At 36.6% G+C, this 115343-nt stretch carries 109 protein-coding genes (1 of these 109 cut by a window edge); 60 read left to right on the plus strand and 49 right to left on the minus strand.

Features of this window, described 5'->3' with window-relative positions:
* Positions 1-36: 36 nt before the first annotated feature.
* The 7 genes from FIT79_RS02585 to nhaD all read left to right on the plus strand — a co-directional run bounded on the left by FIT79_RS02585 (position 37) and on the right by nhaD (position 7466).
* Positions 37-762, plus strand: a complete 726-nt coding sequence (locus tag FIT79_RS02585) for a bacteriorhodopsin (protein WP_139875516.1) — start codon at positions 37-39, stop codon at positions 760-762.
* A 58-nt stretch (positions 763-820) separates the two neighbouring features.
* Positions 821-1765 carry a polyprenyl synthetase family protein gene (locus FIT79_RS02590; RefSeq protein ID WP_139870207.1) on the plus strand — a complete coding sequence of 315 codons (945 nt, stop codon included), beginning with the start codon at positions 821-823 and terminating at the stop codon, positions 1763-1765.
* A complete protein-coding gene (gene crtI, locus FIT79_RS02595) occupies positions 1755-3224 on the plus strand; it encodes a phytoene desaturase family protein (RefSeq protein WP_139875517.1) in 1470 nt (489 codons plus the stop codon). The genes FIT79_RS02590 and crtI overlap by 11 nt, the downstream gene beginning before the upstream one ends.
* A gap of 1 nt (position 3225) precedes the next feature.
* The gene (locus FIT79_RS02600; RefSeq protein ID WP_139870209.1) at positions 3226-4116 is read left to right on the plus strand and encodes a phytoene/squalene synthase family protein; all 891 of its coding nucleotides are present in this window, start codon (positions 3226-3228) and stop codon (positions 4114-4116) included.
* Positions 4117-4119: 3 nt separating this feature from the next.
* Entirely contained in the window at positions 4120-5247 is a 1128-nt protein-coding gene (locus FIT79_RS02605) for a lycopene cyclase family protein (protein ID WP_139875518.1), read from the plus strand.
* A gap of 124 nt (positions 5248-5371) precedes the next feature.
* Positions 5372-6118 (plus strand): Brp/Blh family beta-carotene 15,15'-dioxygenase, encoded by a 747-nt coding sequence (locus tag FIT79_RS02610; protein WP_189644869.1) that lies wholly within the window; start codon positions 5372-5374, stop codon positions 6116-6118.
* A gap of 64 nt (positions 6119-6182) precedes the next feature.
* A complete protein-coding gene (nhaD, locus tag FIT79_RS02615) occupies positions 6183-7466 on the plus strand; it encodes a sodium:proton antiporter NhaD (protein WP_139875520.1) in 1284 nt (427 codons plus the stop codon).
* A 14-nt stretch (positions 7467-7480) separates the two neighbouring features.
* Here nhaD and FIT79_RS02620 read toward each other — a convergent pair whose 3' ends face one another.
* Complete coding sequence (locus FIT79_RS02620) at positions 7481-8737, minus strand: Y-family DNA polymerase (RefSeq protein WP_139875521.1); 1257 nt, start codon at positions 8735-8737, stop codon at positions 7481-7483.
* Positions 8738-8821: 84 nt separating this feature from the next.
* Between FIT79_RS02620 and FIT79_RS02625 the strand changes: the two genes are divergently transcribed.
* Together FIT79_RS02625 and FIT79_RS02630 are read left to right on the plus strand one after the other, a co-directional pair.
* The gene (locus FIT79_RS02625; RefSeq protein WP_049814239.1) at positions 8822-9136 is read left to right on the plus strand and encodes a hypothetical protein; all 315 of its coding nucleotides are present in this window, start codon (positions 8822-8824) and stop codon (positions 9134-9136) included.
* A 74-nt stretch (positions 9137-9210) separates the two neighbouring features.
* A complete protein-coding gene (locus FIT79_RS02630) occupies positions 9211-11331 on the plus strand; it encodes a TonB-dependent receptor (protein ID WP_139875522.1) in 2121 nt (706 codons plus the stop codon).
* Between the two features lie 96 nt (positions 11332-11427).
* Here the strand turns inward: FIT79_RS02630 and FIT79_RS02635 are convergent, their stop codons facing one another.
* Positions 11428-11910 (minus strand): toxin-antitoxin system YwqK family antitoxin, encoded by a 483-nt coding sequence (locus FIT79_RS02635; protein WP_139875523.1) that lies wholly within the window; start codon positions 11908-11910, stop codon positions 11428-11430.
* A gap of 14 nt (positions 11911-11924) precedes the next feature.
* Positions 11925-12317 carry a hypothetical protein gene (locus tag FIT79_RS02640; RefSeq protein ID WP_139867420.1) on the minus strand — a complete coding sequence of 131 codons (393 nt, stop codon included), beginning with the start codon at positions 12315-12317 and terminating at the stop codon, positions 11925-11927.
* A gap of 147 nt (positions 12318-12464) precedes the next feature.
* On the opposite strand from FIT79_RS02640, the gene FIT79_RS02645 reads away from it, so the two are divergent.
* Positions 12465-13079 (plus strand): alternative oxidase, encoded by a 615-nt coding sequence (locus FIT79_RS02645; RefSeq protein ID WP_139875524.1) that lies wholly within the window; start codon positions 12465-12467, stop codon positions 13077-13079.
* A 39-nt stretch (positions 13080-13118) separates the two neighbouring features.
* On the opposite strand, the gene pqqA is transcribed toward FIT79_RS02645, so the two are convergent.
* Positions 13119-13190, minus strand: coding sequence for a pyrroloquinoline quinone precursor peptide PqqA (pqqA, locus tag FIT79_RS02650; RefSeq protein WP_012777389.1), 72 nt, complete (start codon positions 13188-13190; stop codon positions 13119-13121).
* A 281-nt stretch (positions 13191-13471) separates the two neighbouring features.
* On the opposite strand from pqqA, the gene FIT79_RS02655 reads away from it, so the two are divergent.
* From FIT79_RS02655 to FIT79_RS02685, 7 genes are all read left to right on the plus strand, one after another.
* Positions 13472-13897 (plus strand): DUF4399 domain-containing protein, encoded by a 426-nt coding sequence (locus FIT79_RS02655; protein ID WP_139875525.1) that lies wholly within the window; start codon positions 13472-13474, stop codon positions 13895-13897.
* 12 nt (positions 13898-13909) lie between these two features.
* Entirely contained in the window at positions 13910-14509 is a 600-nt protein-coding gene (locus tag FIT79_RS02660; protein WP_139875526.1) for a cation efflux transmembrane domain-containing protein, read from the plus strand.
* A gap of 66 nt (positions 14510-14575) precedes the next feature.
* A complete protein-coding gene (locus tag FIT79_RS02665; protein WP_139875527.1) occupies positions 14576-15232 on the plus strand; it encodes a DUF4136 domain-containing protein in 657 nt (218 codons plus the stop codon).
* An 8-nt stretch (positions 15233-15240) separates the two neighbouring features.
* Entirely contained in the window at positions 15241-15870 is a 630-nt protein-coding gene (locus tag FIT79_RS02670) for a DUF6134 family protein (protein WP_049814243.1), read from the plus strand.
* A 185-nt stretch (positions 15871-16055) separates the two neighbouring features.
* On the plus strand, positions 16056-17393 hold the full coding sequence (locus FIT79_RS02675; RefSeq protein ID WP_139875528.1) for a PhoX family protein: 1338 nt from the start codon (positions 16056-16058) through the stop codon (positions 17391-17393).
* Between the two features lie 13 nt (positions 17394-17406).
* Positions 17407-17871, plus strand: a complete 465-nt coding sequence (locus tag FIT79_RS02680; RefSeq protein ID WP_139875529.1) for a hypothetical protein — start codon at positions 17407-17409, stop codon at positions 17869-17871.
* 138 nt (positions 17872-18009) lie between these two features.
* Positions 18010-19347: a CorA family divalent cation transporter gene (locus FIT79_RS02685; RefSeq protein WP_139875530.1), complete on the plus strand. Its 1338-nt coding sequence runs from the start codon at positions 18010-18012 to the stop codon at positions 19345-19347.
* A gap of 56 nt (positions 19348-19403) precedes the next feature.
* Here FIT79_RS02685 and FIT79_RS02690 read toward each other — a convergent pair whose 3' ends face one another.
* Positions 19404-19967 carry a hypothetical protein gene (locus FIT79_RS02690; protein ID WP_139875531.1) on the minus strand — a complete coding sequence of 188 codons (564 nt, stop codon included), beginning with the start codon at positions 19965-19967 and terminating at the stop codon, positions 19404-19406.
* Between the two features lie 53 nt (positions 19968-20020).
* The gene (locus FIT79_RS02695; protein WP_139875532.1) at positions 20021-22162 is read right to left on the minus strand and encodes a YgiQ family radical SAM protein; all 2142 of its coding nucleotides are present in this window, start codon (positions 22160-22162) and stop codon (positions 20021-20023) included.
* 86 nt (positions 22163-22248) lie between these two features.
* Here FIT79_RS02695 and FIT79_RS02700 point away from each other — a divergent pair, with 86 nt between their 5' ends.
* Positions 22249-22992, plus strand: a complete 744-nt coding sequence (locus tag FIT79_RS02700) for a sulfite exporter TauE/SafE family protein (protein ID WP_139875533.1) — start codon at positions 22249-22251, stop codon at positions 22990-22992.
* Positions 22993-23056: 64 nt separating this feature from the next.
* Here the strand turns inward: FIT79_RS02700 and FIT79_RS02705 are convergent, their stop codons facing one another.
* The 7 genes from FIT79_RS02705 to iscX form a co-directional block, all read right to left on the minus strand.
* Positions 23057-23395, minus strand: a complete 339-nt coding sequence (locus tag FIT79_RS02705) for a helix-turn-helix transcriptional regulator (protein ID WP_139875534.1) — start codon at positions 23393-23395, stop codon at positions 23057-23059.
* On the minus strand, positions 23396-23641 hold the full coding sequence (locus FIT79_RS02710; protein ID WP_139874430.1) for a helix-turn-helix domain-containing protein: 246 nt from the start codon (positions 23639-23641) through the stop codon (positions 23396-23398).
* 68 nt (positions 23642-23709) lie between these two features.
* The gene (locus FIT79_RS02715) at positions 23710-24297 is read right to left on the minus strand and encodes a response regulator transcription factor (RefSeq protein WP_139875535.1); all 588 of its coding nucleotides are present in this window, start codon (positions 24295-24297) and stop codon (positions 23710-23712) included.
* Positions 24290-25720 (minus strand): sensor histidine kinase, encoded by a 1431-nt coding sequence (locus FIT79_RS02720; protein WP_139875536.1) that lies wholly within the window; start codon positions 25718-25720, stop codon positions 24290-24292. The genes FIT79_RS02715 and FIT79_RS02720 overlap by 8 nt, the downstream gene beginning before the upstream one ends.
* 14 nt (positions 25721-25734) lie before the next feature.
* Positions 25735-26619 (minus strand): transporter, encoded by an 885-nt coding sequence (locus FIT79_RS02725; protein ID WP_139875537.1) that lies wholly within the window; start codon positions 26617-26619, stop codon positions 25735-25737.
* 69 nt (positions 26620-26688) lie between these two features.
* On the minus strand, positions 26689-28065 hold the full coding sequence (locus tag FIT79_RS02730; RefSeq protein ID WP_139875538.1) for a phosphomannomutase/phosphoglucomutase: 1377 nt from the start codon (positions 28063-28065) through the stop codon (positions 26689-26691).
* A gap of 3 nt (positions 28066-28068) precedes the next feature.
* Positions 28069-28263, minus strand: a complete 195-nt coding sequence (gene iscX / locus FIT79_RS02735; protein ID WP_028817852.1) for a Fe-S cluster assembly protein IscX — start codon at positions 28261-28263, stop codon at positions 28069-28071.
* A gap of 158 nt (positions 28264-28421) precedes the next feature.
* On the opposite strand from iscX, the gene glyA reads away from it, so the two are divergent.
* The 8 genes from glyA to ftsB all read left to right on the plus strand — a co-directional run bounded on the left by glyA (position 28422) and on the right by ftsB (position 36504).
* Positions 28422-29669, plus strand: a complete 1248-nt coding sequence (glyA, locus tag FIT79_RS02740; protein ID WP_139875539.1) for a serine hydroxymethyltransferase — start codon at positions 28422-28424, stop codon at positions 29667-29669.
* Between the two features lie 21 nt (positions 29670-29690).
* Positions 29691-30137: a transcriptional regulator NrdR gene (gene nrdR / locus FIT79_RS02745; protein ID WP_139870224.1), complete on the plus strand. Its 447-nt coding sequence runs from the start codon at positions 29691-29693 to the stop codon at positions 30135-30137.
* A 27-nt stretch (positions 30138-30164) separates the two neighbouring features.
* Positions 30165-31220 carry a bifunctional diaminohydroxyphosphoribosylaminopyrimidine deaminase/5-amino-6-(5-phosphoribosylamino)uracil reductase RibD gene (gene ribD, locus FIT79_RS02750; RefSeq protein WP_262982828.1) on the plus strand — a complete coding sequence of 352 codons (1056 nt, stop codon included), beginning with the start codon at positions 30165-30167 and terminating at the stop codon, positions 31218-31220.
* Between the two features lie 9 nt (positions 31221-31229).
* Positions 31230-32027 (plus strand): TatD family hydrolase, encoded by a 798-nt coding sequence (locus tag FIT79_RS02755; RefSeq protein ID WP_139875541.1) that lies wholly within the window; start codon positions 31230-31232, stop codon positions 32025-32027.
* Between the two features lie 355 nt (positions 32028-32382).
* Positions 32383-34026: a CTP synthase gene (locus FIT79_RS02760; RefSeq protein ID WP_139867453.1), complete on the plus strand. Its 1644-nt coding sequence runs from the start codon at positions 32383-32385 to the stop codon at positions 34024-34026.
* The gene (gene kdsA, locus FIT79_RS02765; RefSeq protein WP_139867455.1) at positions 34023-34859 is read left to right on the plus strand and encodes a 3-deoxy-8-phosphooctulonate synthase; all 837 of its coding nucleotides are present in this window, start codon (positions 34023-34025) and stop codon (positions 34857-34859) included. The genes FIT79_RS02760 and kdsA overlap by 4 nt, the downstream gene beginning before the upstream one ends.
* 28 nt (positions 34860-34887) lie before the next feature.
* Positions 34888-36174, plus strand: a complete 1287-nt coding sequence (gene eno / locus FIT79_RS02770; protein WP_139871340.1) for a phosphopyruvate hydratase — start codon at positions 34888-34890, stop codon at positions 36172-36174.
* 6 nt (positions 36175-36180) lie between these two features.
* Positions 36181-36504: a cell division protein FtsB gene (gene ftsB, locus FIT79_RS02775; protein ID WP_049814246.1), complete on the plus strand. Its 324-nt coding sequence runs from the start codon at positions 36181-36183 to the stop codon at positions 36502-36504.
* On the opposite strand, the gene ygfZ is transcribed toward ftsB, so the two are convergent.
* From ygfZ to FIT79_RS02810, 7 genes are read right to left on the minus strand one after another with little or no spacing between them, the layout of a single operon-like run.
* On the minus strand, positions 36501-37421 hold the full coding sequence (gene ygfZ / locus FIT79_RS02780; protein WP_139875542.1) for a CAF17-like 4Fe-4S cluster assembly/insertion protein YgfZ: 921 nt from the start codon (positions 37419-37421) through the stop codon (positions 36501-36503). The genes ftsB and ygfZ overlap by 4 nt on opposite strands.
* A complete protein-coding gene (locus FIT79_RS02785) occupies positions 37399-38373 on the minus strand; it encodes a vWA domain-containing protein (protein ID WP_139875543.1) in 975 nt (324 codons plus the stop codon). The genes ygfZ and FIT79_RS02785 overlap by 23 nt, the downstream gene beginning before the upstream one ends.
* A gap of 4 nt (positions 38374-38377) precedes the next feature.
* Positions 38378-38932 carry a hypothetical protein gene (locus tag FIT79_RS02790; protein WP_028817860.1) on the minus strand — a complete coding sequence of 185 codons (555 nt, stop codon included), beginning with the start codon at positions 38930-38932 and terminating at the stop codon, positions 38378-38380.
* The gene (locus FIT79_RS02795; RefSeq protein ID WP_139871348.1) at positions 38923-39900 is read right to left on the minus strand and encodes a vWA domain-containing protein; all 978 of its coding nucleotides are present in this window, start codon (positions 39898-39900) and stop codon (positions 38923-38925) included. The genes FIT79_RS02790 and FIT79_RS02795 overlap by 10 nt, the downstream gene beginning before the upstream one ends.
* Positions 39897-40889 carry a hypothetical protein gene (locus FIT79_RS02800; RefSeq protein ID WP_139875544.1) on the minus strand — a complete coding sequence of 331 codons (993 nt, stop codon included), beginning with the start codon at positions 40887-40889 and terminating at the stop codon, positions 39897-39899. The genes FIT79_RS02795 and FIT79_RS02800 overlap by 4 nt, the downstream gene beginning before the upstream one ends.
* A gap of 4 nt (positions 40890-40893) precedes the next feature.
* Positions 40894-41754 carry a DUF58 domain-containing protein gene (locus tag FIT79_RS02805; RefSeq protein WP_139867467.1) on the minus strand — a complete coding sequence of 287 codons (861 nt, stop codon included), beginning with the start codon at positions 41752-41754 and terminating at the stop codon, positions 40894-40896.
* A gap of 5 nt (positions 41755-41759) precedes the next feature.
* Entirely contained in the window at positions 41760-42776 is a 1017-nt protein-coding gene (locus FIT79_RS02810; RefSeq protein ID WP_028817864.1) for an AAA family ATPase, read from the minus strand.
* Positions 42777-42936: 160 nt separating this feature from the next.
* Here FIT79_RS02810 and fabA point away from each other — a divergent pair, with 160 nt between their 5' ends.
* Both fabA and fabB read left to right on the plus strand, forming a co-directional pair.
* Positions 42937-43452 carry a 3-hydroxyacyl-[acyl-carrier-protein] dehydratase FabA gene (gene fabA, locus FIT79_RS02815; RefSeq protein WP_028817865.1) on the plus strand — a complete coding sequence of 172 codons (516 nt, stop codon included), beginning with the start codon at positions 42937-42939 and terminating at the stop codon, positions 43450-43452.
* Between the two features lie 24 nt (positions 43453-43476).
* Positions 43477-44709, plus strand: coding sequence for a beta-ketoacyl-ACP synthase I (fabB, locus tag FIT79_RS02820; protein ID WP_139875545.1), 1233 nt, complete (start codon positions 43477-43479; stop codon positions 44707-44709).
* Here fabB and FIT79_RS02825 read toward each other — a convergent pair.
* Positions 44706-45074 carry an Mth938-like domain-containing protein gene (locus tag FIT79_RS02825; protein ID WP_139875546.1) on the minus strand — a complete coding sequence of 123 codons (369 nt, stop codon included), beginning with the start codon at positions 45072-45074 and terminating at the stop codon, positions 44706-44708. The genes fabB and FIT79_RS02825 overlap by 4 nt on opposite strands.
* Before the next feature lie 106 nt (positions 45075-45180).
* Here FIT79_RS02825 and FIT79_RS02830 point away from each other — a divergent pair, with 106 nt between their 5' ends.
* Genes FIT79_RS02830 through FIT79_RS02850 form a run of 5 tightly spaced genes read left to right on the plus strand, consistent with a single transcriptional unit; the run spans position 45181 to position 50435 of the window.
* Positions 45181-46407 carry a pyridoxal phosphate-dependent aminotransferase gene (locus FIT79_RS02830; RefSeq protein ID WP_028817868.1) on the plus strand — a complete coding sequence of 409 codons (1227 nt, stop codon included), beginning with the start codon at positions 45181-45183 and terminating at the stop codon, positions 46405-46407.
* 13 nt (positions 46408-46420) lie between these two features.
* Entirely contained in the window at positions 46421-47716 is a 1296-nt protein-coding gene (locus FIT79_RS02835) for a homoserine dehydrogenase (RefSeq protein ID WP_139875547.1), read from the plus strand.
* A 7-nt stretch (positions 47717-47723) separates the two neighbouring features.
* Complete coding sequence (gene thrC / locus FIT79_RS02840; RefSeq protein ID WP_139875548.1) at positions 47724-49148, plus strand: threonine synthase; 1425 nt, start codon at positions 47724-47726, stop codon at positions 49146-49148.
* 4 nt (positions 49149-49152) lie between these two features.
* Entirely contained in the window at positions 49153-49947 is a 795-nt protein-coding gene (locus tag FIT79_RS02845) for a thymidylate synthase (RefSeq protein ID WP_028817871.1), read from the plus strand.
* Complete coding sequence (locus FIT79_RS02850; RefSeq protein WP_139875549.1) at positions 49947-50435, plus strand: dihydrofolate reductase; 489 nt, start codon at positions 49947-49949, stop codon at positions 50433-50435. The genes FIT79_RS02845 and FIT79_RS02850 overlap by 1 nt, the downstream gene beginning before the upstream one ends.
* Here the strand turns inward: FIT79_RS02850 and FIT79_RS02855 are convergent.
* From FIT79_RS02855 to gnd, 4 genes are all read right to left on the minus strand, one after another.
* On the minus strand, positions 50428-52668 hold the full coding sequence (locus tag FIT79_RS02855; protein WP_139867478.1) for an arginine/lysine/ornithine decarboxylase: 2241 nt from the start codon (positions 52666-52668) through the stop codon (positions 50428-50430). The genes FIT79_RS02850 and FIT79_RS02855 overlap by 8 nt on opposite strands.
* A 9-nt stretch (positions 52669-52677) precedes the next feature.
* Positions 52678-53244 carry a dCTP deaminase gene (gene dcd, locus FIT79_RS02860; RefSeq protein ID WP_028817874.1) on the minus strand — a complete coding sequence of 189 codons (567 nt, stop codon included), beginning with the start codon at positions 53242-53244 and terminating at the stop codon, positions 52678-52680.
* An 83-nt stretch (positions 53245-53327) separates the two neighbouring features.
* Complete coding sequence (zwf, locus tag FIT79_RS02865; RefSeq protein WP_139871357.1) at positions 53328-54803, minus strand: glucose-6-phosphate dehydrogenase; 1476 nt, start codon at positions 54801-54803, stop codon at positions 53328-53330.
* Positions 54804-54827: 24 nt separating this feature from the next.
* Complete coding sequence (gene gnd, locus FIT79_RS02870; protein WP_139867483.1) at positions 54828-55736, minus strand: phosphogluconate dehydrogenase (NAD(+)-dependent, decarboxylating); 909 nt, start codon at positions 55734-55736, stop codon at positions 54828-54830.
* 153 nt (positions 55737-55889) lie between these two features.
* On the opposite strand from gnd, the gene pgl reads away from it, so the two are divergent.
* A complete protein-coding gene (pgl, locus tag FIT79_RS02875) occupies positions 55890-56567 on the plus strand; it encodes a 6-phosphogluconolactonase (RefSeq protein WP_139875550.1) in 678 nt (225 codons plus the stop codon).
* Here pgl and apbC read toward each other — a convergent pair.
* On the minus strand, positions 56564-57652 hold the full coding sequence (apbC, locus tag FIT79_RS02880) for an iron-sulfur cluster carrier protein ApbC (protein WP_139875551.1): 1089 nt from the start codon (positions 57650-57652) through the stop codon (positions 56564-56566). The two genes, pgl and apbC, sit on opposite strands and share 4 nt — an antisense overlap.
* Before the next feature lie 83 nt (positions 57653-57735).
* Between apbC and metG the strand changes: the two genes are divergently transcribed.
* Complete coding sequence (gene metG / locus FIT79_RS02885; protein WP_139875552.1) at positions 57736-59769, plus strand: methionine--tRNA ligase; 2034 nt, start codon at positions 57736-57738, stop codon at positions 59767-59769.
* On the opposite strand, the gene pyrF is transcribed toward metG, so the two are convergent.
* From pyrF to aat, 9 genes are all read right to left on the minus strand, one after another.
* The gene (gene pyrF / locus FIT79_RS02890) at positions 59770-60471 is read right to left on the minus strand and encodes an orotidine-5'-phosphate decarboxylase (RefSeq protein ID WP_139875553.1); all 702 of its coding nucleotides are present in this window, start codon (positions 60469-60471) and stop codon (positions 59770-59772) included.
* The gene (gene lapB, locus FIT79_RS02895; RefSeq protein WP_189644871.1) at positions 60471-61643 is read right to left on the minus strand and encodes a lipopolysaccharide assembly protein LapB; all 1173 of its coding nucleotides are present in this window, start codon (positions 61641-61643) and stop codon (positions 60471-60473) included. The genes pyrF and lapB overlap by 1 nt, the downstream gene beginning before the upstream one ends.
* Before the next feature lie 87 nt (positions 61644-61730).
* Positions 61731-62009 (minus strand): integration host factor subunit beta, encoded by a 279-nt coding sequence (locus FIT79_RS02900; RefSeq protein ID WP_028817882.1) that lies wholly within the window; start codon positions 62007-62009, stop codon positions 61731-61733.
* A gap of 8 nt (positions 62010-62017) precedes the next feature.
* Positions 62018-63733 (minus strand): 30S ribosomal protein S1, encoded by a 1716-nt coding sequence (rpsA, locus tag FIT79_RS02905; RefSeq protein ID WP_139867497.1) that lies wholly within the window; start codon positions 63731-63733, stop codon positions 62018-62020.
* Positions 63734-63818: 85 nt separating this feature from the next.
* Positions 63819-64490, minus strand: a complete 672-nt coding sequence (gene cmk, locus FIT79_RS02910; RefSeq protein ID WP_139867499.1) for a (d)CMP kinase — start codon at positions 64488-64490, stop codon at positions 63819-63821.
* Positions 64491-65777 carry a 3-phosphoshikimate 1-carboxyvinyltransferase gene (aroA, locus tag FIT79_RS02915; RefSeq protein WP_139875555.1) on the minus strand — a complete coding sequence of 429 codons (1287 nt, stop codon included), beginning with the start codon at positions 65775-65777 and terminating at the stop codon, positions 64491-64493.
* Positions 65778-65786: 9 nt separating this feature from the next.
* Complete coding sequence (locus tag FIT79_RS02920) at positions 65787-66641, minus strand: prephenate dehydrogenase (RefSeq protein ID WP_139875556.1); 855 nt, start codon at positions 66639-66641, stop codon at positions 65787-65789.
* 14 nt (positions 66642-66655) lie between these two features.
* On the minus strand, positions 66656-67417 hold the full coding sequence (locus FIT79_RS02925; protein ID WP_139867505.1) for an arginyltransferase: 762 nt from the start codon (positions 67415-67417) through the stop codon (positions 66656-66658).
* Positions 67414-68100 (minus strand): leucyl/phenylalanyl-tRNA--protein transferase, encoded by a 687-nt coding sequence (gene aat / locus FIT79_RS02930; protein ID WP_139875557.1) that lies wholly within the window; start codon positions 68098-68100, stop codon positions 67414-67416. Before aat ends, FIT79_RS02925 begins: the two co-directional genes overlap by 4 nt.
* 35 nt (positions 68101-68135) lie before the next feature.
* Between aat and FIT79_RS02935 the strand changes: the two genes are divergently transcribed.
* Complete coding sequence (locus FIT79_RS02935; RefSeq protein WP_139875558.1) at positions 68136-68990, plus strand: TraB/GumN family protein; 855 nt, start codon at positions 68136-68138, stop codon at positions 68988-68990.
* Position 68991: 1 nt separating this feature from the next.
* Entirely contained in the window at positions 68992-69768 is a 777-nt protein-coding gene (locus FIT79_RS02940; RefSeq protein ID WP_139875559.1) for a TrmH family RNA methyltransferase, read from the plus strand.
* Here the strand turns inward: FIT79_RS02940 and hslO are convergent.
* The 3 genes from hslO to FIT79_RS02955 are packed head-to-tail and all read right to left on the minus strand — an operon-like array spanning position 69758 to position 71844.
* Positions 69758-70645, minus strand: a complete 888-nt coding sequence (hslO, locus tag FIT79_RS02945; protein ID WP_139875560.1) for an Hsp33 family molecular chaperone HslO — start codon at positions 70643-70645, stop codon at positions 69758-69760. The genes FIT79_RS02940 and hslO overlap by 11 nt on opposite strands.
* A 5-nt stretch (positions 70646-70650) precedes the next feature.
* A complete protein-coding gene (gene gluQRS / locus FIT79_RS02950; RefSeq protein WP_139875561.1) occupies positions 70651-71529 on the minus strand; it encodes a tRNA glutamyl-Q(34) synthetase GluQRS in 879 nt (292 codons plus the stop codon).
* Entirely contained in the window at positions 71530-71844 is a 315-nt protein-coding gene (locus tag FIT79_RS02955) for a DUF3301 domain-containing protein (protein ID WP_139867513.1), read from the minus strand.
* Positions 71845-72081: 237 nt separating this feature from the next.
* Between FIT79_RS02955 and FIT79_RS02960 the strand changes: the two genes are divergently transcribed.
* Genes FIT79_RS02960 through FIT79_RS02975 form a run of 4 tightly spaced genes read left to right on the plus strand, consistent with a single transcriptional unit; the run spans position 72082 to position 76319 of the window.
* Entirely contained in the window at positions 72082-73272 is a 1191-nt protein-coding gene (locus FIT79_RS02960) for an ammonium transporter (protein ID WP_139875562.1), read from the plus strand.
* Between the two features lie 45 nt (positions 73273-73317).
* The gene (gene ispD, locus FIT79_RS02965; protein ID WP_139875563.1) at positions 73318-73998 is read left to right on the plus strand and encodes a 2-C-methyl-D-erythritol 4-phosphate cytidylyltransferase; all 681 of its coding nucleotides are present in this window, start codon (positions 73318-73320) and stop codon (positions 73996-73998) included.
* 9 nt (positions 73999-74007) lie between these two features.
* Positions 74008-74484, plus strand: coding sequence for a 2-C-methyl-D-erythritol 2,4-cyclodiphosphate synthase (gene ispF / locus FIT79_RS02970; protein WP_139876082.1), 477 nt, complete (start codon positions 74008-74010; stop codon positions 74482-74484).
* Between the two features lie 5 nt (positions 74485-74489).
* On the plus strand, positions 74490-76319 hold the full coding sequence (locus FIT79_RS02975) for an ABC transporter ATP-binding protein (RefSeq protein WP_139875564.1): 1830 nt from the start codon (positions 74490-74492) through the stop codon (positions 76317-76319).
* On the opposite strand, the gene FIT79_RS02980 is transcribed toward FIT79_RS02975, so the two are convergent.
* Together FIT79_RS02980 and trxB are read right to left on the minus strand one after the other, a co-directional pair.
* Positions 76316-76870 (minus strand): Smr/MutS family protein, encoded by a 555-nt coding sequence (locus FIT79_RS02980; protein WP_028817896.1) that lies wholly within the window; start codon positions 76868-76870, stop codon positions 76316-76318. The genes FIT79_RS02975 and FIT79_RS02980 overlap by 4 nt on opposite strands.
* 4 nt (positions 76871-76874) lie before the next feature.
* Complete coding sequence (gene trxB, locus FIT79_RS02985) at positions 76875-77816, minus strand: thioredoxin-disulfide reductase (protein ID WP_139867523.1); 942 nt, start codon at positions 77814-77816, stop codon at positions 76875-76877.
* Positions 77817-77983: 167 nt separating this feature from the next.
* On the opposite strand from trxB, the gene FIT79_RS02990 reads away from it, so the two are divergent.
* From FIT79_RS02990 to serS, 4 genes are read left to right on the plus strand one after another with little or no spacing between them, the layout of a single operon-like run.
* A complete protein-coding gene (locus tag FIT79_RS02990; RefSeq protein ID WP_139876083.1) occupies positions 77984-80284 on the plus strand; it encodes a DNA translocase FtsK in 2301 nt (766 codons plus the stop codon).
* Positions 80277-81284, plus strand: coding sequence for an outer membrane lipoprotein periplasmic chaperone LolA (gene lolA, locus FIT79_RS02995; RefSeq protein WP_139871390.1), 1008 nt, complete (start codon positions 80277-80279; stop codon positions 81282-81284). Before FIT79_RS02990 ends, lolA begins: the two co-directional genes overlap by 8 nt.
* A 5-nt stretch (positions 81285-81289) precedes the next feature.
* Positions 81290-82594, plus strand: a complete 1305-nt coding sequence (locus FIT79_RS03000) for a replication-associated recombination protein A (RefSeq protein WP_139871392.1) — start codon at positions 81290-81292, stop codon at positions 82592-82594.
* A gap of 7 nt (positions 82595-82601) precedes the next feature.
* Positions 82602-83870 (plus strand): serine--tRNA ligase, encoded by a 1269-nt coding sequence (gene serS / locus FIT79_RS03005; protein WP_139871394.1) that lies wholly within the window; start codon positions 82602-82604, stop codon positions 83868-83870.
* On the opposite strand, the gene rpiA is transcribed toward serS, so the two are convergent.
* The gene (gene rpiA / locus FIT79_RS03010) at positions 83867-84541 is read right to left on the minus strand and encodes a ribose-5-phosphate isomerase RpiA (RefSeq protein ID WP_139875565.1); all 675 of its coding nucleotides are present in this window, start codon (positions 84539-84541) and stop codon (positions 83867-83869) included. The two genes, serS and rpiA, sit on opposite strands and share 4 nt — an antisense overlap.
* Positions 84542-84609: 68 nt before the next feature.
* Between rpiA and mfd the strand changes: the two genes are divergently transcribed.
* A complete protein-coding gene (mfd, locus tag FIT79_RS03015) occupies positions 84610-88014 on the plus strand; it encodes a transcription-repair coupling factor (RefSeq protein ID WP_420898290.1) in 3405 nt (1134 codons plus the stop codon).
* A gap of 59 nt (positions 88015-88073) precedes the next feature.
* On the opposite strand, the gene FIT79_RS03020 is transcribed toward mfd, so the two are convergent.
* A complete protein-coding gene (locus FIT79_RS03020) occupies positions 88074-90719 on the minus strand; it encodes a UvrD-helicase domain-containing protein (RefSeq protein WP_139875566.1) in 2646 nt (881 codons plus the stop codon).
* Positions 90716-93319 (minus strand): PD-(D/E)XK nuclease family protein, encoded by a 2604-nt coding sequence (locus tag FIT79_RS03025; RefSeq protein WP_139875567.1) that lies wholly within the window; start codon positions 93317-93319, stop codon positions 90716-90718. The genes FIT79_RS03020 and FIT79_RS03025 overlap by 4 nt, the downstream gene beginning before the upstream one ends.
* 43 nt (positions 93320-93362) lie before the next feature.
* Between FIT79_RS03025 and greB the strand changes: the two genes are divergently transcribed.
* From greB to efp, 3 genes are read left to right on the plus strand one after another with little or no spacing between them, the layout of a single operon-like run.
* Complete coding sequence (greB, locus tag FIT79_RS03030) at positions 93363-93848, plus strand: transcription elongation factor GreB (RefSeq protein WP_139867536.1); 486 nt, start codon at positions 93363-93365, stop codon at positions 93846-93848.
* On the plus strand, positions 93841-94941 hold the full coding sequence (gene earP / locus FIT79_RS03035) for an elongation factor P maturation arginine rhamnosyltransferase EarP (RefSeq protein WP_189644873.1): 1101 nt from the start codon (positions 93841-93843) through the stop codon (positions 94939-94941). Before greB ends, earP begins: the two co-directional genes overlap by 8 nt.
* Positions 94942-94996: 55 nt before the next feature.
* A complete protein-coding gene (gene efp / locus FIT79_RS03040) occupies positions 94997-95554 on the plus strand; it encodes an elongation factor P (protein WP_028817911.1) in 558 nt (185 codons plus the stop codon).
* A gap of 2 nt (positions 95555-95556) precedes the next feature.
* On the opposite strand, the gene tldD is transcribed toward efp, so the two are convergent.
* From tldD to acs, 4 genes are read right to left on the minus strand one after another with little or no spacing between them, the layout of a single operon-like run.
* Positions 95557-96993: a metalloprotease TldD gene (gene tldD, locus FIT79_RS03045; protein ID WP_139875569.1), complete on the minus strand. Its 1437-nt coding sequence runs from the start codon at positions 96991-96993 to the stop codon at positions 95557-95559.
* Between the two features lie 8 nt (positions 96994-97001).
* A complete protein-coding gene (locus FIT79_RS03050; RefSeq protein ID WP_139870264.1) occupies positions 97002-97856 on the minus strand; it encodes a carbon-nitrogen hydrolase family protein in 855 nt (284 codons plus the stop codon).
* A gap of 2 nt (positions 97857-97858) precedes the next feature.
* Positions 97859-101686 carry a YhdP family protein gene (locus FIT79_RS03055; RefSeq protein WP_139875570.1) on the minus strand — a complete coding sequence of 1276 codons (3828 nt, stop codon included), beginning with the start codon at positions 101684-101686 and terminating at the stop codon, positions 97859-97861.
* Between the two features lie 54 nt (positions 101687-101740).
* Positions 101741-103717: an acetate--CoA ligase gene (gene acs, locus FIT79_RS03060; protein ID WP_139875571.1), complete on the minus strand. Its 1977-nt coding sequence runs from the start codon at positions 103715-103717 to the stop codon at positions 101741-101743.
* A 168-nt stretch (positions 103718-103885) separates the two neighbouring features.
* Here acs and FIT79_RS03065 point away from each other — a divergent pair, with 168 nt between their 5' ends.
* Together FIT79_RS03065 and FIT79_RS03070 are read left to right on the plus strand one after the other, a co-directional pair.
* Complete coding sequence (locus FIT79_RS03065; protein WP_139875572.1) at positions 103886-105595, plus strand: PAS domain S-box protein; 1710 nt, start codon at positions 103886-103888, stop codon at positions 105593-105595.
* A 12-nt stretch (positions 105596-105607) separates the two neighbouring features.
* The gene (locus tag FIT79_RS03070) at positions 105608-106246 is read left to right on the plus strand and encodes a response regulator (protein ID WP_139867550.1); all 639 of its coding nucleotides are present in this window, start codon (positions 105608-105610) and stop codon (positions 106244-106246) included.
* On the opposite strand, the gene FIT79_RS03075 is transcribed toward FIT79_RS03070, so the two are convergent.
* Both FIT79_RS03075 and FIT79_RS03080 read right to left on the minus strand, forming a co-directional pair.
* The gene (locus tag FIT79_RS03075) at positions 106232-107095 is read right to left on the minus strand and encodes a DMT family transporter (RefSeq protein WP_223259652.1); all 864 of its coding nucleotides are present in this window, start codon (positions 107093-107095) and stop codon (positions 106232-106234) included. The genes FIT79_RS03070 and FIT79_RS03075 overlap by 15 nt on opposite strands.
* Positions 107092-108210: an aromatic ring-hydroxylating oxygenase subunit alpha gene (locus FIT79_RS03080; protein WP_139875573.1), complete on the minus strand. Its 1119-nt coding sequence runs from the start codon at positions 108208-108210 to the stop codon at positions 107092-107094. The genes FIT79_RS03075 and FIT79_RS03080 overlap by 4 nt, the downstream gene beginning before the upstream one ends.
* Positions 108211-108489: 279 nt before the next feature.
* On the opposite strand from FIT79_RS03080, the gene FIT79_RS03085 reads away from it, so the two are divergent.
* The 9 genes from FIT79_RS03085 to leuB all read left to right on the plus strand — a co-directional run.
* Positions 108490-108981, plus strand: coding sequence for a urate hydroxylase PuuD (locus FIT79_RS03085; protein ID WP_028817916.1), 492 nt, complete (start codon positions 108490-108492; stop codon positions 108979-108981).
* A gap of 66 nt (positions 108982-109047) precedes the next feature.
* Positions 109048-110226, plus strand: coding sequence for an aspartate aminotransferase family protein (locus tag FIT79_RS03090; RefSeq protein WP_139875574.1), 1179 nt, complete (start codon positions 109048-109050; stop codon positions 110224-110226).
* Positions 110227-110245: 19 nt separating this feature from the next.
* On the plus strand, positions 110246-111169 hold the full coding sequence (gene argF / locus FIT79_RS03095; protein WP_028817918.1) for an ornithine carbamoyltransferase: 924 nt from the start codon (positions 110246-110248) through the stop codon (positions 111167-111169).
* Positions 111162-112376: an argininosuccinate synthase gene (locus FIT79_RS03100; protein ID WP_139875575.1), complete on the plus strand. Its 1215-nt coding sequence runs from the start codon at positions 111162-111164 to the stop codon at positions 112374-112376. The genes argF and FIT79_RS03100 overlap by 8 nt, the downstream gene beginning before the upstream one ends.
* Positions 112377-112387: 11 nt before the next feature.
* Positions 112388-112699, plus strand: a complete 312-nt coding sequence (ppnP, locus tag FIT79_RS03105) for a pyrimidine/purine nucleoside phosphorylase (RefSeq protein ID WP_139867560.1) — start codon at positions 112388-112390, stop codon at positions 112697-112699.
* A gap of 28 nt (positions 112700-112727) precedes the next feature.
* A complete protein-coding gene (locus FIT79_RS03110; RefSeq protein ID WP_028817921.1) occupies positions 112728-113222 on the plus strand; it encodes a YajQ family cyclic di-GMP-binding protein in 495 nt (164 codons plus the stop codon).
* A gap of 8 nt (positions 113223-113230) precedes the next feature.
* Complete coding sequence (gene leuC / locus FIT79_RS03115; RefSeq protein ID WP_139875576.1) at positions 113231-114634, plus strand: 3-isopropylmalate dehydratase large subunit; 1404 nt, start codon at positions 113231-113233, stop codon at positions 114632-114634.
* A gap of 3 nt (positions 114635-114637) precedes the next feature.
* A complete protein-coding gene (gene leuD / locus FIT79_RS03120; protein WP_139867564.1) occupies positions 114638-115273 on the plus strand; it encodes a 3-isopropylmalate dehydratase small subunit in 636 nt (211 codons plus the stop codon).
* A 24-nt stretch (positions 115274-115297) separates the two neighbouring features.
* Positions 115298-115343 carry the 5' end (the start) of a 3-isopropylmalate dehydrogenase gene (gene leuB, locus FIT79_RS03125; RefSeq protein ID WP_139874480.1) on the plus strand. Its footprint extends 1013 nt past the window's final position, so the window shows 46 of its 1059 coding nt (coding positions 1-46); the start codon lies at positions 115298-115300; its stop codon lies off the right edge, out of view.

The raw sequence follows: 115343 nt of genomic DNA on the forward strand, positions 1-115343 counted from the left end.
ATAGGTTAAGATAACTAATATCGATACACTAACCCCATGAGCATAGATGAGTTTAATTTAGTATATAACGCGATCTCTTTTGCAATCGCTGCTTTTGGAGCATCAACCGTATTTTTCCTCCTGCAAAGGTCACAAGTTTCACCCGCATACAAAACTGCATTAACCCTTTCGGGACTTGTTTGTTTAATTACAACTTACCATTACTTAAGAATTTTTGAGAGCTTCAACAGTGCTTATGTATTAAAAGATGGTCTAGTGATACAAAGTGGTATGCAATTTAATAATGCATATCGATATGTTGATTGGCTATTAACCGTTCCCTTATTACTTCTAGAATTTGTATTAGTCTTAAGATTGCCTCATACGGAAACATACAAAAAAGGTCTGGGGCTAACTTTAGCTTCTGCGATTATGGTTTTATTGGGCTACCCTGGGGAAACCCTTACAATTGGATTTGCTAAGATTATTTGGTGGATTTTAGCAATGATTCCATTTTCTTATATATTGTATGAAATGATTAAAGGGGTCGGTGCATCCATTAAAACTCAACCTTTAGTTGTTCAGCCATTATTCAAAAAAACAAGACTACTGATTATTCTGTCATGGTCATTTTATCCGCTTGTTTATATCCTACCTTTATTTGGTCTGTCCGCATTCGTCAGTGTTCAGGTTGGGTTCACTGTTGTTGATATAGTTGCTAAATCAGTTTTCGGGATTTTGATTTATATTATTGCGCAAAGAAAATCAGAAATTGGCGCTTAGTTAAGTCTTTGACAAACAGATATATTGTATACATATATTCTTTTAAATAAGACTCATTATGATTTCAAACGAAAGTGATTCACTAGAGAGCGTTAAAAAACAGCTAGCCAAGTCTTTCGAGGTGAACGAAAAAAATTTATCTCTATGGCTGAATTGGCATGGAGGGTCGGAAGGAAAATTAATTCGCTCTCACCTGGCACTTTCTACCGGAGAAGCATTAGGATTATCAAAACATACAGCAATTATTTGGGCAGTGGTTTGTGAGTTAATTCATAGCGCCTCGCTTCTGCATGATGACATTTGTGACAGCGATGAGATTAGAAGAGGTAAGGTAAGCGTATGGAAAAATTTTGGTATACCAGCTGCTATATGCACTGGCGACTATTTAATAGCAGAATCCTTTAAAAAAATTACTGAAATTGAGCAGGGCTGGCATCAAAATATTTTACTAGGGTTACTTTCAGGCACCGTTAAGGAAATTGTTTTTGGCCAGTCAGGTGATGTCAACACAAGCTTCTTAAGTCTAGGCTGGGAAGAGTATAAAAGTCTGGCCACAGCAAAAACATCACCCCTTATTTGTTTGCCTATCATGGGAATGTTTAAATGCGCTGAACTAGATGAACCTTATTATATTAATTTAAGAAAAATGACAGACGAAATAGGACTTGCTTATCAAATTGTTAATGACTTAGAAAATATTTTATTGAACCAAGCAGATGAAATTCCTACAGATATTGAGTTTGAAAGAATGAATGCATTGCTAGTTTTAGTTAAAGAAAAGTCTTCTGAAAAAGAAATTAATTTTTTGAAAAAAAATAAAGCTGAATTTAAGCAATTTTTAATATCTTCAAATATTAAAGATGATTTAATTGATAGGATTCAATTGATACTAGAAAATATTAAAAATTCTTTACACCTTATGCCGGTCGTCATCAGACCTATTATTTCTTCTCTTTGTGAAGAGATAAACAAAAAAGCTAGCCAGTTTACACATGCAAAATAAAAAAATAATTGTAATCGGAAGTGGTTTTGGGGGAATCGCTGCAGCTTTGCGAATGAGGGCTAAGGGCTATGAAGTCGATTTGCATGAAAAATTGGATCAAATTGGTGGAAGAGCAAGGCAGTTTAATCGGAACGGCTTTGTTTATGACGCGGGGCCTACAGTCATTACCGCACCCTATCTTTTTAGGGAATTGTTTGAAATTTTTAATGAAGAAATTGATGATTTCATTAAATTTATCCCTTTAGATCCTTGGTATCGTTTTAGATTTTATGATGGGACATTTTTTAATTATGGCCCAGATCAAGATCAGCTATTAGAACAAATAAAAGCCATTGAGCCTAGAGATGTAAATGGCTATCTTAAAATGCTTCGGCATGCTGAGAAAATATTTGAATTAGGCTACCTCAAGCTTGCTGATCAGCCTTTTCATAAATTAAGTAGTTTAATTAAATATACCCCCGATATTATTAAGTTAAAGGGCTATCAATCCGTTTATCAATTTGTGTCAAGCTATCTAAGCCACCCAAATTTAAGGCAAGCCTTCTCAATTCAGCCATTGCTTGTTGGTGGTAATCCTTTTAATACAACCTCAATTTATGCTCTTATTCACGCGCTTGAAAAAAAATGGGGAGTATTTTTTGCTAAGGGAGGAACTGGAGAAATAATATCTCAGTTAAAGATGCTGATGGAGCGCCAGGGTGTAAATATATTCCTTAATAGCGAAATTAAGAAAATTGTTACTCGCGACAAAATGGTTGAAGGTATAGAAACTGCGGAAGGTAAATTTTATAAGGCTGATTATTTAATTACAAATGCAGATCCTATTTATACAAATACCAATTTAATAGAACATAAAAAAATTTCCTTGCATAATAAATTTGTAAAGAAAACAGCCAAGCACTCCATGGGTTTGTTCGTTCTTTTCTTTGGAACAAAAGTTAAATATGAGGATATTGCTCACCATACTATTTGGATGGGGCCGCGCTATAAAGAGTTACTTAGTGATATCTTTGATCGCTATAAATTATCCGAGGATTTTTCTATTTACCTTCATAGACCCACAGCAACTGATCCTGATTTTGCCCCTACAGGTTGCGATAGTTTTTATGCGTTAGTTCCAGTACCAAATTTAAAAGGAAATATTAGCTGGAAAGAAGAGGCGCCGAAATTTACACAATCTATTATTAAGGCTCTAGAGCAAACCATGATGCCAAAACTTAGTGAATATATTTGTGAATCTTTTGTAATGACCCCTGACGATTTTCTTCAAGATTACAAGACGCCTTTTGGCTCAGGATTTTCTATTGCTCCGTTATTTAGACAATCTGCTTGGTTCAGGACGCACAATAAGGATGATTTATATCAGAACCTTTTTTATGTAGGTGCTGGGACTCATCCGGGCGCTGGTGTTCCAGGCGTCCTCAATTCAGCCAAAGTCATCGATAAATTGATTCCATAGCATGAAGAATAGTTTATTGATGCGTAAGCATGGAAAAACTTTTTATTGGGCCTCTTTTTTTCTTGATAAAGTCAAAATGCAAGCGATTTACTCGATTTACAGCTTTTGTCGAAAAATAGATGACATGGTTGATGAAGCTAAAAACTTAAGTGTTGCCAAAAAAAAGCTTCTTATATTTATAAGCGCATGGAATAAGGGCACGCCTCATCCGGTCATTAGTGTATTAAATAATATTCCAAAGGAAAATTGGCCGAACCAAAAACTTGTAAAAAATTTTCTGAATGGACAAATATACGATATTAAATTTACCTCATTTAAGTCAGAAAAAGCCTTAATCATTTATTGTTACCAAGTTGCAGGTACAGTGGGATTAATGGTGTGTGACATCTTCGGCGTAAAAGATAAAAAAATGCGTTATTTTGCAATTGATTTAGGCATTGCAATGCAATTGATAAATATTTCTCGAGATATTTATGAAGACAGTTTACGAAATAGAATCTATCTACCTGAAAGCCTCATGGGCAAACATTCAGCTAAAGAAATAGCCTACCCAACAAGGGAAACTGCAGCAAAAATAGACTACACTCGAAAAAAACTTATTAACCTAGCAAATATTTACTTTGCCAGTGCTAGTAGTGCGATTGATCACCTCCCTCGAGGCGCCTCCCTTGCAGTTAAATTGGCTTCTGCACTCTACCAGCAAATTGGACATCAATTAATTCAGACCCAATATCAACATAAAGAAAAAAGATGCTATGTGAATACCTTATGTAAGGTGTTGATTACCTTTAAGATTATTACTAAATTTTTGCTTACTTTTAAAGCTAAACTAAAGCCTCATGATAAGAATCTGCATAAATTCATAATGACACTTCCAGATGCTCACTTTTAATATATGAAACAAAAATTTGATATTGGAATTATTGGTGCTGGCTTATCTGGATTAACTCTTGGAAATTCTCTTCTCAGTAAAAAAATTAAAAATTTCATTTTAATTGAAAAAAATACCCACTTAAAAAATGATAAAACATACAGCTTTTGGTCAGGACCAGGATTGTTTGATATTAAAAAAAGCTTCAGTGTAAAACCGAAAAAAGAATGGTCACAAATAGAAATTAAGGTTAAAAATAAATCTTACAAGATTGATCTTGGTAGTTACAGGTATGCATGTTATAGCTCAGAATCCATTCTAGACGAACTATATAAAAAGATTACTAAAGAGGGGATTAAGGTAGAAAGAGGCCAATCAATTAGTCATGTTAAAAAAAATCAAGATGGTTGGGAAATTAAATTAAAGAATAAAAAAATATTACTTAAGAATGTAATAGATAGCAGACCCAATAAAATATTTGATGATAAGTATCCATCTTTGAAGCAAGTTTTTGTGGGTTCTGAGATTATTTCAAATCAAAATATATTTGATGAAAATGTGGTGACATTGATGGATTTCTCTGAGTCGAACAAAAATGTTATTTTTACTTATATTCTTCCATTCTCAAAAAATAAAGCTTTGATAGAAACAACCTTTTTCTCATCCGAGATAAATTTCAAGCAAGTTGGAAAGATACATGATCTTACTTTAAAAAAGTTTGATATAAAGGAAATAACAAGAACAGAGCAAGCTGTTCTTCCGATGTCGCCATATATTGAAAGGAAAATGGAAGAGCAATATTTTAAGATTGGGAACTTTGGAGGGGCTTCTAGACCTGCTTCGGGGTATGCATTCACTCGAATCGCACTCTGGGCGAATCAAATAAAAACAAAAAAAGAATTTTGCTATGACATGATTCATCACAAAGAAAATTATCTTATAAATTGGCTAGATAAAATCTTTCTTTCTGTGTTGAGATCTAATCCTCAAAAAGCCCCTGAAATATTTAAAGTTTTTTTTACCAAAGTGCCCATTTCATCTGTTATTAGATTTTTATCTGACCAATCAAGACTAGTCGATTATTTTGTGATTATTTTGAAATTACCAAAATTAGTAATGCTTAGAGGCTTAATAAACTTATATGTTAAATAAAGTCAGAATTCACCAGTTCTTTTATTTGATATTAAGTTTTTTCTTAATATTTTTTTCTCAACAGCATAGTTTTTTGAACATTACTGATATCCATTCATCTCTCGCAATATTATTTCTAATTATTATGTCTTTTGGTCTCTCTCATGGAGCTGCTGACTCCATTATCATATGGAAAACTTTTCCTAAATTTAAGACCAAAGCTATAGCTTTCTTAATTTATTTATTCATTGTTCTTTTGGGGCTTATTTTATGGTTTCAAAGTCCCATACTAGGTTTAGTTCTTTTACTTTTAATGTCAATGTTCCATTTTGGTCATAGCGATCTTTCACACCTAGGTCAGACCCCTCAATGCATGAAGATTTCATGGGGTATTGTCATTACATTACTCCCTGTCATTTTTTTTGAAAAAGAAGTTAAATCAATTTTTGATGCTTTAACCAATTCAGATATAAACCTTCAAGTATTCGTTATGCTTAAATTTATTACAATTGCCTTTATAGCTAGTTTTTTAATTTTGCTTTATCTCGATAAGGTTATTACCAAAAAAGATAAGCTCTTTCTTGCCTTCGAGTTTTTAATAACAATCATTCTTGCTAGTTTTCTGCAGCCAGTTTATTGGTTTACCTTCTATTTCTGTTTTTTACATGGTCTTAGAGCATTAATTAATATTGGAATTAAGTCTTTAAGAGACTTAATGTTTTTAGTAGCTTTTACCTTGCCAGTTACTTTCTTTTCCTACTTTCTTCTTTTTGAGCATTTGCAAATTAACTATTTAAATATCATTTTTTCTGTTTTAATGGCTCTTACAATTTCTCATATGCTCTTACCTTTAATGAATCGCTTACTGCTCAGCAGACTCTATAAGCGGTAAAATTATTGACGTTCGTTTATTCTGCTACAATCTATTTCAACCAATAACTTGTTAATTAATAACCATGCTTAGTGCTCTCATTATTATTTTTGTAATTACATATGCCGCAATCACACTTGAGCATTCTATAAAAATCAATAAATCAGCCACCGCACTATTGGGAGCAGGTTTGCTTTGGACTATTTACGCAGTTTCAACAGGTGACCATAAACTCGTAGGCCATCAACTAAGTGAATCTATAGCTTCTACCGCAGAAATTGTTTTCTTCTTAATTGGTGCTATGACCATTGTTGAGGTGATTGATGCGCATAATGGCTTTGAAGTTATTACATCTCGCATTAAAACTAAAAAACTTTCACATTTATTGTGGATAGTTGGATTCCTATCCTTTTTCCTAAGTGCAGTTTTAGATAATTTAACAGCCACTATTGTCATGATTTCTCTCACAAGAAAACTTTTACAAAAACAAGAAGATCGTCTCCTATTCGCAGCAATGGTAGTGATTTCTGCTAATGCAGGGGGCGCTTGGTCTCCTATTGGGGATGTTACAACGACCATGTTATGGATTGGAGGGCAGATTACAACACTAGCGATTATTAAAGGATTGTTCTTGGCCTCATTAGCTAATCTCATTGCACCGTTATTGTTTGTTAGTCATGCCATGCGAGGCAAACTTATTTCAACGCAAACTAAAACATACAGCGCCTCTTCAATGCTGACATCTGATTTTGAGCGAAATACCATGTTTTATTTGGGGCTTGGTATTTTGATCTTAGTACCTGTATTTAAAACAGTGACGCATTTACCACCTTTTATGGGTATCCTTTTTGGATTAGGAATTCTTTGGCTGGTAGGGGATTTGATACATTACAAGAAGGATGATGCTGACAAACAGCAATTCACTCTAGCCCATGCTTTGCATCGAATTGATATGACTTCCATTGTTTTCTTTATCGGTATTTTATTAGCTGTGGCAACACTCGAGCATAGCCATATACTTCACTCATTCTCTGAATTTTTAGATAAAACAGTGGGTCGTCAGGATTATATTGTGACGTTATTGGGATTATTGAGTGCTGTTGTTGATAATGTACCCCTTGTCGCAGCTTCAATGGGCATGTATGACTTAACTCAATATCCGGCTGATAGTTTCTTATGGGAATTTATGGCCTATTGTGCAGGCACAGGTGGGTCCATACTCATTATTGGTTCAGCTGCAGGAGTCGCTGCAATGGGCTTAGAAAAAATACCATTCTTTTGGTACGTTAAAAAGATTAGTTGGTTAGCTTTAATTGGGTATTTCGCAGGTATAGCTGTTTATATCACTCAATACAATCTAACTCATTAAAACGCTATCTAGATTTAGTGCGCGATGATTAGCTGATTCCAGTTAGTTGTGTAGTTCCTTGATTTGAATTGAGCCTTCATTTCCCATTCTTTTGTTATACCTTCACTACCTAACTTTAATTTACCTTTCCATCTTTGGTTGATGGTGTCCATGATCTTCATGCGAGAATTTGAAATCGTATCGCTAAATAAATGGCCTTGCATTTTATGTTTGGAAGTTAAATTACATAATGTAATACCAGCTTTTTGATAATCAAAACCCTCACGGTAAATATAATCTAATCCCAATAAGGCTGCATTGGTTAATACCATTGAATCATCACTCGGCTGAAATAAGGGAATGTTGACTCCGTTCGCATATTGTTTCTTATCATCATGTGGACTTGTTCTAATGTAGATATATAAGGATGTAGCGACTGATTCTTGTTTTCTCATTCTTTCAGCGGCGCGGGTGGTATATGAAGTCACAGCCTCTATGAGTTCTTGTTTGTCTCTCACTCGTCTACCAAAAGAACGCGATACTATAATCTCTTTATTAGGTTCTTCTATATCTTTTAATTCTATACACATCACACCATTAAGTTCACGTACTGTCTTTTCAAGGACAATACTAAATTGTTGACGTATATAGTCTGGATCTGCATGTTTTAAATCTAGGATAGACATAATGCCAAGTTGATTAAGTTTAGGCGCTAATGATCTACCAACCCCCCAAATGTCAGTAACAGGAAAATGACTCATCCAGGTTTCAAGCGTGTCTTCATCCATGACATTTAAATTACACACACCTTTAAATGATGGATTCTTTTTTGCAATGTGATTAGCTAATTTAGATAATGTTTTGGTTGAGCCTATACCAATAGACACAGGTAATCCTGTCCATTGTTTAATTTTAGTTTTAATTTGTTGGCCATACTTAATGAGATCTTTGGATTTGAATGAGCTTAGGTCTAGGAATGATTCATCCACGGAATAAATTTCTTGGTCAGGACTAAATTTGGACAACAACGTCATTACGCGATGACTCATATCTAAATAGAGTGTGTAGTTAGATGACAGGGCTGTGACATTCTCTTGCTTGGCAAACTCTTTAAATTTAAACCAAGGCGTACCCATTTTAATGCCAAGTTCTTTAGCTTCATTAGAACGGGAGATAGCACAGCCGTCGTTGTTACTTAATACCACCACTGGTTTATTTTCTAGCTTAGGATTAAATACTCTTTCACAGCTGACATAGAAGTTATTAACGTCAATAAGGGCAATGGATTTCATAAATTTATTTTACTTGAAAACAAGGGGTTCGAGCAGGTTAGGGCGGGGGGATTTTTTTAAATAAATCTGTGCTAAACTGCCGTTATGTTTAAGCGCCTCTATAGTATTTTATGTTTAATCTTTTTGTTTGCTTTTAGTCAGCAAGCAGCGATTGCGCATGAAATTTCTCATATACAGGAACACACCCAAAAGACCCAATCTCATAAGTCAGATCTGAGCTCTTGTACCCAATGTATTGGTTTCGCAAAACTTCAGCATATTAATGATAGTGAATTTGTTTTCAATCTTGAAGAATTAAATCATTACACGGTATTTGTAGTCCAGTCTCATTCATATGAATCTCTCACAGCAATTCACTTTGCTGCTCGCGCTCCACCTCAAACTTCAGTATTAAATTAAATTTAATTTAATTTACCTCCTTAAATCTTTTAAGGACGTTTGCTTTACTAATTTTTTATTGAAGAGGTTTCAAAATGAAGCTCAAAAAAATAACATGTGCATTATTTTTTATGTTTACTTTTCCGGCAGTAGCTGCCGATAAGGGAACTTTAACTATACCCACCACGGCAGTAACTGGAAATCCTTTAGGTGTTGGCTCTGATCAAATGGTGGTCCCCATTTCAATTTTAAATGGCCGTGAACTTTCATTAAAACGAGAAAATACATTAGCCGAAACATTAAATAGTATTCCAGGTGTAAGCAATAGTTCCTTTGGCCCTTCAGTAGGGCGTCCTATGATTCGAGGTATGGATAGCGATCGCGTTAAGATTCTGCAGAATGGCGTTAATAATTTAGATGCTTCTAACTTAAGTTCTGACCATGGTGTATCGATCGATCCTTTAATTATTGAGCAGATTGATGTGATTCGCGGACCTGCGACCCTTCTTTATGGTGGTGGAGCAGTAGGCGGTGTAGTAAATGCCATTGATCACCGTATCCCTAAAGAAAAACTCCAGGGGATTACGGGTCGAGGTGAAGTGCGTTATGGAGGTGCTAATTTAGAGCAAAGTAATGCGGCTGTGGTTGATGTGGGTACAGGAAATTTTGTGATGCACTTTGACGCTTATAACCGAGATTCGAAGAATTTACGAATACCGGGTAACGCAATTTCAAATAGACTTGAGTCGACTAAGTATTGGAATCCAGCAGCAGGCGACATAGTCGTTGATGTTTACCCAGGGGATTATCGCACTTACCCAACTAACCATGGCAGAAAAAAACTTCTTAACAGCCAATCTGAAACAAGGGGAGGAGCAGTGGGAGCTTCGATGATTTTTGATAGAGGTTATGCTGGGGTGAGTTACGCTAAACATCAAACAAAGTACGGTAGCGTTAAGGAGCCCGGTATTCTTTTGGACATGGATACGGATCGCATTGATTTTGCATCTGAAATAAGAGACTTAGGTAGTTTTTTTGAAAGGGCTAAATTTAAAGCAGCTTACACAGATTACCGTCATCATGAGATGGACGCGGTTACAATTCACACCACCTTTAAAAATAGAGCGATAGATGGAACGTTTGAGCTGATGCATGTACCTTTGTTCGGTTTAAAAGGGGTGATCGGTACACAATTTGATAATGGTAAATTTGATGCAATCGGACACGAAGCTTTTATACCTAATTCAAAAACTAACTCACAGTCCGTTTATGTTTATGAAGAACTTCCTCTCAACCAACATAAAATGACCTTTGGTCTTAGGCATGGTAAGCATGAAGTTGAGAGTAAAGGTGGTGGAGAAATTGATCATGATACTGATTTAGCTAAATTTGGCGATCCTTCAAGAAAAAAATTTAGTACCAATAATGCAGCAATTGGCGGTTTATATGCGCTCAATGAGCAATGGTCATTAACAGGTAATTTATCCCACAATGAACGAGCACCATCTTATTTTGAACTCTTTGCAAATGGGGTACATACAGCAACAGGAGTTTATCAAGAAGGTCAGTCAGATTTAAAAAAGGAAAAATCGAATGGACTAGATGGACAGATTCGCTGGAAGTCTGGGCAGGACAGTTTAACTGTTGGGGCTTATTTTAATAAGTTTTCAAATTTTATCGGCCTTTTATCAACAAACTCAGAGGGTCATGCCCATAATGAGGCGGAAGAAGGCACTGAAATTACCTACTTAAAATCTACCTTTTCAGGCATTAAAGCTGAATTTAAAGGTGTGGAGTTAGAAGGTAAAACTATGTTGACAGATTACGTTCAGTTTAATGTAAGAGGAGATTATGTCGATGCCAAGGATAAAACGAATGGTGGTTATGTGCCTCGTATATCGCCCCTTAAATTAGGCGCAGGTCTTAAATATGAATTTGATCGTTTTGGTGCAAGGTTAGATGTGCTCCATGCTTTCAAGCAAGATCGTGTTGCGTCAAATTATAATTATCAGGGAGGTAAAGAGCTTATGACAGATGCTTATACAAACGTCAGTATGATGGCCACTTATAAGTTACCTACACAATTAAATCTAGAGGCCTTTACACGAGCTAATAATTTATTGGACGAAGAAATTCGCGAGCATACATCTTTCTTAAAAGATATAGCGCCGATGGGTGGACGATCAATCATGTTTGGACTTCGAGGCGAATTCTAGCAGACAAAATTTGAGGCCCAGGCAAAGGAATTTTCTTGGGCTGGAGTAAGGCTTTGATGCAAAGGTCTTGAAAACTTTAACTCTTGAATAACCTATTTAATTAGCTGGTTTATTATCTTTATCTAACGACTTAGATTTGTACAATGTCTTTGATTTGACGTCACCATTTCTTTCCCAATAAGTTTCGTATCCCACTTTTTCACCATTTACAAAATTAGATTCAGATCGCTTGGTGCCGTTGTCATAAAAAAGGGTAAATAAACCATCTTCCTTTCCATTTTTGTAATGTGCTTCTAGCTTTAGTTGGCCATTTTCGAACCACTGATTCCAGATACCATCTTCTTTATCGTTCTTATAGCTTGTTTGAATATATTTTCCGCCACTGATGTACCAAAAAGTTTCTAAACCTTCTTTTTTTCCATTAATGTAATTAACTTCATATTTTAAATTTCCATTGTGGTACTTCTCAGTGTATTTGCCAGTTAATGGCTTTTCGGATGTTTCATTGGCATGTGTTGCAAATGAAAAGAGCAGGATACCTAAAAGATAAAATACCTTAAAGTTTTTAATAGATAACATATAGGAATATTACCTTAACTTGCTAAGCAGCTTTTAGAGAAATCTTTAGTTTGTCTTAGTGAAGTTTTAAGATCTTCGCGAGGGTAAAAATGAGGTTCATTAATATAAGACGCTTCAACTTGTTTACAATTTTTATTGTCTAGTTTATTAATGCTCGCAATAAAGCAAGAAGGGTTATATTTAATGAGCTCCTCAAGAACTCCAGCATATTTTGATCTTTTTTCTTGGTCAGAGGTATTTTGAATAGCTTTTTTGATAAATTCATCTAACTGATTAGGGTTCATGCATTGGTTGATTTGACCAATAAAAGCTCTTTGATTTTCGAGCTTCTTTATATCTATATCGTTATTATTGGCAGCCCATAGCTGCTGGCTTAAGGCTAAAAGTAAGAAAATAAGATGTTTCATAAAAATCCATATAAATTTAATGGTTCTTTGTCATATATTCTTGGAAAAAGTTCACAATAAGGGTCAAAATAATTCAAAATGGAATAATCTAGAATTTAGGCATTATGGATTGAACTCAACGAGGCTAAATTAACTCTTAAAAACAATATGATAAAAAGAATTATTCATCATGAAGCTGAAAGTTTTTCCGACTACTTTGCTTTAGTTTGTACTAAATTTCTACGTGTCTTTGCCGATACTTTCTTTGCAGGACGTTATGGACATAGGGCAGTAGTATTAGAGACCGTGGCGGGTGTGCCAGGTATGGTGGGTGGCACATTGCAGCATCTTAAGTCTTTAAGGCGTATCGAAAATGATCAAGGATGGATAAAGACACTTCTGGATGAGGCCGAGAATGAACGTATGCATTTAATGACTTTTATTGAAATTGCCAAACCTAATACATTCGAGCGATTTTTGATTATTTTAGCGCAAGGTATTTTCTATAATTTATTCTTTTTGCTTTATTTGATATCGTCCAAAACAGCTCATCGTTTGGTTGGCTATTTTGAAGAAGAGGCTGTCTATAGCTATACAGAATATTTGCAGGGCATTCAAGAAGGCAAGTATGAAAATATTCCAGCACCTCAAATAGCTATTGATTACTGGCATCTTAAAAAAGATGCGCGCTTAAGTGATGTGGTTATAGCGGTTAGAGAAGATGAAATGAATCACAGGGATGTCAATCACTACTTTTCGAATCAACTTAATAAAAAAGCCTAGCAGAAGCTAGGCTTTTTTATTTAGGGTACTAATAAACAATTACTTGTTCATTACGTACATAGTTACTTCAAAGCCAAAACGCATTTCTGTAGCTGCTGGAGTTGTCCACATAATATTTTCCTTTAATAGTTAGTTGCATTATTTTCTTCACAAGCGTTTAACTTGTTGAAGTGATATTACTCTCACAACTAAAACGCAATAGACTTAGTCCACTCAATAAAGCCTAAGTAAATTCATGAAGAATCATTAAAAAAAGATTAGACCCTAAGTATTTCAAGGGTGCAATTTTGATCTAATGAGGCAGTATTTCAGCATATCGCTCATTTAGTTGATTGAATGGAAAAGGAAAAATTTGTTGTATGATTTGTATACTTAATTAAGGATCATTACTGATGAAAATAAAAGCTCTTTTATTTGTAGGTGTATTAACCCTCCTTCTTTCCTTAAATATTTTCTCGTACCCAAGAGATGAAGGCGTATTGAATAAGCCCTCAGTAAGCTTTGCTAACCTAAAAGATGGAGATAAAGTCAAAAGCCCTTTTAAGGTTGTATTTGAATTAAGTGGCATGCTTATTAGTCCAGCAGGAGAATATACAGAAGGTTCCGGCCATCATCATTTATTGATTAACCAGCCATACATAGCAAAAGGTTTAACAATTCCAGCAGATTCAAATCATTTGCATTTTGGTAAAGGGCAGAAAGAAATCGAGCTCAACTTAACTTCGGGTATCTATAAGCTTACCCTTCAGTTTGCAGATGGATATCATCGCTCGTACGGCGAAGAACTAAGTAAAACTATCCAAATTGAAGTGCAATAATTATTTCAATTTATGACTCTTCAGCATAAACAAGATGCACAATTTGCAAAATCAGTTTTATTTGTTGCATTTGCTAATTTAACTTATTTTTTTGTAGAGTTTATAGCAGCAAATAATATACATTCCAGCTCTCTTTTTGCTGACAGCATTGATTTTCTCGAAGATGCGTCAATTAATATTCTTATTTTTTTAGCGTTTGGATGGTCGATCAAAAGCAAAGCAAGGCTGGGTAAATGTTTAGCAATGATTTTGGTAATACCTGCCCTTGCTTTTTTATACACAATTTGGCAAAAATTTAATATGCCGTCAGTTCCAGATCCTTCTATTCTCTCTTTGACAGGTTTTGGGGCATTGCTTGTGAACCTTACCTGTACTTTTATTTTAATGCGATTTAGAAATTATCAAGGCAGTTTAACGAGAGCCGCCTTTCTTTCTGCACGAAATGATGCGTTAGCTAACATAGGCATTATTATTGCAGGCTTAATAGGATACATTTGGGTATCGATGTGGCCAGATTTAATAGTTGGATTTTTGATTATGGCCATCAATCTTGATGCAGCAAAAGAAATCTGGGAAGCTTCAGAGAGTCACGAAATACCCTTGAAACCCTAATTTTTAAGGCACTGCTATTTAAGGCTAAATTCTGGAACAAAAAATAGATTATAAGGTCGTACAGATATGAAATTTTTCTTTTTGTTAGTTAGTCTTTTTTCACTAATAAGTATTAGTGGTTGTCAGTCCCTTGCAGAGAAAAATCCCACCCTCAAAGCTGAGCTCACTGTCTTCCATGAACTTCCTAATGACTTTAAACCCACTACCATAGCGATAGTTCCATGGCATCAGTCTCAAAAAAGCTCATTGGAATTTAAAAATTATGCAGGGATCCTTAAAGATCGTATCGAGAAATTAGGTTTCACTGTCATTGATCACTCCAAAAAACCTGAGTTACTCCTTTTCTTTGACTATGGTGACGACAACGGAAAAGAGATGACAGAGACTTATACAGTGCCTGATTTTGGAATGATTGGTTATACGGGATATTCACTAAATTCATGGGCTATGTATCCTGGCTTGCCAATGTATGGATATCGTGGCTACCAAACGCATACTAATAAATATACTTTGTATACAAGATATATCCATATTGATATAGCAAAACCTAAATCTAAAGACAAAGAGCTCGATAAACTTTTTGAGGGGAGTTTAAGAAGTAAAGGTACTTGTTCAAAACTTACTTCAACGCTTCCATACTTAATTGATATGTTTTTCAATAATTTTCCCGGAAAGAATAACGAGACTCAGTCATTAGAGAAATCTTGGAGTGGTGTTTGCTAGCTCTTGTGATGAAAAATTTTTCCTTTAAAAAATTTAGCTTTATTTTATTTTTTTTACCAAGCATTTGTTTTGCAAAAGACTGGAACTTTGATGTGCTTATGGATGGTAAATTAATTGGCGAACATACCTTCCAATTAAAAGAAGAAGAAAAATTTCATCAGCTGACGAGTAATGCAAATTTTAAAGTCACAGTCTTATCAATACCCGTTTATAAATACAAACATATATCGCAGGAACTTTGGAGTAAAAACTGTCTTCATTCGATAAACGCTTCAACGCAAGATGGAGGAGATGATTACAAAGTTGTTGGAAAATTTGAAACCAATACATTTAAGTTGATTGAGCCTGCAAAAGAAGCTTTTTCTGCCGAGTGTCCTATGACTTTTAGCTATTGGAATCCATTAATGTTAAAGCAAAGTAAATTATTGAATGTCCAGATGGGCGAATACACTGAAGTACAAATTAAAAGTTTAGGCAAGGAAACTATTAAAGTAAAAAATGAAAATATAGAAGCCGACTCCTATCGAATCACGGGACCTAAAATTAATATCCAGATTTGGTATAAAGATAATAAGGAATGGGTCAAGTTAGAATCAATCACACCTGACGACCATCACATTTCCTATATTTTGAAGTAGATTAGATTTCTCGAGTTGGTCGGCTTAGTTATTTGACTGGGCGAAATTTAGATTATCTTAAAAGCTGTCAAAATTTTGACTCTTATTAAAGTTAAAATATTTAAAAAAATTCTTCAAATTTTTTACATTCAAAAAAAGCATTGATAGTTTTTTATTATTTTATTGTTTAATTAAAAAAGGCCTTTATGCAGCTATTACTAAAAGCGTTATTTGTCACGATTGTATTTTCTAGTACCGCTATTTCGGCTCCAGCCTACATTATTCCCGTGGCGCCTGGTTGGAAAATGCAGCCAATTATCACTGTAGGTGAATCTGCTGGTAATGGCTATGCCATGGCTGGCGTGCCAGATGGTTTAGGTGTTTTTGCAAATAACGATGGTACTTTTAATTTGCTTATGAACCATGAGATTCCTAACGATAAAGGAGCGACTCGCACTCATGGTGAAAAGGGTGCTTTTGTTTCTCGTTGGGTCATTGATATTGAAAGTCTCAAGGTAAAAAGCGGTTCGGACTTAATTAAATCAACTGTTCCAAATGGCTTAAAATTTAATCGATTTTGTTCTGCGGATTTGCCACCCATTTCGGCTTTTTATAATGCAACGACGCGTAAGGGATTTAACGGGCAGTTATTTTTAAATGGTGAAGAAGATAAAGCAGGTGGTCGTGCATTTGCCCACACTCTAGAAGGTATCAGTTACTTAATGCCTGATTTTGGGCATATTGCATGGGAAAACTTATTGGCTAATCCTGTAAATCAAGATCGAACTTTGGTCATTGGCTTGGATGATATTCAGGATGGTTTGCTATTGGTCTATTTGGGCAATAAAACAAAAGTGGGAAATCCGGTTGAACAATCTGGATTAGTTGGCGGGCAGTTGTATGCGATTAAAGTCACTAACGAGCGCTTTAGTTTAGTACCTTTGACAGGTATGACAAGCCTAGATGGCAAAACTCTCAGAGAGGAAGCTAAGAAACTTGGCGCTACTGGGTTTGCAAGGCCGGAAGACGGTGCTTGGGATGCTTTAGATGCTAGTAAATTTTGGTTTGCTACTACCGACAAAATTGGGGGTGATAGCCGATTGAATCAATTAGTTTTTGATGACATCTCAAATCCTCTGCATGGCGGACGAATTAGCGCCCCCTTAAGCGCTCAAAGTATAGGCGCTGAGATGTTTGATAATATTGTTGTAGATGGCGATGGTCGAGTATTGGCGCAAGAAGACCCAGGAGAAAATGCGCGTTTGGCAGTGATTTGGATGTATGAGCCTATGCTAAATAAAACGACTAAACTATTTGAATCTAATCCAGATTTATTTAAACCTGGAGCAGCTGATTTTATGACTATCGATGAAGAGCATTCAGGTATTGTTGAAGTTACATCTTTGTTGCGTAAAGCTTCATGGTTTGATACCAATCACAGGTATTATCTTGGCACCACGCAAGCACATCTTGATCATAAAGATACAAAGTTAGTTGAGCATGGACAGTTATGGCTTATATCAGGCCCATCAACAAAAAATTAATCGTTAAATTATTATGGATACATTAAGTCATGCCTTGTGGGGCTATGGATTATTTGGATATAAGAGGTATCCATGGGCTGCAATTTTTTTTGGTGCAATGCCAGACTTAATTTCATTTGGCATATTTTTACTCATCAATATCACAACAGGAAATTGGTATTTTGGTAAGCCTGCCTTGGAGTCCATTCCAGATTGGCTCTTCTTGAGTTACTCAGTCGGCCACAGTTTCATTATATGTTTGCCGATTATTTATTGTGTTTATCGGTTTAATCGAGCATTGGCTATGGCCATGCTGGCTTGGCCATTTCATATTGTTCTCGATTTTCCATTTCATTCAAAAGCTTTTTTTGCTACACCAATTTTTTGGCCAATATCAGATTTTAAGATAGATGGCATTCCATGGACGCACTGGTATATCTGGTATCCAAACATTTTATTTCTTTCTATCTTACTAATTTATCGCTTAAAAAAAAGATAAATTAAATTCATTTGGATATGTACTAAATCCATCATTTATAACTTCTTATTTTTTGTTGGCTATTAAGGTTTCAATTTGATAGCTATTACTTTACAATTGCCGAAACCTTAAGCTTAATCTGAATTAGAGGCAATTATCATGTCAGAAAAAAACAACATTGATAAGAAATTATCTAGCATCAAAAACTTGCTAGCCAAGCAAAACTTAGTCGGAAACCTCATTCAAAGGCAAGAAATGTCTCGCCAAGACATTGTCGAATCTTTAGTTCAAAAACAAAACTCAATTGAATTAGAAAGGCTCATTAAGAAGCTTGAAGTCAATGAAATCGCCCGAATTCTAGAGGCTTTATCAGAACAAGAGCGTATCGTCGTTTGGGATCATATTGAGTCAAGCCGTCGTGACGATGTGCTCCTTGATGTTTCTGATGATATCCGTATGGACCTTGTATCAGATGAAACGCCAAACAAAGAACAAATTACGGTGATTCGAGTATTCGACCTCTTTAAAGGCCGCTTGCGTCAGATACCTATCTACAGCAGAAAAGATCTTGAAAAGGCCAAGCCTATCTGGGTAGATCTTGTGACACCTGAAATTGAGCAGCTCGAATGGGCAAGGGAAATTTTTGGTGCCCATATCCCCAATCCTAACGAATTGACTGATCTTGAGACAAGCGCACGTTTTTATATTGAAGATAATGGTGAAATCCATCTTCACTCTAATTTCTTGCTAGACACAACTAAAGAATCTAAGAATGTTACCGTCGCCTTTGTTCTTAAAGACAAAATACTCTTTACAGTGCGAAACGAAGAGTTGCCTGTATTTAGACTTCAACGATTAAGAGCGCGTGCAGAGGCAGGTTACGTGTCACAGGCTAAAGATGTCTTATTGGACTTATATGCAGCAGATATTGAGTATTCAGCCAACGCACTAGAAGATGTTTACTCAAGGTTAGAAAAAGTGGGCAGTCAAGTTGTGAAGTCTTACATGACGAATAGCCAAGCTGCGACCATACTCTCTGATATAGCGATCGAAGAAGATTTGAACGGTAAGATTAGACGCAATGTGATGGATACTAGAAACGCGCTATCTTTTTTAATGCGCTCAAAACTTTTATCTGCAAGTCAGCATGAAGATGTTAAAGAAATTTTACGTGACATTGATTCTTTAGATGGTCATACATCATTCTTATTTAATAAGATCAATTTCCAGATGGATGCTACGGTGGGTTTCTTGAACGTAAATCAAAATATTGATTTGAAAAGATTAACAATTATTAGCGTGGTGTTTATGCCAGTGAATATTATTGCAGGTATTGGCGGTATGTCTGAATTTAGCATGATGACTAATGGCATTCCATGGCCATTAGCTTACGGTTGTTTTGTTTTAATTATGGTTGCTATTGGCGCGCTAACTTTTATTGGATTAAGAGCTTTTGAAAATAAGCGTATTGAACGATTAAGATCCGAAGGTAATTAAGTTTTTTTAGATATAAAAAAGCCACTCTTACGAGTGGCTTTTCTTTTTTTTTAAATTTAAGTCGAAAGCTGTCTTCTAAAAGCTTCTAGATTTTTTTGATAATCTTCAGCATCACCATATTCTAAAAATTTAATATATCGAGAATGAGTGCCCATCACTTTTCTTGCATGTTTGATAGGGCAGAAGTACTGCTCAGTTCTCGCTACAATTTCAGTGATATATGAAAGAAGCCCAGCACCATAGGCGCAATAAGTACAATGAAATTTCTCAATCCAATTGAGGTAATGAAGATGGTGACGATCAAAAGAGATGTAATTACTTCTTTTTGCTAGCTTTATTTTATAGATAGGAAAGCAAGTGAGTTGATAAAAGCTGATACATAAATCTAAAATTAACATTGGGAAAATCATGCTGTAGATAATAGGGCCTGTAATTAGATTTTGCGGCCTTGTTGAAAGCCATCTGATAAGACCTATTTTGAGTTTCTTGTGTGCCTCTTTCATTGAAGCTTCAAACTCAACCTTTTTACCTTTAAATTCATAATTAAATTTAATTTCTTGCTCATGAATGACTTCGTTGAGTTCTTTTTCAATTGCTTCCATTTGATCTAGGAGAGTCATTATTCTTTTATTTTTCACTGTATCTTCTTTCAACTTCTTGACGAAGTTAAGGGTTATCGAGCGCGTTTGAAAGTTTTTGTTGCGGGTGCTTTATTTCTAGCAAATTGATGCATTCGTCTTGAATGATTTTCAGATAAAGGTTGTCTTGCAGGGATAAGATGTTTTTTGCTATCCCCAATTAAATCAGATCGACCCATACGCTGTAATGCTTCACGTAACATCGGCCAATTCTTAGGGTCATGGTAACGAATGAATGCTTTATGAAGTCGACGCACACCACCTGCTCGAGGAATAGGAATTTCTTCACTATCGTGGGTCACTTTACGTAAAGGATTTTTACCTGAGTGATACATAGCTGTGGCCATTGCCATCGGTGTTGGTGTGAATGTTTGCACTTGGTCTAATTTAAAATCATGCTCTTTTAACCATAAGGCTAAATTCATCATATCTTCATCCGTGGCGCCTGGATGGGCTGCAATGAAGTAAGGGATTAAATACTGTTCTTTACCTACTTCTTTTGAAAAGCGGTCAAACATTTCTTTAAATTTGTTATATGAACCCATGCCTGGCTTCATCATTTTAGATAGCACATTTTCTTCAGAGTGCTCAGGCGCAATTTTTAGATAGCCACCCACATGGTGCTGCACTAATTCTTTTACATATTCAGGTGAGGTAACAGCCAAGTCATAACGAAGGCCTGATCCAATGAGTACTTTTTTAATGCCTTTGGTATTTCTTGCTTTTCGATAAAGTTCTATCAGTGCAGTGTGATCGGTATTTAAATTTTCACAAATGCCTGGATAAACACAAGAAAGTTTTCGACAAGAGGCTTCAATTTTTTCTGACTTACAAGCCATGCGATACATATTAGCTGTAGGCCCCCCTAGGTCTGAAATGACACCTGTAAATCCATCTACCTTATCTCTAATTTCTTCAACCTCTTTTAGAATGCTTTCTTCTGATCGGCTCTGAATAATTCGACCTTCATGTTCTGTTATAGAACAGAAAGTACATCCACCAAAACATCCGCGCATAATATTGACAGAGAAGCGAATCATTTCCCATGCAGAAATTTTGGCATCACCATAGCTAGGATGCGGTTTTCTTGCATAAGGAAGATCGTATACATAATCCATTTCTTTTGTGGTGAGCGGAATAGGGGGGGGATTAAGCCAGACTTCTCTATCACCATGTTTTTGGATAAGTGCTCGCGCATTTCCTGGATTAGCTTCTAAATGAAGTACACGCGATGCATGGGCATAAAGTACAGGGTCATCAACCACTTCCTCAAAGCTTGGTAAGCGAACAACCTGCATACTTCGATCAGCTTTTGTTTTTCGAACCACCTTAATAACTTGCATGCCGTCGGGTAATTTTTCCTCATTCGATTTGGCGTTAGTTTCACATTCAGTGCCTGCGCCCATTTTCATCTCATAAGGATCTATATGTGTTTCAACTTTTCCAGGGCGGTCAAGATGCGTAGAAGCTATTTCCTCCCAGCCTTCAGGAATTTTTTTACGCAAGAACGCCGTGCCTCGAATATCTTGAATATCTTCTATTTTTTCTCCATCAGCGATGCGATGTGTAAGTTCAATGAGCGCTCGTTCAGCATTGCCATATAACAAGATATCAGCCTTAGAATCTACAAGAACTGAGCGACGCACTTTGTCAGACCAGTAATCGTAATGTGCAATTCTACGAAGACTTGCTTCAATACTACCAATGACTAAAGGCACATCAGAAAACGCTTCTCGACAACGCTGAGAATAGACGAGTACTGCTCGATCAGGTCGTTTGCCAGCAACAGCACCTGGTGTATAAGCGTCATCTGAACGAATTTTTCGATCAGCCGTATATCGGTTCACCATGCTATCCATATTGCCAGCCGTGATACCAAAATAAAGATTAGGCTTTCCTAATGCTTTAAATGGTTCGGCGCTTGACCAATCAGGTTGCGACAAAATACCCACTCGGAATCCTTGCTCTTCTAGCAGTCGCCCAATTAAAGCCATACCGAAACTAGGGTGATCTATGTAAGCGTCACCCGTCACCAAAATGATGTCACAACTATCCCAGCCTAATGCATCCATCTCCCGGCGTGACATAGGCAGCATCGGGGCAGTGCCAAAGCGCTTAGCCCAATAAGGGCGGTATTTATTAATCGCTTGCGGCGTTGAATGTGTGGCATTTTGCATAGTTGAGTATTTTACCCTGATAATTCTATTAAACGCTTTATAATTAGCTACTTAAAAGAATTTAACTCAGTAAACGAGGGATCTTTATGCATCTTGAATTGATTGATGTAGCGATTAGCTTTTGTTTATTAATTGGCGCAGTCTTATATACATCGGTAGGACATGCTGGTGCGTCAATCTATATTGCAATCATGACCTTATTTAATATTCCAAGTGCCGTGATTAAACCTACCGCATTAGTTATGAATATTTTTATTGCCTCATTTACGAGCTGGCGTTTTATACGAAAAGGGTTTTTTGATTTTAAAGTTTTATTACCGATCGCAATCGGCGCAATACCTTTTGCATTTTTAGGTGGTTTTATAAATGCACCTAGTCATATCTACAAATCTATCGTCGGCATCATACTTTTAATATCAGCCATTTCTCTCGTAACGAACCTTTCTAATAAGATCGATAAAAAACTAAAGAAGCCTCCATTTTTCCTGGCAGTTATTATTGGCTCATGCATTGGATTTTTAGCAGGTTTGACTGGAACAGGAGGTGGAATCTTTTTATCTCCACTTATTTTATTTTTAGGATGGAGCTCAACAAAAACAACTTCAGGAATCACAGCGCTTTTTATTTTGATTAATTCAAGCTTTGGTTTACTTGGAAATTATTCTTCAGTACAAAATTTACCAGATCAATTACCGTTATTTATAGGTGCTACATTGATAGGTGCTTTGATTGGCACAACACTCGGCATAAAGTTTTATACAGCCAATACCATTAAAAAAGCATTAGCATTAGTTTTGGTGATAGCAGGCTTTAAATTGTTGCTTACATAAAACAAAAACCCCCACATACCGCGATATATATGTGGGGAAAAAGCTATCCCAAGGGCTAGTTTTTTTATGAGGTCTTAGCTAAAACAGACGGATGAATTCCAAATCTTGCCTTGAAATTCACTGAGAATCTCCCCAAATGCTTATATCCAACGTCTAAAGCAACATCTGTAGTTTTTCTAGTTTTTTTATGGCTTTTAATTAATTCGTACGCAAGCATTAGTCTTTGTTCTTCAATATATTCAAAAGGCGTTTTCGAAAAATATTTTTGAAATAAAAGCTGAAGCGACCTTTCCGAATACCCTGTAAATGTCTTTAAATCAGCCATAGTTATTTTATTAGAAAGTCTAGAATTAATATATTGCGTAGCTAGCTCTACAGCTTTGTGAGTGTTTACTTGAGTCATTTAGCTGAGAGACATATGGTCAGTGTGGAGAATTACATCTGAAATTTTTAGATCAAGTGCTTTAGCATATTTTTTAACACATACTAATTTAAGTGTTGGGGATGGAAAGTGATGAGGTTTATTTTCCTCAATAGATATAATTTGTCTTTCAGCTAAACATAACTCATGAGCAATGTCTAAAGTTGACATACCTCGCTCAATTCTTTTTTGTTTCAATAAGCTAAAGTTATATAAATCTTTTTCCATGGAAAGATAATAAAGTTATATTCGTTCCATGAATATCCTTCAAAAGGATGATGTTGGGGGGGGGCAGACTACCTAGCTAATTCGATCAACTTAGAAAGTGAATTTACCTTCAATTTTCTCATCACTTCAGACTTGTATTGCTTAACGGTAGGCAATGATAAATGGAGCTTATCGATAAGCTCTTGGTTGTTTAATCCCTGAAGTAGTAAATTGTAGACTTCAAACTCTCTCGGAGATAAATTTTTGAGTAGAAAATTTAGATTGATTTCTTTTAATTCGATTTTAATAGCGTTATTAACTGCTGCTATTAATGTGTCAATTTCGAATGGTTTAACCAGGAATTCAATAGCCCCTTGTTTCATGGCATCAATACTTTCTTGAATACTTGCTTCGCCACTAATAAAAATTATTGGGGGGTTGATATTTTTTTCCATAAGCATACGATGCAAATCAACGCCGCTTATATCAGGAAGTTGAATATCAGCAATCACGATTGCCGGTCTTTCAAAGGGTAGGGTTTGTAAAAAATCATTAGCCGTACTGTAAGATTTTGTAATAAAACCTTTGAAAGCTAATAAAGATTCAATACTATCCCGCTGCGAAACATCATCTTCTATTAGATGAATAGTAATTTTTTTATCTGATTTACTAGGCATTGTTTGATATCGGAAGCTCAATTAAGAATTCCGCACCACTTAAGTATGCTTTATTGATGCTCAGGCTTCCCTTATGTCTAGTAATTATATATTTTGATAACCATAAACCTATACCAGAATGCGAAATTTTTGAGCTTTCATAAAGTTTAAATATTTTGCCCTGCATTTTTCTTGATATACCCGGACCATTGTCAGTAACCAAGCAGAATAATTTATTATTTTTAGTGAAAGTTTTAATTTTAATCACTTTATTTTTTTTTGATGTCAAAGATAAGGCATCAATTGAATTTTGTATGAGATTAGAAAATACCTGCCTTAATTCATCTGTATTCATATTTACCTTTGCAGATGAATTTAATAGAAATTTAATTCTTATATTTTTTTCTTTTATCGATTCTTTAAATATAGGCTCCAAAGATTGAACAAAAGTATCAAATATCTCAGATCGATAAATAGACTTATTATTTAAAAACATGGATTTCAAAGTTGTAATAATTTTCGCTGCCCTATCATTGTCCTTAATAATATTTTTGATAAGTATTTTTTCTTTTTCACCCTTAATCAAGAGATTTAAATGTTGACTATTTGTTTTCATAGCACCAAGTGGTTGATTTAGTTCGTGAGCTATTGAAGCGGAAAGAGCGCCAGACACTGCTGTTTTATTTGCTGTCATTAAAGAATTAATTAATTTATATTTTTCACTTAGCAATATTTTTATTTTTGTATTTTCAATTAAATTTGCAGTGCTTGCTGAAGCAATTTTTTCTGTCCAATAGCCATTAATTGCTATATATGACCATATATTAATTATGAGCATTAGCCATAGCATAGCAAGGGGGGCAAGGGGTATCTCATTCAGACTGTCTATAAATCCATAGTCATTATTTAAGAGTATTAGTATTCGAATGAGAAGTAAAATAAATTCAATAAATGTCGTTACGGAAAATATTTTTAAGTATTTTGAATTTTTATATAATTGTTGTTTTTTTATTTCTACAAGTAATACTAAGTAAGCCAAGAAAGAACAGCTGGCGGCAAAAAGTTGCCTATCTATAAAATTACCATTTTGTCGAACGACTTCAAATCCGATGCCATATGCAATAACTATGAATGAGTGGAGCTTTATATCTTTATTTGAAATTTTATATTTGAGACTTTTAGAGTATAAAATAAGCCATATCGTAGAAGCAAAGAAAATAATATTGGAAAACGTTAAAAATAAACTACCTTTCGCAAGGCTCTGTAACATCGAAGCACCCAAAGCGATACAAGTAATTCCAATTGAACCTGATAAGAGTGACGCTGCCCAATATCGTATAGCTTTTTCTTCGGGGTAGATTTTGATAAGAGAAATTGAATTTACAAAGATTCCAAGCTGAATGATTGCAATCGTAATAAAAATAATTGGAATAATGAGATTCAATTAAGTAGCTTTCTTTAAAATCTAAACGAGTATCTGGTGACTAGCCGATGATCTTCTATATAACTATTTTCATTTGCTAATTCAGATCCATATTGCACTGTTAAACGACCAAACGCATAATTAGCTTGCCCTGTTAATTGATAGCGGTGTATTTTATTTATGTCGCCCATATCCTGGCCATTAACAGTACTTTCTCCGCCGATGGTATAAAAATAACTAGCTGACACAGAATAAATTGGATTGAATACGTATTGGAATCCTGTTTGGAAATTATAAATTAGATCTTTTTCTAATTTATTATTTCCTAAGTATTGATTGTTATTACTACTTAAAATAGTATCTAAAGCGGTCATCCAATTTGTATTCTTAGACAGCTTTGTTTGATAACCAGCTTGAAGTGCTGTCTGATATATATTTAATCCGCTATTAATAGCTCGGTTCTTATCATAATCGCCAGTAGGTAATGATATATATCCGGCCATACCAAAATATTCATCTTTCTCTCGGTTTGCATAAGGCCATAAAGCAAATGCAATCGTCGTATCACCAATACCGTTAGAATCTGTGTTCGGGATATTGCTTTGTAAATTTTTATTTTCCATATGATTGTATGATGATTGGGCGTAGATATATGCTGGTATTTGATTGATTTCGAAGGCATGTCCAAGTCTAAAAAGCATAGCGTTTTGATTAATATTGCTGCTGTTTGACGTTTTAGTTCCGTGAGTATATTTGTCTCCTTTTTCAACGTACAAATAAGATATTTGTGCTGCATTGAATCTTCCAGAAGGTGCTTTAATTTCTCCTGGCTGAAGGTCGATCGCAAAAGTGATGTTACTCATCATCACGAGTGTGATGACATATAAAAGTTTGAATTTATTCAGATAGTTAATTAACATTAAGTCACTTTAACTGAATAGACAGTTGATTGATTATCCTGCGATCGTAGGATATTGTTCGTCTCGATTTTAAAAAGGTAAAACTGAACTTGGAGTTGCCAAGGTTAAAACATCTCTAAAAGAGCCTTGAATTCTTTCAAGTGCAATTTTATTTTCAGCTTCAAATCTTAAAACAATGACGGGTGTTGTATTTGATGCGCGCATTAGACCAAACCCATCTTCATACTCAACTCTTAATCCATCGACTTTAATAATTTCGAGTGCATTATCGAATTGTGCTTCCGTTTGTAATTTTTTAATTAAAGCGTGAGGTTCACCTTCGTTCATTTTAATTTGAAGTTCTGGTGTGCTAATGCTATTTGGTAAATTATTTAAAATTTCAGATGGATTATCAAAGCGACTTAATATTTCAAGAAGTCGAACGCCTGCATAAATACCGTCATCAAATCCATACCAACGTTCTTTAAAGAAAGTGTGTCCACTCATTTCGCCTGCAAGTGCGGCATTCTCTTCTTTCATTTTAGCTTTAATAAGGGAGTGACCTGTTTTCCACATCAAAGGCTTGCCACCTTTATCTTTGATCCACTGAAATAAATTACGTGTTGATTTCACATCAAAAATAATCGTCGCATTTGGATTGCGACTTAATACATCCTCTGCGAATAATAAAAGTTGTCGATCGGGATAAATGATTTGACCATCTTTTGTCACAACACCTAAGCGATCCGCATCACCATCAAATGCAAAGCCTAATTCAGCATCACTTTTCTTAAGGTGTGCTATGACATCATTTAGGTTGTGAGGTTCAGATGGGTCGGGGTGGTGATTGGGAAATGTGCCATCCACATCACAGAACAATTCTTCAACAGAACATCCAATACTTTCATAAATTTTTCGAGCGTATGCACCTGCGACACCATTGCCACAATCTATGACTATTTTCATGGGGCGTTTCAAATGGATATGATTTTTGATCGCTTCAATATAATCATTCGCAATATCATATTTTTTTTCAATGCCCTGGCCTTCATAAAAACTTTCTTTTTCTATACGGGCGTAGAGTTTTTGTATGGCCTCTGTGGATAGCGTGTCGCTACCTAAAACCATCTTCAAGCCATTGTAGTCAGGCGGATTATGACTTCCTGTCACCATGACGCCTGATTGGGTTTTAAGAAAGAAGGTAGAAAAATAAACCATGGGCGTGGTGACCATGCCGAGATTAATGACGTGAATACCTGATTTAAGTATGCCTTTTATAAGTGCGTTCGATAATTCTGGGCCTGAAAGTCTTCCATCAAAACCAACGCAAATCTCTGTTTGCTTTCGATCAATTGCTTCACTACCAATCGCGCGACCTATGATTTCTACAAATTCAGGTGTTAGGGTTTTGCCTACAATGCCCCGGATATCGTAGGCTTTAAAAATCTCTTTCGGAAGTAATGCCATGATTTATTCGGACTCTTCAATCCATGCGAGCTGAATGGCTTCTAGAATTTTTTCCCCGCATTTATTAGGGTCATCCTGAAAGCCTTCAAGGTCTAAGATCCACTGGTATAAGTCAGTAAATCGAATTGTCTTAGGGTCTATATCAGGATGTTTGTCGTATAAAGCCTCAGCAATCCTTTGACTATCAGTCCAATGCATAGAAACCTTCCTCTTCAATATAGTTGAAAGGATTATAACTTTTAGATTTTATCTAAGATAGAACTTCATTAAGAAAGATAGGTCAGACCCATGATAAAATATCGATTTTCTGAGATAAAAATCTCTAATCATTTTAAATACATAGCGGAAATATAGACATGTTTAGCAAAGCTCAAAAATTAAGTATGGTGGACCCGGAAATTGCACTTCAAGTCACTCAAGAAGTAAAACGACAAGAAGACCACATTGAGCTCATTGCTTCTGAAAACTATACAAGCCCTGCCGTGATGGAAGCTCAAGGTTCTCAGCTCACAAATAAATACGCAGAAGGATATATTGGTAAGCGTTTTTATGGCGGCTGTGAATTTGTAGACAATGTCGAACAAATCGCGATCGATCGCCTTAAAAAATTATATGGTGCTGAATATGTGAATGTGCAGCCTCATTCAGGTAGCCAAGCTAATCAAGCTGTTTACTTTTCAATACTGAAACCCGGCGATACGATCATGGGTATGAATTTAGGGCATGGTGGGCATTTAACTCACGGTTCACCTGCAAACTTATCAGGCAAACTTTTTAAAGTCGTACCTTATGGTCTCAATGCAAAAGAGGAGATTGATTACGATGAAATGGAAAAGCTTGCGATTGAATCAAAGCCTAAACTCCTTATTGGCGGCGCTTCAGCTTATGCCTTACGTTTTGATTGGGAGCGCATGTCGCAGATTGCAAAAAAAGTGGGTGCTTATTTTATGGTAGATATGGCGCACTACTCAGGACTTATTGCTGCAGGCGTTTATCCTAGTCCAGTGCCTTTCGCAGATTTTGTAACATCCACCACACATAAAACTTTAAGAGGCCCTCGTGGCGGTATTATCTTGGCGAAAGCTGAATTTGAAAAAAGCATTAATAGTTTTGTGTTCCCTGGTATTCAGGGTGGACCTTTGATGCATGTTATTGCAGCTAAGGCAGTAGCTTTCCTAGAGGCTTTAAAACCAGAATTTAAAGTGTATCAAACACAAGTGATTAAAAATGCACAAACGATGGCTGAGTCATTAAGTAAACGTGGTGTGCGTATTATTTCTGGCCGCACTGAGTCACATGTCTTTTTAGTTGATTTAAGACCTAAAGGTTTAACCGGAAAAGCAGCAGATGTTCTTTTGGGACAAGTACATATCACGGTCAATAAAAATTCAATTCCTAATGATCCAGAAAGTCCTTTTGTGACTTCAGGAATTCGTATCGGATCTCCTGCAATCACAACGCGTGGTTTCAAAGAAAAAGAAGCTGACATGGTCGCGCAAATGATTGCAGACATTCTCGATCATCCTAACGACGAAAAAGTTATTAATGAGACCAAAGCCAAAGTAGTTGCTTTAACGGCTCAATTCCCAGTCTATGGGTCTTAAATATAGATTTTCATATCCCAAGTGAGATGCCCATTCTGCGGAACTGCTGATACCCAAGTCGTTGACTCAAGAGTAAACGATGAAGGCAATTCCATTCGACGTCGACGTCGTTGTTCAGAATGTGATAAACGTTTTACAACTTACGAATCAGTCGAGCTCACACTTCCTCAAGTTGTGAAGCAAAATGGTAAACGCGAAGACTTTAGTCGAGACAAACTCCACCAATCATTTAGCCGTGCGCTTCATAAACGCCCGGTGCCTGTTGAATATATAGAGCAAGCCATTGAGCGTATCATTCAAAAAGTTTTAGCTTATGGCGAGAAAGAGATCACCGCTAGAGAGCTAGGCGAAAACGTCATGCATGAATTAAAAAAAATGGATAAGGTGGCTTATATCCGATTCGCATCTGTCTATAGAAGTTTTTCTGATGTCGAAGATTTCCATGATGTTATCCGCGATCTTGATTAAATGAACTCACAATCACCTCAATTTTTCATGAGTGAAGCTTTGAGGCTTGCAGAAAAAGCTTTATTCACAACATCCCCCAATCCAAGAGTTGGTTGTGTCATTGTTCAAGATGGTGCAATTGTAGGTCGTGGCTTTCACGAAAAAGCTGGTGAGTCTCATGCTGAAGTGATTGCGTTAAAAGAAGCAGGCAGCCAATCAGAAGGCAGTGATGTATATGTCACATTAGAACCTTGTTCGCATACTGGCAAAACACCACCCTGTGTAGATGCATTAATTGAAGCTAAGGTTAAAAAAGTATTCATTGCGATGCAAGATCCGAATCCCATAGTTTCCGGCCGAGGTATTCAAAAATTAAAAGACGCTCATATTGAAGTTGAGCTAGGCGTGATGGAAGCCCAAGCGCAATTATTAAATATAGGTTTTATTTCTCGCATGACAAAGCAATTGCCTTATGTAAGGGCGAAGCTTGCAGTATCAATAGATGGCAAGACTGCACTTCATAACGGCAAGAGCCAGTGGATTACAGGCGATGCAGCCAGGGCTGATGTTCAATACTGGCGCGCTTCTTCCTGCGCAATTATTACAGGTATTGGCACTGTATTGCATGACAATCCAAAACTCTCTGTCAGACTTTATGAACATGCGCGGCAACCTTTACGTGTAGTTGTGGATTCAGAATTAAAAATTCCATTAGAGTCAGACATACTTCTTGAAAAACCATTACTTATTGCTTATGCAAATGATAAGCAAAAAAAGTTACCACAATTAAAAGCCTTGGGTATCGAATGCATTCAATTAGACGATAGCGGCAAAGTTGATTTAGCATCACTTCTAAAAGAGCTCGCAAAAAGAGAGGTGAATGAAGTATGGATTGAAGCGGGAGAAGGTCTTAATGGCGCATTCCTTAAAGCTAATTTAATTGATGAGCTTATGATTTATTATGCGCCTGTGATTTTAGGTTCAGAAGCTAAGGGTATGTTTACACTGCCAGCCTTTGAAAATTTAGAAAATAAAATTACCACAACACTTTTAGATCATCGCTGGGTTGGTCAAGATCTAAGAATGCGATTTAAACTAAAGTAACCATTCACCATGCTCATCGATAGCCACTGTCATTTAGATGCATTAGAGTTTAGTGATGAGCAAGATGCAATTATTAAAAACGCGCTTCATCATGGCGTTGAAAAAATTATTATTCCCGCAGTTAACCGAAAAAGTTTTGATGATGTCATCGAGCTTAGAAAAAAATTTCCCAATTGCTTTTACGCTTTAGGTTTTCATCCTATGTATATTCATGACATGAAGGATTGTGATATGGATACGCTGAAAACTTATTTAAAAACATACGAGCCGGTCGCTGTAGGTGAGATTGGTTTAGATTTCTTTGAGACTAAAGATAATAAAACCATTCAAGAAGAAATTTTTGTAGCTCAATTAAAATTAGCAAGTGTTTTTGATTTGCCGGTCATTATGCATGTCAGACAAGCGATTGATGATGTGCTTAAAAATTTAAGACGCTACCCAGTCAAAGGTGGTATCGCTCATGCCTTTAATGGCAGCATGCAACAAGCTGAAGCTTTTATTGAGATGGGATTTAAATTAGGCTTTGGTGGTGCAATGACTTATGCCAGGGCGACACATATTCAAGCGCTAGCTAAATCATTACCTATAGAGTCTATTGTGCTAGAGACAGACGCGCCTGATATTCCGCCATCATGGTTAGGACATCAAGGAAGAAATACTCCTGGAGAATTACATCAGATCGCAACTTTTTTTGCCGAATTACGAGGTATGAATTTAACTTCCGTGATTGAAACGTCACATCAAAATACGCTCGATGCACTCCCCAAAATAGTGCAGTTATGCACATCTGCTGAGAATTTACATTAAGTGTGAACAAAAACTCTAATGGAATTAGGTACATAAGTTAAGTCATTGATTTTAAATAACTTTTATTTAGCTTAAAAAATAAGCGATCCAAAAAAACGCTTATAAATTCAAGAGTTATAAATTTATGTCATCTTTATCCACAAAGTTATCCACAGATTTTGTGGAGATGTTTTTTTAGTAAAACGGGTTGACAGCGCTCTATTTTATCCACTTAAAGAAAGCCTATTTTCTTGTTGATTTAGATAAAAAACGTTGAAATCCCTTTCCCTATTTGAGAAACCTCAAACTTCAATTGTGAGACACATAGCTTTAAAGTAAAATAGACTCCCGTCAGCAATTATTTAAAAGCCTTTCCATGACCAAATACGTGTTTGTTACTGGCGGTGTCGTTTCTTCCTTGGGGAAAGGTATCGCAGCCGCTAGTCTCGGTGCAATCTTAGAGTCACGAGGCATCAAAGTAACGATGCTCAAACTCGACCCTTATATAAACGTCGACCCTGGCACGATGAGTCCATTCCAGCATGGCGAAGTCTTCGTTACAGATGATGGTGCAGAAACTGATCTTGATCTTGGCCATTACGAGCGCTTTATCTCAGCGCGTATGGGTAAGAAAAATAATTTTACGACAGGTCAAATATACGACAGCGTGATTCGCAAAGAGCGACGTGGTGAATATTTAGGCAAGACCGTTCAGGTCATCCCGCATATTACAGATGAAATAAAATTACACATTAAAAATGGCGCTAATGGTGCCGATGTGGCTATTGTTGAAGTCGGAGGGACAGTAGGCGACATTGAGTCACTTCCTTTTCTAGAGGCTATTCGACAAATTGGATTTGAAGAGGGTCGTGAAAATGCATGTTACATCCATCTGACTCTTCTTCCTTTCATTTCAACAGCAGGTGAATTAAAAACAAAGCCAACTCAACATTCTGTTAAAGAGTTAAGAGAGATTGGTATTCAACCAGATATTTTAATTTGTAGAGCTGATCGCGCTATCCCTGATGAGGAAAGAAAAAAAATAGCGTTATTTACAAATGTTGCACCTGAAGCAGTCATCTCAGCAGTTGATTCAGATTCCATTTATAAAATACCAAGTTTATTGCATCAGCAAATGATTGATGAAATCGTTTGTCACAAATTAAATATTCTGGCAAAACCTGCAGACCTATCGAGTTGGGAAAAAATTACCGATGCACTTAAACACACCAAACATAATATTGATATCGCATTCGTGGGTAAATATGTAGACCTCACTGAATCTTACAAGTCTCTCACAGAAGCATTAATACACGCTGGTATCCATACATCATCAAAAATTAAAATTCATTATCTTGATTCAGAAGAAATTGAAAAAAGTGGTACCAAGCCATTAGCAAATATGGATGCTATTTTAGTGCCTGGTGGTTTTGGTAAGCGAGGTACTGAAGGCAAAATTAAAGCAATTCAATTCGCACGAGAAAATAAGATTCCATATTTAGGTATTTGTTTAGGTATGCAACTCGCTGTAGTTGAATTTGCAAGACATAAAGCCATGCTTAAAAATGCAAACAGCTCTGAATTTGATCAGGATGCTGAACATCAAGTTATTGGATTAATTACGGAATGGAAATCATCTGAAGGTGCGATTGAAAAAAGAGATGATTCTTCAGACTTAGGTGGCACCATGAGACTAGGCGCACAGAAGTGTCCAATTGAATCTGGAACTTTAGCGCATAAAATTTATGGAGCTGAAGTAAACGAACGCCATCGCCATCGTTACGAAGTAAATAATCATTATGTAGATCAATTGATTAAAGCAGGACTAATAATTTCTGCCAGAACGCCTTTTGAACAGCTCTGTGAAATTATAGAATTACCGCAAGATCAGCATCCTTGGTTTATTGGCTGTCAGTTCCATCCAGAGTTTACTTCTAATCCAAGAACAGGTCATCCATTATTCAAAGCGTACATTCAAGCAGCGCTTAAATATAAACAATCTAAAGGAAGTGCATCATGAAACTATGCAACTTTGATGTTGGATTAAATCACCCACTTTTCTTAATTGCAGGCCCATGTGTTATAGAGTCTGAAGCAATGACTTTAGATGTAGCAGGGCAATTAAAAGAAATTACTACAGCGCTCAATATTCCATTTATTTTTAAATCCTCTTTTGATAAAGCTAATCGAAGTTCTAATAAAACCTTTAGAGGTTTTGGTATTGATGAAGGATTAAGAATTTTATCTGAAGTAAAAAAACAAATTGGTGTACCCGTTTTAACAGATGTGCATGATCAATTTCAAGTTGAGCAAGTTGCAAGCGTTGTGGATGTTCTCCAAACACCCGCCTTTTTATGCCGACAAACGGATTTTATTAATGCTGTTGCAACTTCAGGTAAGCCTGTAAATATAAAGAAAGGCCAATTTTTAGCCCCTGGCGATATGAAACAAGTGGTTACCAAAGCCAAAGAGGCTAATGGCGGCCTAGATAATATTATGGTGTGTGAGCGAGGCGCATCTTTTGGTTACAACACGCTTGTCTCAGATATGAGAAGTTTATCTATTATGCGAGAAACAAATTGCCCAGTCGTTTTTGATGCAACACATTCAGTGCAGCAACCTGGAGGGCAAGGAGATAAAAGCGGGGGGCAAAGTGAATTTGTGCCTGTCTTGGCAAGAGCTGCTGTGGCGAGTGGTATCGCAGGTATTTTTATGGAAACACATCCAAATCCAAAAGAAGCATTATCTGATGGCCCCAATGCGTGGCCACTTAAAAAAATGAAAGCGCTACTTGAAGTGTTAGCTGAAATTGATAGGTCAGTTAAAAAAGCAGGCTTCATTGAAATGTCATAAATAATTAACTGCAGATGAAGGAATAAGAATGAGTTTTGTGAAACAAATCGTTGCTCGAGAAATTATTGATTCGAGAGGTAACCCAACTATTGAAGCTGATGTTTTTTTAGATTCTGGCGTGATGGGAAGAGCGATGGTTCCGTCAGGTGCCTCCACAGGAAGCAAAGAAGCGATTGAGCTTCGAGACGGTGATGCGAAACGTTATTTTGGCAAAGGTGTGTTAAATGCAGTAAAGCATGTCAACACAGAAATTGCGAAAGCTGTAATAGGTCTTGATGTGGACGATCAAACATTGATTGATCAAACCATGATTGAACTAGATGGAACTGATAACAAAGGCCGATTAGGTGCCAACGCCATTCTTGCGGTTTCAATGGCATCTGCTGTAGCCGCAGCCAAAAATTCTAATGTACCTCTTTACCGTTATCTTGGTGGCTCAAGCCCCATGCAATTACCTACACCTATGATGAATGTGATTAATGGTGGTGCACATGCAGACAACAATGTCGATATGCAAGAGTTTATGATTATTCCAGCTGGAAGACCCACATTTAGAGAAGCAATGCGCTGTGGCGCAGAAGTTTTTCAATCGCTTAAAAAAACACTAAGTAAAAAAGGATTTTCAACCACCGTGGGTGATGAAGGTGGTTTCGCACCGAATCTTCCATCTAATGAGTCTGCTATCCAGATGATTATGGAAGCAATATCTCAAGCAGGATATGAGCCAGGTCGTGATGTCTATCTTGGACTTGATTGTGCAAGTACTGAATTTTATAAAGATGGTAAATATCATCTTGCTTCTGAAAACTTATCTTTATCAGGCGAGCAATTTACTGACTATCTAGCTACATGGTGTGACAAATATCCAATCATCAGTATTGAAGATGGTATGAGTGAGTTTGATTGGGATGGATGGCATGTATTGACACAAAGATTAGGCAAACATATTCAGCTTGTAGGTGACGATCTTTTTGTAACCAATCCAAAAATTTTAGATGAGGGCATTAAGCGTAAAGTAGCCAACTCTGTTTTAATTAAGGTAAATCAAATTGGCACGCTCACTGAAACATTTGAGACTATTGCGATGGCAAAAAAAGCAGGTTATACCGCAGTCATTTCCCATCGTTCTGGTGAAACTGAAGATACAACCATTGCTGATTTAGCGGTTGCTACGAATGCATTGCAAATTAAGACGGGCTCGCTTTCAAGATCTGAACGTATTGCAAAATACAATCAATTGCTTCGCATTGAAGAGGAGCTTGGTAGCGCTACATCTTACGCAGGCCTTGCTTGTTTTTATCAATTGAGTAAATAATTTGACATGAAATCTTTAACCATTATTTTTGTTGTGTTAGTAGCTTTAATGCAATATCCATTATGGTTTGGCAAAGGTAGTTGGTTTCGCGTTTGGAGTTTAAATCAGCAAATCGAAATTCAAAAGAATACAAATACTGATAATCAGATAAGAAACAATGTGCTTAATGCTGAAGTAAGTGATCTAAAGCAAGGTTTTTCAGCTATTGAAGAAAGAGCTCGCAATGAACTCGGTATGATTAAGCAAGATGAAATATTTTTCCAGGTCACAAATCACGAAAAAGATAAAAAAGACACTGAAGTTCCAAGTAATACAAAAGCTAAGAACTAATCAAATATTTTTTTATCTTCAGACATAATTTCTATTACATGGTTTTTGATATAGAGCGCTTCATGCGCTTGATCTACTCTTAATTCAATCAGCATGTTAGTTCTAAGTTCAATTTCTTTCGCTGACCTTACTAGCTGACCTATGACTTCTTTTTTTTCATTGATGATTTGCTCACCAGGCGTCAGATCATCTTCTGATTCGATAAAGGCTCGGAACATTCGTCTTTTAACTTTACCTAAATAGTGAGTTCTCGCAACGATTTCTTGCCCTGTGTAACAACCCTTTTTAAAATTAATACCATCAATAAGATCCATATTTATAGACTGCGGGATGAAAGCTTCTTGTGTGGTTGGGTAAATATTAGGAATGCCATCAAAAATATTTAAATTGTCCCAAGATTCAATGCTCATAGACGTATATTCAGGTAAGTTGAGTTTCATAAATGTATTGACTTTGGTAGTGTCGCCCATTAATTGATAACGTTCAGTATTTTTTCCTACACGCATAATCATGACGTCATGTGATCTCACAATATCTAAATAATTTTCCGGAAGTTTAATACCTTGATTAAGGAGAGGTTTAGATCCTACAAAACCTACGCATGTAAATTGATTGTCTAGTAAATTCAAAGAAACTTTTGAGCGCAGAACGTACATTTTAAGTCGACGAAGAATAGGTTCTGCAATCGAGCTATCTATCTGTATATGAATTGAGTCATGCTCCTCGAAACACAACATAAAGGCCAGGACTCTTCCTTTAGGATTGCAAAAGCCAGCAAACAAAGCTTTATCATGTGAGATGAGTTTGATGTCTTGTGTGAGCTGACCTTGCAGGAATGGGACCCGATCGTCACCCTCAACTTTAATCATTGAAGAGGTGTTAAGAAGAATAAATTTATTTTCTAAATTTAATGACATGTTGAATTATTTTTTTTATCGAAATAAATCGAAGACTAAAAATGATGCCTGCGAGTGAAGCAAAAAACCACTTAAGGTGAAAATCTGCTTTATCTTGCCATGCAGGTTTTTGTTTTTTCATCGCACTTAAAATATTAAGGACTGAATCTCCTCTTACATAAATACCATTAATTTGTTTTGTAATATCTTTGAGGTAAGCCTCATCTAATTTAGACATATAACGATCACTTTCACCGCCTGCGACATTATCATCTCGTGTACCAATATTTGCTTCTGAGATTTGTGCTATACCTGGTTGCAAGGCAAAGCTTTCGTTAGACCAATAGCCAATCAATTGATTTTTTCCATCGAGTTTTGGAATAGGGGCTCCCTTCAGGCTTCCAATCCCTACAATCACCCAGTCACTGCCCCCTTGAAATTGAGCTAGGTCTTTTGTATTGAATGCGTGAAGCTTTGGTGCTTCTTCGCCATCCGTAAAATAAACCACTTGCGAGTTTTCAGGGAAACTTCTAATTAGGCGTGCGAGCGTAAAAAAGGACTCTCTCACGCGAGAATTACCAGACCAACCTGACCGCCAATCTAGATGATCGATTGTATCTTCAATGGCATCAAAATTTTCACAGACTTCAATAGGTGTATAAGAAGCTGCCACACTTACACCCACGAACATTCCAATACTTACTTTTGTGCCACAGGGAAGTTCAGACATAATTTCATGAAGACTATGCTTCATATACTGGAGTCTTGATACGGGCTTATTCATGATGGACATATCTACTGTGTTCATGCTTTGAGAAATATCAGCCACAAACATGTAGTTATAAATATTATGTTTAAGCGGTATGGATGGATTGATGATGGCGAGCGCCATAAATCCGATAGCTACAATTAGTGAGAGGGTGTCCGAATCGAGATTGGATCTCGATTTTATTTTGTTAAGCCACTCTTTCATAAATTTAAGGTAAGCCTACGGGAATATTCCCCAGAATCAGTCCAGGTGAATCCGAGTCGCCAATACCTGGTGTTGGGTTGGCAGGTAATATCATCAGGACACGATCGAGGTTATGTTTCACATCCCACGCATGGTTATCTATTTTAATTGAGAGCATATAAGCTGCTTTTGCTTGTCTAAATAAATACTCAGTTTCATTCTTTACGGTCATATCTGTTCCATTGATCGCTAATGCACGTTTAAAGAAAATATTGCCGACATTGTAATGAATGTCTGCTTTCTGTGACTGAGTAGCCACAGGCAAAAGATTTGAAAAAAGAATACCTGCTTCCTTATATCTTTCTTTAGTCGTGAGCCAGTAAGCTGTTGCATAGCGAGCCTCAAAACTATTGATGAACATACGAGGCGACTTACCTTCTGAAATGTTTTGATTAAATACTTGAATATTTTTTAGCTCGATAAATTGTTTAATAAATATACCGAGAGAGGTGATAAGAAGTGCAACAAAAAGCCAAGTAAGTTTTTTGGTGCTAAAAATATTTTTTGTGATTAAAGCCATGATCTTACCTCTATCAGTTTAAGTGTAAGTAAAGCAATCATTAAAAGTGCAGCCGTGACAAAGCAATGTGTTGAATAATCTTGCCCAGGAATTTTTTCGAAATATTTAATCGGTTTTTTTTCTTTTTGATTAATATCTTCGATCGCTTTTTGTAGTGTTTTAGGATCTTCAGCTTCATAAGCCTGGAAGGGTGAGTTAAGTGACTTAAAGAATTCATTTAATTCGATTTGAGGCGGTAGCGCCTCATCATCTCTTGCTTTGAATGATGTATTAAAAATACTGATACCACCAGGCTGTCTTAATACAATCCAATAAAGACTAATTTTAAGTCGGCCAAACCAATCTTTAATTTTTTCTTGAGTCGCAGCATCAATACGTCCAGCACCATCTGAAAGTAAGATCACAGCTCTTGAGCCTGAGTCAGGTACCTTGTTAAATAATTCTGCGCCTGTTGTCAGTCCACTTCCTATATTGGTTTGAAATAATGCGTTTCCAGCCGTGGCTCTGACCGCTGCAATGATTGCATTTTTATTGTCCGTTAATGGTAAAACATACATCGCAGAGTTACTAAAAGAAACCATACCCATCATGTCGTTTTTTCTTGAGTTTACAAAATCTGTAATCAATCTTGCCGCCGCTGCAGATTTCATTTCGCCTACTTTTGATTGGTCGTTCCCTGCAAAGGGATCATCCATACTGGCACTTCGGTCTAATACCAAACCAATTTGAGCGCCTATCCCTGTTTTTTCAATTTCTCTTTGTTGGGAGTGGGGACCGCTCAATCCTACGATAATTGTAATTAGAATGAGTGTGGCAATAAATTTTAAAATGATTGCAATGATGCTTGAGAGACGGTCTTTTGGAATCATTTCGTTCCATGAATAATATTGAAGAGAAGTCTCTTTAAAAATAAGCGGAATAAATGCTAAAGGTAAAAACCATAACACCCATGGAAATGAAAGTGTCATTTAGCAATACCTACCACAAGAGAACTTTTATCGACGATCAGTTTTCTTTCACAATCTCGACAATGCTTCGAGAAATTCTTCAGCCATTTGAGTATTGCTTCGTTGTCCTGTTTTTTTGATGAAGCATTAAAAAATACAAGTGTTGAAAGCTTAAAAAACTCTCGAAGTTCCGAGTCGATATTTTCGAAAGAATTATTTTTTGCGTAAAGAAGAGATAGTGTGTCTTTAAATAGTGTTTTTCCTGTCACAAGATCGAAAGCGCGATGCATATCTGTCATCGCTTTTTCAACAGAAGCAGGCGTGGCTTTGAGTTTACTAATGGTGCGATGCGTTCTTGCAAATACACCGCGCGCATTAGGCAGCCAAGCATATTGACTATAAATATAAAGGAGGCCGATTAATGAGAGAAGTGCAATGATGCCAGAAATTTTTAAGGTTTTAATGGGCCCTGCTTCGTCTATTAAAATGACACCTCGGAGAGGGCTCATATCTTCCTCAATTTTGACATTACCAAATATAGAAAGTGGGGAAATTGCGATTCGACGTTCAGGGATTCTATATTTAAATACTTTCTTTTCAGGGCTATTAGGATTTAAGACTCGAATATATTCAGCGGGTAAAAATCCTGGCTTAGCGACCACGTTATTGGTAAAGATTTGGTACGTGAGATCAAGCGTTAATGTCGTTGATGTTTTACCTTCTTTTAACACATGCTCCATAGTATCTAAAACAATGCCCAAATCTTGTCCCTTGTATTTTCTTTCATAGCCAGGAATGGGGAGAGACTCTTTGATAAGCACATAAGGCTTTTTAATAGTGATTTCAATATGTCTTGAAGATTTATCACCAATCGTATAACCCACTTGCTGTAAAGGCTCTTTGATTTTGATAGATACGATACCCTCTTTAATATCAGGCCATTCTTGAGCATCTAGCGCAAAACTTGAGGTTGACAGTAAAAGCATCCAGAAGGAAATAAAATATTTCATAACCTTAGGCGCCCACAAATTGATTAAAGTATTCAGTCATTTTATTTGCATCGAAATGCTCATCTACAAAAAAAGGTGGGATATCAAAATTCATAAAAGCTTTTGTAATCGCCGCACGTCTTTTTTCAAACGAATCTACAATTTTTTCTTTTAATTCTTTTCTTAAGAAAAGCGTGTCTTTTTTGCCGCTCTCAGGATCGGTAATAGTCACAATGCCAAAATTAGGTAGGTTGATATATTCTTTTTTGTCCCACAGCACAATAGGAACCACGTGATGCCTCATAAGATTCGATAAACAATTTTCTAATTCAACTTCTGGTATATGAAAGTCTGAAATGAAGAAAATAAGTGCGCGCTCGCGCGGCATGTATTGGTAAAGATCTTTGATGGCTCGGTTTGATTTGTTTGTGGATGTAAATTTTTTAAGTTCGTTAATGAGCGTCATGGCATGTTGCGATCTAAATGAAATAGGCGCCAACCAATCCTCTCTAATTTCATCATCAAAACCTACAAGCCCTAGCGCATCGTGACGATCAATCACTGAATGTGCAATCGATTGAGCAACTTCGGCTGCAAGATTAATTTTTTTATTTTTTCCACCAAAATTCATACTGGCAGATAAGTCACACACAATCATGACGGGTGTTGCACTTCGCTGATTGAATATTTTGACGTGAATCTCACCTAAAGGATCTCGAATCGATTGACGAATATCAATGCGCCTTGGATCAGGATAAGACAGGAGTGTTGTGTGACCCGCAAACTCAATACCCATACCTCTCTGGTTGCTTTTATGGCGACCAGGATGTTTGCCTTTAGATTTCCACCCGATGTGGTAATCAAATAATGGAGTGGCTTGTGTCATGTTCTTTAAGGTGCGTTGATAGCGTTTAGAATGCCATTCGTTAAATCGCGAGCAATCACAGTTCTTCGCATTTCATAAACAGGATTAAATACGAGTCGATGTGCAATGGTTTCGTGGAATACGGCATGGATATCTGCAGGGGTCACAGATGTGCGATCATTAAGCCATGCATTTACACGCGCAGCTTTCATCATCATACTCATGCCGCGGGGGCTCGCGCCTGATACGATCAATCGGTTCATATCAATATCGGACAGCTTGATGCCATAGTCGCCTGGATTTTTTGTAGCTTTCCATAAGCGCAATGCATAATTTTTTAATGCTTCAGTCGCTTTAATATTTTCTTGAATCGTTTCTGAAAGTTCATTGAGCTTATTGAATTTAATCAAATTAGGTTTCACTTCCTCAATGAGCTTATCTGCATTATGAAATTTAGTTTCAAAGACGAGGTCTTTCATCATCTCATCTGCTTTTGGAATAAGAATAGGTATTTCCATCATAAAGCGGTCTCGTGCTGCAGAGGGAATCTCGAATGTTTCTTCCCGTTCTACTTGGTTTCGATCGGCGAATACCACCATATGTGGGAAGTAGTGTTCTTTATTAAATGCAGACAATGTTTTCTCTGCCATGATTCTTAAGAGCAATGAATGCACTTGTGGCCTTGCTCGGTTAATTTCATTAAAGAAGAAAATAGACAAATCACTACCTGACATCAAAATAGGGCCGGGGCTTACATGGGGCTTACCATCTTCACCAAGATAGGTATGATAAATAAGATCGTTTGGCATAAGATCAATCGTACCTTCAATACGTTGATAGCCGCCACCAATGGCGCGCGTGAAAGCTTTAAGTAATGTTGTTTTTCCAACACCCACATCACCTTCTAGCAGAACGTGACCACGTGCAAAAATTGAAGTGGTAATAAGCCTTACAGGACTCTCTTGTCCCACAATGACTTTATTAATTTCTGTTTCAAGTTTGACTGCAAGCTTTCTCCAGTCGGCCAGATTTTGGTCGCTCATATGGAATCCCTAATAGATGAAATTGTTAGTTGAGTGTTTTACTATGACTTTCATAGTAGCGTAATAATTTATCAGGGTAAATAGATAAAAACACGATAAAATAGTTGAATTATCAAAGAATATTTTCCACAATTTTTATTATCAACTGCTTATAAATTCAATGTCTAAAAAAAATAGCTATACAAAAGAAGAGCTTTTGTCTTGTGGTCGAGGGGAGATGTTTGGGCCAGGGAATGCTCAACTTCCTTTACCTCCTATGCTTATGTTCGATCGTATCGTTGCCATTACGGATGAGGGCGGCGAATATGGCAATGGACAGATTATTGCTGAACTAGATGTCAATAAAGACCTTTGGTTTTTTGGTTGTCATTTTGAGGGTGATCCAGTGATGCCAGGCTGCCTTGGACTCGATGCAATGTGGCAGTTAGTTGGTTTTTATCTGGGATGGAAAGGTGGCTTAGGTCGGGGCCGTGCACTAGGCGGCGGCGAAATTAAGTTTACAGGCCAAGTATTACCTACAGCTAAAAAAATTACCTATGTTATTGATTTAAAAAGAGTAATTATGCGTAAACTCATTATGGGTATTGCTGATGCTAAAATGTCAGTCGATGGCCGAGAGATTTACCATGCTAAAGATTTGCGTGTCGGTTTATTTACGCGTACTGACAATTTTTGATCGTTATTTAATGGGAGGCGACGCATGACCCGTCGTGTTGTTGTTACTGGATTAGGGATTGTATCTAGCCTAGGTAATAATAAAAAAGAAGTTCAAGATAGCTTATATCATGCTCGTTCTGGCATTACATTTCAGCCAGATTATGCTGCCATGGGATTACGCTCACATGTTGCAGGCTCCATCAAAAATCTTAATCTTGAAGAATTAATCGATCGTAAATTATTCCGCTTTATGGCGAAAGGTCACGCTTATGCTTGGCTTGCTATGCAAGAAGCCATAGCAGATTCAGCCTTGTCCGAAACTATGGTTTCAAATATACGTACCGGTTTGATTGTGGGCGCAGGCGGCGCTTCTCATGAAAGTATTCTAGACGGCATAGATACTATTCGAGAAAAAGGTATTCGACGTGTAGGCCCTTATATGGTGACTAAAGCGATGGCGAGTGGCGTTTCAGCATGTCTTGCAACGGGTGCCAAAATTAAAGGTGTGAACTATGCGATTACTTCTGCATGTTCAACCAGTGCTCATTGTATTGGTGCAGGTGTTGAACAAATTCAACTGGGTAAGCAAGATATTATTTTTGCAGGTGGCGCTGAAGAAGAGCACTGGACACTTTCTTTCATGTTCGATGGTATGGGAGCTCTTTCAAGTAAATACAATGAAACTCCAGAAAAAGCCTCGCGTACTTATGATGTGAATCGTGATGGTTTTGTAATCTCAGGCGGCGGCGGTATTTTAGTCCTAGAAGAATATGAGCATGCAAAAGCGCGCAATGCAAAAATTTATGCAGAAGTCGTAGGTTACGGTGCGACATCTGATGGTTATGATATGGTGGCACCAAGCGGCGAGGGTGCTGAACGATGTATGACGCTTGCACTCCAAGGGATCGACCATGTCGATTACATGAATACACATGGTACAAGCACCCCTGTGGGTGATGTCAAAGAACTTGAAGCGATTCGTGCTGTATTTGGGAATAATAAATATGGCCCTATGCCACATATTGCGTCGACGAAATCTTTATCTGGCCACGCATTAGGTGCAGCCGGTGTCAATGAAGCGATCTATAGTCTTATCATGATGGAAAATAAATTTATTGCGCCATCAGTGAATATCGAAGAATTAGATCCTCTAGCGAATGGCCTTCCTATTGTGACAAAGCGTATTGATAATATTGAAGTGAAAACGGCTATTTCAAATAGCTTCGGTTTCGGCGGTACAAATGCGTGTCTTGTATTTTCAACAAAAAATCTTTAAAGCATAAGCGCAAGTAATACTTTACGCTCTTCGTTTGCCAAAATATTGTAGGTTCTACATGCGGATTGATTGCTCATAGATTCAATAGCTATATTTTTCTTTGAAAAATATTCCAAGAGTCTGGGCTCAAGATGTTCTTGAGTATTGCCAGTACCCAATAAAATAATTTCAATATCTAAAGATTTGATAGCTTCAAAACTATTCTCGTTCATATCTTTAATGGTTTTGACCGACCATTCAAGAAGCAGTTGATCAGGGGTCACAATAAGACTTGATTGATGACGCACTTGGTTAACTTCCACCCAGTTTAAATCGTACCCCGTAATGAGATTTTTATTGTCAGATTGAATTAAGTGAAATTTCATAACATCGTGTTTTTAAAGAAATAAATTAAATCAAAACCCTCTCATTTGTTGGCGGAATGCGCGTTCACAAGGTAAGATATCATATATTCAAATATAGGTAATTAAATTGGCTCAGCTTAAAAAATCAACGAAATTAAATAACGTCTGTTATGACATTCGCGGACCTGTTTTAGCGCACGCTAAAAAAATGGAAGAAGAGGGTCATCGCATTATCAAGCTTAATATTGGTAATCCAGCAGCTTTTGGATTTGAGGCGCCTGAAGAGATTGTGCAAGACGTTATTCGTAATATGGGTAAAGCATCCGGCTATACAGATAGCAAGGGGCTTTTTGAGCCTAGAAAATCTATCATGCATTACACGCAGGAAAAAAACATTCCAAATGTGGATGTTGATGATGTGATTATTGGTAATGGCGTTTCAGAGCTTATCGTGATGTCGATGCAGGCATTGTTAGACAACGATGATGAAGTATTAATCCCCATGCCAGATTACCCACTATGGACTGCAGCTGTGACGTTGGCAGGCGGAAAACCTAGACATTATTTATGTGATGAAGCTTCTAATTGGTATCCTGATCTTAAAGATATCGAAAGTAAAATTACAAGCAAAACAAAAGCGATCTTAGTTATTAATCCTAACAATCCAACAGGCGCGCTTTATCCAAAAGAAATTTTAGAGGGCATTATTCAGATTGCAAGGAAACATAAGCTTGTTGTTTTTGCAGATGAGATTTACGACAAAGTGGTTTATGACAAAAAGAAACATATTTCGATCGCATCCCTTGCAGACGATCTTCTTTTTGTGACATTGAATGGCTTATCAAAAAACTATCGCGCATGTGGTTATCGTGCAGGATGGTTGGTCGTGTCTGGAAACAAAAAAGAATCTGGGGATTATATTGAAGGCCTTAATATGTTAGCTTCCATGCGTTTATGTGCGAACGTACCTGGACAGCTTGCCATTCAAACCGCTTTGGGTGGATATCAAAGTATTGATGATCTCGTAGCACCTTCAGGACGACTTTTTAAGCAAAGAGAACTTGCATACGACATGCTTGTGTCTATACCTGGTGTAACTTGTGTTAAGCCAGAAGCTGCGATGTATCTATTTCCTAAATTAGACCCAAAGATATATCCAATAAAAGATGATCAAGAATTTATTTTAAAATTATTAATTGATAAAAAAGTTTTATTAGTTCAAGGCACAGGATTTAACTGGAAAGATCCCGATCATATAAGAATTGTATTCTTACCCAATGAAGATGATCTTAAAGAGTCAATTAAGCGTATTGCAAATTATCTTGAAAACTTTAAAAAAAATACTGCGAACTAGAAAGTCATAGCCGATGAAAAGAATGAATATAGGTTTATTGGGTATTGGCACAGTCGGTGGTGGTGTATTTGAACTTCTAAAATCAAACATTAACGAAATACAGCGTAAGACTGCGACTGATATGAAAATTGTTGCTGTTGCAGATAAGAACATTGTGCGCGCAAAAGAAATTGCAGGAAGCACCATTGAAGTGACTGACGATCCATTTAAATTAGTCGCTGATAAAGAAATTGATGTCATTGTTGAGCTTATTGGTGGCACAACCATCGCAAAAGATTTGGTTGTAAAAGCTATTGAAAACAAAAAACATGTCGTAACAGCCAATAAGGCATTGCTAGCAAATTTTGGAAATGAACTCTTTGCATTAGCCAAAAAAAATAATGTCACTTTAGCTTTTGAAGCTTCAGTTGCTGGCGGCATACCTATATTAAAATCAATCAGAGAAGGTTTAGCTGGAAATAAAATCGAATGGGTGGCGGGCATTATTAATGGCACTACAAATTTTATTTTGACTGAGATGCAAGAAAAGGGCGTTACTTTTGCTAAAGCTTTATCTGAAGCTCAATCTTTAGGTTATGCGGAAGCAGACCCTACATTTGATATTGAAGGTATTGATGCTGCCCATAAGTTAACAATTCTTGCTGGTTTGTCTTTCGGTATTCCTATGAATTTTAAAGATGTTTATGTGGAAGGTATTAAAGCGCTTGAGCAAAAAGATATTCAGTACGCAGAAGAATTAGGCTATCGCATTAAATTATTAGGCATTGCTAAAAGCAGAGATAAAGGCATTGAATTAAGAGTGCACCCAACATTAATCCCAGAAAAACGTTTGATTGCCAATGTAAATGGCGCAATGAATGCCATCGTGGTTAAAGGCAATATGGTTGGACCAACACTTTATTATGGCGCTGGCGCTGGTGCGCTTCCAACAGCAAGTGCCGTAGTAGCTGATCTTATTGATATTTCTAGATCATCTCATGTGCCACCTCATGGATTTGAAGATAATAAGATTAATTCGATTCCTATCTATAAAATTGAAGATGCAATCAGCGGTTATTATTTAAGAATTAGAGTTTCAGATAAACCAGGTGTGCTAGCTGAAATTACAAAATTATTCGGCGATAAGAAAATTTCAATTGATGCAATGCTTCAAAAGGAATCTAAAGAACATGAATCTGAGGCAGATATCGTCATACTCAGTCACTTAGCTGTTGAAAAAGATATCAATACTGTAATTCTCGCTATTGAATCCTTGTCAGCCAACATTGGTAAAGTTATTAAAATTAGATTAGAAGAGCTTAGTAAATAAAGGTTTTATGAAATATATTTCAACGCGCGGTCAGTCAGAACCACTTTCCTTTTCAGAGATTTTATTAGGAGGTCTTGCTCCAGACGGTGGCTTGTACCTTCCAGAGACGTATCCAAAATTTTCATCGCAAGATTTAAATAGCATGCAAAGCATGACCTATCCTGAGCTTGCCTTTCATATTATTTCTAAATTTGCAGATGATATCCCGAAAGATGATTTAAAGACGATTATCAATAAAACATATACAAAAGAAGTATATGCGTTTTCAAGGTCAGAACAAAAAGCTGAAGACATTACGCCAATTTTAAAAGTTAAAGATAATCTTTATATTCTTTCACTTTCGAATGGACCAACGCTCGCATTTAAAGATATTGCAATGCAATTACTCGGCAATCTTTTTGAGTATGTACTTACAAAAAATAACGCTGAAATTAATATTTTAGGAGCAACTTCCGGAGATACAGGCTCAGCTGCGGAGTATGCAATGCGAGGTAAAAAAGGTATCAATGTCTTTATGTTGTCACCTTATCAAAAGATGAGTCGTTTTCAGTCTGCCCAGATGTTTAGTATTCAAGACCCTAATATTTTTAATTTAAGCGTCAAAGGTGTTTTTGATGACTGTCAGGATATTGTAAAAGCTGTATCTAATGACTTAGATTTCAAAAGAGATTTTAAAATTGGAGCTGTGAATTCAATTAATTGGGGCAGAATTTTAGCGCAGATCGTTTATTACTTTAAAGGTTACCTCGCGGTTGCCAAAAATAATGAAGAAGTTAGCTTTACAGTGCCCACAGGTAACTTTGGTAATATCTGTGCAGGCCATATTGCTCGCATGATGGGTCTACCTATTAAGAGGCTTGTGGTTGCTACAAATGAAAATAATGTTTTAGATGAATTTTTTAAGACAGGTGTATATAAGCCTCGGGATTCAAAGAATACTTTCCACACATCAAGCCCTTCGATGGATATATCCAAAGCGTCTAATTTTGAACGTTTTATTTTCGATTTACTGGGACGTGATAGTAAAAAATTAAATGCGTTATGGAAGTCAATTGATCAAGGCGGTAATTTTGATCTAAACCAAGAAGGTATCTTCGAAAAAATTCAAGCTTTTGGTTTTACATCTTCCTCAAGTACTCATAAAGAACGTATTCACTATATTAAAGAAATCTTTAACCAATATAAAATTATTATCGACACACATACGGCAGATGGCTTTAAAGCAGCTTATGAACATACAGACGACAATATCCCAATGATTGTGCTTGAGACAGCGTTGCCTACTAAATTTGAAGATTCTATTGTAGAAGCCATAGGTCAAAAACCTGAAAGACCGGAATCATTAAAGCATTTAGAAGATCTCCCACAAAAATTTAAAGTTTTTGATAATCAAGTAGATCTTGTTAAAACATTTATAAGGCAAAACGTTTAAGGTCATGAAGCAATATTTAGATTTACTTAATCACGTTAAAAATCATGGCGACGTCAAACATGATCGAACAGGCACAGGGACTATTTCTGTGTTTGGCTATCAAATGCGTTATGACTTATCACAAGGCTTTCCTCTTCTTACCACTAAAAAAGTCCATCTAAAGTCGATTATTCATGAGCTTTTATGGTTTTTAAGTGGCAGCACAAATATCAAGTATTTAAAAGATCATGGCGTCAGTATTTGGGATGAATGGGCTGATGAAAATGGTAATCTAGGCCCTGTTTACGGCTACCAATGGAGAAGCTGGCCTTCCTCAGATGGGAAGCATATTGATCAAATAACCGATCTTATTGAATCGATTAAAAAGAATCCAGACTCAAGAAGATTAATTGTATCTGCTTGGAACGTTTCGGAAATTTCTAAAATGAAATTGCCTCCTTGCCATGCATTTTTCCAATTTTATGTTTCGAATGGCAAGTTATCCTGTCAGCTTTATCAGAGAAGTGCAGATATATTCTTGGGCGTACCTTTCAATATAGCGTCTTACGCACTTCTTACAATGATGGTAGCTCAAGTATGCTCATTAGAGCTTGGTGATTTTGTCCACACATTAGGTGATGCGCATATTTATTCTAATCATATGGACCAAGTGAATGAACAATTATCAAGAACACCTAAAACTTTACCTCGTATGAAAATTAATCCTGAGGTTAAAAGCATATTTGATTTTAAATTCGAAGATTTTGTTTTAGAAAATTATGATCCTGATCCTGCAATTAAAGCGCCTGTAGCAGTCTAGTGTCGAAGTTATCTATTATTGTTGCGATGAGCTCTAACCATGTCATTGGTGCCAACAATACCTTGCCATGGCATTTAACTGAAGATCTAAAGTATTTTAAATCTTTAACAACAGGTCATACCATTATCATGGGCCGAAAAACATACCAGTCCATTGGTCGTCCTCTTCCTCACAGACGAAATATAGTAATTAGTCGAAATACTGAAACTTCTTATGAGGGTGCCGAAGTTGTTCATAGTATTGAAGACGCTTTTTCTATCTCAAAGAATGATAAAGAAGTATTTGTTATTGGCGGAGCAGATATATACAAGCAAGCACTAAACCAAGTGGATTATTTGTATATTACTGAGATTAAGAAAAGTTTTTCAGGAGATGCCTTTTTCCCTGAGATTGATAAATCAAAATGGAGTGAAATTTCCAGAGAAGACCATGCGACAGCTGATGGTCTTGAGTTCTCTTTTGTAAGTTACCAAAAAAATACTAGATAGAAACGCAGTCTACAAAGTAGTGTGCTTTGCCATCAATCTTTTGTTTAACTAATCCATGGTTGTCGGTTTCGAATCCAGGAAATTTTTCATTAAAATCTCGCGCAAACTTTAAATAATTTACAATAATATTATTAAAGCGCTCGCCAGGAATCAAAAGCGGAATGCCAGGTGGGTATGGGGTGAGAAGCACTGCAGTAATTCTGCCTTCTAGATCATCAATCGCGACACGCTCAATTTCTTTATGGGCCATTTTTGCAAAAGCTTCTGTAGGTTTCATTGCGGGCACCATATCTGAGAGATACATTTCTGTTGTAAGTCTTGCGATATTATGTTTTTTGTAAATTTCATGAATTTGCGTACATAGATCTCTAAGGCCTATGCGCTCATAACTTGGCTGTTTCTGAATAAACTCAGGCAACACTTTCCATAAAGGTTGATTTTTGTCGTAATCGTCTTTGAATTGCTGAAGGGCAGCCACAAGGGTATTCCAACGACCCTTAGTAATACCGATAGTAAACATAATAAAGAATGAGTAGAGGCCAGTTTTTTCTACAATTACGCCATGTTCTGCCAAATACTTCGTAACGATAGATGCGGGTATACCAAACTCTTCAGAAAACTCGCCATCTACATTAAGTCCTGGGGTGATAATGGTTGCTTTAATAGGGTCGAGCATATTGAAGCCATCTGCAAGATCTCCAAAGCCATGCCAATGGTCATTAGCATTTAACATCCAAGCATCTCTATCTTCGAGACCTTCATCTGATAGGTCGTTAGGACCCCAAACTTTAAACCACCAGTCAGATCCCCATTCAATATCTACTTTTCGCATCGCGCGTCTAAAGTCCAACGCTTCCATGAGTGATTCTTCTACAAGAGCCTTACCTCCAGGCTCCTCCATCATTGCCGCTGCAACATCGCAACTCGCAATAATTGAATATTGTGGACTGGTAGAGCTGTGCATAAGGAATGATTCATTAAAGACTTCTCGATCGAGTTTATTTTTTTCTGCATCTTGAACGAGAATTTGTGATGCCTGACTTAACCCTGCTAAAAGTTTATGTGTAGATTGTGTTGAAAAGACTAAGCTGTCTTTACAGCGGGGACGGTCAGCACCAATCGCATGATAGTCACCATAAAAATCATGGAACGTTGCATGAGGCAACCAAGCTTCATCAAAATGTAGTGTGTCAATTTTTCCATCTAACATTTCTTTAATTTCTTCAACGTTATAAAGAATGCCATCATAAGTTGATTGTGTAATTGTTAATACACGAGGCTTATCTTTTTTGTTGGTGATGAATGGATTCTTTTGAATTTTATCTTGAATATTTTTCCATTCGAATTCCTTTTTAGGAATAGGTCCAATAATGCCAAAGTGATTTCTAGTTGGCATTAAGAAGATTGGAATAGCGCCTGTCATAATAATAGAATGCAGTACTGATTTATGGCAATTACGATCAACAATCACAATATCACCTGGTGCAACTGTTGAATGCCAAACCATCTTGTTCGATGTCGATGTGCCGTTTGTCACAAAGTAGAGATGATCACAGTTATAGATGCGCGCTGCATTTCTTTCTGAAGCGCCTACCGGTCCTGTATGGTCGAGTAACTGACCTAACTCATCAACTGCGTTGCATACGTCCGCACGAAGCATATTTTCACCGAAGAATTGATGAAACATTTGACCGACGGGCGACTTTAGAAAAGCGACGCCGCCAGAGTGCCCAGGGCAATGCCAAGAGTAGGAACCGTCGCCTGCATAATGCGTCAGCGCTTTAAAAAATGGTGGGGGTAAGCTGTCTAAGTAGGTTCTTGCTTCTCGGACAATATAACGCGCCACGAATTCTGGCGTATCTTCGTGCATATGAATAAAGCCATTTAACTCTCTTAAAATTTCATTAGGAATGTGACGGCTCGTTCTAGTTTCGCCGTGAAGAAATATTGGAATTTCTTCGTTACGATATCTGATTTCATCAACGAAGCTTTTTAATTGTTGTAGCGCAGTTTGATTTTCTTCGACAAATTCTTCATCATCAATAGATAGTATAAATGCAGATGCTCGGCTTTGCTGTTGTGCAAATGAAGTTAAGTCACCATAGCTTGTAACTCCTAGCACCTCAAAATTTTCTTCCTCGATCGCTTTTGCTAAAACTCTAATACCAAGACCAGACGAATTTTCGGATTTAAAGTCTTCATCAATAATGACGACGGGGAAGTTAAATTTCATATGAACCCTTTATATTTTAGGTAATGTTACACCTACTTGGCCTTGGTACTTTCCACCGCGATCCTTGTAGGATGTTTCACATACTTCATCGGACTCAAAGAATAGCACTTGAGCGCAACCTTCGCCTGCATAAATTTTTGCAGGAAGGGGTGTTGTATTACTAAATTCTAAAGTGACATAACCTTCCCATTCTGGTTCGAAGGGGGTGACATTCACAATAATGCCGCATCTAGCATATGTTGATTTACCTAAACATATAGTGAGAACGCTTCTGGGTATTCTGAAATATTCAACTGTTCTTGCAAGTGCGAATGAGTTTGGAGGAATGATGCAATAATCCCCGTTAAATTCAACAAATGAATTAGGATCGAAATTTTTTGGATCCACAATAGTGCTATTGATGTTAGTGAAAACTTTAAATTCATTAGCACAACGGATGTCGTATCCATAACTCGATGCGCCATAAGATACAATTTTTTGATTATCTTTTTCGCGAATAAGCTTAGGCTCAAATGGCTCAATCATGCCATGTTCTTCAGCCATTTTTCTTATCCATTTATCTGATTTTATCGTCATAATTTTCTTGTCTCAAAAAAGAAAAATCCCGTTTGCACAATCTTGACGCTACGGGATTTCCAATGATTTAAATTTTCATTACTTTAGAGCTTATTTTCACCGATTTCAATACTCTGACGCCAAAATTGTTCAGGCTTATCAAAAATGATTTTGGATTCAGCAGGATCTGCACTTCCAGCAGGGTAGGTAAAGACTGGGCTCTTATCTTCATTCCAGGCTTTAATGACTGGATCAAGGAGTCTCCAAGACGCCTCTACTTCGTTAATATGAAGGTATAGCGATTGATCGCCTTGCATGAGGTTAAGGAGAAGTGACTCGTAAGCATCTACACTCTCATCCCCTGTAATTCTATTGGGAGCATCCATCGCTACAGTCCTTACCTTAGTATCGAGTCCTGGAATTTTCGTTTGGATTTCAAAGCGGGTAAATTCTTTAGGTTGAATACTAATGACGAGCCAGTTGTCTGCTTGAACAGGAAGCGAAAGGGGTGCTTTTTTAAATTTAATAGCGATAGCAGTATCGGATGCATGAAGACGTTTTGCTGTTCTGACATAAATAGGCACACCCTTCCATCGCGGCGTGTTGATGTAGAACTTGAGTGCCGCATAAGTTTCAACCACACTTGCTGGATTTCCTAATTCTTCTAGGTAACCTTTTACTTCCTCACCGTTGATTTTTCCACGTCCATACTGCGCTTTAAAGGTATGTTTTTTAAGCTCACTAAGCGGAATAGGTGTAATCGATTCGAGCACCTTAATTTTTTCAGCGCGAATATTTTCAGGGCTTAATGTTTCGGGCATTTCCATCGTAGTTAATGCAAGCATTTGCATCAGATGACTTTGAATCATATCTCTTAGGGCACCTGTTGCATCGTAAAATTGCGTTCTTTCGCCGACACCTAGCGTTTCGTTATTAGTAATTTGGATGTGATCAATATGCTCATGCGTCCAAAGAGGATCAAATATATGATTTGCAAAACGGGTGAGCAGAATATTTTGTAATGCAGATTTACCAAGATAATGATCGATACGATAAATTTGTGTTTCTTTTAAATGTTTAGTGATTGATTTTTGGAGAGCTTGTGCTGTTTCTAAGTTGGTACCAAATGGTTTTTCAATGACAACACGACGCCAGGCTTTGGTTTCATCTGTTAAGCCAACGCTTGCAAGTAAATCCACAATAGATGCAAAGTCAGACGGTCTAACAGATAAAAAGAAAGCTAAATTTTGTGGGAAAGTCGACGCATCAGAAAGTCTTTCGCTAAGACGTTTAAAAGCATTTTCATCATCAGGAGGATTTGCGTGATAAAAATTTCTAGCAATGAAACGGTCAAATACTTTTGCGTCGTAATTTTTTTTAAATTTAATATCAAGCATCGACTTGATGTCATCTCGCCATGCTGATTCTTTAACATCAGATCTACCGACAGAAAGAATTTTCATTTTTTCAGGGAGTCTGCCGAGAGAGTCAAGCCTAAAAAGACCTGGAATAAGTTTTATTCTAGAAAGGTTTCCGCTTGCACCGAAGAGGACTAGGGTGCAGTCATCAATTTTTGTCATAGATAATTTGAGATTGTATAAAAGTTATTTAGATTTTTTTACTGCATGACCACCAAATGCATTACGCATAACTGATAGCAATCTATAACCATAACCTTGCTTTTCTTGGCTTCTGAATCTTACTTGCAATGCAAGTGTAAGCACAGGCGTTGGAATACCTTGCTCAATAGATTCAACAACAGTCCATCTGCCTTCGCCTGAGTCAGCTACATAAGGAGCAACTTCATCAAGTGTTTGATCTTCCTTGAGTGCATCTGCAGTTAAATCTAGCAACCAACTTCTTACAACTGAACCATGTTTCCATAATTCTGTAATTTGCGCTAAATCAAGTTTAAATTCACTTTTTCCTTTAAGGAGCTCAAGGCCTTCAGCGAACGATTCCATCATGCCGTATTCGATACCATTGTGAATCATTTTAGTAAAGTGACCTGAACCTACAGGGCCTACATGAGCCCAGCCACGATCTTCGTGTGCTAGTGCTTGGAGAATAGGTTTCATTGTTGCTGCAACTTCTTGTTTTGCGCCCACCATTAAGCAGTAACCGTTTGCTAAACCCCAAACACCACCTGATGTTCCACAATCCATAAAGCCAATACCTTTTTCTTCAAGGGATTTACCGATACGCTGAGAATCTTTGTAATTTGAATTGCCACCATCAATAATGATATCGCCTTTATTGAGCATGGGGATGAGTTCATTGATTTGTTCTTCGGTAGGGTTACCTGCTGGCACCATAAGCCATACGATTTTTTGACCATCTAATTTTGTTAAAGCATCAGCAACTGAGGTTGCACCAATAATCTTTGCTTTTTCTTCTAGCGTTTTTACAACTTCTGCACTTCGGTCAAAGCCTACAACTGAAATACCTTTTTGAACGAGGCGAGTAGCCATATTGCCACCCATTTTTCCGAGACCAATCATTGCTAATTTCATTTTTTTACCTTTTTATGGAAGATTTGTCATTACTTAATCTTTTGGATTAAAGCAAATTAGTTTAAAGTGCGATACAAGTTAAATTATATCAAACGCAAGCCCCTTCAAGGAATTGATTTCGATATAAAATCTTCATTATTTTGAAAGATTTTCATGAGTTTGAAAAATATTAAATGGCAGTCATTTGAGAGCCAGGCTTCCCTTGATCGAGCGGCTATGGCGAGGGTTGAATCACTCTCTGAGTCATCAATTGAAGCAAGAGGTCAATTTCATCTAGTATTGGCAGGAGGGTCAACGCCTAAAAACGTCTATACCCTGCTTAAAAACATCACTACAGACTGGCGTAAATGGCAGATCTATTTTGGCGACGAGCGCTGTTTAGAGTCAGGTCACCAAGAGCGAAATAGCACTATGGCATTTGAAGCGTGGCTTAATCATGTCGACATCCCTGAACAAAATATTCACGTTATCCCCGCTGAACTAGGACCGGTTGAAGGTGCTCATTTATATAACCAAACATTAAGCAAGCTAGGTGATTTTGATTTGGTTCTTTTAGGCCTTGGCGAAGATGCCCATACAGCAAGCTTATTTCCTGGGCATAGCTGGGATAACAATTTAGATGCTTTAGCGGTCTTTGATGCGCCTAAACCGCCTCCATTAAGAATATCGATGTCGCCCTCGCGCTTAAGCCGATCTAAATCTGTACTCTTCTTAGTAAGTGGAATAGAAAAACAAACGGCGATAAATCAATGGAAGGCGGGGGATGCCATACCTGCAAGCACAGTCACTTGCGATAATGGCGTAGATGTATTTTGCTTTAACGTAAGTTAGGTTTTTTGAATCACAATATTTGGGAACTTATTGCTGTAATCTTGAGCAAGTTTAGATACCTTAATTGCTGTTAAACGAGCAATTTTCTTGTAGGTTTTTGCAGCACTACTTTCAGGTTCCGCTACTACCGTTGGGTTACCGTTATCAGATTGTTCCCTAATCTTAATATCTAAAGGTAAGCTACCTAAAAGAGAGACGCCATAATCTCTACACATTTTTTCAGCGCCACCCGATCCAAAGATATGCTCCTCATTGCCACATTTTGAACAAGTATGCATGGCCATATTTTCTACAATACCAATAATTGGAATATTTACTTTTTCAAACATTTTTAATCCTCGTCTAGCATCAAGAAGTGCAATATCTTGAGGTGTTGTGACGATAATAGCTCCAGTTACAGGTACTTTTTGAGATAAGGTAAGCTGAATATCACCGGTACCTGGCGGCAAATCGACGACAAGGTAATCAAGATTATCCCACCTTGTTTCTTTTAAGAGCTGCTCAAGCGTGCTTGTCACCATAGGGCCGCGCCAGACCATAGGTGTTTCTGTATCTACAAGAAACCCAATCGACATAGCTTGAATGTTGTGAGCCATAACGGGCTCCATAGACTTCCCATCTTTACTTTCTGGTTTCGTATATATCCCTAACATTTGTGGCTGGCTTGGGCCATAAATATCAGCATCTAAAATACCAACGCGCGCACCTTCAGCCGATAAGGCGAGAGCGAGATTGACAGCGGTTGTAGATTTTCCAACACCACCCTTGCCTGAGGCGACAGCAATAATATTTTTAACGCCAGGAATAAGTGCGATACCTTTTTGTGCTGCATGGGAGGTAATCTTGAAATCAACCTCAATGTTTAAATTAATTTCGGGCAGTGTTTTTTGAATTTGAGTGGTAATTAAATCCTTGACCTCATTCAGTTGACTTTTGGCAGGGTAGCCAAGCACGACTTTGATATCAAGATCATTATCCTTAATGGAAATGCTCTTAATAGATTTATCATTAATGAAGCTGTCGTTTGTATTTGGATCAACAACATCCTTTAATAGATCTTTTATTTGTTCTTCTGAGTAAGCCATGAGGCAGTAATTTTAACCTATCTTAGTTAAGGCGTCATTTGATAGAATAGGGACTTAGTCAAATCCATAAAGTTTCTCAATTCATGCGAAAGATCTTAATTACATCAGCTCTGCCTTACGCGAATGGAAGCATTCATTTGGGCCATTTAGTAGAGTATATCCAAACTGATATTTGGGTGAGATTTCAAAAGATGCAAGGCCATGAAGCATACTATGTATGCGCGGATGATACCCATGGAACTCCTATTATGCTCAGGGCTGAAAAAGAAGGCATTACGCCGGAAGCACTTATAAAAAAAGTCCATGTCGAGCATTCAAAAGATTTTTCTGATTTCTTTGTAAATTTCGATAATTTTTATTCTACAAACTCCCCTGAAAATCTTGAGCTATCTCATATTGTTTATAAAAAACTTAAACAGAACAATAAGATTTATACGAAAACGATAGAGCAATTTTACGATCCAGCGAAAGAAATGTTTTTGCCTGATCGCTTTATTAAAGGCGAATGTCCAAAGTGTCACGCCAAAGATCAATATGGTGATTCATGTGAAGTTTGCGGTGCTACATATGCACCTACAGAATTGATTAATCCTACATCCTCTGTCTCAGGTGCTGTGCCTGTCAGAAAAGAAACGGAGCATTACTTCTTCAAACTATCAGAGTGTGAATCATTTTTAGCCGACTGGACATCTTCTGGAACGCTTCAACAAGAAGCGGCCAATAAAATGAAAGAGTGGTTTAAATCGGGTCTAGCGGATTGGGATATCTCGAGAGATGCACCTTATTTTGGGTTTGAAATTCCAGATGCACCAGGTAAATATTTTTATGTATGGCTTGATGCCCCCATTGGTTACATGGCTAGCTTTAAAAAACTTTGTGAAGATAAGAAAATAAATTTTGACGAGTTCTGGAATGCGGATTCAAAAGCTGAGCTCTATCATTTTATTGGAAAAGATATTCTTTATTTTCATGCGCTATTTTGGCCTGCAACCTTAGAATTTTCAGGCTACAGAAAACCTACTAAGATTTTTGCGCACGGTTTTCTCACAGTGAATGCGGAGAAGATGTCTAAATCGCGTGGCACTTTTATAACTGCCCGAAGTTATTTAGATCATATTAAAAATCCAGATTACCTTAGATATTATTATGCAGCTAAGTTAAATAGCACAATGGAAGACATTGATCTTAATTTGGATGACTTCCTATCTCGGGTAAATAGTGACCTTGTAGGTAAGTTTATTAATATCGCAAGTCGAACATCAGGATTTATTCATAAGTATTTTGAAGGCAAACTTTTCCTTGATGATTCAAAAACTGATCAAGAGCATATTTCTATTACGCAAAAATGCAAAGATATAGAAAATGAAGTTAAAAATTGCTTCGAGTCCAGAGAGTATGGTCGTGCGGTTCGAGAAATAATGCGTGTAGCAGATATTACAAATGAGTACGTGAATACAAAAGCGCCTTGGACGCTCGCAAAAGATGATGCGCAGCATAAACCTGGCTCAGAGTTACATATTATATGCAGTCGAAGTCTTGAAGCCTTTAGAAGACTTTCTATTTACCTCACGCCAATACTTCCAAAGCTCACGAAAGATATCGCAATATTCTTTAATGAAAAAGAATTTGCGTCGTTTAAAGATATTGATAAGAAAGATATTACTGTCAATGAGTACCAACACATATTAACTAGAGTTGAAAAGAAAGATATCGACATGATGATTGAATCAAACAAAGAATCGCTAGACAAACAAACTGAACCCCCGAAAAAGGCAGAAGCTGATCAGTCAACTATTTCGATTGATGATTTTATGAAGATTGATTTAAGGGTCGCGCTTATTAAAGAAGCCTCTTTCGTAGAAGGCGCAGACAGTCTTCTTAAGCTAACTCTCGATCTTAATGATGGTCGACCAAGACAAGTTTTTGCAGGTATCAAGTCTAAGTATAATCCTGATCAGCTTGTTGGAAAATTAACTGTGATGGTTGCTAATTTAAAGCCTAGACAAATGAAATTTGGTTTATCCGAAGGTATGGTGTTAGCCGCAAGTAATGAATCAGAAGGGCCGTTTGTTTTATATCCAGATCAAGGCGCTAAACCTGGGATGCGTATTAAATAATTAACTTTGGTTAATTTCGAAGTAAATCTTTTCTAAAGTTTTTAATGGATCATCTGATTGAGTAATAGGTCTTCCGATCACTAAGTGACTAGACCCAGCCTTTATAGCATCAGAAGGTGTCATAGTTCTTATCTGGTCATCCGCAACATCACCCGTCATTCTTATACCTGGTGTTACAAATAAAAATAATGAGTTAAAGTGATTTTTTAGAAATGCTAAATCTTTTGCTGAGCACACAATGCCATTAAGTCCACTTTTTTCAGCTAACTTCGCAAGGCGCAATACCTGATCTTCTAAATTTCTAGATACACCAATTTCTTCTAAAGTTTTTTGCTCCATACTTGTTAATACGGTTACCGCAATGAGAAGAGGGGATTGCTTAGCTTTACTTACACCTTCTAAAGCAGCCTCCAGCATCTTACTTCCACCTGAAGCATGAACGTTGATCATCCATACCCCTAACTGACTTGCAGCCTCACATGCTTTTTTAACTGTGGTAGGAATGTCATGAAATTTAAGGTCAAGGAATACTTTGAAATTTTTACTATGCAGATATTCAATGAAGGCAGGGCCGGTTGCAGTAAATAATTCTTTACCGACTTTAAGATTGCAATATTCTGGATTTAGTTTCGAAACTAATGATTTTGCATCTGCGAGATTTGCATAATCAAGTGCTACAGTAACTTTATGAGCTGCTGCCATCAACTAATTTCATTCATCTCTGTTGGTTCTGATGGAAGCGCTTCCCAAGCATTACATGCAGGACATTGCCAATGGTGCTGTTTAGCTTTAAATCCACAACCGCTGCATGTAAATAATCGTCTATTACCAATAGCATTTCGAACAGTTTGTTGAATAAGTTGAATATCTTGTTCCTTATGTTTGCTATTCATAGCGCGTGCTTGAAATAATTGATCTAAGGCTTGAAGGCTTGGTTTTCTTATAAGCTCTTTTCGTGCAAGCTCTTCCGCTATTTCAAAGCCTTCTAATTTTAATGTCGCTTCATAGATCACATTTAGCAATGATCTTAATTTGTAATTTTCAAAATAAAGATTTAAAAGCGATAAACCTTCTTCAGGTTTTTTGAGTTTTTCAAACGAATTAAGTATTTTAGATGCTACAAGACCTAGAGACTCTGGGTCTTGAAACTCAATTTTTTTCCAATAATTGATCGCTTTATTGTGTTCGCCATCTTCTGCATCTAAGTCACCGAGTAAGATATTTGCACGAACACATTTTTTATGAGCGTTAAGCGCATCATTCAGTGATTTAGAGGCTGACTTCTTGTCTTTATCTAGAATCGCATTAAGCGCAATCTCGCAATGGTAATGGCTAATTTGTAATCTAAATGAGACGCCTGATTCTTTTTCTAATTTCGTTGCCATCTTAATTGCATTTTGCCATTCGCGTTCTTTTACATAAATTTCCAACAGTGCATTAGATGCATATTGTTTATATTTGCCAGATTCTAATTTTAGGAACAATTCTTCAGCGCGATCAAATAAGCCAGCTTTAAGATAATCTTGCGCGAGCTCTGCTTTTACAGACTCTTCTTGTGCTGGATTAAGGTCTCGATTTTCTAATAAATCTAGGTGCATATTAATAGCGCGATCTATATGGCCTATTCGTCTTAAGATGCTCCCTAAAGCAAAGTGCAACTCAAGAGATTCATTGTTAATTCGAACCGCATCCATAAAAGCATTAACTGCTTTTTCATATTGGTTAGTAATGAGGTAGTTAAGACCTTTAAAGTAGGTCGCAGGAAGGCTCGTAGATTCTTTCATGAGCTGTTTAATATCTATGCGAGCGGCTATCCACCCCAGCGCAAAGAAGAAGGGGATAACAAGGAGCCACCAATATTCGAATTGAATCATAATTGATTTATTGTATATCTATTAATTGATAGATCAAAAAAAAAGCATACCCCGGTAAGGAGATATGCTTTTAAATGGTGTTTAGTCTTATTTATCAACGCGATCTCTAAGTTCTTTACCAGCTTTAAAATGTGGAACATATTTTTCCGGTACTTCCACTTTTGAACCTGTTTTAGGGTTTCTACCTAAACGAGGTGGTCGGTAATTTAAACTGAAACTGCCGAATCCTCTAATTTCGATTCTTTTACCTTTAGAGAGCGTTTCGCCCATAGCATCAAGAATTGTTTTGACGGATAACTCAGCGTCTTTATAGACTAACTGAGAGAACCGGCTAGCAAGTAAGTTGATTAATTTAGACTTGGTCATAATCTTAATTATTTTTTACTATCTAATTTTGCTTTTAATAAGGCGCCAAGATTAGTTGTGCCGGCATTATCAGAACTTTCTTCAGCCTCTACTTTTTTCTTAGCCGCTTTAGGTTTAGTTGCATTTTTAGCTTTGAATGAAAGCTGAATTGTTTTTTCTTTTGCGTCGACATTAAGAATTTTAACTTCAATTTCGTCGCCAACTTTAACAATAGCCGAAGCGTCGTCAACTTTATCTTCACTTACTTCGCTAATATCAACTGTACCTTCAACCTGGTCAGCTAAAGTTACTAAGATGCCTGTTGCATCTGCAGACTTAACTGTGCCTTTAACAAAACTACCTTTGTCATTAGCTTTTGTGAAGCCTGTAAAGTTATCGCCTGACAATTGTTTAAGACCAAGAGAAATTCTTTCTTTCTCAACATCGATCGCCACGATGAGCGCTTCGAGTTCGTCACCTTTTTTAAAGTTTCTAATAGCCTCTTCACCTGTTTTATCCCATGAGATATCAGATAAGTGGATAAGACCATCTATGCCACCATCAAGGCCAATAAAGATACCGAAGTCAGTGATTGATTTAATTGGGCCGCTAACTTTGTCACCTTTTTTGTGTGTTTCAGAGAACTCTGCCCATGGGTTTGATTTACATTGCTTCATACCCAATGAAAGTCTTCTTCTGTCTTCATCAATTTCAAGAATCATCACTTCAACTTCGTCGCCGAGTTGTGCAATTTTTCCTGGGTGAATATTTTTATTAGTCCAGTCCATTTCTGAAACGTGCACTAGACCTTCAATACCTGCTTCAATTTCAACGAATGCACCGTAGTCAGTTAAGTTAGAAACTTTACCGAATAGACGTGTACTTACTGGATATCTTCTAGATAAGCCTTTCCAAGGATCATCATCGAGTTGTTTTAAACCTAATGAAACACGATTTTTTTCTTGATCAAATTTAAGTACCTTAGCTTCAACTTCATCACCAATATTTAAAATTTCAGATGGATGTTTTACGCGTCTCCATGCTAAGTCAGTAATATGAAGTAAGCCATCAATACCGCCTAAGTCAACGAACGCACCGTAATCAGTAATATTCTTAATGATGCCTTTTACAGTCGCACCTTCAGTAAGTGTGCCAATAACAGCATCTCTGTCCGCACCTGAAGATTGTTCCATCACTGCTTTTCTTGAAACAACCACGTTGTTTCTTTTCTTATCAATTTTAATAACTTTAAGATCCCATTCTTTGTTTTCAAATGGTGACGTATCTTTAACTGGCCTTACATCAACAAGCGAGCCTGGAAGGAATGCTGTGATTCCGTTTACAGAAACTCTCAACCCACCTTTGACACGGCTACTTACAAAGCCTTTAACTACTGTACCTTCGTTCATTGCATCTTCAAGATCAAGCCATGCTTGCATTTTCTTAGCTTTATCTCTTGAAAGGATCGTTGAACCAAAGCCATCTTCTAATTTTTCAATTGCAACTTTAACAAAGTCACCCACTTTAACGTCAAGTTCGCCTTGGTCATTAAGGAATTCTTCTGCTTTGATAACACTTTCTGATTTAAGACCTGCGTTTACAATCACAAAGTCATTATCAATAGATATAACTTCTGCTGTAATTACTTCGCCCGAGCGCATTTCTTGAAGCGCTATGCTTTCTTCAAATAGAGCTGCGAAACTTTCTGTGGAATTTGATTCTGTATTTTTTGCTGTCGTTGCCATTAATTGTTACCTATAAAGTCCTACCTAGCGATAGGGATGTTAAAGTTAGCAATAGATCTTTGAAATCTATTACACCTAATATTGTTTAAGACGTTTGAGACTTTAAACTGAAGAGATGGGTGATGTTATCAACGGCATCAGATATGCTTAATGTGTCTGTATCTATTTCTATAGCGTCTTTTGTTTTCAAGAGGGGAGAGATTTCTCTTTGTAAATCCCGCTCATCTCTTAAAATAATTTCACTTAAAACCGAGGCCATATTAGCAGGGTTTCCTTTTGAGATCAACTGTTTATATCTTCTTTCAGCTCTGATTTGGGCGCTTGCAGTTAAGAATATTTTGATGCCAGCATGCGGGAAAACTACTGAAGTCATATCTCTTCCCTCAGCAACCAATCCAGGGCTTTTTTCAAAGCTCCTTTGAAACCCAAGAATCGCTTCTCTGAGAGCTCTGTGAACCGCAACTTCAGAGGCTCCTCGACCCGATTCCTCGCTACGTATAGCCTCAGATACATCTTTACCATTGAGTAAAATATGATCATTTTTAAAGCTTAAGTTAGCTTTCTCGAGAACTTTAAGAAGTAAAGCCTCATTATTGAGGGGTATATTTTGTAAGCGACCTGCATAAGCGATCGTTCGATAGATTGACCCTGAATCTAGATAGTGAAAATTTAGTTTTTCCGCAACAAGTTTAGCAACTGTTCCTTTTCCAGAAGCTGAAGGGCCGTCAATCGCGATAATAGGAATGTGAGATGTCATTTATGTCTTTACTATACTTTCTAAGACCTCAAAGTAAGTTGGAAATGTTTTGTTGACACACGCCGGGTCGTTAATTGTGATTGGTATATTTCTTAGACTAACTAGAGAAAAACACATAGCCATTCGATGATCGTCATAAGTATCAATCTCAACATGCTCTTTAATCTTAAGAGGAGGTGTGATTTCTATAAAATCATTACCTTCAGTAATAGCCGCACCTAATTTTCTAAGTTCAGTTGCCATGGCTTTAATGCGATCAGTTTCTTTAACGCGCCAGCTTCCAATATTAAGAAGCTTAGTCGTGCCTTTTGCAAATAGGGCTAATACCGCAAGCGTCATCGCAGCATCTGGAATATGATTACAATCAAGATTTATTGCTTGAAGAGCAGCGACTTTTGTAACCTGAATAGATGCTTCAAGGATATTTATGTCAGCGCCCATAAGTACTAAAGCCTCAGCGAATTTCACATCACCTTGAATGCTATTTCTACCAATACCTTTAACTTCGATATCACCGGCAAGCGCCCCTGCTGCTAAGAAATAAGAGGCCGATGAAGCGTCACCTTCAACAAATATTTCACCTGGGCTCACGTAGGAACTTGAACCGGGAATAACAAAATGTTTCCAGTCTATTTTTTTAACATGTATACCAAATCGCGCCATTAGATTAAGCGTAATATCAATGTAAGGTTTTGAAATTAAATCACCCTCGATTTCAATAACCACTTCTTTTTTTGTAAGTGGCATTGCCATTAGAAGAGATGTTAAAAATTGACTTGAAATATCCCCCCTAATTTTTATAGGACCGTTAATCATAATTTCAGATGGAGATATCTTTAAAGGAGGATAACCTTCTTGACCGAGATAGGTTATATCTGCATTTAATTGCAAGAGCGCGTCAACAAGATCTTTAATAGGGCGTTCATGCATTCTAGGCAAACCGCTTAGCGTGTATTGGCCCTTGGAAAAAGATAATGCTGCAGTTAAAGGCCTAAATGCAGTACCCGCATTACCTAAAAAAATTTCAGCTGATTTATTTTTAAAATTACCTCGAGTACCATGAATGAGAATGTCACCATTATCTTTTTGCGTAAGATCAACTTGAAGTTTTTTTAATGCATCAATCATATGAAGCGTGTCATCAGAAACAAGTGGGCCTATGATAGTTGTTGCACCATCTGCAATGGCAGACAAAAGAAGAATACGGTTAGTGATACTTTTAGATCCAGGGAGAGTAACTTGACCAGAAACAGATTGAACAGCTTTTAATTTCTTTTGATTTGTCATGCGCTTAAATTATCGAGACCATTCGCTTCGAGTTTTGCTTGCATTTTCGAATAACGTCAAAATCTTTTTTTCATCTTCATGCTCAATAGCTTCTTTTAGCAATTTGATTTGATTTTCAAAGTGCTTAATATCATCAAGGATAAATTTTTTATTTGCGAGTGTAATGTCTTTCCACATCTCAGGAGAGCTTGCTGCAATTCTTGTAAAATCTTTAAATCCACTTGCAGCAAATTTTAAAAGTTCATTTGCATTTGCTCTTTGGGTAATCATATCCACGAGTGAAAAAGCTAAAAGATGTGGAAGATGGCTGATTGTTGAAAATATTTTGTCATGATCGCTATGAGACATATTTGAAACTATAGCGCCTGTATTTTTCCATAGCGCTTCAATTACCTCTTTTGCGCGAGGAGATGTATCCTGATCTGGCGTTAAAATCACATTTTTATCTTTAAATAAATCAATATGAGCTGCCGTTGCACCATGTTTTTCAGATCCGGCAATAGGGTGACCGCCAATAAACTGTGAGTATTGACTACCTAAAATTTGTTTTGCTGACTCAATAACACTTGTTTTGGTACTTCCAACATCGGTGATAATGGTATGTGAAGATAAATGAGGTTGAATCGTTTTAAGTATCAAGGGGAATTGCGCCACCGGTGTTGCAATAATAATGATATGAGCCTCTGCAATATCTTTATTTAATTCTTGGCTCGTACGATCAATAAGTTTAAGTTTAATGGCATCATTGAGATTATCTTGGTTTCTGCCGACGCCAACAATATCTGAAGCGAGACCTGATTTTTTTGCAGAGAGTGCAATAGATCCTCCGATAAGACCGACACCAAAAATAAGAATTTTATTCACTGTATATAGTTGATTTATTTGATATTGTTTAACAATTGAATTGTATCATGTTCACTATTAAATGATCGCCATTCGTTATTGATGAATAGCTCAAAAGGTTTAAAGTGAGTTTTGTAATTCATCTTTTTGCTTTCTTGAATCCAGTAGCCCAAATAAACATAATCTAATTTTTTTTCAGCACACCAATTAATGAGCCATAGTATGGAATAAGTTCCATAGCTGAATGATTTATCAGACGTATCAAAAAATGTATACACCGCAGAAATGCCGTCTTCAACTATATCGACAAAACTTACAATTTTTAAATCCCCTTGATCTTGAAATTGAATTAATCGACTATCAATATTGCTTTGTAATAAAAACTCACTGTACTGATTAACATCATCATCCGTTGCTTTTATTTTTTCATGTCTATTTTTTTGATATTCCAAATAAAGCTTGAAATGATCCTCGTGAAAGGAAAGGGGAAGAACAGAAGTTTGAAGATGCTGATGATTTTTAATAATTCTTTTAGCGCTTTTTGAGCGCATAAAATCTTTAACATTGATACGAATAGGAATACATGCACTACAAAGTTCGCAATAAGGTTTGTACGTAAATTTACCGCTCCTTCGAAAGCCTTTTTTTATAAGATCATCGAAGTGTTTTTGGCTAATAAGGTGATGAGGCGTAGCAACTAATGATTGAGATGCTCGACCTTCTATGTAGCCACAGGCATAACTTGTTGTGACGTAGAATTGAATCTTATGACTTGATAATTCGTCAGGAAGGCTCATGTTTTAATATAAGTATTAAGTAGTTGAATAAATCGGTCACGAGAGATCTCTTTAGCACCTAAACTTAAAAGATGATTCGTTTTCATCTGACAGTCTACCATCTTAATGCCTATGTTTTTTAGATGCTGAATGGCAAGAACAAAAGCTATTTTAGAGGCGTCTCTTTCATAATGAAACATAGATTCACCAAAGAAAACGCCATCTAAAACTATTCCATAAAGGCCGCCGACGAGATTTTCATTAACATAGATTTCAAAAGAATGAGCAATTTTTGATTGATGTAATTCTGTGTATGCATTAATAATGCGATCGTCAATCCATGTGCCATCTTGGCCTTTTCTTTTAATCTCACTGCAATGTTTAATAATAGATGAAAAATCATTGTCTATTAAAAAACGATAATTATTTTTCCTAATTTTCTTGGATAGTGACGATGAAATTATAAGGTCTTCAGGGAACAATATTAATCTTGGATCGGGTGACCACCATAAAATAGGTTCGTGTTCATTGAACCAAGGAAATATTCCTTGCTTATAAGCCTCAATAATTTTTTTAGCTTCTAGTGTTTTTGATATTGCGATAAGGCCATTAGGTTCAATAAGCGCTTGATCAGTCTTAGGAAAGGGGTCATGATTACTAAGTAAAGCGATGGAACCGAATTCAGTTTTTATCCATTGAGCCATGTTTTTGTGAGGAAAGCTTAATTTAATTTCAAGGTATGAAACGTTTTTTAATATTAGTTATATTACTCTTAAATACAGTCTCATTTGCTAACGCTAGTGAGCGAGGATTATTCTGGAAATTAAAAGCACCGAATGGTTTGACGCATTATTTATTCGGCACTATTCATACAGATGACAATAGAATTATTAAGTTCTTGCCTGCCGTTAAAAAATCCGTCAATGCATCTGATCTTCTTTTGGTTGAGATTACCCCTGGTGACCATTCACAAAATCTTTTTATGAAGAATTATTCTCTCGTATCACATTTAAATGCTGAAGAGCTTAATCAAATTAAAAAACTTTCAGATTTTCATGTTATGTATTTCGAGAATGTCATAAGAATGAAGCCTTGGCTCTTGGCTATTATCTTCGACTCTCCCAAGCCCCATACCGAATTTAATCAAGATTATCTTTTAATGGCAATGGCTGAGGATTTAGATAAAGAAGTGTTAGGAATTGAGTCATCAAAAGAACATTTTGCTTCGATGGACTCCCTCTCGCTAGATGAACAACTAATGATGCTTAGAGCGGTTTTAAAAAAAACAGAGAAAGAAAGATTGAATGATTACAATCTGCTCATGAAGGAATATCTCTCGGCCGATGTTGAGCAAATACGTAAAACTGACGAACAATTAACAGGTAAGTTATTACCTAAAGCTTTGTGGGCTAAAATTAAAATTCAGCTTATGGATGAAAGAAATAAAAAGATGGCCATAAAAATTAAAGAGCTTGCACAAGACAAACAATTATTTATTGCAGTCGGAGCATCACATCTTTCAGGTAAGGATGGCTTGTTAAGTCAGTTAAGAGATTCAGGGTTTAAATTGACACCTTTAAAAGCATTTGAATAGTATGAAACGACAGCTCATCTCATCTCGTGGCAATCAGCATTTTAAGCATTTAAAAAAACTTAACGAGTCACCTCGTTATCGGCATGAGGTTCAGCAAACTATCTTAGATGGTATTCATCTTATCGAATCTTATGCTGAGCGCTTTGGTTCACCCGACTCTGTGGCTTTAATTCAGGGCAGTGATATTGATAAAATTGCACCATATCTTAATGAAGATACACAAGTATTGGAATTTCCAGCGGGGCTCTTTTCTGAAATAGCACCAGTGATATCACCTACAGGCATTCTTGCATCTATTAATATCCCACATTTAGAAACCCCAGAAAATCAAAACTGTATTTTATTGTTAGAAGATATTCAAGATCCAGGAAACTTAGGTAGCATATTAAGATCTGCAAGTGCCTCAGGTGTAGATCTTGTTTACTTGTCTGATCATTGCGCTGATATTTGGTCGCCTAAGGTATTAAGAGGCGGACAAGGCGCACATTTTTATTTGCCATGTATTGAGAATGCAGTTTTTTCTGATATCACAAAAGCATTCAAGGGAAAAATTTTTGCAACTGAATTAACTGGGAAATCTGTATTTAAAGAGAATTTAAAAGGACCTGTTGCTTTTATTTTTGGTAACGAGGGCAATGGGCTTCAGTCAGAAACAATAGGCTTAGCTTCCGATTCAATTCATATACCTATGGAAAAAGGTATTGAATCTTTAAATGTTTCCGCTGCTGTATCGGTTTGTTTATATGAAAAATATAGACAAGAAAATTCTAATGTTTAACCGAATTATTTGACTCGTTAAATACAAAAACTACTTCATCTTCTGAATATTTGTAACATTCATTGCAGAAATCGCAGTGAATCGTAATCGACGCTTGTTCTTCAATGATAGATTCACACTCTTTTTTCCCAATAAGGCGAAGCATATTTTCAACACTTTTTTTAGAGCAGCTGCAATAAAAACTAAGATAGCTAGGATCGTATAGGCGAATTGTCTCTGTTAAAAATACATTCTGAAGAATTTCAGATGCCTCTAATTCTGGACCAAGTGAATTAAAAGATTGGTTGGCAGATTTCACAACGCTTTCCCAAACCCCTCTCATTTCATCCTGATTTAATTCCTGTGTTGAAGAATTAAATGGAAGTTTTTGAATAAGAAGCCCATAGAAAATATCATTTTGAGAATGAATCCAGAGTTTGGTTTGGATCTGTTCCGACCTTAACATATAATTTTCAAGGAGCTCGCTGATTGAGTTTCCTTCCATAGGCACGATGCCTTGATAAGGCGTCTTTGCATTTTTTTGTACTAAAGTAATAATGAAGTGACCTTCTTTTATAAGGTCAATGGGCGATAGAGATTCTATAGGGCCGCTCCATTTTACTGTGCCCCGCATACCTAAATTTCCATTGCATTCAGCAATTAATAATTTGAGTGGTCCATTGGTTTGAATTTGTAATGTGAGTGAGCCGTCTAGCTTAAGAGTTGAAGCAAGAAGGGCGCTTGACACCATAAGTTCTCCGAGAGCAGTATGAAGATTTTTTGGAAGTGCTTGATGTTGTGTGGCCTCTTCGATTGTATGACTTAACTTCACATAGTTACCTCGAATGTCCGTATCTTCAAAAATAAATCGATATAATTTGTCTTCTGAGTTATGCATAAAATTTAAATTTCAATAGTTTTTATTTTGGGCACAAGTGAGATGTCCCATAATTGAATAGCTGTGGCCCAAAAGTTTGTAAGTGTATTTTCTTTTCTAATAACTTCATAGTCTTGTCCAAGAAATTTAAGGCATGCAATTAAATTATCTTTTACGTTTGAAATGTTAATAGGCATAGATTGGTTTTCTTTACTTAGTTTTTTTTGATTTAAAGTAGCCACAGGGACATGGCCATAGGCGACTTTAGGTAGCGATAAAATTTTTTGTAAGTATATTTGTTTTGTTGAAGAGTCAATGAGGTCGCTTCCTCTTATGATGGTATTGATATTTTGCAATGCATCATCAATCACTACAGCAAGTTGATACGCATAAATGCCATCTGATCTTTTTAAAATAAAATCTCCAAATTCTTTTAATATATTCTGTTTAATCCCGCCTTGAATTTTATCTTCAAACTCTATGAATAAATCTTCTACTTTCACTCTTAAGGCGTGATGATTTGAATCTAATATTTTATTTCTGCAAGTCCCCGGGTAAATCATTCCATCAATACCAGTTATGGCTGAGTCGGCAATTTCTTTTCTACTACATTCGCAATAATAGGTAATTTTTTTTTCATTTAATTTCGATAAGAAAGACTGGTATATATCTAGTCGGTGGCTTTGATAAATAACTTCATCATCCCAATGGAAACCATGCTGATGAAGCGTATCCAAAATTGTTTTGTCACTTCCTTTGACAGTTCTTGGTTGGTCGAGATCTTCTATGCGCACCTTCCAAATACCATGTTGGTGTTTAGCATCAAGATAACTTGCGACTGCGGTAATTAGTGATCCAAAATGCATTGGGCCTGTTGGAGAAGGTGCGAAGCGGCCAATATACATTTAAGAAGCTGTATTGATGTAGGGTGGAATATGCCAGTTATGTAAGTGCTTGCCCAAGAGGAAGAGATTACATTTGATTCGATCATTTGTGGAGCTACTTACCATGAATTCGTAACATCTTAATATGGCAACCTGACCTTCTTCATTTCGTTTTAAAGTAATTTTTTCGCATGCAACCGTCTCGTCTAAAAATTGTAGATCAAATTGTTTAGATAAATTTTTCCCAAACTGAATAGCAAGTTCACGTTTTGAGATTGAATCAATCCAAAACCAAACGATCACAATTAGTAAAGCAAGAAGGGTATATTCCAGCATAAATGTAATTTAAAAAATGATCTTCATATCTTAAACGCGCTTCACCATCACTTAGTGGTTATTTTTATGCATTATTTGTGTGCATAAAAACATTAATTCATAAAAATGCACATAAATAGTGCTTAAAAATAGAAATTTTGAAAATTTTAAGATAAAAAAAACACAATTTCTTATTTTTATTCATTCTTATATAAAATTATATTTAATTTAATACTTTAAAGATAAGGAATGTCCGCCATGGATAACTTAATTGGTGCAAATGATGTTTTATTTGTTTTATTGGGCGCGATTATGGTGCTTGCTATGCATGCGGGTTTTGCATTTCTAGAAGTGGGCACTGTGCGTCATAAAAATCAAGTCAATGCCCTTGTTAAAATCCTTGTCGATTTTTCAGTATCTACACTTGCCTACTTTTTTATAGGTTATGGCATTGCCTATGGGGTGAGTTTCTTATCACCTGCAGAAACATTGTCTGCTAAAAATGGCTATGAACTCGTAAAGTTTTTCTTTTTACTTACTTTTGCTGCAGCTATTCCTGCAATTATATCTGGGGGCATAGCTGAAAGAGCTAAATTCAATTCTCAATTAGCAGCTACCTTCGCTTTGGTGGGTTTCGTATATCCATTTTTTGAGGGTATTGCTTGGAATAATCATTTAGGTGTCCAATCTTTCCTCGAAGGTAATTTTGGATTTAAATTCCACGATTTTGCAGGCTCAGTAGTTGTGCATGCAATGGGAGGCTGGATTGCTTTGGCGGCGGTTTTATTGCTTGGGGCAAGACATGGAAGATATGGTAAAGATGGAAGGCTTCAAGCTTACCCACCATCTAATATTCCCTTTTTAGCTTTAGGAGCTTGGATCTTAACTGTAGGGTGGTTTGGCTTTAACGTCATGTCAGCGCAAACAGCGAATGGTATTTCAGGGCTTGTAGCGATTAATTCTCTGATGGCATTAGCAGGGGGCACCATAGCAGCTCTTATCGTTGGAAAAAATGATCCTGGCTTTATTCATAATGGACCTCTTGCAGGCCTTGTTGCGGTGTGTGCAGGATCAGATATTTTTCATCCCATAGGCGCTCTTATGACTGGCTTAGTTGCAGGCATTCTTTTTGTTTGGGCTTTTACCCTTACACAAAACCGTTTAAAAATTGATGATGTATTGGGCGTGTGGCCATTGCATGGACTTTGCGGTGCTTGGGGTGGTATTGCCGCTGGTATTTTTGGGTCTACTTATTTTGGTGGCATGGGAGGTGTTAGTTTTGCATCTCAACTTATAGGAACTTTATTAGGCGTATTGATAGCACTTGCCGGGGGATTTTTAGTTTACGGCATTATTAAGTATTTCTTTGGGATTCGATTAACGCAAGAAGAAGAATTTAATGGCGCTGATATTTCGATTCATAAAATTGCAGCTAATTCAGAAGATTAATCTTATCTCTTAAAAGCATTACCTGATGCCATGTTAAAATTTCCCATGGCAAAATTTCACATCATTATTCCAGCAGCAGGCTCAGGTTCAAGAATGGGGTTGGGCCAACCCAAACAGTACCTTAAAATTCATAAACAAACTTTCATTGAAAGAGTAATTCGAGTTTTTGAAAATATCTCTCACGTCGACTCTATTCATATTGCTCTTCACCCAAATGATGATATGTGGAATACACTCAATCTTTCTTTGTCATCTAAAGTTAGCACGCATTATTGTGGCGGTGACTCTAGAGCTAAGACGGTACTGAATACATTAGAAACTATAAAAAAACATACGGACGAGAATGATTGGATTTTAGTTCATGATGCGGCCCGCCCAGGCATTCAAGAAAAAGATGTTATTCATCTAATAGAGACTTTAAAAAATGATCCCGTAGGTGGCTTACTTGCTTACCCTATAGCTGACACTATAAAAAAATCTGACAAAGAAGATAGAGTTATTGATTCGCCAATAAGAGATCATTTATGGCAAGCGCAAACACCACAAATGTATAGGTATAGAATGTTAACCGAGGCAATTAAGTCATTTGACGGCATTCCAACCGATGAGTCTCAAGCAATCGAGAGTTTAGGAATGAAACCAAAATTAATTAAAGGTGATTTTAGAAATTTTAAAGTAACTTACCAAGAAGACCTTAATATTCTTGAACATTTAATAACTGAATAGGTATTTATGATGATAAAAGTGGGGCAAGGTTTTGATGTTCATCAGTTAGTTAGCGGCAGAAAATGCATTATTGGGGGAGTGGAAATCCCTTTCCATAAAGGATTAGATGGCCATTCAGATGCTGATGTTCTTTTACATGCAATTGCAGATGCAATTCTTGGTGCTGCTGGTTTAGGAGATATAGGCCAGCATTTTCCAAATACAGATCCCTCTATTAAGGATATAGACTCCAGAGATATTTTAAAAAAAGTAATTTTATTAATTCAAGAAAAAAAATACTCGATTATTAATATTGATGCCACGGTGATTTGTGAATTACCTAAATTGGCACCGTATATTGATCGCATGAAAAATAATATCGCATTAGATTGCCGTCTTGATATCAAAGCAGTAAATGTGAAAGCAACAACAACTGAAACTCTTGGATTTACTGGAAGAGGCGAAGGTATTGCAGCTCAAGCTATTTGTTTGATAGAGTCGCAATAAGTTTTATGTTTCAACGCTTTGAAAAACTCCTTAATCCTTTCCCCGAGTACTTTTTAACCACGCCACCCAAAACCCTGTTGTTGTTTGTGTGGGCATGCACTAAAAATCTTAGGTGGCTCATTTTATTTATGGCCCTATTAACAGCGGTGATAGGGAGCTTTGAAGCTATTTTATTCTCATATATGGGTTCTTTGATTGACTTACTAAATCATTCAAGCCCAGAAAATTTTTGGTCTCAAAATACTTCTATGCTTATTTCAGCATCAGTAGTTTTAATCTTAAGTACATTACTTGTTTTATTCCAAACCTTAATTAAACATCAATCCCTTGCAGGTGCATTTCCTATGCGAATGCGTTGGAATTTTCACCGATTACTTCTTAATCAGAGTATGAATTTTTATCACAATGAATTTGCAGGGAGGGTTGCTGCAAAAGTGATGCAAACTGCTCTTGCGGTTAGGGATTTATGGTTCATTTTGGCTGACATTTTGGTCTATGTAGTTATTTATTTTTTAACGATGATTTTTGTTGTAGGCCAATTTAATTTGATACTAATGCTTCCATTTCTTAGCTGGTTTCTTTTGTATATTTTGGTCCTTATTTATTTTGTACCCCGCTTAAGTAAATTGTCGAGAAATCAAGCTGATGCAAGGTCATTAATGACGGGGCGCATTACAGATGCTTATACAAATATAAGCACCATTAAACTCTTCTCGCATGCTGGACGAGAAGCGAACTTTGCTAAGGTTGCAATGAATGATTTTTTAGGCGCTGTAAATATGCAAATGCGATTAGTCAGTTGGATTGAAATTATTAATCATTTTTTAAGTATGTTACTTGTGATTGGTACAGGTATTGTTTCAATTTGGCTTTGGTCGAAGAGTGAAATCATGGTGGGAGTGGTCGCAACTTCTACAGCAATGGCTTTGAGATTGAATGGCATATCGCACTGGGTCATGTGGGAAATGACATCCTTATATGAGCAAGTTGGAACTCTTCAAGACGGCCTCAATACACTTTCAATTCATCAAGAAATTCAAGATGTTGAAAATGCAGAAGATCTCATCATCAAAAAAGCTTCAGTTTCATTTAAACATATTGTTTTTAATTATCCCAATCAAAAAACATCAGTCATTCATAATTTTTCATTGAATATTAAGCCTGGAGAAAAAGTTGGTCTAGTAGGTAAGTCTGGATCAGGTAAATCTACACTCGTAAATTTATTATTGCGATTTTATGACCTTAAATCAGGTGTAATTACTATCGACAATCAAGATATTTCAAAAGTAAATCAAAATAGCTTGAGAGAAAAGATTGGTATGGTTACACAAGATACATCCTTACTTCACCGCTCAGTTAAAGACAATATAGTTTATGGAAGGCCTAATGCCACTCGAAACGAAATGATTGGCGCAGCAAAAAGAGCTAAAGCTCATGATTTTATAATGCGACTGGAAGATAATCTTTCTAGAAAAGGCTATGAAGCTCATGTCGGAGAAAGAGGTGTTAAGTTGTCGGGTGGTCAAAGGCAACGTATTTCTATTGCAAGAGTTATGTTGAAAGATGCACCTATATTGTTATTAGATGAAGCGACAAGCGCACTTGATTCTGAAATTGAAGTTGTAATTCAACAAAGTCTTTATCAATTAATGGAAGGTAAGACGGTAATCGCAATTGCACATCGACTATCAACGATTGCTGCAATGGATAGGCTTATTGTGATTGATAAAGGCAAAATTATTGAAGAGGGGTCTCATAATGCGCTTATTAAAAAGAAAGGGTTGTATGCGAGACTTTGGAAGCATCAAAGTGGAGGCTTTTTAGGCGAAGCTTAATGCGCAGTTAATAAAACAATAACTGCTCCACTCCCTCCGTCGTGAGCTCGAGCTTGAGCGTATGCGATGACTTCTTCTTTTTGCGCTAACCAATGCTTAAGTTTATTTTTAAGAATGGGTTCTTTGTTTTTAGAGTTATAACCTTTTCCATGCACGATACGAACGCAGCGTATATTATTTTTTTTACATTCAGCTATAAAGTGAACTACATATGCTTTCGCTTCATCGGAAATCATGCCATGAAGATCAATAGATTTTTGAACGACCCAGTAACCTTTTCTTAGTTTTTTTAAAACATCGGGCGAGTGACCTTGCCTGATATAGAAAAGCTCCTCACCATTTTCAATATCATGCAGCGGCTCGTAATGATCGCTAATAGAATCAATCAGCGCTTGTTTTTCATCCCTAATAAAATTTAGAGGTACGGGCTTGGGTTTTTTTTGAGGTGCTTTATGTTCTTTTTTTTTCGAACTGATTTTTAATGGAGTTGCGCCTTTTATGGCTTCCCTGAATAAATCAATTTCGTCTTTCTCATTTTCATTTTTTGCCATGACATTATTTCGTTAAAAATCTTTCTGCATCGAGGGCTGCCATACAACCGGTTCCAGCACTTGTTACTGCTTGACGATAAATATGATCTTGAACATCCCCAGCTGCAAATACGCCAGGTATTGAAGTCGCAGTAAAATTACCATGACGACCCGCATTTGTGATGATATAACCATTTTCCATATCCAACTGACCTTCGAAGATTGAGGTATTAGGTTGATGACCAATGGCAATAAAAACACCTTTGAGTGCTATCGATTTACTTTCATTTGTATTTACATCTTTAATTTTGATTCCAGTTACGCCTGAAGCATCACCTAGAACCTCCTCTAGAGTTTTAAATGTTTCAAGGACAATTTTTCCTTCTTTCACGCGATCGTGAATTTTATCCATTTGAATAGCTTCAGCTTTGAATTTGTCACGCCTGTGAATTAATGTCACTTTATTTGCGATATTAGATAGATAGAGCGCCTCTTCGACAGCTGTATTTCCGCCACCAACAACAGCTACCTCTTGGTTTTTATAAAAAAAGCCATCGCATGTTGCACAAGCAGAAACACCCTTGCCTAAAAATGCAGTTTCACTATCTAATCCAAGATATTTTGCTGATGCACCAGTTGAAATAATAAGTGCGTCACAAGTGTACTCAGATGAGTCCCCTATAAGTCGAATAGGTTTTTCTTTAAGGTGTGTTGTATGAATATGGTCAAACACAATTTCAGTGTTGAAGCGCTTAGCATGTTTTTCAAAGCGTTCCATAAGCTCAGGCCCCATAACCCCATCAGGATCTGCAGGCCAATTATCAACATCTGTCGTTGTCATTAATTGACCTCCTTGAGCAATCCCTGTGATAAGAACAGGATTAAGGTTTGCTCTGGCAGCATAAACTGCAGCAGAATAGCCTGCTGGACCAGAGCCTAAGATGATAAGTTGGGCATGTTTTGCCATAAAAATTCCTGAAAAGAGTGTGAAGTTACAAACGATCAATTTTAGTTTTCATCGCCTGATTAAGCAAACCTATTTTTGACAGAAGGGCCTTTTTTTGAGGCTTTTTTCATCATTTTTTGGCACTTCAAACTGATATAATTGGTGAAACATTCCGAGCACTTATAACCTTGTTTTTTAAAAAAAAATCAGAATCTGGAAAAGCTAGCCAAACCCCACAAGATAATAAACTTAGTGGGATTAAAAGTAAGCTCACACGCGAAGCTTGGTGGTTAAGTTTAATTTTTTTAGGCTTTTATTTAACCATCACCCTTGCGACATACTCTAGTCAAGACCCATCGTGGTCTCATAGCGTCAGTGGCACACATTCAATTCATAATGCTGGCGGAATTATTGGTTCGTATTTATCTGATTTACTTCTCTATATTTTCGGTTTATCAAGCTGGTGGCTGAGTTTCTTATGTTTCTTTAGTATTTGGCTTCTCTATCCTCAATACAATAAAGATTTAAAAGGCTATCGCTCTTTTTTGCTTTTTAATTATTTTGGTTTCTTTCTTTTGATTTCTGCTTCATCTGCTTTTGAAGCAGGCCACTTAATAGATCTGCCAGCGCAATTTCCACTAAGCCAAGGCGGCTTACTTGGAAGATTATTCGACCAAGCATTGCGTTCGTCTTTAGGTTATGTCGGCTCAAGTATTTTCTTGATCACATCAATTGCGATTGGATTCAGCTTATTTACAGGATGGTCATGGCTTAAAATTTCAGAGCATTCTGGACACTTTACTTTCGCTCTATTCCAAAGAGGTCAGTATCGATATAGAGATTGGCAAGATCGCAAACATGGGAGAATTATCGAGCAGCAGAGATTAGAGCTCTTAGAGAGTGAACGTAGAAAATCTGAAAATAGATCCCCAGTTAATATCGAGTCTCCTGACGTGCAAATTAAAAAGAGTGAGCGCGTACAAAAAGAGAAACAAATTCCATTATTTAATTTTAGTGACAATTTACTACCACCTCTTCATCTTCTAGATCAGCCATCTCATCAAGTCGAACCGCAATCACCAGAAACAATTGAATTTATATCCCGACTCATTGAAAAGAAATTAATGGACTTTGGTATTGAAGCCAAAGTAATTTCAGCCCAACCTGGCCCTGTGATCACCCGTTATGAGTTTGAGCCAGCACCTGGGGTTAAGGGTAGTCAAGTCACTAACTTATCTAAAGATTTAGCGCGCGCATTGTCTGTGGTGAGTGTTCGTGTTGTTGAAACCATTCCTGGTAAAACGTGTATGGGTTTAGAGATACCTAATCCTAAAAGGCAGATTGTTTACTTGTCTGAAATTATGAGCTCTCAAATCTTTGCAGATACGAGCGCTTCTCTCACAATTGCTTTAGGAAAAGATATTTCTGGTCGCCCAGAGGTTGCTGATTTATCGAAAATGCCGCATGTATTAATTGCTGGTACTACGGGTTCGGGTAAGTCGGTTGCGATCAATGCATTAATCTTAAGTTTGCTTTACAAGGCCAACTCTGAAAAAGTGAGGATGATTTTCATTGACCCTAAGATGCTTGAATTGTCTGTTTATGAAGGGATACCTCACTTATTAGCGCCGGTCGTAACTGATATGCGTCAAGCTGCCAATGCATTAAATTGGTGTGTAGGTGAAATGGAAAGACGTTATAAGCTGATGTCGATGTTGGGCGTTCGAAACTTAGCTGGGTACAATCAAAAAATTAAAGACAGCATGAAGGATGGCTCTCCTATTGCAGATCCTGTAAACCCGGAAAATACTGAACCATTATCTGAAATGCCATTGATTGTGATTGTGATTGATGAGCTTGCAGATTTAATGATGGTAGTAGGCAAAAAAATTGAAGAGCTCATTGCTAGACTTGCTCAAAAAGCTAGAGCTTCTGGTATCCATTTAGTGTTAGCTACACAAAGACCATCAGTAGACGTGATCACAGGACTCATTAAAGCTAATATTCCTGCAAGAATTGCATTCCAGGTATCTAGCAAAATTGATTCCAGAACAATCTTAGATCAAATGGGTGCCGAGACGTTACTTGGACAGGGTGATATGTTATATCAGCCAGCAGGCTCAGGTTATCCTCAAAGAATTCACGGAGCATTTGTTTCTGATCAAGAAGTACATAAAGTTGTGAGCTATCTTAAGTCACATGGTGAGCCAAATTATATTGAAGGTATTTTAACCAATGAAACTTCAGAGAGCGGGGATTATGGCGACTCATCTTCGAATTTCTCAGGCGAAAAAGATCCGCTTTATGATGAGGCTGTGGAATTGGTATTGCGAACAAGAAAGCCATCCATCTCTTCAGTTCAAAGACACTTGCGTATTGGATATAACCGTGCCGCAAGAATTATTGAGGATATGGAAAGAGCCGGACTTGTTACAGCAATGCAAAGCAATGGTAATAGAGATATCCTAGCTCCAAATCAAAATGAATAAACTGTTTTTTGTTTTTCTAATGCTTTCTTTAAATGTATTTGCAGAAGGCATCTCAGATCTAAATGCTTTTGTAAATAATGTATCAAGCATGTCTTCTGAATTTAGTCAGGTTGTTTTAGATAAAAAGGGTTCTAAACTTCAAGATGTTGAAGGTGTAATGCTATTTAAAAGACCTAACAAGTTTAGATGGGATTATTTAAAGCCATATCAAAATCAAATTATCAGCGATGGTGATCGATTGTATATGTACGACCAGGATCTTAGACAAGTTTCTATTAATTCGATAGCCAAAGTGGGCGGCTCAACACCGCTTTTAATTATCGCAGGCAAAAACATTGAAAAATATTTCACTCTTAAAAATATAGAATCTCAGGCTGGAGATGAATCCAGTCAAAATATTAAATGGGTCGAGGCTATTCCGAAGGAAGAAGGTGCTGGATTTAGTAAAGTCATGCTTGGTTTAACTGAAAATAAATTATCAGTGATGAAAATTGTTGATGCATTTGAACATATAACAACGATTAGCTTTAGGAATGCTAAATACAATGTGAGCTTATCTGACAATGATTTTTTATTCAAACTGCCTAATGGCGTTGATGTTGTTCAAAATGGCGGCGTACCAACCAATTTACCGACGACTTCTAGTTCTAATAAAAATAAAGACGCAGAGTTAATTGCTTTTGCGAATGACTGGGCGAATGCGTGGTCAGCTAAAGATATCGATCTTTATTTAAGTAAATATGCACAAGATTTTAAAACCCCTAATGGCGATGCATTTTCTTTGTGGCAAACTTCAAGGAGACAAAAAATTTCATCGCAAGGAAAGATTCTCGTTGAAATAGAAGATTTAAAACTAAGCATGAAGACCGAAAATTCTGCTCGCATACAATTTAAACAAAAATATACCTCCGATAAGTTGACTGAGATGTCTAATAAATCGCTCGTAGTTAAAAAAATTGATGGCCGCTGGTTAATTCAAGAAGAAATCTCAGGTAAATAACACCAATGAATCAAATGTTCGAACCTAATCAATCTCAATTGCCACTTGCTGAGTATTTAAGACCTAAATTTGTTGGCGAAATAGCAGGACAAAAACATATTTTAGGTGAGGGCAAGTCTTTGCGTGTAGCTATCGAGTCTGGCAATTTACCTTCAATGATTTTATGGGGGCCGCCAGGCGTAGGAAAAACTACTATTGCTCGAGTCATCGCTAATTCAATTGATGCAGAATTTATATCTGTATCTGCAGTGCTATCTGGCGTTAAAGATATTCGAGAAGCTATAGATAAAGCCCAGCTTAATTTGCAGCAATATAATAAAAAAACAATTTTATTTGTAGATGAAGTTCATCGCTTTAATAAAAGTCAGCAAGATGCATTTTTGCCACATGTTGAATCAGGATTAATTACTTTTATTGGAGCGACTACAGAGAACCCATCCTTTGAAGTTAATTCAGCTTTATTAAGTCGATCTCAAGTTTATGTTTTAAAAACGCTTGATGAAGATGATCTTTTTTCAATTTATGAAAAAGCTAAGATATACATTGCGCCAGAAATCGAGGTGGATCATGAAGCACAGCAAGAGATTATTGCTCATGTGAATGGCGATGCTAGAAGACTGCTCAATTTTCTAGAATTGCTCTTTAATACAGCAAAATCTTTAAAAGCCAATAAAATTGATCGAGACTTTTTAAAGAAAACAATTACAAGCAAGATACGACGTTTTGATAAAGGTGGAGATCAATTTTACGACCAAATTTCAGCGCTTCATAAATCTGTGAGAGGGTCTGATCCAAATGCTGCTTTATATTGGCTTCATCGTATGTTAGATGGAGGCGCTGATCCACTTTATTTGGCGAGAAGAATCGTTAGAATCGCTGTTGAGGACATAGGTTTAGCTGATCCAAAGGGGCAAACTATGGCGCTCGAAGCTTACCAGATATATGAACGCCTTGGTTCGCCTGAGGGTGAGTTAGCGCTTTCTAACGCAGTGATTTACCTATCAATTGCCGCCAAAAGCAATGCGGCATATATGGCTTTTAATGAAGTCAAAGCATTTGTAGCCGAAGGAGATAATAGTGATGTACCAGTTCATCTTCGAAATGCCCCGACTAAGCTGATGAAAGAGTTAGATTACGGAAAAAACTACCGTTATGCTCACAATGAACCTGATGCTTATGCGGCGGGTGAAAAATATTTCCCGGATAATTTAGACCCTATTGAATTTTATAAGCCTACAACTCGAGGATTAGAGGGTAAAATTCTCGAAAAAATGAATTATTTAAAATCTCAGGACAAGCAAAAAAAATAGGTTATTTATGATTGATATTCAAATACTAAGAAACGATATTGGGATTGCTAAAGATAAGCTCTTAAGCAGAGGATTTGATCTTGATGTAGCTACCTTTCAAGCATTGGAAAATTTAAGAAAAGATCTGCAAGTTAAGACGCAAGATCTTCAAGAAAAAAGAAATTCCATCTCAAAAGAAATTGGTATTTCTAAATCTAAAAATGAAAATACTGATTTACTGATGAAGAGCGTTAATGCACTTTCAGATGATTTAAAAGCTGGCGAATCAGAATTAGCAGAGCTGCAAGAAAAGATTAATCAATTCATGCTAAATATCCCTAATATTCCTCATGATTCTACCCCGATAGGTAAGTCCGAAAACGACAACCAAGTTGTGAAGACAGTTGGCGAGCCTAGAAAATTTAATTTCAAAGTTAAGGATCATGTCGATGTAGGTGCTCCGCATGGTCTTAATTTCGATTTAGGTGCAAAGCTCTCAGGCGCTCGTTTTGTTGTAATTGAAGGTAAGCTTGCGAAATTACATCGGGCTATTACGCAATATATGCTTGATACTCAAACAGATAAACATGGCTATAAGGAATGTTATACACCTTATTTGGTTAATAGCGATTCATTAATAGGCACAGGGCAACTACCTAAATTTGAAGCTGATCTTTTTAGTCTTTCACATAACGAAAGTAAATTGTATTTAATCCCAACTTCTGAGGTGACTCTCACAAACTTTGTTCGTGACGAAGTCGTTAAGCAGTCTGACCTTCCTATTAAATTGACTGCTCATACACCTTGCTTTAGATCAGAAGCAGGATCTTACGGTAAAGATACTCGGGGCATGATTAGACAGCATCAATTTGATAAAGTTGAGATGGTTCAGATTGTGCATCCAGACAAAAGTTATGATGCGCTAGATGAAATGGTTTCCCATGCTGAATTTATACTTACCTCACTAGAGCTTCCATATCGATTACTATCCTTATGCACAGGTGATATGGGTTTTGGAGCTGCGAAAACCTTCGACTTGGAAGTTTGGCTTCCATCACAAAATACTTATCGTGAAATTTCGTCTGTTTCAAATTGTGAAGCGTTTCAAGCAAGACGCTTAAAGGCAAGGTTTAAGAGTGAGGATGGAAAAAATTTATTTGTTCACACGCTAAATGGTTCTGGACTTGCAGTAGGTAGAACATTGGTAGCGATTATTGAAAACTATCAGAATGAAGATGGCAGTATTACGATACCTAAAGTCTTAGTTCCTTATATGAGTGGTATTGAAAAGATTTAGTTTTTCCAAATCTCACGAACTTTTCCATTGCTACTAATTAAAGCGCCATGGGCGATATTGTAAAAAATACCATGCTCTACAATCCCAGGTGTTTGACACAGAAGCGCGTTTAATTTTTCAATATTTTTTTCAGTATAATTAAAATCGAGTACGAAATTACCGCAAGAGGTAATTGCATATCCATCTTTTGCTGAGTTAATTCTAATGCCGCCTGTTCCTTTTTTCATTAAGATATTTTTAACAAGCTCCCATGCAAAAGGTTGAACTTCAGAAGGAACAGGAAAGTTATCTCCAATATTTTCAACAATTTTAGATTCGTCAGCAATAACAATAAATTTTTTAGCAGATCGAGCTAACAGCTTCTCTCGAACGAGATCGTAACCGCGCCCTTTAAGTAAGGTAAGGTCTGGTGTAATTTCGTCTGCACCATCAATATAAAGATCAATTTCATTGATTTGCTCCATAGCTATAATTGGTAAGCCAGCTTCTTTTGCTTTAATCATGCTTACCACAGAGCTTGATACTGTTCTTATGTTTAGCTTTTCTTCTTTATTTCGCTTAGCTAAAGCGTCAATGAAGCAGTTAGCGGTTGATCCTGTGCCCAAGCCGATAATCATATTCTCGCTAACATATTGTAAGGCTTGCTGCGCGACTAATTCTTTATCATTCATGACATTCCCTCTCAATGAATACTAGCTTTAAAGCTTATAATATTGTTAATCATTTATACATGCAATATATGCCATTAGAAGCAAATTATCAAAGTAAAGTATCACTATCAACGGCTGAAATTGACGGCTCTGATAGTTATTCTCTAGTTAAATATATTCGAGATGAAATTGTTAAAAGTAAAAAGTCTTTAGCAATTTTTACGGAGACAGCATTCGAAGCAAGGCGTCTTATGGAAGAGATGCTTTGGTTTAGTCCAAATTTAAAAATTAACTTATTACCCGATTGGGAGACTCTTCCTTACGATCACTTTTCACCGCACCCAGATCTAATATCAGAAAGACTTCTAACTCTTTATCAAGTCACTCAGAAAAGTTTTGATGTAGTTATTATTCCAGTAACTACAGCTCTTCACTTATTACCCCCTAAAAGTTATATACAACTATTTAGCTTTCATTTTCGTAAAGGCCAAAAAGTTGATATTGAGGCTTTTAAAAACCAATTAACATTAAATGGATATATGAATGTGGTTCGCGTCATGGCTCCTGGGGAATTTTCAGTAAGGGGAAGTCTTATAGATCTATTCCCTATGGGCAGCATAGTGCCGTATCGCTTAGATTTCTTTGATAACGAAATTGATTCAATTCGAACATTCGATGTTGATACACAAAGAACACTTTACCCAGTCAATGAAATTAAGTTACTTCCTGCCCGTGAATGTCCCATGGATGAAAATTCTATTAGTATATTTCGACAAAATTATCGAGAGCGTTTTGAAGGAGATCCCTCCCGCTCTTCTATTTACAAAGATATTAGTAAGGGCATACCCATTGGTGGCATTGAGTGGTACATGCCGCTATTTTTTGAAGAGATGAGTGATATTTTTAGTTATTTTTCAGATGACACGATCATTTATAAACACGGTAATCTTGATCTTGCTTGCAGTCATTTTTGGCATGAAACCGAAAAACGATTTCGGTTGTTTGCTTATGATGCTGAGAGGCCAATTTTAGAGCCTCAAAATCTTTTAATTAAACCAGATCAATTTTTTAAATCTATCAATGCCTATAAGAAGTTTGATTTAAAGCGTGTAGAAGTAAATGAAAAAATCCCTGATATATCTATTGATCGAAAGAACACTAAACCTCTAGCGAAGCTTGAAAATTTTATTATAGAAAATCCTAAAAGAGTTTTTATTTTGACGGATAGCTTGGGTCGTCGAGAAACTGTCTCTGAACTTCTAAAGTTAGCTGGCATTAATTTTAAAGCGACAGATGATTGGTCATCGGCTGCAGATATAAGCGATCAAGTGGTGTTGACTGTCAGCCCAATACATCAGGGCTATATTTCATCTGAGCATGTTGTAATTACTGAATCCGAGCTTTATGTAAATACTGTGCGTCAAACAAGAAGACGTCATCGTGATAAAAATTTCTCAACTGATGCCATGATACGTGATTTGTCTGAATTAAAAGAAGGTGATCCTATTGTGCATGAGCAGTATGGTGTAGGCCGATTTAAAGGTTTATTTAATTTAGATTTTGGTGAAGGGGAGAGTGAATTCTTACTTTTACAGTATTTTGGTGACGATAAACTTTATGTGCCTGTATCCAATTTAGACCTTATCTCAAGATACTCGGGAGGTCCGGCTGAAACTGCACCTTTGCATAGGCTGGGATCAGATCAATGGGATAAGGCGAAGAAAAAAGCCTTAAAACAAATTCATGATACTGCTGCAGACCTCTTAAACATTTATTCACAGCGCTCCATTAAAAAAGGCTACGCCTTTAAAATTAATTTACAGGATTATGAGAGATTCACCGATGGATTTCCATTCGAAGAAACCGATGATCAACTAACAGCAATTAATGCTGTGATCAATGATATGGAGTCTCAAAAGCCGATGGATCGTCTTATATGTGGCGATGTGGGGTTTGGCAAGACGGAGGTTGCATTAAGGGCGGCCTTTATTGCAGCTAATGATGGAAAGCAAGTTGCCATATTAGTCCCAACAACACTCCTTGCTGAACAGCATTACAATAATTTTATGGATCGTTTTTCAGATTCCGCTATTAGAATTGCAGAAATTTCTCGTTTTAAATCTAAAAAAGAACAAGCTGAGTCTCTCATTAAATTAGCTAATGGAGAGATCGATATCATTATTGGTACACATAGACTTATTCAAAATGATATTAAATTTAAAAATTTAGGGTTAATTATTATTGATGAAGAGCACCGTTTTGGTGTGCGTCAGAAAGAATTACTTAAATCCATGCGAGCAGAAGTTGATGTCTTAACTCTTACAGCGACTCCAATTCCTCGAACGTTATCTATGGCTATGGAAGGTTTACGAGAGTTTTCTATTATTTCTACTCCTCCACAAAAACGTTTATCAATTAAAACATTCGTAAATAACTATTCAGAAGGGATTATTCGTGAAGCAGTTTTAAGAGAATTTAATCGAGGAGGCCAAGTGTATTTCTTGCACAACGATGTTGACACTATTGCTTCGATGAAAGAAAAATTAGAAAAGTTAATACCTGAAGGGGTAATTGAGATTGCACACGGACAAATGAGAGAGCGAGAGCTTGAAAGAGTGATGCATGATTTTTATCAACAAAAGGCCAACATCTTGCTTTGTACAACAATTATTGAAACCGGTATTGATATTCCATCAGCGAATACAATCATAATGAATCGTGCAGACATGTTTGGACTAGCTCAACTTCACCAATTAAGGGGTCGGGTGGGGAGGTCTCATCATCAAGCCTACGCATATTTGCTTATTGATCCAGATAGAAAGATTAGTGGCCATGCACAAAAACGATTGGAAGCTATTCAGCTTCTTGAAGATTTAGGTGCAGGGTATTATCTTGCTATTCATGATTTGGAGATTCGAGGAGCAGGGGAGTTGTTAGGTGACAATCAGAGTGGGCAAATGCATGAAATTGGATTTAATCTGTATATAGAAATGCTTAATTATGCTGTGAAGCAACTCAAAATTGGCAAAAAATTAAGTCTTGATACCCCGCTTCAAAAAAATACAGAAATTAATCTTCATACCCCAGCCATCATTACTAATGCTTATTGTGGCGACATTAATGAAAGACTTGTTCTCTACAAGCGCTTGTCAGGTCTTAATGAGGAAGAGCAATTAATGGAAATGAAAGAAGAACTAATAGATCGTTTTGGTGTGATGCCCGAACAAACACAATCTCTTATTTCTTTTCATGATTTAAGAATTTTTATTCAACATCTTGATATTAAAAAAATAGATGCAAGTGATGTATCAATTCAAATTACATTTGCGAGTGACAGCAAAATTGACCCTCTCAAGCTTATTAAGCTGCTAAGTGAAGACAAGCGTTGCCGTATGAATGGACCAGACAAGATTAAGATATCTGTTTCACTTTCTGATATCTTAGAGCGCGTAAAATTTATTAAAGACTTCTTAAGTAAAATATTTTTGACCTGATAACTATCATAGGATACTTATTTGGTTTTTGCTTCTTTTCCGATAGATTAGAATCGATTCTAATTTAACTTCAATCGCATAAGCTTTGGAACAAACTCTTCGATTTTGCTGCTTTCAATATCTATATCAATATTTTCTATAGGTTTTACCTCGTAAAAATTATTGCCGTAAATGTTCCATAGCATTGATAAAAAAGAATTTGAAGCGGGCTTTATTTCATCCTTATGCATAACTGACCCTACAAGGTGAAGTTTTGTTTTTGCTCTTGTCATGGCAACATAAAGAAGTCTTTTTAATTCATTTTCTTCCCTACTTTTTTCTATTCCATAGATTAAATCATGCAAATGAGGGGATTTATTATCAGGCTCGCTAAATGCTGTGATGTCAAAGATACGGCTATTTTTTACCGAAGTGTCAGATACAATCATCTTTTTGTCTGATGCTCGTGTTGTTGAATTAAGTGAAGGAATAATGACAGTATCAAATTCGAGACCTTTGGCTTTATGGATTGTAAAAAATTGAATACGTTCTTCAGCTGAAGGAATGTCGGATAAATACGTTTTTGTAATTTGATGTTCGACAAGTTCAAAGTCTATAGCTATAGGGGAACTTGATGTTTGTAGTATGTTGAAAAATTTATTAATGTCTACAATATCATTGGGGTTATGTAGACATAGTTCACCACCTAAATTCATCCAAACTGATTCTATAAGTCTTCTAATGTGAGTCTTGCTTTGATTATCGAATGCATTTTTTAGGATATCGATGAGTCGTCGAATTCTTCTCCTTCCATCAGGGGAAATTCCACTCATTTTATTTTCATCTTGAATAATTTCCCATACTGTTGAGGTATGGTCATTTTGAAATAGGAGCGCTAGGTCATTCAACATAATCCCACACCAGGGCGCACGAAGAATTGCAAGCCAGTGAATCCGGTCATTTAAGTCAAGCATGGCGTAGCTTAAGGAAAGAATATCCTGAATAGATTGATGCTTGTCTAAGGCATCAATTTCTACTGCATTAAATTTTAGAGTAGGTTTGAATTTTCTAATGTAATTAATTAATTCAGAGAGATGGCTTCTGGATCTTGTGAGAATAGCGATTTTTTCATTTTCAGGAAATGTATCAATAAGATTACATACATACTTTGCTTCTTCAGTATCAATATCTGTACTTTCAGTGAATGTTAATGCATGAAATTTGAACTCACTTACATTAGAATCATGCTCTTTTTTTGCCGATACAAAAGGTTTGTAAGATACAGCACCTTCTTGAATTAAATCTTCTTTTGGAAGTATATTTTCAAATATCTGATTTATTTCATTCACAATAGTAGAAGAGGACCGGTAATTATCTCTAAGCTGAATAGTTTCTAAGGGGATGGTATTAAAGCCATTTTTTTTGGCTTCAATAAAAATACTGACATCAGCCTCCCTAAATTTATATATAGATTGCATAGGGTCACCCACACAGAAAATGGTTTTTTGTGCTTCAGGAGTCCAGCCATCAACAATTTTCTTTAGGAAATTAAAATGACTTCTGCTTGTATCTTGGAATTCATCGATAAGTAAGTGTGAAATTTTATAATCTAAAGATAATAAAAGATCGCTTGCCGCATCATTTTTACCAAGCGCCTCATTAGCAATCTCTATAATCTCAATAAAATCGACAGTATTTCTTTGTTTAAATAGCTGTCGTAGTTTTTTTTCGCACTGTAAGAGAATATTTGCAATAGATCTTAGTTTTAAAGCATATGTTTCGCTAAGAGGTTCCGGTATAGCTTTAATAGCCAATAAAAAATCGATATTTGGGAGATTGCGACATTTATTTTTATATATTTCTCCTTCGTCATCGTTCTTAAATCCTTCTCGGGCTGAAATGTTTTCGCGTCTGGTATTTTTATCTGTGAATAAAATTTTTGTGATCGTTTGCCATAATGGGATTTCTTCTGAATCAAAATTAAAACTGTTTTTATTTTTTAGCTTTATATCTTCTCTAAGATTGGTACTTTCTAAGTAGTGAAGAATTTCAATAAGATCATTTAGTTGATCTTGATTGAGTTCAGTCCTAATTTTTTGATATATAGGCTTCGTCAAATGTTCAAGGTAAGCATTGCCTTCCTCAATGATTTGCCCACTTGATTTTTGGGTAAGCATATTACATCGATATTTCCACTGGTCTCGAATTGACATCATCGCCACTAAACGACGATTAATCTTTTCATACTCATTGTCATAATGAGTGAAGACAACTTTAATGTCCTCGATGCCATCTTTAGCCTGTAAAGTTTGTTTGACTGACTCTTCGTAAAATTTTTCAGGGGTATCAGTAATATTAGGCTTGCTCCCCATTTTGCTTAACACAGGAATTTGACTGACCACGTTATGACAGAACTTATCAATCGTCATTACTTTAAGTCGGGAGAGATTATGTTCAATATCCCAACCTTTCTCTTCTGACCGCTTTAGAATTGTTTGAGCAAAAGGACTTTTGCTTTCTTTAATTCGCTCAATGATCTTAGCCTTCATTTCTGAAGCTGCTTTTTTTGTGAAGGTGATTGCTACAATCTCTTCTGGCATATCAACGACGGTAAGCAATTTTAAAAATCGATCAGTAAGTAAGCTCGTTTTACCAGAGCCTGCCGGCGCCTCTACTATAAACGAGCTTAAATGAAGCGCTTTCTCTCTTAATTCGCCGTCATTCATTGCTTAGTTTTCTCAAATTGTAATGTTCGCTCAGGGAGCCTTAGGATAGGTTTAACATGACAGTAAGTCATGTCTTTTTCACGTGCAAATCTAACAGCTGCATCGCCCAATTCGTAGCTTTTAGCCGCATCATTGATGCGATACCTCCAAAAGGCAAGTAACTCATCCCAAGATTGGTATTGAGCAGAGCAGGAAGCATCCTTTATGCCTTTAAGAAGTTCCATATCGCGACCTAAGCCAATCCATTGAGGTTTTGATGAATTAATAACGCCAATAGCAATTGCATCAATAGGCTTATCTGACGCAAAGAGCGCATAGAATGGCATTTGCAACTCTCCATAGGCATTTAGAAACCATTCGTTAAGAGTTTTTGTGGCTCCAGATTTGTAATCAATAACAATCTTGTTTTGATTGACTTCATCAATACGATCAATCTTGATATTAAAGTTGAGACAACCTAAATGGATGGGTATATTTTTTTCTGTCTCTTTAACTTCAAAGTCACCACGCTTTAACTCAAATTGAATCCAATTTTCAAGGTAATTAATTAAGCGTATTTCTTCAATATTGAAAAACTCAGGTAAGATTCTGGGGTACATTTTCTTTTCCGCTGAAATGTTCTTATGCGCAATATCTTGAATTTTCTTTGAGAGTTCATCTTTGCTTAAAGCACTTACTAGAAATGATGATTTATATTCCATCCAAAACTGCTCTAAGGTTTTATGAAAGAGATTTCCGCGAAGCCTAGTAGTTAAATTTTCCTCATCTTCATCTTCTAGTCTTTTGGCCCCGAGCCTAAATTCATAGAAAGCCCAAGCAGGGCAGATGGACTGTGCTTCAAGCAGTTTAATTCCTGATTTTGCAGTTTGTGCAACGTCAATTTTAATTGAAGTATTATCTTCAATATATTCTATAACATCATGATTAAATGTATCTTTTTTATAATTAAAATTAATATCTTCATGTGGTTTCGAGGATATGAATGGGTACAAAATAGGTGACGGAAAGATATCTTCTTCCCCCATTTTTTTAGCGTAAGAGAGTGTTACCAAGGCGGACGTATGGGTGAATTTGTCTAAAATATTTGTGGCATGTAAATGGCGTTTTTCATGGGTATTGATGTGGCAATCATGCTGAATTTTGATAGGGATAAAGGGATTAAATTGCTGAGGTGTAGGCCAATTATGTTCATTTAAATTCATAATCCACGTAGCATCATAGGTTTCATAGGTTATTTCATGAAAGCCTAAAATATCAATTTTAAAATTACCCTCGTGTTGATGTTGATGGGTAGTTTTTTTGAGGTAATACTGAAGTGTGTCTAACATATCTTGAATAGATATTTCATCTGTAAGCCTGTCTAACGAGGATACAGTTTCAGTAATTTTCTTCCACGCCTCATAAACACCCTCTTCATAACCATCTCTTGGATTTAAAAGGCTAGATTGAATATTCTTTAAATACGCATCAAATGTTTTAATCCATGCGGAAGGGGCTCTTTTTTCTCTCCATTCATGATGTGAGACTTGGATTTGATCTAAATGCTTCATTAGAGATGGCGTTAAATGAACTAACCCCTCAGTTGTCTCTAGGATTTCAATAAGCTCGTGAATTGAGACATTACCTCTACGTTTTCTCTCTAGTTGGTGAATAAGCCTATAGCGAAGAAATAACTCTTGATCATTTGACCAGCCGTTATGACACAAGATATTTTTCAGGTCTTTAATATTAAAAAAACCTCGCGCGCCAAATTCTATTAGCTTTATATTTAAATAAATCATGGATAAATGAAATAAAGGCGTATTTAATGAGAACTGATAAATTCTTTTTTCTTGAGATAGGCTTGGGGTGAATGATTCAGGATGGAATGTTTTGTCAAGTAAGCTTGTGAGACGATCTATGATTTGATCAAGCTGGGGCGTCACAATAAGTATTTTTTTATTTTGTTCTATTTGATTTCTGCACCATTCCACAACCTGCATACATTCATGCTCTTCATTAAGAAAAATACGCGACTCAATAGAAGGCTTTATTTTAGTATCTACAAAAAAAGTCACGTCAATTTGAGTTTGACATGCATTAATAAATGATTCTTCAATCGGCGTTCTAAAATCAAAATTTACAAAATGAATTGGGCAATCAATAGATATATCCTTCGATGTGATATGTTCAATTGCTATTTTTATAAGGCCATTGAAGGTGATGATATTTTTATCGTTGCAATATTTTTTAAAGATTAAACGCCAAGCGTTAAAAAATGCATGCTCTTCACTGCGCTCTTCACTTTTTAAGGTATTTTCGCCAATAAGAAATTGATCTATGAGTCGATTAGCCTGGCTAGCAGTCTCACTTAAGCTTTCAATATTAGATAAATCAAATGAGGATTTTTTGTATTGTTTAATGCTACTTTCCCATAGCAATTTTTCTTCGATACCATTAAGAACTCGGAATGGCATGTTGATGTTTGGGTGTTTTTTAAAGAGATTATTAATGAAGTCATGAAGAGCCATCACTTTTTCTTTTGAGTTAAAGTGTTGGCTTAATTTAAAAGCTTCTTTTGAATTACGACAGAGATAGATAGGCTTTTGCTCAGAATGCATGCTTCTATTGTAAACTTATCCCCGTTAATTATTATTAAAAAATATGGCTGAACGCAAAAATTACATTACTAAACAAGGATATCAGTGCCTAAAAGATGAGCTTGATTTTTTAGTCAAAGTTGATCGTCCTAAAGTAGTAGCAGACGTTTCCTGGGCGGCAAGTAATGGAGATCGCAGTGAGAATGGAGATTATATATATGGAAAAAAACGCCTCCGTCAGATAGATGCAAGAGCGAAATTCTTATTTGGTCGGATTGATGAGGCTGTAGTGATTGATCCATCTTCACAAGAACAGCAGGATAAGATTTTTTTTGGCGCGTGGATCACACTTCTTAATGAGTCTGATAACTCAGAGCATCATTTTCGTATTGTAGGGCAAGATGAGATTGATACAGAAAAAGGCTTTATTAGTTGGGTTTCACCTATTGCTAAGGCGCTTTTAGGAAAAGCCTTAGATGATGAGGTAAAAGTCGAGACTCCGGGTGGCTTAGTTAATTTTAGAATTATTGATGTGTCGTATCATGAGTAACAAAAGCCTTATAGCTTGTCATTTAATATGCAAGGTGATTGATTTTTTCGGTGATATTGGTGTTGCATGGCGCATAGCAAAACAACTCAAAGTTGATTTTAATATTGAGGTGCATCTCCTTGTGGATGATCTTATGACTTCTAGAAGACTCATCCCTTCATTAGATATTTCCTTAAAAAAACAAACGGTCGATGGTATTACTATTCATCATTGTGATTTTAGTGAAGATTCAAAATCACTTCCGCCACCTCCAGCTTTTGTATTTAATCTTTTTAATATTGATTTACCTAATGCCTATAAATTGCTTATGCAAAGCGAAAAGTCCAAATATATTGCCATTGAATATTTGTCAGCTGAGCCATGGGTCGAGAATTTTCATTTAAAACCTTCAATAGATCCTGAATCAGGCCTTATTAAAACTTTCTTTTATCCTGGCTTTACTGGTCAAACAGGCGGCCTCATCCGTGAGAAGAATTTACTATCGCGTCGAGAGTCTTTTGTTCAAGCTAATCGTGATAAATTTATTAAGTCATTTGGCGGCAATCCTAACCTCTATTCAATATCACTTTTTTATTACCCAATACAAAAAATTGAAGCTTTTTTAGATGTTATGGAGCTTATGAAAAAGCCTATTCAATTTTTCATACCTCAATATTTATTTGATCTTTTAAAAGTAAAAAAGAATTATCAGTATATTCATATCATTTCCTATCCATTTTTAAGCCACGATGATTTTGATGATCTACTTCGGTCATGTAATCTTAATTTTGTGCGCGGTGAAGATAGCTGGATAAGAGCAATTTGGGCCGGCAAACCTTTTATTTGGCAGCCATATATCCAAGAAAACAGTATCCATTTAATTAAACTAAAAGCTTTTTTGAAGAGCTATTGTGAGGATTGTGAACAAGAGTTATCAGAGGTTTTATTTAAAATGCATGACGATTGGTCGAATAATAAATTTAATGAAGCTTTATGGCGCGATTTTTTCAAAAATCAGTCTTCTTTGGAGTCTTTCGCATTGAAGCGAAGTCATCACTATTTCAAAGAGCCATCATTTGTCGAGAGTTTGGTTGATTATTGTTCTGAAACATAATTTTCGAGTATAATTTCTCCCTTTTATTTAGTAAGCATTCCCAAGGATCAATATTATGAAAATCGCTCAAGAGCTTCGCGCTGGTAACGTTATTATGGTTGGCACTGACCCAATGGTCATTTTAAAAGCTGAATATAATAAATCAGGTCGAAATTCAGCTGTGGTAAAGATGAAAATGAAAAATCTTTTGACTGAAGCGCCGAGCGAAAACGTTTATAACGCCAGTGATAAATTCGAAGTGATTGTGTTGGATAAAAAGGATGTTACTTATTCTTATTTTTCAGACCCTGCTTATGTGTTCATGGATGGTGAATATAATCAATATGAAATTGATGCTGAAAATATGTCAGAAGCTTTAAATTTCTTAGAAGATGGCATGCCTTGCGAAGTTAAATTTTATAATGGGAAAGCTATCTCTGTAGAGCTTCCAAATTCTGTTACCCGAGAAATTACTTACACTGAGCCTGCTGTAAAAGGCGACACTTCAGGTAAGGTAATGAAGCCAGCTAAAATTAATACGGGCTTTGAAGTAATGGTGCCTTTATTCTGCAATACCGGTGACAAGATTGAAATTGATACGCGTACCTTAGAATACAAAAACCGCGTTTTATAATCCTAAGCAGTTCCACCTACAACTAAACTGTCAATCTTGATAGTGGGTTGGCCTACACCTACAGGAACACTTTGACCTTCTTTACCGCAGGTTCCTACCCCTGAATCCAAAGACATATCATTGCCAATCATACTGACTTTCTTTAAAACTTCAGGGCCATTTCCTATTAACGTTGCGCCCTTGACTGGGTAGAGCAGTTTCCCGTCTTCAATCATCCAAGCTTCAGCTGCAGAAAATACAAACTTTCCGCTTGTGATGTCTACTTGGCCGCCGCCAAAATTAACTGCATAAATTCCTTTTTTTACTGACTTGATAATTTCTTCCGGAGTTTTTGTACCATTTAGCATGTATGTATTTGTCATTCTTGGCATAGGTAAATGTGCATATGATTCTCTTCTTGCGTTTCCAGTAATAGGCATATTCATGAGTCTCGCATTTAATGTATCTTGAATGTAGCCTTTTAGAATGCCATTTTCAATAAGCACGGTTCTTTGTGTTTCATTACCTTCATCGTCAATATTAAGTGACCCTCGTCGATCCTTGATAGTGCCGTCATCAACGACAGTAATATCTTTTGCAGCAACTTGTGTACCAATTTTATTACTAAATGCGGAGCTACCTTTTCGATTGAAGTCACCTTCGAGACCATGACCAATAGCTTCGTGAAGAAGAATGCCAGGCCATCCGGGACCCAAGACAACTGTCATACTTCCAGCAGGAGCGGGCTTAGCATTTAAGTTGGTTGTGGCTTGGTGAACCGCTTCTTGCGCATACTGTTTTAATATTTCGTCTGAGAAATATTCAAATCCAAAACGTCCACCACCCCCTGATGAGCCTTGCTCTCTTTTTCCATTCGATTCTGCAATAACATTAATAGATAATCTTACTAAAGGCCTAATATCAGCAGCAATTTTTTGTTCATTATTGATCACTAAAATTACTTCATACTCCCCAGCAATTGAAGCTGTTACTTTAGTAATCCGCTCATCCATTTTTTTAGCAAAATTTTCTATTTTTTCAAGAATCTTAATTTTTGCTTCTGCAGGAACGGCCGAGAGAGGATCTTGACCTCCATATAAATTAGAAGTTATTTTTGGATGATCTAGTTTATGAATTTGATTTAAGTTTTTCGAAGCAATAGCTTTAGCAATGCTTGAGGAAGATAAAAGAGCTTCAATAGATATATCATCTGAATAAGCAAATGCAGATTTATCTTTATTAACTGCTCTAACACCTACACCTTGATCGATTGAGAAGCTCCCTGACTTAACTTGGCCCTCTTCAAGACCCCAATATTCATTTTTTGTGTATTGAAAATATAGGTCTGCATAATCGACACCATGAGCCATCATGCCATTAAGTATTTTATTTAGATCGTTAATTTCAATGCCAGATTGCGAAAGAAGTAAATTTTTTGCATGAGAAATTTTATGTTCCATAAGAAGTATTATTTTATAGTTCGATGTTTAAGAGCAGGCAAAGATTTGCGAATGGATTTGATATATTCTTTGTTAAGATATCCCGTAATTACTCCAGAGCCTCGCGACAGACGATCTAATATAGTGCCCCATGGATCAACAATAAGTGAGTTACCATGTGTTTCTCTTCCAGATAGGTGATAGCCACCCTGAGCAGGCGCTAACACATAACATTGATTCTCTATAGCTCTTGCTCGAATCAGAATTTCCCAGTGAGCCTTTCCGGTCGTTTCTGTAAAAGCTGATGGAATTACTAGAAGGTCGATTTCCTTCATTGCTCGAAATAATTCTGGAAATCGAAGGTCATAACAAATCGCAATTCCAATTTTACCAAATGGAGAGTCGACAACTACAACATCAGAACCCGCTTCAATTAATTTATCTTCTCGATAAAATTCCTCGCCCATATCAAATCCAAAAAGATGTATTTTGTCGTAGCGATGAACTAAATTTCCTTTGTCATCATAAATTAAACAACTATTTCTGATTTTATTTTTATCTTTCGAAACTAAAGGAATAGAACCACCAATAATCCACACTTTATTTTTTTTGGCTTGCTTTGATAGGAAGGATTGAACGAGGCCATGATCAGGCTTCTCCTTCGCCTTTAATTTTTCAGAGTCCTTGGAACTCATAATAGAGAAATACTCAGGGAGGGCAATAAGTTTAGCGCCTTGATTAGCGGCAATTGTAATTAAATTTTCAGCTTCATTAAGGTTTGATTTGATATCTGGCCCAGATGCCATTTGTATCCCTGCAATTTTTACGATATCTTTATTAACTAATCTTGCTTTAGTCGTTTTTATTTTAGATTTAATTGCCATTTTTATTTTTTATCATTAAATAAGTTTTTGGTATTATCAATTGTCGTTTTAATTTTATCTGACGCAGAATTATTTACTTCTTCTGGATTTTCCCATGTACCAATAATTCTATATTCAGAGGTCAGTACTTTGTTAAGAGGATCTTTAAGTATTTTTTGTGCAATAAATGCTGCCGCTCCTACAAGCGGACCTCCTGCAAGAGCTGCAATAGAAAGGCTATCGCTAATATGAGGGGTAACTTTCACGTTTAAATCTTGAGTTTCATGGATAATATTTGTTTCACCAGTCATAAATACTTCAGCCGCCGGGCCATTCATTCTAAAATTACTTGTTTTCATGATGCCATTACTTACTCGAACAGAAGCATTCATGGTATCAAGCACAAATCCGCTGCCAAATAAATCTCTGAAATCTAAACTAAGTCTTCTAGGTAAGCTTTGCAGGGTAACAAGGCCAAAGAGTCTTCCTATACCAGGCTCGACTTTTTGAATTGTTCCTTTACGCACGTCAAGGTTAAATGATCCATCCACTCTGGTTTTATCGAAGGACAAAGGATTGCCTGGCCATCTAAATTGACCAGATAAGTCAGCTTCCCCATCTTTTACAAAATTTGGATAGCCAAGGAAATTGAGTGTATCGCCAAGATTATCAATTTTCCAGCTAAAGTTAATATTTGATTTTGAGTTCTTATTCCAATCTACCCACTCTCCATCTGCTTGAAAAATATTTTTATCATTCACAATCTTAAATTTTTGAATATTAATATTTTGTTTTGAAGTATTAGAAACAAGTTCAAGTTTTCCAACTTTTTTGCCGTCTAACTCAAGCGAATCAATTTTAATGTCTAAATTAGGTACTTTTTGATTGGTTGCGCTTTGAGTTGAAGATATTTTTTTAATTTCGGCTGGTATCTTGAGTTTATTTAATCTGGCTATTAGTTTGTTATCCTTTTCAGCCCACAAAAGATTGCCTGATGTTTCATTGGAGTTTATTTTAAATTTTGTGCTGCCATTAGCTGGTGCTATTTCTATTTTGATATTACTAAATCGCCTATCAAAGAGATCAGCATTTTTGAGCGCTATATCAGCTTTGTCAATTTTAAAGCCACTGGCACTATCTCCTCCACTATAGATACTTATAATGTCATCTAAGTTTACATAGGGTAAATTAGCTTTGAGATAAAGTCCTTTTTGCGAATTTGTTCTGATGTCTGAGTTAATTGATATATAGCCCTTATCAACTGACATGAGGTTATTTTTTTCTATGCGAGTGATTTTTGAATTCACAATATTGCTATATTTAAATTCAATTTCATCATTTTTTGTATTATTCTGTTTTTTAGTAAAGTGGAATTTTTCTTCCTTATCGCGTGCTTTATTAAATGGAGCAGGGTAGTTCATCTCAATTCCTTTTAGATCGGAAGATAATTGTATATTGAGTAAAGGTTTTTTATATTCCACTAGTCCTTCCCAATTAGCCGATCCATTTAATTTAGAAAAACTTGTCCCTAATTTTTCTTCTATACCCTTGTCAGTAAAGGTACCATTTAATTTCACCTTAATAGCCTTGCTTGAGTCTGCAATAAGTAAAATATTAGTGTTGCCTCCAAACATGTTGCCAGTGAGATTTTCAGTTTTAACATTTTTTTCATCAAAACTTACTAAGCCCTTTATTTTTTCGATCTTTGGAATCCCCATTGATGGATTGGTTAGGTTGCTATCTAAAAATTGGTAATTACCTTTAAAAGTAATGGCGTCAAGATTATCCATAGGGATATCAATATTTACTTTGAGTCTTCCTTCTCCAGAACCAGTTGCTTCATCAAATAAATGTTGAACAGATTCTTTTATAGGACTGTTATTAATGAATTTAACAGCTTCACGTGTTGGGCTATTTAGCGTGCTTTGCAGATTCAGTATGGGATGCTCGATCGCTATTGCAGGAATAGTTGTTTTAAGCTCTTTAATTGTGTTACCTAGGAATTGACCTTTCTTGCTTAGCAATTCGAAAGTCCCAGCATTGACTGACGCATTAAAATCAAATTTTTCAATAACTGGCCATCCCGTGCCATATTCGATCAAGGTATTTTTCCCTGTGGTTGTAACAATAAAGTTACCTTTATTGGGATCGGGACGGTTCTGCGCATCAACGAATGGGAAATCGGCTGACAAACCTTTAATTGAAACTAAAGTATTTTCTAAACTGCCCTCAAGGAGTGAGGTGTCAAGCCAGTGAAGACTTTCGGCTCCTATTGTTTTTGGGTAATAAGTTTTAGCATGTTTTAAGTCTATAAAAGGAATTGAAGCCTGAATATCCAAATAAGTTTCTTTTTGAGGCATCTGTTTGATGCTGCCATTTATTGAACCATTAATAAATGGATTATTAAAGCTAATATTTTTAAACATTAAATAATTTTTTGTCCATTTTAAATCACCATGTAAATCATTAAATTTGAGTGCTTCTCTAAATAATTTATTGTATGTAAGTGAAACATCAGTTGATTTAAATTTTAAAGAGCCATCTTCATTAGATAGATGAATCGAGCCTGTTAGATTTTCGAATCCTGGTAAATCTTCAAAAGTTTTTAAGCTTAATTTATCAAATTGAGCTTTGAGGCTTAATTCAACATTTTTATTGTCCATCCACTTAAGGTCGACGTTAGTAAGTGAGCCCGATGGTTGGATTGCACTAACTTTATTTTTAACATCATCAAAGTAAGGAATTGTTTGGAGTATTTCATTTGCTGCATCGAGCTGAATCTTATTTATTTTAAGAGAGAAGGCGGTTGGTTTATTCGTTTCAGTTGAAATGGTAATGGCCGTATTGGCATTTTCAATATTAATTCCATTATTTGTAAGGAGATAAAGATTTTCAAATATAACTTCGTGACCAACCTTATTCGAAAGCCAAGTAACATTACCTGAAAAATTCTTCAGATTAAGTTCATTTTTATTAGCTTGATTTAATTCAGTTTTAAAATTTGTGAGCTTGATTGATGCTTTAATTTTAGCGATTGCTGCATTAGTAATACTTGCAGTTAAATTTAAATCGCCAGTGCCAGCATTAATTTTTATTGGGTAGTTCACCCAGGGCGTATAAGCTGACAGATTGATGTTGCCAGCTTTAATTTTAACTTCAGAATCCCAGGAATTAATATCTTCGATTTTTTTCGCATAAATTTTTCCGCTAAGACCAATAAATTGGTTATCACTATTGCTGATTCTAAAATTGACATCGAATTTATGTTGACCAATGAGCTCGATGATAAAAGGTGTTTTATAGCTAAAATTTAAATCTTTTAGTGTGAGCACTGGGGCTTGTTTATATTCATCCAGCCAATCAATCTCGCCTTGCTCGATAGACACTTTCTTCTGGTTAAGAAGCCAGTTTGTTAATTTATTATTAGCAGGACCATCAATAGGTATGCCGCCAATAAAAATTTTATTAGTCATATCTCGTCGGATTAGAAGTTTAGGCGTTTTTAATTTTATTTCCGAAAGTGTTGGGCTTAAATAAAATGGACTTAACCAAGAAAAGTCAGCACTAATTTTTTTTAGCGCTAGGGTTGTATTATTTTGACTGTCATAAAATACAACTTCATTTAAGGCAAACTCCGGATTTATAAAATCCCATCGACCTTCAAGTGAATTTATTTTGATCGTTTGCCCTGTTGCCTCTGAAGCAAGAATTTCTATTCTTGATTTATAGTTATTTAAATTAGGCTTAATATAAAATTGAAATGCAAGGCTAGAGATAACGATAAAAAAAAGGTAGGTAATGACGAATGCAATACCTATTTTTTTTGCGTAAGGAATTAATTTTTGTTTCATTGGTCTTTCTTAAACGTACTTAAACTTAAACCGCTTACGCTATTTTACTTTAAATTATTGAATTGATTGTTTTAGTTGTTCAAGAATGGATGGGTTGTCGAGGGTTGAAATGTCAGATGTAATTTCCTCTCCTTTTGCAAGAGAGCGTAAGAGTCTGCGCATAATTTTACCTGAACGTGTTTTGGGTAAGTTATCTCCAAATCGAATATCGTCAGGTTTAGCAATAGGACCTATTTCTTTTCCAACCCAATCCCTGAGTTGATTAACGATCGCTTTAGCTTCCTCGCCTTCAGGCCTTTTGCCTTTAAGGACCACGTAAGCTACGATAGATTCACCTTTAATTTCATGGGGCTTTCCTACCACAGCTGCTTCAGCCACGAGAGGATTTGAAACTAATGAAGATTCAATTTCCATGGTACCAAGCCTATGTCCTGAAACGCTCAATACATCGTCGATGCGACCCATAATCGTGAAATACCCAGTCGTTTTATCTCTAATAGCCCCATCTCCTGCAAGGTAAACATTTCCGCCTAGCTCCTGAGGGTAATAACTCTTCTTATATCGTTCAGGGTCACCCCAGATGGTTCGAATCATTGAAGGCCAGGGTTTCTTAATCACCAATAAACCGCCTGTGCCCCATGGAACTTCATGCCCCGCCTCATCAACAATAGCAGCATCAATACCAGGAAAGGGAAGTGTGCAAGAGCCCGGGACTAATGGTGTTGCACCAGGCAATGGTGTAATGACGTGACCACCTGTTTCTGTCTGCCAAAATGTATCTACAATAGGGCAGTGATGATGGCCAATTTTTTCGTAATACCACATCCATGCCTCGGGATTGATAGGCTCACCTACTGAGCCTAAAAGACGAAGACTGGATAAATCGTAAGTGTCAGGGTTAGATTCTTTATTTAATTCTGAAGCTTTAATGAGGGATCTGATTGCTGTGGGCGCTGTATAAAAAATACTAACATGATGCTTTTCTATCATTTGCCAAAACCGACCTGCATGAGGAAAAGTCGGAATGCCTTCATAAATAAGTTGTGTGGCTCCCGAAGCAAGAGGACCATAGACCACATAGGTATGTCCTGTTATCCAACCCACGTCAGCCGTACACCAATAAACATCATCCCCTTTAATATCAAATGTCCATCTCATGGTATTTAAAGCATGGAGAAGATAGCCTGCTGAAGAGTGCTGAACGCCTTTAGGGGTTCCAGTTGAGCCTGACGTGTATAGTAAAAATAAGGGGTGTTCGGCATTAACATATACCGGATCACAATCGGTCAATTGATTTTTAATTAGCTCATGCCACCAAATTTCTTTAGCTTTTAACTCAATCCCTTCTTTTGATTTCTTTAGCACTACAGTGCCAATCACTGATTCACAACCGCCTAAACTAAATGCTTCATCTACTGCAGATTTAAGGGGAAGTGTTTTGCCACCTCGAAATTGCACGTCTGCTGTAATGACAAGTCTAGCTTGAGCATCTTTAATCCGCTCTTGAATACTTTTTGCTGAGAAACCTCCAAAGACAACTGAGTGTGTTAATCCAATTCTGGCACAAGCAAGCATGGCGACAACCGCTTCGATTCCCATAGGTAGATAAATAAGAACTCTGTCAGCTAGATCTAAATTGAATGTTTTTAGGCCATTGGAGAATTGACAAACTTTTTCATAAAGCTCTTTGTAAGAGACGTTGGTGATATCACCATTATCAGCTTCAAAAATAATTGCGGTTTTATTAGGTTGAGTAATTAAATGCTTATCAAGACAGTTATATGAAACATTTAATTCCCCATCTTCAAACCATTTATAAAAAGGGGCATTAGAATCATTAAGTGTTTTAGTAAATGGTTTTTTCCAAATGATTAATTCGCGAGCGAGGTCAGCCCAAAATTTCTCATAATTTTCGCTTGCAGAAGTGCAAAGTTTTTCGTAAGCAGCCATGCCAGATACATTGGCATGATCTACAAACACTTGATCTGGATGAAATATTCTATGTTCGCTTAAGACTGATTCAATACCCATACGTTTTTACTTAAAATCAACTTTAAAAATTAAACCTATTATTGGTAGTAATTTATTTTATGTAAAGCGAAAAAATTACACTTCAATTATTTTCATTATTTAACGCTTGTGAGCTAGGCTTTATGTGTGGTAAAAGTCATCCATTACTATGATTATTATCAGTACATTATGAATTTAAGAGTTAGATTAAATCTTTTAATTACAGCCATCTTGTTGATCTTTTTTGTTTCAATGGGTTACACCATAATGAAAGGATCAAAAGAATCTATTCAAGAAGGTGTAGAGTCAGCCAATCGCGTGACGATGCAGCTATTAGATACGGTTATCATAAGCTCTTCTCAAAATCCAGAATGGGGCTATACCCATGATGTCTTAAAGAGGTTTTTAGAAGAGCTAGGTCATGTTAGAAGTAGTAATATTTACTTATATACGCTTCAAGGTGAACTTCTTTATGCCTCCCCACTTTCTAAATATCGTATAAACGATCCCCCACCACCCAAATGGTTTGAAACTTCTCTAGCGCCAAAAGAAGTTATAGATACCAGAACAGTAAGATTTGGTAAGCTCATTGTAAAAACAAATCCTATAGGAGCTATAAAAGAGTCGTGGGCCAAGATGAAGCATTTCTTTTTGATCACGTGCGTATTTTTTGTATTGTTAAATATGCTGGTGTATTGGATGCTTGGTTTTTGGTTGCGACCACTTGAACCAATGGTTGAGGCAATTACCAAAATGGGTGAAGGTGATTTTGAAGCGAGACTTCCTGATTTTAACCTTCCTGAATTTGCAGTCATAGCAAAAAACTTTAATCGTATGGGCGACTCACTCCAAGCGAAAGTTCGCGAAAATCAACGTCTCGCATTGATTGCCCAACAAACTGCAGATGCTATTGTTATACACGATCTACAATCTAAAATTTCCTTTTGGAATGCTTCGGCAGAAAAAATATTTGGGTATTCTCCAAAAGAAATATTGGGGAAGTCTGCTTATGTGCTTACCACCAAAGTACATGAGAATGAATTAAGAAAAAGCTTTCAACTAATTCATTCAGGAAAAAATATCCACAATGTAGAAACACAAAGAACCAAGAAAAATGGAGAAGTAGTTGATGTCGCTATATCATTTTCACCACTTAAAGATCCTATAACTCATGAAATCATTGGTGATATCTGTAGCATGAGAGATATCAGTGAAAAGAAAATTGCAGAAGAGTCAAAATTAAAACTCGAAGAAAATAGAAAATTCACTCAATTAATTCAAAGTCATATTGAAGATGAAAGAAGAAGTTTGGCAAGAGAACTGCATGATGAATTAGGACAGTACGTATCCGCTATTAAGATATTCGCATCTAATATTTCAAATAAGGCTAAAAAATTATCACCTGAAATTGAAAAAAATGCAGACTCTGTTATCTCTGCTGCAAATCAGATTTATGATGGAATGCATAGTATTATTAAGCAGTTAAGACCAGGTTCTCTCGATAACCTGGGTTTAGCTGAAACCATTAAAGACACAGTGAATACCTGGCAAAAACAATATGAACATTTAAAAATTCATTTGGTAATTAAAGGCGATCTTAATCATCTAAATGAAACTTTAAATATTAATATTTATCGAATTATTCAGGAGGCTATGAATAATGCTTTAAAGCATTCGAAAGCTAAAGCGATTAACATTAATTTGGTATTAAATAAAAAAGGATTTTTGGAATTAAACTTTAGTGATGATGGTCAAGGTATGGATCTTAAAAAAGTAGATCAAACAAAAAATTTCGGTATTCTGGGTATGCAGGAGCGCATTCAATCTTTGAATGGTTCGTTTGAATTAATTTCTAAAAAGAATCAAGGTACGCAGATTTTAATCTCTGTACCAACTTAAAAAGGATATAGATTGAGTCAAATTAAGATTTTGCTTGTCGACGATCATGCAGTAGTTCGCATGGGCTTTAAGATGCTTATAGAAGCCGAAGATGATATTACAGTCATCGGTGAAGCAGAGAGTGGCGAGGTTGCTATTAAATTATTTCAAGAATTGAAACCCGATATTATTGTGATGGATATCACAATGCCTGGTATCGGAGGTCTAGAAGCTATTGATCGTATTATAGCTAAAGATAAAAATACCAAAATTCTTGTTTTATCAGCCCATGAAGATTCAGTTCATCCCAAGCGAGTGCTTAATGCTGGCGCGATGGGCTATTTGACAAAAAGAAGTGCTGCGGAAGAGTTAATCAAAGCAATTAAATCTATTCATCAAGGAAAGCGTTATCTGGAGCCTAATATTGCGCAACAAATGGCTATTACACAATTATCAGGAGAAACAAATCCAGTTGAAATTCTTTCAGACCGAGAGTTTGAAGTTTTTATAGCATTAGCTAAAGGTAAAAGTACAAATGAAATTGCAGATACCTTATGTCTCAGTCCAAGAACAGTTGGTACGCATTTATATAATATTAAGCAAAAGTTAAATGCAAATAATTCAGCCGAGATTGCTTTGATCGCTATTCGCTGCGGCTTAATTGATCCTTGATTTCAAGCTAATATTTGAAGCGATAGCGCCACTTATAATAATCATAAGCGCGCCCAATACATCCTCAATCCTCATTGTCTCGTTAAAATAAAGAAGGCTGATAATGCCGGAAAAAACGATTGCTAGATAAGATAGCGTGCCAATGACAATAGAATTGCCAAGTCTGTATGCGCGTGTCATTGCAATTTGTGCAATGGTGGCAGACAAGCCAAGAGGGATTAATATCCAAATATCATTCCATGCCAACTTTTGATAGTCGGTAAAACTAATCCACAATCCCGATCCTATTGAGGATACAAGCGTAAAATAAAAGACAGTTCGCCAATCAGGCTCGTTAAGTTTGCTTAGCTGTATGACGTGAATGTAAGCCAAAGCAGCACCAATACCCGAGACCAATCCCACTAAACCCGCAAACCAACTTTGCCATTCGCCGTGGGGATCAAGAATTAATAAAGCGCCAGTAAAGCCAACGATTGTGCATATAAAAATCGATTTTTTTATTTTTTGGTGCGAGATAAAGGGCAAGAAAAATCCAAGAAATATAGGCGAGGTGTAATTGAGGGTCATGGCAGAGCCTAAATTGAGATGTGCGATGGCATAAAAGAAAAAAGCTAAAGATAAGAAACCTACGACACCGCGGTCAATTTGTTTTCTAAGGTGCGGCGTTTTAATTTCTTTGTGACTTATAACAATGTAAAGAAAAAGAAATACGAGACTTATAAATGAACGGTAGAACACAAGTTCAACACTAGAAAAATGTGTAGAACCAAGTTTTACAAATGACCCCATGAGGGAAAAAAAGAAGGTGGCTATAATAATCCATAGCATGCCTTTTTTCTGATCTGTCATAGATGGGAAGACATTTCTGTTTGATACCATTGATGAAAATGTTTTAAGCCATCTTCCAATGGTTCGTGATAAGGGCCCATATCTTCTTGTTTGTTTTTGAAAAGTGAGCGTCTTCCCTCATGCATTTTTTCACAAATAATTTTATCTTCAAGAGCAGTTTCGTTATAGGCAGCTTGTTGCGCAGCAATATAGTCTTGATCAAAGAGAATGGTTTCTTCTGGATAATAAAACTCAATAATATTTCTGCAATGATTGGCTTCATCAGGAATGAGATGAGAGACGACGATAACATTCGGATACCATTCGATCATGAAAAAAGGATAAATCGTGAGCCAAATTGCTCCAAATGGTGGTTTTGAATGCCCACTTTGCTCATTGATTTTGGATTTCCAAAGGTCATAAACTTTAGAGCTTTTTGAGTGATTTTTTTCTCTAAAAGGTACTTTTTGAATAGATGAAAATGCTTTAAATTCCCATGATAAATCATCACAATCTACGATGTTATTAAGACCGGGGTGAAATGCCCAAACATGATAGTCCTCAAGATAAACCTCAATAAATGTTTTCCAATTAAAATCATAATGATCAATTTTGACGCTATGAAGTTTATATGCATCAAAATTCAATAATTGATTTAATTGTTTAAACTCCATTGCATCTTTGACATTTATCGATGACTGCTTATATGTTTGTTTAAAAATGAGATTGTGAATTTCTTCGGCTGGAAATAACTCTAAGTTTAAGCATGGATTTTCCTTGAAGTAGGGTGCGCCTTCCAATGTGCCATCAAGCCCATAAGTCCAACGATGAAGAGGGCAGACAATATGCGAAGCTGAACCTTGATTTTCCAGCATAAGCGCTTGTCTATGACGACAAACGTTACTTAATACGTTAATTTTGCCGTTATTATTTACAAGCACTGCTGATTTATTAAGCGCTTCTAGAACATGGTAATTACCGTGTTGAGGCACCATTAGCCGATGACCTAAATATTTTGGATATTTATCGAAAATTACTTTTTTTTCTATTTCGAAAATATGAGGGTCTATATAGCTATGAACAGGTAGCTGACTAAAATTCTTAGCTTGGGAATCAACCGTCTTGAGTGTCAACATACGAGATTATTATGTATTAGGAAATGATTTTTAAAAACTAGGGCAATTTTGCCTTAAATCGGTTTTTTTGCAAACTTAATTCGCCTTTTAAGCCCGCTATCTTGCTTAAATCGGGTATTTAAGCTACTCTCATTCTTTGAATATTTATGCATTTTTTTAGAGGAGTTTTTAGATGAAAAATCCACTTGATTCAATTTTAGGAACAATCATTTCAGGCTTGGTTCTAACGCTAGTGCTCTACGTTTTTCTTAAAAACTTTATTTTGTAGGAGTTTGAATAATGGAATTTATACCTGGACTTGCTAGATGGCTTCATGTTGTAGCCGGTATTACATGGATTGGTTTACTTTATTACTTTAACTTAGTGCAAATTCCTGCATTAAAAGACGCAGCTGCAGATGGGTCAGCGGGCGGTATCACAAAGCATGTTGCACCTCGTGCTTTATTATGGTTTAGATGGGCTGCTGTAGCAACTTGGTTAGCAGGCGCTGCAATTCTGCAAGAAAATTTTATTGCTGCATTTACATTGCAAACTGGCTACGAAGGTATTGGCATAGGTTCTTGGTTAGGCACGATCATGCTATTTAATGTGTGGGTTTTAATTTGGCCAAACCAACAAAAGATTCTGGGTATGGTTCAAGCTACTGATGATGAAAAAGCAAAAGCTCGCAGAGTCGCATTTCTAGCATCAAGAACCAACTTAATGCTTTCTCTCCCAATGCTTTTCTTTATGGCAAATGGATTGAGTCATCGCGCATTAATCGGTCTTTAATTTAATTTAAGCTGAAACAAACGGAGGCTTAAGCCTCCGTTTGTGTTTATAAGTACGGAAAATTGTATGTCAAAAATGATGGATACTTACGCTAGACAACCCGTAACCTTTGAAAAAGGCCAAGGCGTTTGGCTATGGGCTAAAGATGGTAAAAAGTATTTGGATGCACTATCCGGGGTAGCTGTAAACGGCTTAGGCCATACACACCCAAAATTAATCAAAGCCATTAGCGAGCAAATATCACGACTCATTCACGTATCTAATGTTTACCATATTGCTGAACAAGAAAAATTGGCTGAAAAGCTCACAGCAATTTCTGGTATGGATAATGTATTTTTCTGTAATTCAGGATGCGAAGCGAATGAAGCGGCTATCAAATTAGCAAGGCTTTATGGACATCAAAATGGCATTGATACGCCAGAAATTATAGTAATGGAAAAAGCGTTTCATGGTCGAACGATGGCAACGTTATCAGCGACTGGTAATCGAAAAACACAAGCTGGCTTCGAGCCTCTTGTGGGCGGATTCATTCGAGTAGCTTTTGATGATTTAGAAGCCATTCAGCAGATTGCTTCAAGAAAAAATAATGTAGTTGCAATTCTTGTCGAGCCCATTCAGGGCGAGGGTGGTATTAATATCCCAAACAATATTCAAAATTATCTCAAAGGTTTAAGGGACATCTGTGACCAACACAATTGGTTATTAATGTTAGATGAAGTACAAGGCGGTATTGGCAGAACTGGAAAGTGGTTTGTGCATCAACATAGCTCTATTAAGCCTGATGTCATGACGCTTGCTAAAGGCTTAGGTTCTGGTGTGCCTATTGGCGCTTGTCTTGCAAAAGGGAAAGCAAGTCATGTCTTTACACCAGGTAAGCATGGATCTACATTTGGTGGTAATCCATTAGCAACTGCTGCAGGTTTCGCAACATTAAGTATTATTGAAGAGGATAAACTTTGTAATCATGCATTAAAAATGGGGACACTAATTAACGAAGAATTTACTAGGCAATTAAAAGATTGCCCTCAAGTTAAAGTGGTTCGTAACTTAGGTCTCATGATCGGTATAGAGTTTGATCAGCCATGCGGTGAATTAACTAAATTAGCTTTAGATGAAGGGCTGCTTATTAATGTGACAGCGGAGAAAGTGATTCGTCTTTTACCGCCTCTGATTATTAAAGAAGAAGAAGTGTTGGAACTTGTAGAAAGATTATCCAAAGTGATTAAATTTTTTTTAGCAAAGTAATATAAGCAGAATTTCCTTTATGAAAACAAAACATTTTTTAAGATTTAATGATCTCAAGCGAGATGAGTTTGAATATATTTTCGCGAGAGCAAGTTGGATCAAAAAACAATTTAAAGAGTACAAGCAGTACTGGCCTCTTGTCGACAGAACTTTGGTAATGATTTTTGAAAAAGCTAGCACTCGGACGAGGTTATCGTTTGAAGCAGGCATTCAACAGTTAGGCGGCTCAGCAATTTATTTAAATACGAGAGACTCTCAATTAGGCAGGGGTGAGCCTGTAGAGGATGCAGGACAGGTTATTTCCCGCATGTGTGACCTTGTGATGATCCGAACATTTGAGCAAGACATCATTGACCGATTTGCACAAAACTCGAGAGTGCCTGTGATTAATGGATTAACCAACGAATATCATCCATGCCAAATTCTTGCAGATATTTTTACCTATATTGAACATAGAGGCTCCATTCAAGGCAAAACAGTTGCATGGATTGGCGATTCGAATAATGTATGTAATACATGGCTCCAAGCGGCTGAGGTATTAGATTTTAATGTGCATGTTTCTACGCCTAAAGGTTATGAGGTTGAAGTTGAGCGAGCAGGCTTATACGGCGATAAACATTTTGAAGAATTTGAAGACCCTATGGATGCAGCGAAAGACGCTGAAATTGTTACAACTGATGTATGGACGAGTATGGGATTTGAATCTGAAAATGAAGAACGTTTAAAAGATTTTGCAGATTGGCAAGTGGATCAGGAGATGATGTCAGTTGCATCATCAAATGCATTGTTTATGCATTGTCTTCCAGCACATCGAGGTGAGGAAGTCACAGCAGAAGTTATTGACGGCACTCAAAGCGTTGTATGGGACGAGGCTGAAAATCGTCTTCATGTTCAAAAAGCATTGATGGAATACCTGTTATTAGGAAAAATGAAAAATGAGTGATATTAAAAAAGTTGTTTTAGCTTACTCCGGTGGATTAGACACGTCAGTTATTTTGAAGTGGCTACAAGAAACCTATCAATGCGAAGTGGTAACTTTTACAGCCGATTTAGGGCAAGGTGATGAGCTAGAGCCTGCAAAAGAAAAAGCTAAAGCTGCCGGCGTCAAAGAAATATTTATTGAAGACTTGAAAGAAGAATTTGTTCGAGACTTTGTATTCCCAATGTTTAGAGCAAATGCTATTTATGAAGGTGAATACTTGCTTGGCACTTCAATTGCAAGACCGCTTATAGCAAAACGTTTAATTGAGCTTGCTAAAAAAACAAATGCAGATGCTATTTCTCATGGCGCGACAGGTAAAGGGAATGATCAGGTTCGCTTCGAATTAGGAGCGTATGCACTTAATCCTGATATTAAAATTATTGCACCATGGCGTGAGTGGGATTTACTTAGTCGAGAAAAACTACTTCAGTTCGCTGTCAAAAATAATATTCCAGTGGAGATGAAGCATAAAAATGGTGGAAGCCCTTACAGTATGGATGCCAATTTATTGCATATTTCTTATGAAGGGCGTCATTTAGAAAATCCTGGCGCTGAGCCTGAAGAAGATATGTGGCGATGGACTGTAAGTCCTGAAAAGGCACCTAATAAATCTGAGACGATTGAGATTCAATTCAATAAAGGTGACCCAGTGAGTCTTAATGGCAAAACCATGAAGGCGCATGAACTATTAGCGGCTCTTAATCAATTAGGCGGTAAGCACGGTATAGGCAGATTAGATCTTGTAGAGAATCGATATGTAGGTATGAAATCTCGAGGATGTTATGAAACACCCGGCGGCAGTATTTTACTAAAAGCGCATCGAGCAATTGAATCTATAACACTAGATCGTGAAGTGGCTCATCTTAAAGATGACTTGATGCCAAGATTTGCTTCTTTGATTTATAACGGCTACTGGTGGAGTCCTGAGAGGCTTGCATTACAAACACTCATCGACCATACGCAAAATAATGTGAATGGTTGGGTTAAATTGAAGCTTTATAAAGGCAATGTGAGTGTGATTGGAAGAGATAGTGCAACAGACTCTCTTTTTGATACATCCATTGCAACATTTGAAGATGACGGAGGCGCATACGATCAAAAAGATGCGGCAGGTTTTATTAAACTCAACGCTTTAAGAATGAGAATCGCAGCAAAAATTAAAAAATAAGGTGAATTTAAATGGCTCAATTTGACAATGTAAGTGTAAAGAAAAAAGCAAATATTTATTTTGATGGTAAATGTGTGAGTCATACCATTCTTCTTCCAAATGGAACAAGAAGTACGGTCGGCGTAATTTTTCCAAGCACATTAACTTTCAATACTCAGGCAGCTGAAGTTATGGAAATTCTAGCAGGACAGTGCCGCGTAAAATTACATGGCGCTTCTGAATGGGTCGAGTATAAAGAAGATCAAAAATTTTCTGTACCCGCAAATTCATCATTTGAAATTGAAACATCAGACACGCTTCACTATGTTTGTCATTTCGAATAAATAAATTTTTTAAGTAAGGAGATTTTGTATGCCATCTTTTGATGTTTCATCCGAAGTAAATATGGCTAATTTAACTAATTCCATCGATGTCGCGTCTCGAATGATTATTAATCGATATGACTTTAAGGGAACGAGCGCGAAAGTCGAATTTTCAGAGAAAGACTTAACGATTACCCTCTATGGAGATTCAGATTTTCAGTTAGGTCAAATTAAAGATATTTTGCTACCTGCTATGGAAAAAAAAGAAGCTGATAGCTCTAAAAGAATAGACCCTCAAGACATTCAAACCGTATCTGGAAATAAAACAAAACAGGTGCTGAAATTAAAATCAGGTATCGATACTGAACTTGCAAAAAAAATTGTTAAATTACTCAAAGATAGCGGTCTGAAAGTTCAGTCAGCTATTCAAGGTGAAAGTGTTCGTGTTTCCGGCGCCAAAAGAGATAACTTGCAAGATGCTATTGCATTCATTAAAAAAAGCATTACAGACTTTCCCCTTCAATTTGGAAATTTTAGAGATTAGTTAGACCCATGCAACCCAAAACACTTTATGAAAAATTATTTGAGAGCCATATTGTTAGAGAAGATGCTGGCACTTATCTCATATACATTGATCGTCATCTTGTTCATGAAGTGACAAGTCCACAAGCTTTCGAAGGTTTAAGAATTAATCATAGGCCTGTATGGAGAAATAAATCTGTTCTTGCTGTCCCTGACCATAATGTTCCTACAACAGATCGTTCACTTGGAATTTCTGATCCTATCTCTAAGATTCAGGTCGAAACGCTCGATGAAAATTGTAAACATTTCGGATTAACACAATTTCCTATGAATGATAATCGCCAAGGCATTGTTCACGTCATTGGACCTGAGCAAGGAAGTACATTGCCTGGCATGACTATAGTATGCGGCGACTCTCATACCAGCACGCACGGTGCATTTGGTGCTCTCGCTATGGGTATCGGGACTTCTGAAGTTGAACATGTTTTAGCTACTCAATGTTTAATCCTAAAAAAATTTAAAACAATGGAAGTTCGGGTAGAGGGAAAGTTAAATAAAGGTATTACGGCAAAAGATATTGCTTTGGCTTTAATTGGAAAAATTGGAACAGCAGGTGGTACAGGCTACGCGATTGAGTTTACTGGTGAATCTATTCGTACTCTTTCTATGGAAAGCAGAATGACGATTTGCAATATGGCAATTGAAGCGGGCGCTAGAGCCGGTATGGTTGCAGTTGACGAAGTCACGATATCCTACATTGAAAATAGACCTTTCTCACCTAAAGGTGAAGCATTTGAAAAAGCAAAAATCTATTGGAAAACATTACATAGTGATAAAGATGCAAAATTCGATAAAACAATCACGCTGAACGGAAATGAAATTCTCCCTCAAGTGACTTGGGGAACTTCACCTGAAATGGTGGTAGGTATTGATGGCATGACTCCTGACCCAGGAAAAGAAGACGATTTGTCGAAAAGAAAAAGTATTGAAGATGCATTAGCCTATATGGGCCTTGAACCGAATCTTCCCGTAAATCAAATTAGTGTTGATAAAATTTTTATTGGGTCTTGTACTAATTCGCGCATCGAAGATCTGCGAGAAGCTGCAAATGTGCTTAAAGGTAAAAAAATCGCCAAAAATATTAAATTAGCGCTTGTGGTTCCTGGGTCAGGCCTTGTAAAACTTCAGGCCGAAAAAGAAGGCTTGGATAAAATTTTCATAGATGCAGGATTTGAGTGGAGAGAGCCTGGTTGTTCAATGTGTTTAGCTATGAATGCAGATCGTTTAGAATCAGGCGAGCGTTGCGCGTCAACTTCAAATAGAAATTTTGAAGGTCGACAAGGTCAGGGGGGTAGAACACATCTTGTAAGCCCCTCAATGGCGGCAGCAGCAAGTGTTCATGGCCATTTTGTAGATATAAGAGCTTTAAGTTAATTTATGAAACCATTTGTTACTCATACAGGTATTTTGGCCCCACTTGATCGTGCAAATGTAGATACGGATGCAATTATTCCAAAACAGTTTTTGAAATCGATTAAGAAGACAGGTTTTGGGCCACACCTCTTTGATGAATGGAGATATCTCGATCACGGGGAGCCTGGTATGGACTTAACTCAAAGAAAAAAAAATCCTGACTTTGTTCTCAATCAAGACCGATATGAAAAAGCTACTATCTTAATCGCGCGTGAGAATTTTGGTTGTGGCTCAAGTCGAGAGCATGCCCCGTGGGCAATTGAAGATTTCGGCTTTAGAGTAATTTTGGCGACTAGTTTTGCTGATATTTTCTTTAGTAATTGTTTTAAAAATGGCTTGCTACCCATCGTTTTGCCAGCTGAGACCATCGATCATTTATTTGATTTAACTTATTCAAATAAAGGTTATGCAATAACGGTTGATTTGGAAAATCAATCTATTATTCTGCCTTCTAAAGAAAAAATAAGTTTCCAGGTGGATACGTTTAGGAAGCATTGCCTAATCAATGGATTAGATGATATTGGTTTGACAATGCAGCATAGCGAAAGCATTAAAGCATTTGAAAAGACTTACTACCAAAAAAATTCATGGCTACTTTAAAATTAGAAAGACTTTCTAAATAAAATGAAAATTGCAATATTACCTGGCGATGGCATCGGACCTGAGATTA

This window comes from Candidatus Methylopumilus universalis (genome assembly GCF_006365315.1).
Taxonomy (GTDB): domain Bacteria; phylum Pseudomonadota; class Gammaproteobacteria; order Burkholderiales; family Methylophilaceae; genus Methylopumilus; species Methylopumilus universalis.

What these genes read in the sequence shown, in the direction of transcription:
- FIT79_RS02585 (WP_139875516.1), top strand. Translation starts at nt 37, where the DNA reads ATGAGCATAGATGAGTTTAATTTAGTATATAACGCGATCTCTTTTGCA.
- FIT79_RS02590 (WP_139870207.1), top strand. Translation starts at nt 821, where the DNA reads ATGATTTCAAACGAAAGTGATTCACTAGAGAGCGTTAAAAAACAGCTA.
- crtI (WP_139875517.1), top strand. Translation starts at nt 1,755, where the DNA reads ATGCAAAATAAAAAAATAATTGTAATCGGAAGTGGTTTTGGGGGAATC.
- FIT79_RS02600 (WP_139870209.1), top strand. Translation starts at nt 3,226, where the DNA reads ATGAAGAATAGTTTATTGATGCGTAAGCATGGAAAAACTTTTTATTGG.
- FIT79_RS02605 (WP_139875518.1), top strand. Translation starts at nt 4,120, where the DNA reads ATGAAACAAAAATTTGATATTGGAATTATTGGTGCTGGCTTATCTGGA.
- FIT79_RS02610 (WP_189644869.1), top strand. Translation starts at nt 5,372, where the DNA reads ATGTCTTTTGGTCTCTCTCATGGAGCTGCTGACTCCATTATCATATGG.
- nhaD (WP_139875520.1), top strand. Translation starts at nt 6,183, where the DNA reads ATGCTTAGTGCTCTCATTATTATTTTTGTAATTACATATGCCGCAATC.
- FIT79_RS02620 (WP_139875521.1), bottom strand. Translation starts at nt 8,737, where the DNA reads ATGAAATCCATTGCCCTTATTGACGTTAATAACTTCTATGTCAGCTGT.
- FIT79_RS02625 (WP_049814239.1), top strand. Translation starts at nt 8,822, where the DNA reads ATGTTTAAGCGCCTCTATAGTATTTTATGTTTAATCTTTTTGTTTGCT.
- FIT79_RS02630 (WP_139875522.1), top strand. Translation starts at nt 9,211, where the DNA reads ATGAAGCTCAAAAAAATAACATGTGCATTATTTTTTATGTTTACTTTT.
- FIT79_RS02635 (WP_139875523.1), bottom strand. Translation starts at nt 11,910, where the DNA reads ATGTTATCTATTAAAAACTTTAAGGTATTTTATCTTTTAGGTATCCTG.
- FIT79_RS02640 (WP_139867420.1), bottom strand. Translation starts at nt 12,317, where the DNA reads ATGAAACATCTTATTTTCTTACTTTTAGCCTTAAGCCAGCAGCTATGG.
- FIT79_RS02645 (WP_139875524.1), top strand. Translation starts at nt 12,465, where the DNA reads ATGATAAAAAGAATTATTCATCATGAAGCTGAAAGTTTTTCCGACTAC.
- FIT79_RS02655 (WP_139875525.1), top strand. Translation starts at nt 13,472, where the DNA reads ATGAAAATAAAAGCTCTTTTATTTGTAGGTGTATTAACCCTCCTTCTT.
- FIT79_RS02660 (WP_139875526.1), top strand. Translation starts at nt 13,910, where the DNA reads ATGACTCTTCAGCATAAACAAGATGCACAATTTGCAAAATCAGTTTTA.
- FIT79_RS02665 (WP_139875527.1), top strand. Translation starts at nt 14,576, where the DNA reads ATGAAATTTTTCTTTTTGTTAGTTAGTCTTTTTTCACTAATAAGTATT.
- FIT79_RS02670 (WP_049814243.1), top strand. Translation starts at nt 15,241, where the DNA reads ATGAAAAATTTTTCCTTTAAAAAATTTAGCTTTATTTTATTTTTTTTA.
- FIT79_RS02675 (WP_139875528.1), top strand. Translation starts at nt 16,056, where the DNA reads ATGCAGCTATTACTAAAAGCGTTATTTGTCACGATTGTATTTTCTAGT.
- FIT79_RS02680 (WP_139875529.1), top strand. Translation starts at nt 17,407, where the DNA reads ATGGATACATTAAGTCATGCCTTGTGGGGCTATGGATTATTTGGATAT.
- FIT79_RS02685 (WP_139875530.1), top strand. Translation starts at nt 18,010, where the DNA reads ATGTCAGAAAAAAACAACATTGATAAGAAATTATCTAGCATCAAAAAC.
- FIT79_RS02690 (WP_139875531.1), bottom strand. Translation starts at nt 19,967, where the DNA reads ATGACTCTCCTAGATCAAATGGAAGCAATTGAAAAAGAACTCAACGAA.
- FIT79_RS02695 (WP_139875532.1), bottom strand. Translation starts at nt 22,162, where the DNA reads ATGCAAAATGCCACACATTCAACGCCGCAAGCGATTAATAAATACCGC.
- FIT79_RS02700 (WP_139875533.1), top strand. Translation starts at nt 22,249, where the DNA reads ATGCATCTTGAATTGATTGATGTAGCGATTAGCTTTTGTTTATTAATT.
- FIT79_RS02705 (WP_139875534.1), bottom strand. Translation starts at nt 23,395, where the DNA reads ATGACTCAAGTAAACACTCACAAAGCTGTAGAGCTAGCTACGCAATAT.
- FIT79_RS02710 (WP_139874430.1), bottom strand. Translation starts at nt 23,641, where the DNA reads ATGGAAAAAGATTTATATAACTTTAGCTTATTGAAACAAAAAAGAATT.
- FIT79_RS02715 (WP_139875535.1), bottom strand. Translation starts at nt 24,297, where the DNA reads ATGCCTAGTAAATCAGATAAAAAAATTACTATTCATCTAATAGAAGAT.
- FIT79_RS02725 (WP_139875537.1), bottom strand. Translation starts at nt 26,619, where the DNA reads ATGTTAATTAACTATCTGAATAAATTCAAACTTTTATATGTCATCACA.
- FIT79_RS02730 (WP_139875538.1), bottom strand. Translation starts at nt 28,065, where the DNA reads ATGGCATTACTTCCGAAAGAGATTTTTAAAGCCTACGATATCCGGGGC.
- iscX (WP_028817852.1), bottom strand. Translation starts at nt 28,263, where the DNA reads ATGCATTGGACTGATAGTCAAAGGATTGCTGAGGCTTTATACGACAAA.
- glyA (WP_139875539.1), top strand. Translation starts at nt 28,422, where the DNA reads ATGTTTAGCAAAGCTCAAAAATTAAGTATGGTGGACCCGGAAATTGCA.
- ribD (WP_262982828.1), top strand. Translation starts at nt 30,165, where the DNA reads ATGAGTGAAGCTTTGAGGCTTGCAGAAAAAGCTTTATTCACAACATCC.
- FIT79_RS02755 (WP_139875541.1), top strand. Translation starts at nt 31,230, where the DNA reads ATGCTCATCGATAGCCACTGTCATTTAGATGCATTAGAGTTTAGTGAT.
- FIT79_RS02760 (WP_139867453.1), top strand. Translation starts at nt 32,383, where the DNA reads ATGACCAAATACGTGTTTGTTACTGGCGGTGTCGTTTCTTCCTTGGGG.
- kdsA (WP_139867455.1), top strand. Translation starts at nt 34,023, where the DNA reads ATGAAACTATGCAACTTTGATGTTGGATTAAATCACCCACTTTTCTTA.
- eno (WP_139871340.1), top strand. Translation starts at nt 34,888, where the DNA reads ATGAGTTTTGTGAAACAAATCGTTGCTCGAGAAATTATTGATTCGAGA.
- ftsB (WP_049814246.1), top strand. Translation starts at nt 36,181, where the DNA reads ATGAAATCTTTAACCATTATTTTTGTTGTGTTAGTAGCTTTAATGCAA.
- ygfZ (WP_139875542.1), bottom strand. Translation starts at nt 37,421, where the DNA reads ATGTCATTAAATTTAGAAAATAAATTTATTCTTCTTAACACCTCTTCA.
- FIT79_RS02785 (WP_139875543.1), bottom strand. Translation starts at nt 38,373, where the DNA reads ATGAAAGAGTGGCTTAACAAAATAAAATCGAGATCCAATCTCGATTCG.
- FIT79_RS02790 (WP_028817860.1), bottom strand. Translation starts at nt 38,932, where the DNA reads ATGGCTTTAATCACAAAAAATATTTTTAGCACCAAAAAACTTACTTGG.
- FIT79_RS02795 (WP_139871348.1), bottom strand. Translation starts at nt 39,900, where the DNA reads ATGACACTTTCATTTCCATGGGTGTTATGGTTTTTACCTTTAGCATTT.
- FIT79_RS02800 (WP_139875544.1), bottom strand. Translation starts at nt 40,889, where the DNA reads ATGAAATATTTTATTTCCTTCTGGATGCTTTTACTGTCAACCTCAAGT.
- FIT79_RS02805 (WP_139867467.1), bottom strand. Translation starts at nt 41,754, where the DNA reads ATGACACAAGCCACTCCATTATTTGATTACCACATCGGGTGGAAATCT.
- FIT79_RS02810 (WP_028817864.1), bottom strand. Translation starts at nt 42,776, where the DNA reads ATGAGCGACCAAAATCTGGCCGACTGGAGAAAGCTTGCAGTCAAACTT.
- fabA (WP_028817865.1), top strand. Translation starts at nt 42,937, where the DNA reads ATGTCTAAAAAAAATAGCTATACAAAAGAAGAGCTTTTGTCTTGTGGT.
- fabB (WP_139875545.1), top strand. Translation starts at nt 43,477, where the DNA reads ATGACCCGTCGTGTTGTTGTTACTGGATTAGGGATTGTATCTAGCCTA.
- FIT79_RS02825 (WP_139875546.1), bottom strand. Translation starts at nt 45,074, where the DNA reads ATGAAATTTCACTTAATTCAATCTGACAATAAAAATCTCATTACGGGG.
- FIT79_RS02835 (WP_139875547.1), top strand. Translation starts at nt 46,421, where the DNA reads ATGAAAAGAATGAATATAGGTTTATTGGGTATTGGCACAGTCGGTGGT.
- thrC (WP_139875548.1), top strand. Translation starts at nt 47,724, where the DNA reads ATGAAATATATTTCAACGCGCGGTCAGTCAGAACCACTTTCCTTTTCA.
- FIT79_RS02845 (WP_028817871.1), top strand. Translation starts at nt 49,153, where the DNA reads ATGAAGCAATATTTAGATTTACTTAATCACGTTAAAAATCATGGCGAC.
- FIT79_RS02855 (WP_139867478.1), bottom strand. Translation starts at nt 52,668, where the DNA reads ATGAAATTTAACTTCCCCGTCGTCATTATTGATGAAGACTTTAAATCC.
- dcd (WP_028817874.1), bottom strand. Translation starts at nt 53,244, where the DNA reads ATGACGATAAAATCAGATAAATGGATAAGAAAAATGGCTGAAGAACAT.
- zwf (WP_139871357.1), bottom strand. Translation starts at nt 54,803, where the DNA reads ATGACAAAAATTGATGACTGCACCCTAGTCCTCTTCGGTGCAAGCGGA.
- gnd (WP_139867483.1), bottom strand. Translation starts at nt 55,736, where the DNA reads ATGAAATTAGCAATGATTGGTCTCGGAAAAATGGGTGGCAATATGGCT.
- pgl (WP_139875550.1), top strand. Translation starts at nt 55,890, where the DNA reads ATGAGTTTGAAAAATATTAAATGGCAGTCATTTGAGAGCCAGGCTTCC.
- apbC (WP_139875551.1), bottom strand. Translation starts at nt 57,652, where the DNA reads ATGGCTTACTCAGAAGAACAAATAAAAGATCTATTAAAGGATGTTGTT.
- metG (WP_139875552.1), top strand. Translation starts at nt 57,736, where the DNA reads ATGCGAAAGATCTTAATTACATCAGCTCTGCCTTACGCGAATGGAAGC.
- pyrF (WP_139875553.1), bottom strand. Translation starts at nt 60,471, where the DNA reads ATGGCAGCAGCTCATAAAGTTACTGTAGCACTTGATTATGCAAATCTC.
- lapB (WP_189644871.1), bottom strand. Translation starts at nt 61,643, where the DNA reads ATGATTCAATTCGAATATTGGTGGCTCCTTGTTATCCCCTTCTTCTTT.
- FIT79_RS02900 (WP_028817882.1), bottom strand. Translation starts at nt 62,009, where the DNA reads ATGACCAAGTCTAAATTAATCAACTTACTTGCTAGCCGGTTCTCTCAG.
- rpsA (WP_139867497.1), bottom strand. Translation starts at nt 63,733, where the DNA reads ATGGCAACGACAGCAAAAAATACAGAATCAAATTCCACAGAAAGTTTC.
- cmk (WP_139867499.1), bottom strand. Translation starts at nt 64,490, where the DNA reads ATGACATCTCACATTCCTATTATCGCGATTGACGGCCCTTCAGCTTCT.
- aroA (WP_139875555.1), bottom strand. Translation starts at nt 65,777, where the DNA reads ATGACAAATCAAAAGAAATTAAAAGCTGTTCAATCTGTTTCTGGTCAA.
- FIT79_RS02925 (WP_139867505.1), bottom strand. Translation starts at nt 67,417, where the DNA reads ATGAGCCTTCCTGACGAATTATCAAGTCATAAGATTCAATTCTACGTC.
- aat (WP_139875557.1), bottom strand. Translation starts at nt 68,100, where the DNA reads ATGGCTCAATGGATAAAAACTGAATTCGGTTCCATCGCTTTACTTAGT.
- FIT79_RS02935 (WP_139875558.1), top strand. Translation starts at nt 68,136, where the DNA reads ATGAAACGTTTTTTAATATTAGTTATATTACTCTTAAATACAGTCTCA.
- FIT79_RS02940 (WP_139875559.1), top strand. Translation starts at nt 68,992, where the DNA reads ATGAAACGACAGCTCATCTCATCTCGTGGCAATCAGCATTTTAAGCAT.
- hslO (WP_139875560.1), bottom strand. Translation starts at nt 70,645, where the DNA reads ATGCATAACTCAGAAGACAAATTATATCGATTTATTTTTGAAGATACG.
- gluQRS (WP_139875561.1), bottom strand. Translation starts at nt 71,529, where the DNA reads ATGTATATTGGCCGCTTCGCACCTTCTCCAACAGGCCCAATGCATTTT.
- FIT79_RS02955 (WP_139867513.1), bottom strand. Translation starts at nt 71,844, where the DNA reads ATGCTGGAATATACCCTTCTTGCTTTACTAATTGTGATCGTTTGGTTT.
- FIT79_RS02960 (WP_139875562.1), top strand. Translation starts at nt 72,082, where the DNA reads ATGGATAACTTAATTGGTGCAAATGATGTTTTATTTGTTTTATTGGGC.
- ispD (WP_139875563.1), top strand. Translation starts at nt 73,318, where the DNA reads ATGGCAAAATTTCACATCATTATTCCAGCAGCAGGCTCAGGTTCAAGA.
- ispF (WP_139876082.1), top strand. Translation starts at nt 74,008, where the DNA reads ATGATAAAAGTGGGGCAAGGTTTTGATGTTCATCAGTTAGTTAGCGGC.
- FIT79_RS02975 (WP_139875564.1), top strand. Translation starts at nt 74,490, where the DNA reads ATGTTTCAACGCTTTGAAAAACTCCTTAATCCTTTCCCCGAGTACTTT.
- FIT79_RS02980 (WP_028817896.1), bottom strand. Translation starts at nt 76,870, where the DNA reads ATGGCAAAAAATGAAAATGAGAAAGACGAAATTGATTTATTCAGGGAA.
- trxB (WP_139867523.1), bottom strand. Translation starts at nt 77,816, where the DNA reads ATGGCAAAACATGCCCAACTTATCATCTTAGGCTCTGGTCCAGCAGGC.
- lolA (WP_139871390.1), top strand. Translation starts at nt 80,277, where the DNA reads ATGAATAAACTGTTTTTTGTTTTTCTAATGCTTTCTTTAAATGTATTT.
- FIT79_RS03000 (WP_139871392.1), top strand. Translation starts at nt 81,290, where the DNA reads ATGAATCAAATGTTCGAACCTAATCAATCTCAATTGCCACTTGCTGAG.
- serS (WP_139871394.1), top strand. Translation starts at nt 82,602, where the DNA reads ATGATTGATATTCAAATACTAAGAAACGATATTGGGATTGCTAAAGAT.
- rpiA (WP_139875565.1), bottom strand. Translation starts at nt 84,541, where the DNA reads ATGAATGATAAAGAATTAGTCGCGCAGCAAGCCTTACAATATGTTAGC.
- mfd (WP_420898290.1), top strand. Translation starts at nt 84,610, where the DNA reads ATGCCATTAGAAGCAAATTATCAAAGTAAAGTATCACTATCAACGGCT.
- FIT79_RS03020 (WP_139875566.1), bottom strand. Translation starts at nt 90,719, where the DNA reads ATGAATGACGGCGAATTAAGAGAGAAAGCGCTTCATTTAAGCTCGTTT.
- FIT79_RS03025 (WP_139875567.1), bottom strand. Translation starts at nt 93,319, where the DNA reads ATGCATTCTGAGCAAAAGCCTATCTATCTCTGTCGTAATTCAAAAGAA.
- greB (WP_139867536.1), top strand. Translation starts at nt 93,363, where the DNA reads ATGGCTGAACGCAAAAATTACATTACTAAACAAGGATATCAGTGCCTA.
- earP (WP_189644873.1), top strand. Translation starts at nt 93,841, where the DNA reads ATGAGTAACAAAAGCCTTATAGCTTGTCATTTAATATGCAAGGTGATT.
- efp (WP_028817911.1), top strand. Translation starts at nt 94,997, where the DNA reads ATGAAAATCGCTCAAGAGCTTCGCGCTGGTAACGTTATTATGGTTGGC.
- tldD (WP_139875569.1), bottom strand. Translation starts at nt 96,993, where the DNA reads ATGGAACATAAAATTTCTCATGCAAAAAATTTACTTCTTTCGCAATCT.
- FIT79_RS03050 (WP_139870264.1), bottom strand. Translation starts at nt 97,856, where the DNA reads ATGGCAATTAAATCTAAAATAAAAACGACTAAAGCAAGATTAGTTAAT.
- FIT79_RS03055 (WP_139875570.1), bottom strand. Translation starts at nt 101,686, where the DNA reads ATGAAACAAAAATTAATTCCTTACGCAAAAAAAATAGGTATTGCATTC.
- acs (WP_139875571.1), bottom strand. Translation starts at nt 103,717, where the DNA reads ATGGGTATTGAATCAGTCTTAAGCGAACATAGAATATTTCATCCAGAT.
- FIT79_RS03065 (WP_139875572.1), top strand. Translation starts at nt 103,886, where the DNA reads ATGAATTTAAGAGTTAGATTAAATCTTTTAATTACAGCCATCTTGTTG.
- FIT79_RS03075 (WP_223259652.1), bottom strand. Translation starts at nt 107,095, where the DNA reads ATGACAGATCAGAAAAAAGGCATGCTATGGATTATTATAGCCACCTTC.
- FIT79_RS03080 (WP_139875573.1), bottom strand. Translation starts at nt 108,210, where the DNA reads ATGTTGACACTCAAGACGGTTGATTCCCAAGCTAAGAATTTTAGTCAG.
- FIT79_RS03085 (WP_028817916.1), top strand. Translation starts at nt 108,490, where the DNA reads ATGGAATTTATACCTGGACTTGCTAGATGGCTTCATGTTGTAGCCGGT.
- FIT79_RS03090 (WP_139875574.1), top strand. Translation starts at nt 109,048, where the DNA reads ATGTCAAAAATGATGGATACTTACGCTAGACAACCCGTAACCTTTGAA.
- argF (WP_028817918.1), top strand. Translation starts at nt 110,246, where the DNA reads ATGAAAACAAAACATTTTTTAAGATTTAATGATCTCAAGCGAGATGAG.
- FIT79_RS03100 (WP_139875575.1), top strand. Translation starts at nt 111,162, where the DNA reads ATGAGTGATATTAAAAAAGTTGTTTTAGCTTACTCCGGTGGATTAGAC.
- ppnP (WP_139867560.1), top strand. Translation starts at nt 112,388, where the DNA reads ATGGCTCAATTTGACAATGTAAGTGTAAAGAAAAAAGCAAATATTTAT.
- FIT79_RS03110 (WP_028817921.1), top strand. Translation starts at nt 112,728, where the DNA reads ATGCCATCTTTTGATGTTTCATCCGAAGTAAATATGGCTAATTTAACT.
- leuC (WP_139875576.1), top strand. Translation starts at nt 113,231, where the DNA reads ATGCAACCCAAAACACTTTATGAAAAATTATTTGAGAGCCATATTGTT.
- leuD (WP_139867564.1), top strand. Translation starts at nt 114,638, where the DNA reads ATGAAACCATTTGTTACTCATACAGGTATTTTGGCCCCACTTGATCGT.